108 protein-coding genes and 1 pseudogene (1 of these 109 cut by a window edge) are annotated in these 111,796 nt (G+C 68.5%); 46 read left to right on the forward strand and 63 right to left on the reverse strand.

Annotation, left to right across the window (positions count from 1 at the left end):
- From HW578_RS00005 to nikR, 5 genes are all read right to left on the reverse strand, one after another.
- Window positions 1-340 (reverse strand): biotin/lipoyl-containing protein (locus HW578_RS00005; protein WP_304621622.1); only part of this gene is annotated, 340 nt, incomplete at its 3' end.
- The gene (locus HW578_RS00010) at window positions 337-1,323 is read right to left on the reverse strand and encodes an alpha-ketoacid dehydrogenase subunit beta (RefSeq protein ID WP_198368434.1); all 987 of its coding nucleotides are present in this window, start codon (window positions 1,321-1,323) and stop codon (window positions 337-339) included. The genes HW578_RS00010 and HW578_RS00005, both read right to left, overlap by 4 nt.
- The gene (gene pdhA, locus HW578_RS00015) at window positions 1,320-2,381 is read right to left on the reverse strand and encodes a pyruvate dehydrogenase (acetyl-transferring) E1 component subunit alpha (RefSeq protein ID WP_198368435.1); all 1,062 of its coding nucleotides are present in this window, start codon (window positions 2,379-2,381) and stop codon (window positions 1,320-1,322) included. The genes HW578_RS00010 and pdhA overlap by 4 nt, the downstream gene beginning before the upstream one ends.
- 111 nt (window positions 2,382-2,492) lie before the next feature.
- Window positions 2,493-3,320 (reverse strand): hypothetical protein, encoded by an 828-nt coding sequence (locus HW578_RS00020; protein ID WP_198368436.1) that lies wholly within the window; start codon window positions 3,318-3,320, stop codon window positions 2,493-2,495.
- The gene (gene nikR / locus HW578_RS00025) at window positions 3,320-3,733 is read right to left on the reverse strand and encodes a nickel-responsive transcriptional regulator NikR (RefSeq protein WP_198368437.1); all 414 of its coding nucleotides are present in this window, start codon (window positions 3,731-3,733) and stop codon (window positions 3,320-3,322) included. The genes HW578_RS00020 and nikR overlap by 1 nt, the downstream gene beginning before the upstream one ends.
- A gap of 119 nt (window positions 3,734-3,852) precedes the next feature.
- Here nikR and HW578_RS00030 point away from each other — a divergent pair, with 119 nt between their 5' ends.
- From HW578_RS00030 to HW578_RS00040, 3 genes are read left to right on the forward strand one after another with little or no spacing between them, the layout of a single operon-like run.
- Entirely contained in the window at window positions 3,853-5,406 is a 1,554-nt protein-coding gene (locus HW578_RS00030; protein ID WP_198368438.1) for an ABC transporter substrate-binding protein, read from the forward strand.
- Window positions 5,407-5,415: 9 nt separating this feature from the next.
- Window positions 5,416-6,375 carry an ABC transporter permease gene (locus tag HW578_RS00035; RefSeq protein WP_198368439.1) on the forward strand — a complete coding sequence of 320 codons (960 nt, stop codon included), beginning with the start codon at window positions 5,416-5,418 and terminating at the stop codon, window positions 6,373-6,375.
- The gene (locus HW578_RS00040; protein ID WP_198368440.1) at window positions 6,372-7,148 is read left to right on the forward strand and encodes an ABC transporter permease subunit; all 777 of its coding nucleotides are present in this window, start codon (window positions 6,372-6,374) and stop codon (window positions 7,146-7,148) included. Before HW578_RS00035 ends, HW578_RS00040 begins: the two co-directional genes overlap by 4 nt.
- Before the next feature lie 7 nt (window positions 7,149-7,155).
- Here HW578_RS00040 and HW578_RS00045 read toward each other — a convergent pair whose 3' ends face one another.
- Complete coding sequence (locus HW578_RS00045; protein WP_198368441.1) at window positions 7,156-8,778, reverse strand: ABC-F family ATP-binding cassette domain-containing protein; 1,623 nt, start codon at window positions 8,776-8,778, stop codon at window positions 7,156-7,158.
- Window positions 8,779-8,899: 121 nt separating this feature from the next.
- On the opposite strand from HW578_RS00045, the gene HW578_RS00050 reads away from it, so the two are divergent.
- The 8 genes from HW578_RS00050 to HW578_RS00085 all read left to right on the forward strand — a co-directional run bounded on the left by HW578_RS00050 (window position 8,900) and on the right by HW578_RS00085 (window position 17,742).
- Complete coding sequence (locus HW578_RS00050) at window positions 8,900-9,652, forward strand: SDR family NAD(P)-dependent oxidoreductase (protein WP_198368442.1); 753 nt, start codon at window positions 8,900-8,902, stop codon at window positions 9,650-9,652.
- A gap of 68 nt (window positions 9,653-9,720) precedes the next feature.
- On the forward strand, window positions 9,721-10,464 hold the full coding sequence (locus tag HW578_RS00055) for an SDR family NAD(P)-dependent oxidoreductase (RefSeq protein WP_198368443.1): 744 nt from the start codon (window positions 9,721-9,723) through the stop codon (window positions 10,462-10,464).
- Between the two features lie 87 nt (window positions 10,465-10,551).
- The gene (locus tag HW578_RS00060) at window positions 10,552-11,883 is read left to right on the forward strand and encodes an NAD(P)/FAD-dependent oxidoreductase (protein ID WP_198368444.1); all 1,332 of its coding nucleotides are present in this window, start codon (window positions 10,552-10,554) and stop codon (window positions 11,881-11,883) included.
- A gap of 63 nt (window positions 11,884-11,946) precedes the next feature.
- Window positions 11,947-12,735, forward strand: a complete 789-nt coding sequence (locus HW578_RS00065; protein WP_198368445.1) for a VOC family protein — start codon at window positions 11,947-11,949, stop codon at window positions 12,733-12,735.
- A gap of 24 nt (window positions 12,736-12,759) precedes the next feature.
- Window positions 12,760-14,352: an ABC transporter substrate-binding protein gene (locus HW578_RS00070; RefSeq protein WP_198368446.1), complete on the forward strand. Its 1,593-nt coding sequence runs from the start codon at window positions 12,760-12,762 to the stop codon at window positions 14,350-14,352.
- A complete protein-coding gene (locus HW578_RS00075; protein WP_198368447.1) occupies window positions 14,349-15,326 on the forward strand; it encodes an ABC transporter permease in 978 nt (325 codons plus the stop codon). Before HW578_RS00070 ends, HW578_RS00075 begins: the two co-directional genes overlap by 4 nt.
- A complete protein-coding gene (locus HW578_RS00080) occupies window positions 15,326-16,159 on the forward strand; it encodes an ABC transporter permease (protein WP_198368448.1) in 834 nt (277 codons plus the stop codon). The genes HW578_RS00075 and HW578_RS00080 overlap by 1 nt, the downstream gene beginning before the upstream one ends.
- Complete coding sequence (locus HW578_RS00085) at window positions 16,156-17,742, forward strand: dipeptide ABC transporter ATP-binding protein (RefSeq protein ID WP_198368449.1); 1,587 nt, start codon at window positions 16,156-16,158, stop codon at window positions 17,740-17,742. The genes HW578_RS00080 and HW578_RS00085 overlap by 4 nt, the downstream gene beginning before the upstream one ends.
- A 3-nt stretch (window positions 17,743-17,745) precedes the next feature.
- On the opposite strand, the gene HW578_RS00090 is transcribed toward HW578_RS00085, so the two are convergent.
- Window positions 17,746-18,510 carry a class II aldolase/adducin family protein gene (locus tag HW578_RS00090; protein ID WP_198368450.1) on the reverse strand — a complete coding sequence of 255 codons (765 nt, stop codon included), beginning with the start codon at window positions 18,508-18,510 and terminating at the stop codon, window positions 17,746-17,748.
- 115 nt (window positions 18,511-18,625) lie between these two features.
- Here HW578_RS00090 and HW578_RS00095 point away from each other — a divergent pair, with 115 nt between their 5' ends.
- The 7 genes from HW578_RS00095 to HW578_RS00125 all read left to right on the forward strand — a co-directional run bounded on the left by HW578_RS00095 (window position 18,626) and on the right by HW578_RS00125 (window position 27,259).
- Window positions 18,626-20,818, forward strand: a complete 2,193-nt coding sequence (locus tag HW578_RS00095) for a N,N-dimethylformamidase beta subunit family domain-containing protein (protein WP_198368451.1) — start codon at window positions 18,626-18,628, stop codon at window positions 20,816-20,818.
- A 77-nt stretch (window positions 20,819-20,895) separates the two neighbouring features.
- Window positions 20,896-22,458: an ABC transporter substrate-binding protein gene (locus HW578_RS00100; protein ID WP_198368452.1), complete on the forward strand. Its 1,563-nt coding sequence runs from the start codon at window positions 20,896-20,898 to the stop codon at window positions 22,456-22,458.
- A gap of 3 nt (window positions 22,459-22,461) precedes the next feature.
- Window positions 22,462-23,406 (forward strand): ABC transporter permease, encoded by a 945-nt coding sequence (locus tag HW578_RS00105; protein WP_198368453.1) that lies wholly within the window; start codon window positions 22,462-22,464, stop codon window positions 23,404-23,406.
- The gene (locus HW578_RS00110; RefSeq protein ID WP_198368454.1) at window positions 23,399-24,274 is read left to right on the forward strand and encodes an ABC transporter permease; all 876 of its coding nucleotides are present in this window, start codon (window positions 23,399-23,401) and stop codon (window positions 24,272-24,274) included. Before HW578_RS00105 ends, HW578_RS00110 begins: the two co-directional genes overlap by 8 nt.
- Complete coding sequence (locus HW578_RS00115; protein ID WP_369407779.1) at window positions 24,271-25,248, forward strand: ABC transporter ATP-binding protein; 978 nt, start codon at window positions 24,271-24,273, stop codon at window positions 25,246-25,248. Before HW578_RS00110 ends, HW578_RS00115 begins: the two co-directional genes overlap by 4 nt.
- On the forward strand, window positions 25,245-26,228 hold the full coding sequence (locus tag HW578_RS00120; RefSeq protein WP_198368455.1) for an ABC transporter ATP-binding protein: 984 nt from the start codon (window positions 25,245-25,247) through the stop codon (window positions 26,226-26,228). Before HW578_RS00115 ends, HW578_RS00120 begins: the two co-directional genes overlap by 4 nt.
- 8 nt (window positions 26,229-26,236) lie before the next feature.
- A complete protein-coding gene (locus HW578_RS00125) occupies window positions 26,237-27,259 on the forward strand; it encodes a succinylglutamate desuccinylase/aspartoacylase family protein (protein WP_198368456.1) in 1,023 nt (340 codons plus the stop codon).
- Here the strand turns inward: HW578_RS00125 and HW578_RS00130 are convergent, their stop codons facing one another.
- The gene (locus HW578_RS00130) at window positions 27,260-28,021 is read right to left on the reverse strand and encodes a Bug family tripartite tricarboxylate transporter substrate binding protein (RefSeq protein WP_198368457.1); all 762 of its coding nucleotides are present in this window, start codon (window positions 28,019-28,021) and stop codon (window positions 27,260-27,262) included.
- Between the two features lie 103 nt (window positions 28,022-28,124).
- Between HW578_RS00130 and HW578_RS00135 the strand changes: the two genes are divergently transcribed.
- Window positions 28,125-28,487, forward strand: coding sequence for a hypothetical protein (locus HW578_RS00135; RefSeq protein WP_198368458.1), 363 nt, complete (start codon window positions 28,125-28,127; stop codon window positions 28,485-28,487).
- 57 nt (window positions 28,488-28,544) lie between these two features.
- Window positions 28,545-29,297, forward strand: a complete 753-nt coding sequence (locus HW578_RS00140; protein WP_198368459.1) for an ADYC domain-containing protein — start codon at window positions 28,545-28,547, stop codon at window positions 29,295-29,297.
- Between the two features lie 1,107 nt (window positions 29,298-30,404).
- Here HW578_RS00140 and HW578_RS00145 read toward each other — a convergent pair.
- The 6 genes from HW578_RS00145 to HW578_RS00170 are packed head-to-tail and all read right to left on the reverse strand — an operon-like array spanning window position 30,405 to window position 40,344.
- Window positions 30,405-33,533 (reverse strand): helicase-related protein, encoded by a 3,129-nt coding sequence (locus HW578_RS00145; RefSeq protein ID WP_198368460.1) that lies wholly within the window; start codon window positions 33,531-33,533, stop codon window positions 30,405-30,407.
- Window positions 33,523-35,379 carry a phospholipase D family protein gene (locus HW578_RS00150; protein WP_198368461.1) on the reverse strand — a complete coding sequence of 619 codons (1,857 nt, stop codon included), beginning with the start codon at window positions 35,377-35,379 and terminating at the stop codon, window positions 33,523-33,525. Before HW578_RS00150 ends, HW578_RS00145 begins: the two co-directional genes overlap by 11 nt.
- Entirely contained in the window at window positions 35,369-36,553 is a 1,185-nt protein-coding gene (locus HW578_RS00155; protein ID WP_198368462.1) for a DUF6361 family protein, read from the reverse strand. Before HW578_RS00155 ends, HW578_RS00150 begins: the two co-directional genes overlap by 11 nt.
- Window positions 36,531-38,420 carry an inositol monophosphatase family protein gene (locus HW578_RS00160; protein ID WP_198368463.1) on the reverse strand — a complete coding sequence of 630 codons (1,890 nt, stop codon included), beginning with the start codon at window positions 38,418-38,420 and terminating at the stop codon, window positions 36,531-36,533. Before HW578_RS00160 ends, HW578_RS00155 begins: the two co-directional genes overlap by 23 nt.
- Window positions 38,417-39,742 (reverse strand): vWA domain-containing protein, encoded by a 1,326-nt coding sequence (locus HW578_RS00165; protein WP_198368464.1) that lies wholly within the window; start codon window positions 39,740-39,742, stop codon window positions 38,417-38,419. The genes HW578_RS00160 and HW578_RS00165 overlap by 4 nt, the downstream gene beginning before the upstream one ends.
- Window positions 39,739-40,344, reverse strand: coding sequence for a helix-turn-helix domain-containing protein (locus HW578_RS00170; protein ID WP_198368465.1), 606 nt, complete (start codon window positions 40,342-40,344; stop codon window positions 39,739-39,741). Before HW578_RS00170 ends, HW578_RS00165 begins: the two co-directional genes overlap by 4 nt.
- A 333-nt stretch (window positions 40,345-40,677) precedes the next feature.
- Between HW578_RS00170 and HW578_RS00175 the strand changes: the two genes are divergently transcribed.
- From HW578_RS00175 to HW578_RS00185, 3 genes are read left to right on the forward strand one after another with little or no spacing between them, the layout of a single operon-like run.
- On the forward strand, window positions 40,678-41,754 hold the full coding sequence (locus tag HW578_RS00175; protein ID WP_198368466.1) for a hypothetical protein: 1,077 nt from the start codon (window positions 40,678-40,680) through the stop codon (window positions 41,752-41,754).
- Between the two features lie 26 nt (window positions 41,755-41,780).
- Window positions 41,781-42,059 (forward strand): hypothetical protein, encoded by a 279-nt coding sequence (locus HW578_RS00180; protein ID WP_198368467.1) that lies wholly within the window; start codon window positions 41,781-41,783, stop codon window positions 42,057-42,059.
- On the forward strand, window positions 42,059-42,922 hold the full coding sequence (locus HW578_RS00185; RefSeq protein ID WP_198368468.1) for a hypothetical protein: 864 nt from the start codon (window positions 42,059-42,061) through the stop codon (window positions 42,920-42,922). The genes HW578_RS00180 and HW578_RS00185 overlap by 1 nt, the downstream gene beginning before the upstream one ends.
- A 502-nt stretch (window positions 42,923-43,424) precedes the next feature.
- On the opposite strand, the gene HW578_RS00190 is transcribed toward HW578_RS00185, so the two are convergent.
- The 8 genes from HW578_RS00190 to HW578_RS00225 form a co-directional block, all read right to left on the reverse strand.
- Window positions 43,425-43,634: a hypothetical protein gene (locus HW578_RS00190; protein WP_198368469.1), complete on the reverse strand. Its 210-nt coding sequence runs from the start codon at window positions 43,632-43,634 to the stop codon at window positions 43,425-43,427.
- 156 nt (window positions 43,635-43,790) lie between these two features.
- Entirely contained in the window at window positions 43,791-44,504 is a 714-nt protein-coding gene (locus tag HW578_RS00195) for a lysozyme (RefSeq protein ID WP_198368470.1), read from the reverse strand.
- Window positions 44,501-44,758 carry a hypothetical protein gene (locus HW578_RS00200; protein WP_184487162.1) on the reverse strand — a complete coding sequence of 86 codons (258 nt, stop codon included), beginning with the start codon at window positions 44,756-44,758 and terminating at the stop codon, window positions 44,501-44,503. The genes HW578_RS00195 and HW578_RS00200 overlap by 4 nt, the downstream gene beginning before the upstream one ends.
- A gap of 76 nt (window positions 44,759-44,834) precedes the next feature.
- On the reverse strand, window positions 44,835-46,016 hold the full coding sequence (locus HW578_RS00205; RefSeq protein ID WP_198368471.1) for a hypothetical protein: 1,182 nt from the start codon (window positions 46,014-46,016) through the stop codon (window positions 44,835-44,837).
- A gap of 10 nt (window positions 46,017-46,026) precedes the next feature.
- Complete coding sequence (locus tag HW578_RS00210; RefSeq protein ID WP_198368472.1) at window positions 46,027-50,043, reverse strand: phage tail protein; 4,017 nt, start codon at window positions 50,041-50,043, stop codon at window positions 46,027-46,029.
- A 3-nt stretch (window positions 50,044-50,046) separates the two neighbouring features.
- Window positions 50,047-50,496, reverse strand: a complete 450-nt coding sequence (locus HW578_RS00215; protein ID WP_198368473.1) for a C40 family peptidase — start codon at window positions 50,494-50,496, stop codon at window positions 50,047-50,049.
- Complete coding sequence (locus HW578_RS00220) at window positions 50,493-51,353, reverse strand: DUF2163 domain-containing protein (RefSeq protein ID WP_198368474.1); 861 nt, start codon at window positions 51,351-51,353, stop codon at window positions 50,493-50,495. Before HW578_RS00220 ends, HW578_RS00215 begins: the two co-directional genes overlap by 4 nt.
- Window positions 51,350-51,970, reverse strand: coding sequence for a DUF2460 domain-containing protein (locus HW578_RS00225; protein WP_198368475.1), 621 nt, complete (start codon window positions 51,968-51,970; stop codon window positions 51,350-51,352). The genes HW578_RS00220 and HW578_RS00225 overlap by 4 nt, the downstream gene beginning before the upstream one ends.
- 232 nt (window positions 51,971-52,202) lie before the next feature.
- On the opposite strand from HW578_RS00225, the gene HW578_RS00230 reads away from it, so the two are divergent.
- Window positions 52,203-52,835 (forward strand): hypothetical protein, encoded by a 633-nt coding sequence (locus HW578_RS00230; RefSeq protein WP_198368476.1) that lies wholly within the window; start codon window positions 52,203-52,205, stop codon window positions 52,833-52,835.
- A gap of 82 nt (window positions 52,836-52,917) precedes the next feature.
- Here HW578_RS00230 and HW578_RS28280 read toward each other — a convergent pair whose 3' ends face one another.
- Genes HW578_RS28280 through HW578_RS00245 form a run of 3 tightly spaced genes read right to left on the reverse strand, consistent with a single transcriptional unit; the run spans window position 52,918 to window position 57,058 of the window.
- Window positions 52,918-56,259 carry a phage tail length tape measure family protein gene (locus tag HW578_RS28280; RefSeq protein ID WP_198368477.1) on the reverse strand — a complete coding sequence of 1,114 codons (3,342 nt, stop codon included), beginning with the start codon at window positions 56,257-56,259 and terminating at the stop codon, window positions 52,918-52,920.
- Complete coding sequence (locus tag HW578_RS00240) at window positions 56,256-56,558, reverse strand: phage tail assembly chaperone (protein WP_456308255.1); 303 nt, start codon at window positions 56,556-56,558, stop codon at window positions 56,256-56,258. Before HW578_RS00240 ends, HW578_RS28280 begins: the two co-directional genes overlap by 4 nt.
- A gap of 47 nt (window positions 56,559-56,605) precedes the next feature.
- Window positions 56,606-57,058, reverse strand: coding sequence for a hypothetical protein (locus tag HW578_RS00245; RefSeq protein ID WP_198368479.1), 453 nt, complete (start codon window positions 57,056-57,058; stop codon window positions 56,606-56,608).
- A 180-nt stretch (window positions 57,059-57,238) separates the two neighbouring features.
- On the opposite strand from HW578_RS00245, the gene HW578_RS00250 reads away from it, so the two are divergent.
- Together HW578_RS00250 and HW578_RS27585 are read left to right on the forward strand one after the other, a co-directional pair.
- Complete coding sequence (locus HW578_RS00250) at window positions 57,239-57,943, forward strand: CPBP family glutamic-type intramembrane protease (protein ID WP_198368480.1); 705 nt, start codon at window positions 57,239-57,241, stop codon at window positions 57,941-57,943.
- Window positions 57,940-58,215, forward strand: coding sequence for a hypothetical protein (locus HW578_RS27585; protein ID WP_232478385.1), 276 nt, complete (start codon window positions 57,940-57,942; stop codon window positions 58,213-58,215). Before HW578_RS00250 ends, HW578_RS27585 begins: the two co-directional genes overlap by 4 nt.
- Window positions 58,216-58,541: 326 nt before the next feature.
- On the opposite strand, the gene HW578_RS00260 is transcribed toward HW578_RS27585, so the two are convergent.
- From HW578_RS00260 to HW578_RS00300, 9 genes are all read right to left on the reverse strand, one after another.
- On the reverse strand, window positions 58,542-59,795 hold the full coding sequence (locus tag HW578_RS00260; protein WP_198368481.1) for a phage tail tube protein: 1,254 nt from the start codon (window positions 59,793-59,795) through the stop codon (window positions 58,542-58,544).
- A 64-nt stretch (window positions 59,796-59,859) separates the two neighbouring features.
- Window positions 59,860-60,300, reverse strand: coding sequence for a hypothetical protein (locus HW578_RS00265; protein ID WP_198368482.1), 441 nt, complete (start codon window positions 60,298-60,300; stop codon window positions 59,860-59,862).
- Window positions 60,297-61,034 carry a hypothetical protein gene (locus HW578_RS00270; RefSeq protein WP_198368483.1) on the reverse strand — a complete coding sequence of 246 codons (738 nt, stop codon included), beginning with the start codon at window positions 61,032-61,034 and terminating at the stop codon, window positions 60,297-60,299. Before HW578_RS00270 ends, HW578_RS00265 begins: the two co-directional genes overlap by 4 nt.
- A gap of 1 nt (window position 61,035) precedes the next feature.
- Window positions 61,036-61,320: a hypothetical protein gene (locus HW578_RS00275; RefSeq protein ID WP_198368484.1), complete on the reverse strand. Its 285-nt coding sequence runs from the start codon at window positions 61,318-61,320 to the stop codon at window positions 61,036-61,038.
- 53 nt (window positions 61,321-61,373) lie between these two features.
- The gene (locus tag HW578_RS00280) at window positions 61,374-61,970 is read right to left on the reverse strand and encodes a phage head-tail connector protein (RefSeq protein ID WP_198368485.1); all 597 of its coding nucleotides are present in this window, start codon (window positions 61,968-61,970) and stop codon (window positions 61,374-61,376) included.
- Window positions 61,971-62,206: 236 nt separating this feature from the next.
- Window positions 62,207-62,638 (reverse strand): hypothetical protein, encoded by a 432-nt coding sequence (locus HW578_RS00285; protein ID WP_198368486.1) that lies wholly within the window; start codon window positions 62,636-62,638, stop codon window positions 62,207-62,209.
- Between the two features lie 102 nt (window positions 62,639-62,740).
- Window positions 62,741-64,039, reverse strand: coding sequence for a phage major capsid protein (locus tag HW578_RS00290; RefSeq protein WP_198368487.1), 1,299 nt, complete (start codon window positions 64,037-64,039; stop codon window positions 62,741-62,743).
- Window positions 64,040-64,054: 15 nt separating this feature from the next.
- Window positions 64,055-64,723 (reverse strand): HK97 family phage prohead protease, encoded by a 669-nt coding sequence (locus HW578_RS00295; protein WP_198368488.1) that lies wholly within the window; start codon window positions 64,721-64,723, stop codon window positions 64,055-64,057.
- Window positions 64,723-66,123 (reverse strand): phage portal protein, encoded by a 1,401-nt coding sequence (locus tag HW578_RS00300; protein ID WP_198368489.1) that lies wholly within the window; start codon window positions 66,121-66,123, stop codon window positions 64,723-64,725. Before HW578_RS00300 ends, HW578_RS00295 begins: the two co-directional genes overlap by 1 nt.
- 294 nt (window positions 66,124-66,417) lie before the next feature.
- On the opposite strand from HW578_RS00300, the gene HW578_RS00305 reads away from it, so the two are divergent.
- Window positions 66,418-67,194 (forward strand): DUF6602 domain-containing protein, encoded by a 777-nt coding sequence (locus HW578_RS00305; protein WP_198368490.1) that lies wholly within the window; start codon window positions 66,418-66,420, stop codon window positions 67,192-67,194.
- 68 nt (window positions 67,195-67,262) lie between these two features.
- Here the strand turns inward: HW578_RS00305 and HW578_RS00310 are convergent, their stop codons facing one another.
- On the reverse strand, window positions 67,263-68,906 hold the full coding sequence (locus tag HW578_RS00310; protein ID WP_369407780.1) for a terminase large subunit: 1,644 nt from the start codon (window positions 68,904-68,906) through the stop codon (window positions 67,263-67,265).
- On the reverse strand, window positions 68,903-69,301 hold the full coding sequence (locus HW578_RS00315; RefSeq protein WP_198368491.1) for a hypothetical protein: 399 nt from the start codon (window positions 69,299-69,301) through the stop codon (window positions 68,903-68,905). Before HW578_RS00315 ends, HW578_RS00310 begins: the two co-directional genes overlap by 4 nt.
- A gap of 166 nt (window positions 69,302-69,467) precedes the next feature.
- On the opposite strand from HW578_RS00315, the gene HW578_RS00320 reads away from it, so the two are divergent.
- On the forward strand, window positions 69,468-69,692 hold the full coding sequence (locus HW578_RS00320) for a hypothetical protein (protein WP_232478387.1): 225 nt from the start codon (window positions 69,468-69,470) through the stop codon (window positions 69,690-69,692).
- Window positions 69,693-69,789: 97 nt separating this feature from the next.
- Window positions 69,790-70,674 carry a DUF3489 domain-containing protein gene (locus tag HW578_RS27590; protein ID WP_232478388.1) on the forward strand — a complete coding sequence of 295 codons (885 nt, stop codon included), beginning with the start codon at window positions 69,790-69,792 and terminating at the stop codon, window positions 70,672-70,674.
- A 139-nt stretch (window positions 70,675-70,813) separates the two neighbouring features.
- On the opposite strand, the gene HW578_RS00330 is transcribed toward HW578_RS27590, so the two are convergent.
- From HW578_RS00330 to HW578_RS00360, 7 genes are all read right to left on the reverse strand, one after another.
- Complete coding sequence (locus tag HW578_RS00330) at window positions 70,814-71,500, reverse strand: hypothetical protein (RefSeq protein WP_198368493.1); 687 nt, start codon at window positions 71,498-71,500, stop codon at window positions 70,814-70,816.
- A gap of 270 nt (window positions 71,501-71,770) precedes the next feature.
- Window positions 71,771-73,063, reverse strand: coding sequence for a site-specific DNA-methyltransferase (locus HW578_RS00335; RefSeq protein ID WP_198368494.1), 1,293 nt, complete (start codon window positions 73,061-73,063; stop codon window positions 71,771-71,773).
- The gene (locus HW578_RS00340) at window positions 73,053-74,507 is read right to left on the reverse strand and encodes a site-specific DNA-methyltransferase (RefSeq protein WP_198368495.1); all 1,455 of its coding nucleotides are present in this window, start codon (window positions 74,505-74,507) and stop codon (window positions 73,053-73,055) included. The genes HW578_RS00335 and HW578_RS00340 overlap by 11 nt, the downstream gene beginning before the upstream one ends.
- Window positions 74,508-74,624: 117 nt before the next feature.
- On the reverse strand, window positions 74,625-74,918 hold the full coding sequence (locus tag HW578_RS00345; RefSeq protein ID WP_232478389.1) for an HNH endonuclease: 294 nt from the start codon (window positions 74,916-74,918) through the stop codon (window positions 74,625-74,627).
- Between the two features lie 176 nt (window positions 74,919-75,094).
- A complete protein-coding gene (locus HW578_RS00350; RefSeq protein WP_198368497.1) occupies window positions 75,095-75,334 on the reverse strand; it encodes a hypothetical protein in 240 nt (79 codons plus the stop codon).
- A 29-nt stretch (window positions 75,335-75,363) separates the two neighbouring features.
- Window positions 75,364-75,675, reverse strand: a complete 312-nt coding sequence (locus HW578_RS00355; protein WP_198368498.1) for an HU family DNA-binding protein — start codon at window positions 75,673-75,675, stop codon at window positions 75,364-75,366.
- A 74-nt stretch (window positions 75,676-75,749) separates the two neighbouring features.
- Window positions 75,750-76,085 carry a hypothetical protein gene (locus HW578_RS00360; RefSeq protein WP_198368499.1) on the reverse strand — a complete coding sequence of 112 codons (336 nt, stop codon included), beginning with the start codon at window positions 76,083-76,085 and terminating at the stop codon, window positions 75,750-75,752.
- A 73-nt stretch (window positions 76,086-76,158) separates the two neighbouring features.
- Here HW578_RS00360 and HW578_RS00365 point away from each other — a divergent pair, with 73 nt between their 5' ends.
- Entirely contained in the window at window positions 76,159-76,365 is a 207-nt protein-coding gene (locus tag HW578_RS00365) for a hypothetical protein (protein WP_198368500.1), read from the forward strand.
- 5 nt (window positions 76,366-76,370) lie between these two features.
- On the opposite strand, the gene HW578_RS00370 is transcribed toward HW578_RS00365, so the two are convergent.
- The 12 genes from HW578_RS00370 to HW578_RS00420 all read right to left on the reverse strand — a co-directional run bounded on the left by HW578_RS00370 (window position 76,371) and on the right by HW578_RS00420 (window position 84,323).
- Window positions 76,371-77,429, reverse strand: a complete 1,059-nt coding sequence (locus HW578_RS00370) for a tripartite tricarboxylate transporter substrate binding protein (protein ID WP_198368501.1) — start codon at window positions 77,427-77,429, stop codon at window positions 76,371-76,373.
- A 69-nt stretch (window positions 77,430-77,498) separates the two neighbouring features.
- Window positions 77,499-78,053, reverse strand: a complete 555-nt coding sequence (locus HW578_RS00375) for a DUF6456 domain-containing protein (RefSeq protein ID WP_198368502.1) — start codon at window positions 78,051-78,053, stop codon at window positions 77,499-77,501.
- Entirely contained in the window at window positions 78,043-78,270 is a 228-nt protein-coding gene (locus HW578_RS00380; RefSeq protein WP_198368503.1) for a hypothetical protein, read from the reverse strand. Before HW578_RS00380 ends, HW578_RS00375 begins: the two co-directional genes overlap by 11 nt.
- Window positions 78,267-78,878: a hypothetical protein gene (locus tag HW578_RS00385; RefSeq protein ID WP_198368504.1), complete on the reverse strand. Its 612-nt coding sequence runs from the start codon at window positions 78,876-78,878 to the stop codon at window positions 78,267-78,269. Before HW578_RS00385 ends, HW578_RS00380 begins: the two co-directional genes overlap by 4 nt.
- A 265-nt stretch (window positions 78,879-79,143) precedes the next feature.
- Window positions 79,144-79,422: a hypothetical protein gene (locus HW578_RS00390; protein WP_198368505.1), complete on the reverse strand. Its 279-nt coding sequence runs from the start codon at window positions 79,420-79,422 to the stop codon at window positions 79,144-79,146.
- Entirely contained in the window at window positions 79,419-81,644 is a 2,226-nt protein-coding gene (locus HW578_RS00395; RefSeq protein WP_198368506.1) for an AAA family ATPase, read from the reverse strand. The genes HW578_RS00390 and HW578_RS00395 overlap by 4 nt, the downstream gene beginning before the upstream one ends.
- 4 nt (window positions 81,645-81,648) lie before the next feature.
- Window positions 81,649-82,371, reverse strand: coding sequence for a hypothetical protein (locus HW578_RS00400; RefSeq protein WP_198368507.1), 723 nt, complete (start codon window positions 82,369-82,371; stop codon window positions 81,649-81,651).
- A 65-nt stretch (window positions 82,372-82,436) separates the two neighbouring features.
- Window positions 82,437-82,571: a hypothetical protein gene (locus tag HW578_RS28150; RefSeq protein WP_255528906.1), complete on the reverse strand. Its 135-nt coding sequence runs from the start codon at window positions 82,569-82,571 to the stop codon at window positions 82,437-82,439.
- Window positions 82,561-83,322: a hypothetical protein gene (locus HW578_RS00405; RefSeq protein WP_198368508.1), complete on the reverse strand. Its 762-nt coding sequence runs from the start codon at window positions 83,320-83,322 to the stop codon at window positions 82,561-82,563. The genes HW578_RS28150 and HW578_RS00405 overlap by 11 nt, the downstream gene beginning before the upstream one ends.
- A complete protein-coding gene (locus tag HW578_RS00410; RefSeq protein ID WP_198368509.1) occupies window positions 83,319-83,765 on the reverse strand; it encodes a hypothetical protein in 447 nt (148 codons plus the stop codon). Before HW578_RS00410 ends, HW578_RS00405 begins: the two co-directional genes overlap by 4 nt.
- Window positions 83,765-84,130 (reverse strand): hypothetical protein, encoded by a 366-nt coding sequence (locus HW578_RS00415; RefSeq protein ID WP_198368510.1) that lies wholly within the window; start codon window positions 84,128-84,130, stop codon window positions 83,765-83,767. The genes HW578_RS00410 and HW578_RS00415 overlap by 1 nt, the downstream gene beginning before the upstream one ends.
- Window positions 84,123-84,323, reverse strand: a complete 201-nt coding sequence (locus HW578_RS00420) for a hypothetical protein (RefSeq protein ID WP_198368511.1) — start codon at window positions 84,321-84,323, stop codon at window positions 84,123-84,125. The genes HW578_RS00415 and HW578_RS00420 overlap by 8 nt, the downstream gene beginning before the upstream one ends.
- A gap of 94 nt (window positions 84,324-84,417) precedes the next feature.
- Between HW578_RS00420 and HW578_RS00425 the strand changes: the two genes are divergently transcribed.
- The 14 genes from HW578_RS00425 to HW578_RS00490 all read left to right on the forward strand — a co-directional run bounded on the left by HW578_RS00425 (window position 84,418) and on the right by HW578_RS00490 (window position 100,893).
- Window positions 84,418-85,296: an XRE family transcriptional regulator gene (locus tag HW578_RS00425; RefSeq protein WP_198368512.1), complete on the forward strand. Its 879-nt coding sequence runs from the start codon at window positions 84,418-84,420 to the stop codon at window positions 85,294-85,296.
- Between the two features lie 172 nt (window positions 85,297-85,468).
- Complete coding sequence (locus tag HW578_RS00430) at window positions 85,469-86,119, forward strand: L,D-transpeptidase (protein ID WP_198368513.1); 651 nt, start codon at window positions 85,469-85,471, stop codon at window positions 86,117-86,119.
- 288 nt (window positions 86,120-86,407) lie between these two features.
- The gene (locus tag HW578_RS00435) at window positions 86,408-86,896 is read left to right on the forward strand and encodes a DUF2924 domain-containing protein (protein ID WP_198368514.1); all 489 of its coding nucleotides are present in this window, start codon (window positions 86,408-86,410) and stop codon (window positions 86,894-86,896) included.
- Window positions 86,893-88,221, forward strand: coding sequence for a recombinase family protein (locus HW578_RS00440; protein ID WP_198368515.1), 1,329 nt, complete (start codon window positions 86,893-86,895; stop codon window positions 88,219-88,221). The genes HW578_RS00435 and HW578_RS00440 overlap by 4 nt, the downstream gene beginning before the upstream one ends.
- Window positions 88,218-88,661: a hypothetical protein gene (locus HW578_RS00445; protein ID WP_198368516.1), complete on the forward strand. Its 444-nt coding sequence runs from the start codon at window positions 88,218-88,220 to the stop codon at window positions 88,659-88,661. Before HW578_RS00440 ends, HW578_RS00445 begins: the two co-directional genes overlap by 4 nt.
- A 90-nt stretch (window positions 88,662-88,751) precedes the next feature.
- Window positions 88,752-90,587 carry a type I restriction-modification system subunit M gene (locus HW578_RS00450; protein WP_198368517.1) on the forward strand — a complete coding sequence of 612 codons (1,836 nt, stop codon included), beginning with the start codon at window positions 88,752-88,754 and terminating at the stop codon, window positions 90,585-90,587.
- Window positions 90,584-91,234 carry a type II toxin-antitoxin system toxin DNA ADP-ribosyl transferase DarT gene (gene darT / locus HW578_RS00455; RefSeq protein WP_198368518.1) on the forward strand — a complete coding sequence of 217 codons (651 nt, stop codon included), beginning with the start codon at window positions 90,584-90,586 and terminating at the stop codon, window positions 91,232-91,234. The genes HW578_RS00450 and darT overlap by 4 nt, the downstream gene beginning before the upstream one ends.
- A gap of 21 nt (window positions 91,235-91,255) precedes the next feature.
- On the forward strand, window positions 91,256-92,305 hold the full coding sequence (gene darG / locus HW578_RS00460; protein ID WP_198368519.1) for a type II toxin-antitoxin system antitoxin DNA ADP-ribosyl glycohydrolase DarG: 1,050 nt from the start codon (window positions 91,256-91,258) through the stop codon (window positions 92,303-92,305).
- Window positions 92,302-93,651: a restriction endonuclease subunit S gene (locus tag HW578_RS00465; RefSeq protein WP_198368520.1), complete on the forward strand. Its 1,350-nt coding sequence runs from the start codon at window positions 92,302-92,304 to the stop codon at window positions 93,649-93,651. Before darG ends, HW578_RS00465 begins: the two co-directional genes overlap by 4 nt.
- Window positions 93,648-94,586 carry a GIY-YIG nuclease family protein gene (locus HW578_RS00470; protein ID WP_198368521.1) on the forward strand — a complete coding sequence of 313 codons (939 nt, stop codon included), beginning with the start codon at window positions 93,648-93,650 and terminating at the stop codon, window positions 94,584-94,586. Before HW578_RS00465 ends, HW578_RS00470 begins: the two co-directional genes overlap by 4 nt.
- A gap of 2 nt (window positions 94,587-94,588) precedes the next feature.
- A complete protein-coding gene (locus HW578_RS00475; protein WP_198368522.1) occupies window positions 94,589-95,686 on the forward strand; it encodes a DUF4268 domain-containing protein in 1,098 nt (365 codons plus the stop codon).
- Window positions 95,683-98,811, forward strand: a complete 3,129-nt coding sequence (locus HW578_RS00480; RefSeq protein WP_198368523.1) for a type I restriction endonuclease subunit R — start codon at window positions 95,683-95,685, stop codon at window positions 98,809-98,811. The genes HW578_RS00475 and HW578_RS00480 overlap by 4 nt, the downstream gene beginning before the upstream one ends.
- Window positions 98,812-99,277: 466 nt before the next feature.
- The gene (locus tag HW578_RS00485) at window positions 99,278-100,507 is read left to right on the forward strand and encodes a tyrosine-type recombinase/integrase (protein ID WP_198368524.1); all 1,230 of its coding nucleotides are present in this window, start codon (window positions 99,278-99,280) and stop codon (window positions 100,505-100,507) included.
- Window positions 100,507-100,893, forward strand: a complete 387-nt coding sequence (locus tag HW578_RS00490; RefSeq protein WP_198368525.1) for a hypothetical protein — start codon at window positions 100,507-100,509, stop codon at window positions 100,891-100,893. The genes HW578_RS00485 and HW578_RS00490 overlap by 1 nt, the downstream gene beginning before the upstream one ends.
- 510 nt (window positions 100,894-101,403) lie before the next feature.
- Here the strand turns inward: HW578_RS00490 and HW578_RS00495 are convergent.
- Window positions 101,404-104,085 carry a lipase family protein gene (locus HW578_RS00495; protein ID WP_198368526.1) on the reverse strand — a complete coding sequence of 894 codons (2,682 nt, stop codon included), beginning with the start codon at window positions 104,083-104,085 and terminating at the stop codon, window positions 101,404-101,406.
- 380 nt (window positions 104,086-104,465) lie between these two features.
- Between HW578_RS00495 and HW578_RS00500 the strand changes: the two are divergent.
- A pseudogene (locus HW578_RS00500) lies at window positions 104,466-104,663 on the forward strand (transposase); the annotation flags it as partial.
- 158 nt (window positions 104,664-104,821) lie between these two features.
- Here HW578_RS00500 and HW578_RS00505 read toward each other — a convergent pair.
- From HW578_RS00505 to HW578_RS00515, 3 genes are read right to left on the reverse strand one after another with little or no spacing between them, the layout of a single operon-like run.
- Complete coding sequence (locus HW578_RS00505; RefSeq protein WP_198368527.1) at window positions 104,822-105,229, reverse strand: hypothetical protein; 408 nt, start codon at window positions 105,227-105,229, stop codon at window positions 104,822-104,824.
- 16 nt (window positions 105,230-105,245) lie between these two features.
- Window positions 105,246-105,494, reverse strand: a complete 249-nt coding sequence (locus tag HW578_RS00510; RefSeq protein WP_198368528.1) for a hypothetical protein — start codon at window positions 105,492-105,494, stop codon at window positions 105,246-105,248.
- A 10-nt stretch (window positions 105,495-105,504) separates the two neighbouring features.
- The gene (locus HW578_RS00515; protein WP_198368529.1) at window positions 105,505-106,284 is read right to left on the reverse strand and encodes a hypothetical protein; all 780 of its coding nucleotides are present in this window, start codon (window positions 106,282-106,284) and stop codon (window positions 105,505-105,507) included.
- A 746-nt stretch (window positions 106,285-107,030) separates the two neighbouring features.
- Between HW578_RS00515 and HW578_RS00520 the strand changes: the two genes are divergently transcribed.
- On the forward strand, window positions 107,031-108,122 hold the full coding sequence (locus HW578_RS00520) for a hypothetical protein (protein ID WP_198368530.1): 1,092 nt from the start codon (window positions 107,031-107,033) through the stop codon (window positions 108,120-108,122).
- Here the strand turns inward: HW578_RS00520 and HW578_RS00525 are convergent.
- From HW578_RS00525 to HW578_RS00540, 4 genes are all read right to left on the reverse strand, one after another.
- Window positions 108,105-108,269, reverse strand: coding sequence for a hypothetical protein (locus tag HW578_RS00525; protein ID WP_198368531.1), 165 nt, complete (start codon window positions 108,267-108,269; stop codon window positions 108,105-108,107). The two genes, HW578_RS00520 and HW578_RS00525, sit on opposite strands and share 18 nt — an antisense overlap.
- Window positions 108,269-108,703, reverse strand: coding sequence for a hypothetical protein (locus HW578_RS00530; protein WP_198368532.1), 435 nt, complete (start codon window positions 108,701-108,703; stop codon window positions 108,269-108,271). Before HW578_RS00530 ends, HW578_RS00525 begins: the two co-directional genes overlap by 1 nt.
- Window positions 108,704-109,494: 791 nt before the next feature.
- The gene (locus HW578_RS00535; protein ID WP_198368533.1) at window positions 109,495-111,078 is read right to left on the reverse strand and encodes an AAA family ATPase; all 1,584 of its coding nucleotides are present in this window, start codon (window positions 111,076-111,078) and stop codon (window positions 109,495-109,497) included.
- 94 nt (window positions 111,079-111,172) lie between these two features.
- Window positions 111,173-111,796: the 3' portion of a hypothetical protein gene (locus HW578_RS00540; RefSeq protein ID WP_198368534.1), read on the reverse strand. The gene runs 18 nt beyond the window's last position; 624 of the gene's 642 nt are visible here — the last part of the coding sequence; its start codon lies off the right edge, out of view; it ends in the stop codon at window positions 111,173-111,175.

Raw genomic sequence — 111,796 nt, forward strand, 5'->3', positions numbered from 1 at the left:
CGGCCGGCATCGCGCGCGGTGCGCCGCCCTGCGGCAGCGGCGTGGCGGCGCGGGCGGGCGCAGCCTCGGGCAGGGTGCCGACCACGGCGCCGACGTCGGGCGATCCCGCATCGGCGAAGGCGACGAGCGCCTCACCCACCCGGACGCGGGACCCTTGTGCGGCGAGCAGGCGGGCGATGCGGCCCGACTGCGGGGAGGGCACCTCCACCACCGCCTTCTCCGTCTCCACCGAGACCAGCGGCTGGTCGGCGACGACGTGGTCGCCCTCCGCCACGTGCCAGGCGACGATCTCGGCCTCCTGCAGGCCTTCGCCGAGATCGGGCAGGCTGAAGACGCTCATGTCCAGGCCATGGCGCGGCGCGCCGCGGCGGCGATCCGCGCCGCGCCGGGAAGATAGGCCTGCTCGAGCCGCGGCAGGGGCATCACCGTGTCCCAGCCCGACACGCGCTGCACCGGCGCGCGCAGCGCGGTGAGGCCGCGTTCCGCGACACGGGCCGCGACCTCCGCCGCGACGCCGCAGGTCAGCGGCGCCTCCTGCGCGATCACCAGCCGGCCCGTACGGCCGACCGAGGCCAGGATCGCCGCCTCGTCCAGCGGCTTGAGCGTGGCGAGGTCGAGCACCTCGCAGCCGATGCCCTCGGCCGCCAGCGTCTCCGCCGCCGCCAGCGCCTCCGGAACCAGGCCGCCCCAGGCGACCAGCGTGACGTCGGCGCCCTCGCGCAGCCTCCGGCAGCGATCGAGCGGCAACGCCGTGCCGTCGTCCGTCACCGCCTCGCGCGTCGCGCGGTAGAGCCGCGTGGGCTCGAGGAAGATCACCGGATCCGGGTCGCGGATCGCGGCGAGCAGCAGGCCGTAGGCCTGGGACGGCGAGGACGGCGCGACGACGCGAAGGCCTGGCACATGCGCGAAGATCGCCTCGGGGCTTTCCGAATGATGCTCGATGGCGCGGATGCCGCCTCCGCTCGGCGTGCGGATCACGAGCGGGCAGGAGAGCCGCCCGCGCGTACGGTTGCGCAGCCGCGCCGCATGGTTCAGCACCTGGTCGAGCGTGGCATAGAGGAAGCCGCTGAACTGGATCTCCAGCACCGGCCGCAGCCCCTGCGCCGCGAGGCCGATGGCGAGCCCCGCGAGCCCCGCCTCGGCCAGCGGCGTGTCGAGCACGCGGCGGTCGCCGAAGCGCGCCAGCAGCCCCTCGGTGGCGCGGAACACGCCGCCATCGGCGCCGACATCCTCGCCGAGGACGATGACGGCGGGATCCTCCGTCATCGCCCGCGCCAGCGCGGCGTTGACCGCCTGCACCAGGGTGAGCTCGGTCGCGGTCATGGCGCAGCCGCCTCCGACGCCTGGCGGCGCAGCTCCTCCGGCATCGCCGCGTAGGTGTGGGCGAAGATCGCGGATTCGGGCTGGGGCGGCGTGGCGAGCCAAGCGGCGGCCTCGCGCTCGACTTCCTCGCGGCAGGCGTCCAGCAGCGCTTCCTCGGCCTCCTTCGACCAGGCGCCCGCGGCGTGCAGATGGGTCCGCAGGCGCAGCAGCGGCTCCTCGGGCCAATGGGCGGAGACCTCCGCATCGTCGCGGTAGCGGCTGGCGTCGTCGGCGGTGGTGTGGTCGCAGAGCCGGTAGGTCACCGCCTCGATCATCCGCGGTCCGTGGCCGGCGCGTGCGCTCTCCAGCGCCTCTGCGACGGCGGTGCGGACGGCGATGACGTCGTTGCCGTCCACCTGCTCGCCCTCGATGCCGGCGGCGATCGCCTTCTGCGCCAGGGTCGCCGCGGCGGTCTGGCGCGCGCGCGGGACCGAGATCGCCCACTGGTTGTTGCTGACGACGACCACCAGCGGCAGGCGCCAGACGCCGGCGAAGACCAGTGCCTCGGCCAGGTCGCCCTTCGATGTCGCGCCGTCGCCCAGCACGCAGACGGCGCAGCGCGGCTCATCCCGCAGGCGGAATGCGAGCGCCACGCCGGCGGCGTGCGGCGCCTGGCTGCCGACCGGGACGTTGACGGGGAAGTCCTGGCGCGGCCCGGCGAAGTCGCTGCCGCGCTCGTCGCCGCCCCAGTAGAGGAAGAGTTCGTGCATCGTCACGCCGCGCCAGAGTTGGGCGCCATGCTCGCGGAAGCTCGGGACCAGCACGTCCTCCTCGCGCATCGCCGCGGCGAGGCCCACGCCCACCGCCTCCTGCCCGAGCGAGGAGGCATAGGTGCCGAGCCGCCCGGTGCGCTGCAGCGCGACCGCCTTCTGGTCGAAGGCACGCGTGCGCGCCATCGCGCGGTACAGCGGCACGAGCGCGGCGGGCGCGGCCCAGTCGGGCAGGGGCCCGAGGGCGCCGCCATCCCTGTCGAGGTGACGGCGCAATGCCACCGAGAACTGCGCGGCGGTGGTGGTCACCACGGGCGCTTCCTCCTGCGCGGTGCCGGAAACGCATCGGCTGCGGCAGGGATTGAACGCAGATCCGGCGCTATCCCGCTTTGACCTCCGTCAAGTACCGCCCGCTGCTCGTCAGGGCGCGTCGCCTTCCGCCGGAGCCCGCGGCACCGGCGCCTGGAGCAGTTCGAGCGCGCTGACCAGCAGCGAGACGGGTTCGCGCCCGCCGCCGGCGCTGATGCTCTCGATGTGGCAGCCTTCGGCGATCAGGTGCCGCGCCCCGGGCAGCAAGGCGCTGCTCACCGGCACCAGCCCGTCATTGGGGCCGTAGCCGCGCCGCTCCATCCAGCGTGCGGCGGGCAGGTAGAGCCTGGCCCGCCCGCGCGCGTTCTGCGGCGTGAGCTGGGTGGCCAGGCAGACTGTCGGCACCTGCGCCAGGACCTGGGCGACCTCGGCCGCGTGACGCGTCATCCAGCGTCGGCGCGCGCGCCGCGTCAGGTCGCGCAGCCCCTCGCCCGATCCGATGCCAAGCCCGCGCACCATCGTCATGGACGCCGCGGAGAGCGGACCGGGGCGTAGCACGACATCGGCGACCGGACTGCCCAGGAAGGGCGACTGCAGCGCGATGAAGCCGAGGCACTTCGCCCTGGCGCTCGGTTGCGTGAGCGCCGTCAGTGCCTCGACACCCCCCTTGCTGTAGCCGATGACCAGGGCCGGCTCCGGGCTGGCGGCGATCGCGTCCGCGAAGCGTGCGCCGTTCGCCTCGATCGGTTCGAGCGTATCGAGGCGCACCAGGCAAGGATCGGCCCGTTGCGCCTCCAGCCAGGCCTGCAGGCTGTGCATGTAGTCAAAGCCGATCGCATGCAGCCGTGCGGTGACCTCGCCGAAAATGCCATAGGCCAGGAACACCTTCCGGCCCTCCAGGCGGAGTGTCGTCTCGTTGGTCGTCCCGGCAGGATCCATCACGCCCCGTCCGCCGGCAGCGGCAGCAGGTTCATCCCGCCAAGCCGCACGCCGCGCTCGCTGACCAGCGCCTGCGCGAAGCCGCGCACGGCGTCCGTCGTGCCGCGCAGGACCACCACCTCCAGGCAGTTGTCGTGGTCGAGATGCGTGTGCAGCGTCGCGACGCCGAGCGCGTGATGGTCGTGCTGCACGCGCATGAGGCGCCGCCCGAGGTCGCGCTCGTGATGGTCGTAGATGTAGGACACCACCGCCATGCAGGGGCGCGAGGGTGTCTCCGCTGCGCCGGCATCGCGCAGCGCGCCGCGCAGCAGGTCGCGCATCGCCTCGGAGCGGTTGGCGTAGCCGCGCGCCGCCATGAAGGCATCGAGGCCCTCCGCCGTCTCGTCGTCGAGGGTGATGGTCAGTCGTTGCATGGCGCCCTCCGTGCCGGGCGAGGCTAGGCGAGGCCGCGACGCCTGGCACGTGGTATGCTGATCATTGGCATTCGTCATACGCGACGATACCCTCGCCGCCATCCGCCGGAGCCCTCCGCATGCCGTCTCGCCGCCTGGCCTGCCTGCTGGCTGCCACCCTGCTGGCCGCGCCCGCCGCCGCTCAGCCGCGCGGCGGGACGGCGGTGATCGCGGTTGCGGGCGATCCGGGGCACCTCAACCCGGCCATATCCACCGCCGGGCCGCTGCATGCCGTGGCGGGGTCGCTGTTCAACGGCCTCGTCGCGCTCGACGAGGCCGGCACGCCGCAGCCCGACCTCGCGGAGGGGTGGATCGTCGCACCCGATGGGCTTGCCGTCACCTTCCGCCTGCGCCCCGGCGTGCGCTGGCATGACGGGCGCCCCTTCACGGCCGAGGATGTGCAGGTCGGCTTCGACCGGCTGCTGCTGCGCCACCATGCCCGCGCCCGCGCCGGGCTTGCCCCGGCCATCGCGGCGATCGAGACGGAGGGGCCGCTCGCGGTCACGTTTCGCCTGCGCCGCCCGCATCCCGCGCTGCTGCGCCAGCTCGATGTGAGCGAGGCGCCGATCCTGCCCGCGCACCTGTTTGCCGGCACCGATCCCGTCACCAACCCGGCCAATCTGCGCCCCGTGGGCACCGGCCCCTTCCGCTTCGACAGCCATCGCCGCGACGACCAGGTCGTGCTGCTGCGCAACGCCGACTACTTCCGGCCCGGACTGCCGCGGCTCGACCGCCTGGTGTTCCGCATCATCCCTGATGCGAACACGCAGGTGAACGCGCTGCTGGCCGGCGAGGTCGACATGCTGGCCCGCGTGGCACCCCCCGATGCGGCCCGGCTGCGCGGCCGCGGCGTGACGCTGACCGAGACCCGATCGGCGGCGGGCGGGTCCAATTGCGTGATGACGCTGGGCTTCAACCTCGATCGCGCGGTGCCGGGCAACGCCGGGCTGCGCGAGGCCCTCGCGCGGGGGCTCGACCGGCAGCGCATGCTCGACCAGGTCGCCTTCGGTCAGGGGCGGGTGGCGGAGGCCCCGATCGCCTCGGGCATCGCCTGGGCGCATCAGCCCGGCGCGCTTGCGACGTGGTCACCGGATGTGGCGGACGCGAACCGCCGCCTGGACGCGGCCGAGCTACCGCGCGGCGGCGACGGGCTGCGCGCCAGCCTCGACATCGTTCATTTCCCCGCCTTCGCGCGGTGGTCGGAGATCCTGCGGCAGCAGCTCGCACCGCTCGGCATCGCGCTGCGCGCGCGTATGATGGACCCTGCGGCGCTGGCGCAGACCGTCTTCGCGCGGCGCGACTTCGACCTCACGCTCGTCTCCTACTGCAACGGCACCGATCCTGAGATCGGCGTGCGGCGCATGGTGCATTCGGCGGCGATCGGCAACGTCCCCTTCTCGAACGCCGCCGGGTATCGCAATGCCGAGGTGGATGCGATGTTCGACCGGGCCGCGTCCCTGCAGGAGGATGCCGCGCGCGGTGCGGCGTATCGCGCGGCGCAGGCGATCCTGGCGCGCGACCTGCCCTATCTCTGGCTGGTCGAGACCGACTTCACCGCCGCCTGGCGCGACAGCTTCGCCGATTTCGCGCCCTGGACGGGGCAGGTGGCGGAACGCGCCTGGCGCAGTCGCTAGCCGGGCCGCGTGATCGGCCTGCTGGTCCGGCGCGCGGCTTTCGGCGTCGTCGCCGTGCTCGCCGCGGCGAGCCTCGCCTTCCTGCTCGCCTGGCACGCGCCGGGCGGGCCGGTGGTCGGGCTGGCGGGCGAGAGCGGCGCGCCGGGATACCTCGAGGAGGTCGCGGCGCGCTATGGGCTGGATCGCCCGGGGACCGAGGTCTGGCTCGGCTGGATGGGGCACCTGTTGCGCGGCGACTTCGGCACCTCCTGGCGCGAGCAACGGCCGGTCGTTGCGTTGATCCTGGAACGTCTGCCGCTGACGCTCGGGCTGACGATCTCGGCCGCGGTGCTGGCAGCGCTGGCCGGCACCGTGCTGGGGACGATGGCGGCGGCGGGCACGGCGCGCTGGCCGGTCGCACTGTTCTCGGCACTGCATGCGCTGCCGGGCTACATCGTGGCGCAGGGGCTGGTGCTGGTCTTCGCGCTGTGGCTCGGGGTGCTGCCGGTGCAGGGGATCGCCGATGCGCGGGACCCGGCGGCCGGCGGCGTGGCGCTGCTGCTGGAACGCGTCCGTCATCTCGTGCTGCCGGTGCTCGCGCTGGCGCTGCACCAGCTCTGCTTCGTCGCGCTGCTGGTGCGCGCCGGCGTGTTGGCGCAGATGCGCCTGCCCTACGTGACCGCCGCCATGGCGCGTGGCCGGTCGCGCCGCGCCGCGCGCTGGCGCCACGCGCTGCCGCATGCGCTGCTGCCAGTCGCCAGCCTGACCGCGGCGCGTATCGGCGCGTTGCTCGGCGGGGCGCTGGTGATCGAGGTCGCCTTCGCGCTGCCAGGGCTCGGGCGGCTGGCGGTGACCGCGGCGCTCGCCCGCGACCATCCCGTGGTGATCGGCACCGTGGTGGTGGCCTGCGCCATCGCCTGGGCGGCGAACCTGCTGGCCGACCTGGCGGCGCCGCTGGCCGATCCCCGGCTGCGCAGGGACGCGCCATGACCGCGCGGCGCCTCGCCGTGCTGCTGCTGCTCGCTTTCTACGCGGCCTGCCTCGTGTTCGCGCCGGCTGGTGCGCTGCCGGCACATGCGGCGCTGTTGCCGCCTTCGCTCGCGCATCCGCTCGGCACGGACGAGCTTGGGCGCGACATGCTGCTGGCGCTGCTGCAGGCGGGGCGCAGCTCGCTGCTGGTGGCGGGCGTCACGACCGCGGTGGCGCTGGTCCTGGGTCTGGGTGCCGGCGTCGGCGCCGCCATCGGCCCGCCCCTGCTGGACGAGGTGCTGATGCGCCTCGCGGAGATCGTGGCGAGCCTGCCGGTGCTGCTTCTCGCCGTGCTGGTCGCGGCCCTGTTCGGCGGATCGGCGTGGAACCTGGCGCTGTTGCTTGGCCTGACACGCTGGCCCTTGCTGGCGCGGATCCTGCGCGCCGAGACGCAGGCGCTGCTGGCCCGCGAATACCTGCGCGCCGCCTGGGCACTGGGCGCGACACCCGGGCATGTGGCACTGCGCCACCTGGTGCCGAACCTGGCGGCGCCGCTGCTCGCGGGGGCGGGCATCGTCTTCGGCGGTGCGGTGCTGGCGGAGGCGGCGCTCGCCTTCGTCGGCCTCGGCGACCCTGATGCCGGCAGCTGGGGCCGCATGGTCGCGCAGGGCTTCGCCGTGATGGGCCTGGGCTGGTGGGTTTGGCTGTGGCCGGCGGCGATGCTGGTACTGGTCAGCGGATTGGTGGCGGTGGCCGCAGCGCCGCCCGAACAGCCCGCGTCGACGCCACGGTGATCCGCCGTCAGCTCCGCAGGCCTGGCGCCTCCTGCCCGGTGCGCGCGACGTACTCGCTGTAGCCGCCATCATACTGGTGCACGCCCTCGGGTGTGAGTTCGATCACCCGGTTTGACAGCGCGGCGAGGAAATGCCGGTCGTGCGAGACGAACAGCATGGTGCCCTCGTATTGTGCCAGCGCGGCGATCAGCATCTCCTTGGTGGCCATGTCGAGGTGGTTGGTCGGTTCGTCCAGCACCAGGAAGTTCGGCGGGTCGTAGAGCATCTGGGCCATCACCAGGCGCGCCTTCTCGCCGCCCGAGAGCACGCGGCAGCGCTTCTCCACGTCGTCGCCCGGGAAGCCGAAGCAGCCGGCCAGCGCGCGCAGGGAGCCCTGGCCGGCGCGCGGGAAGGCGTGTTCCAGTGCCTCGAACACCGTGTGGTCGCCATCGATTAGCTCCATGGCGTGCTGCGCGAAATAGCCCATCTTCACGCTGGCGCCGAGCGAGACCGTTCCGTCATCCGGCTCGGTCGTGCCGGCCACCAGCTTCAGCAGGGTGGACTTGCCGGCGCCGTTGGTGCCGAGCACGCAGCAGCGTTCGCGCCGGCGCACCAGCAGGTCGAAGCCATCGTAGATCACGCGGCTTCCGTAGCGCTTGTGCACCTTGCGCAGGTTGACCACGTCGTCGCCCGACCGCGGCGCTGGCAGGAAATCGAAGGCCACGGTCTGGCGGCGGCGCGGGGGTTCGACGCGGTCGATCTTCTCGAGCTTCTTCACGCGCGACTGCACCTGCGCGGCGTGCGAGGCGCGCGCCTTGAAGCGCTCGATGAACTTGATCTCCTTAGCCAGCATCGCCTGCTGGCGTTCGAACTGCGCCTGCTGCTGCTTTTCCATCAGGGCGCGCTGCTGCTCGTAGAAGGCGTAGTCGCCGGCATAGGTGGTCAGGCTGCCGCCATCGATCTCGATGATGCGGTTGACGACGCGGTTCATGAACTCCCGGTCATGCGAGGTCATTAGCAGCGCGCCCTCGTAGCCCGCCAGGAACTGCTCGAGCCAGATCAGGCTCTCGAGGTCGAGGTGGTTGCTCGGTTCGTCCAGCAGCATGACGTCGGGGCGCATCAGCAGGATGCGGGCGAGGGCGACGCGCATCTTCCACCCGCCGGAGAGCTTCCCGACATCGCCGTCCATCATCTCCTGGCTGAAGCCGAGGCCGTCCAGCACCTCGCGCGCGCGGCCCTCCAGAGCATAGCCGCCGAGGTCGTCGAAGCGGGCCTGGACCTCGCCGAAGCGCTCGATGATGGCGTCGAGCTCATCGGCCTTGTCGGGATCGGCCATGTCGGCTTCCAGGGCGCGGAGCTCGGCGGCGATGGTGCTGACATCGCCGGCACCGTCCATCACCTCGGCCACGGCGCTGCGCCCGGCCATCTCGCCGACATCCTGGCTGAAGAAGCCGATGGTCACGCCGCGCTCCGTGATGACCTGGCCCTCGTCCGGGGGTTCCTCGCCGGTGATCATGCGGAACAGCGTGGTCTTGCCAGCCCCGTTGGGGCCGACCAGGCCTGTCTTCTCGCCCTTCTGGAGCGCGGCCGAGGCCTCGATGAACAGCAAGTGCTGGCCGTTCTGCTTGCTGATGGAGTCGAGGCGGATCATGAGCGGGGCGGGCGTCCTGACATGGCGGGGCGCTTAGCCCCTGCCGCGCGCGCGGTCGAGGGGCCGGCTTGCCGGCGGGCGGCAACGCGCGCCACTGTGCCGGCGGAAACGGAGGAAGCGCATGGATCTCAACGGTGCGGTCGCGCTGGTGACGGGTGGCAATGGTGGTCTGGGCCAGCAGATCTGCCACGCCCTGGCGCGCGAGGGCGTGCATGTCGCGGTGATGTATGCGCAGAGCCGCGACCAGGCCGAGGGCGTCGCGCGCGACATCGCAGCGCGCCACCAGGTGCAGGCGGCGGCCTTCGGCTGCGACATCACGGATGGCGCGGCGGTGGCGCGGCTGGTGGCGGATGTGACCGCGCGCTTCGGGCGCCTGGACATCCTGGTGAACGACGCCGCCTACAACAAGGCGATCCCCTTCCCCGACCTCGACAGCCTGACCGAGGAGGTGTGGGAGAAGATCATGGCCGTCAACCTGACCGGCCCGATGCGCCTGACCAAGGCTGTGGCACCGGTGATGAAGGCGCAGGGGCGCGGGCGGATCGTCAACATAGCCTCGGTCGCCGGACTCGGGCCGACCGGGTCGTCGATCGCCTATGCAGTGTCCAAGGCGGGTCTGATCCACCTGACGAAGTGCATGGCGGTGGCGCTGGCGCCCGAGACGCTGGTGAACTGCGTCGCCCCCGGCCTGCTGGAAGGCACCCGCGCGACCGCCAACCTGCGCCCCGAGCAGGTGGAGCGGTCGGCGGCCACATCGCTGCTGAAGAAGGCGGCGGACAAGGATGACTGCGCCGAGATGGTGGTCACCATGTGCAGGACCGAGACGATGACCGGACAGACCGTGGTGATCGACGCGGGCCGCGTGTTCCACTGACTCCACCCCCTGGGGATGTGCCGCGTCGCATGCTATCGCGGCGCCATCATCAGCCGAAGGGATAGGACATGGGCGCTGCGCTCGCGGGCAAGGTCGCGCTGGTCACCGGTGCGGGAAAGAACATCGGGCGGGCGATCGCGCTCGGCCTCGCGCGGGATGGCGCGAAGGTGGTGGTGAACGGCCGCTCCGACGCCGCCGCGATCGAGGCGGTGGCCGCCGAGATCCGCGCGCTGGGCGGCAGCGCCGAGGCGATGCTGGCCGATGTCTCCGAGCCGGATGCGGTGGCGCGCCTGGTGGCGCAGGCCGGGCCGGTCGACATCCTGGTCTGCAATGCGGGGCTGCGGCGCCAGACGCCCTTCCTCGAGATGTCGCTGGCCGAATGGCGGGAGATCCTGTCGGTCGCGCTGGATGGCGCCTTCATCCTCTCGCGCGCCGTGCTGCCCGCCATGGTGGCGCGTGGCGGCGGGTCGATCGTGGCGCTCTCTGGCATCTCGACGCATGTCGGCACGCCGAACCGGGCGCATGTCTCGGCCTCGAAGGCCGGGCTCGAGGGGCTGATGCGCGCCATCGCGGTGGAGTTCGCGCCGCAGGGCATCCGTGCGAATTGCGTGGCACCCGGCGCGGTGGATACCGCGCGCGGCGCGAGTGCCGGCGCGATGCCGCAGGGCCTGGGGCGCGAGGCGGGCATCCCGATGCGCCGCAAGGCCACCATCGAGGAGATCGCCGCCGTCGTCCGGATGCTGGCGGGGCCGGAGGGCGGGTATGTGACCGGCCAGACCATCCATGTGAATGGCGGCGCCTTCCTGGCATAGCGCCTGCATGGCCAGCATCGTGCCTGCGCGGCCGCTTGTGACCGAACAGGCGCCCGGCCATGCTCGACGCATCAGGAGTTCCTCGTCATGCCCGATGCCGCCCCCCGGCCAGTGCCCCATCGGATTGTCGTCGTCGGCGGCGGCGCCGCGGGGCTCGAACTCGCCACGCGGCTCGGTGACCGTTTCGGCAAGCGCGGCGAGGCGAGCGTCACCCTGGTCGATCGCAACCGCGGTCACCTGTGGAAGCCCCTGCTGCACGAGGTCGCGGCCGGCAGCATGGACGTGGACGAGCACGAGCTCGACTACCTCGCGCAGGCGCATTGGCACAATTTCCGCTACCGCTACGGCGAGATGGTCGGGCTCGACCGCACTGCGAAGACGGTCATGCTGGGCCCGACGCAGGATGATGAAGGCCGCGTCATCACCCAGGGCAGCGCGCTGCCCTACGACACGCTCGTCATCGCCATCGGCAGCACGACGAACGACTTCGGCACCCCTGGCGTGCGCGACCACGCGATCGCGCTGGAGACGCCGCAGCAGGCCGTACGCTTCAACCGTCGCCTGGTGAATGCCTGTATCCGCGCCCATGCGCAGGAAGGGCCGGTGCAGCCGGGGCAGCTGCACGTCGTCATCATAGGCGCGGGCGCGACCGGGACCGAGTTGGCCGCGGAGCTGCACCACACTGCGCGTGCGGTGGTCGCCTACGGGCTCGATCGCATCGACCCGGAGAAGGACATCCGAATCTCGCTGGTCGAAGCCGCGCCGCGCATCCTGCCGGGCCTGCCGGAACGCATCTCCGAAGCCGCGAAGGGATTGCTGGAGGGGCTTGGCGTCAGGGTCAGCACCGGCGTGCCCGTGACCCGCGTCACCGCCGAGGGCGTGGAGCTGAAGGACGGGAGCGTGATCGAGAGCCAGCTCGTGGTCTGGGCCGCGGGCGTGAAGGGGCCGGAGGTGCTGCGCGACCTGGCGGGCCTCGAGACCACCCGTACCAACCAGCTGGTGGTGCTGCCCACCCTGCAAACGACGCAGGACCCCGACATCTTCGCGATGGGTGACTGCGCCTGGTGCGTCATGCCGGGCAGCGACCGCCCGGTGCCGCCGCGCGCTCAGGCGGCGCACCAGCAGGCATCGCACATGCTGGCGCAGATCCGCCTGCGGCTGGCCGGCGAGCCGCTGAAGCCCTTCGTCTATCGCGACTTCGGATCGCTGGTCTCGCTCGGCGAGTACTCCACCGTGGGCAGCCTGATGGGCTTCCTCGCCGGCCGGAGCATGTGGGTGGAGGGGCTGTTCGCGCGGCTGATGTATCGCTCGCTGTACAAGATGCACGAGCGAGCGCTGCACGGCACGGTCAAGACCGCGCTGTCGAGCCTGGCGCGCACCCTGACACGGCGCACGGAACCGCGCGTCAAGCTGCATTGAACCGGCCGTGTTGCGGTGCGTCACGGGGAATGCCTAGTATCCCGGCAACACTGGGAGACAGGCATGCTGCCGACGCTTTCCGGGCTCGATCACCTTGTCGTCGCCGTGCGCGACCTCGATGCCGCGGCGGCGGAATGGGCGGCGCTGGGCTTCACGCTCTCACCGCGCGGGCTGCACAGCGCGCATATCGGCAGCGCCAACTACACCATGATGTTCGGGGAGGATTACCTCGAACTGCTCGGCGCGGTGACGCCGACGCCGCACAACCAGGCACTGCGCGATTTCGTGGCGGCGCGGGAAGGTCTGGACCGCGCGGCCTTAACTACGACGGATGCGGCGGCGGGCGCGGATGCGCTGCGCGCGCGCGGCGTGGAGGCGGTCGGCCCGGTGCATTTCAGCCGCCCGGTGCCGCTGCCCGATGGCAGCGAGACGGAGGCGCGCTTCAGTGTCTTCCGTTGGCCTGTCAGCCAGCGTGTGGGTGGGCTCGGCATCTTCGCCTGCCAGCACCATACGCGCGATGCGGTCTGGGTGCCGTCCTTGCAGACGCACGCGAATGGCGCGACGCGCATCCTGCGCGTGCTGGTCGCGACCGATGATCCAGCGGGCGGCGCGGCTGCGCTGGCCTCGGCAATCGACGGCGCGGCACACCAGAATGGCGATCTTCATGTCGTGGCCACCGCGCCCGGCCGCGGCGAGATCGCCTTCGCCCCGCGCGACGTGATCGCGCGACTGGCGCGGTGCGACGCGGCCGCGCTGCCGCGCGAAGGCGGCGCCGCCATGGTGCTCGGCACCACATCGCCCCGTCCGCCCGGCTTCGCCAGCGGCGTTGCCGTGATCTTCGACCCCGCCTGATCCCGCGCTGAGGAGAGCCAGACCATGACCGGACCGACCCGCCGCGAGACCTTCCTGCTCGGCGCCGCCGCGATGATCCCCGCCACCGCCATGGCGCAGGAGACGCCGCGCCGCGGCGGCGTGCTGACTGTCCACTTCGCCACCGAGCAGCGCATCCTCAACCCGTCACTGCAGGCCTCGACCGGCGTCTACATCGTCGGCGGCAAGATCCAGGAGGCGCTGCTTGACCTCGACGCGCAGGGCAATCCGGTCGGTGTGCTGGCGGAATCCTGGGAGAGCGCGCCGGACGGGCTGACCCACACCTTCCGCCTGCGCCGCGGCGTGACCTGGCATGACGGCAAGCCCTTCACCTCCGCCGACGTGCAGTTCACCGCGATGGAGATGTGGAAGAAGATCCTGAACTACGGGACGACGCTGCAGCAGTTCCTGGAGGCAGTGGACACGCCAGACCCGCATACCGCGGTCTTCCGCTATTCAAGGCCGATGCCGCAGGGGCTGCTGCTGCGTGCCCTGCCGGATCTCGGCTATGTCTCGCCGAAGCATGTGTTCGAGACGGGGGATATCCGGCAGAACCCGGCGAATACCGCGCCAATCGGCACCGGGCCGTTCAAGTTCGTGCAGTACGAACGCGGCCAGTTCATCATCGCCGAGCGCAATCCCAACTACTGGCGCGACAACATGCCCTACCTGGATCGCGTGGTGTGGCGCGTGGTCGGCGACCGTGCGGCGGCGGCGGCGCAGATGGAATCAGGACAGCTGCTGTTCAGCCCGTACTCCGCGCTGTCGATTGCGGACATGCAGCGGCTCGGCCGCGACCCGCGCTTCGAATCCACCACGCGCGGCAACGAGGGCAACGTCCGCACCAACACGCTGGAATTCAACTTCCGCAACCCGATCCTGACCGATATCCGCGTGCGAAAGGCGATCGCGCATTCGCTCAACGTGCCCTTCTTCATCGAGAACTTCCTCGGCCCCTTCGCGAAGCCGGGCACCGGGCCGATCCCCTCGGTCTCGACCGACTACTATCCGACGGCGGCGATGCCGCAGTACGGCTACGACGTGGCGGCAGCCAACCGCCTGCTGGACGAGGCCGGGCATCGCCGCGGGGCGGGCGGCGTGCGCTTCAACCTGCGCCTGACGCCGGCGCCCTGGGGCGAGGACATCGCCCTCTGGGCCACCTTCATTCAGCAGTCATTGAGCCAGGTCGGCATCCGGGTCGAGATCGTGCGTCTCGACGCTGCAGGCTTCCTGCGCAGCGTCTACAATGACTGGAACTTCGACCTGGCTTCGGGCTGGCACCAGTACCGCTCCGACCCGGCCGTCAGCACGACGGTATGGTACCGGTCGGGCAGCCCGCGCGGCGCACCCTGGACGAACCAGTGGGGCTGGACCGACCCCGCCATCGACGGGATCATCGACAACGCCGCGACCGAGGTCGATCCGGTGAAGCGCAAGGCGCTCTACGCCGACTTCGTGCGGGCCGTGCAGACCGAACTGCCGCTGTGGATGCCGATCGAGCAGATCTTCGTCTCGGTCTTCAACCGGCGCATCCGCAATGCCGGGAACAATCCGCGCTGGGCGTCCTCGACCTGGCACGACACCTGGCTGGCCAGTTGAGGGTCCTGCGCCTCGCGCTGCGCCGGCTGGCGGCGTCGCTGCCGACGCTGCTGCTGATCCTGGCGGGGATGTTCCTGCTGCTGCAGCTCGCCCCCGGCGATACGGTCGATGCGCTGATGGCGCAGATGGGCGGCGGCGACGCCGCGCTGGCCGAGGAGCTGCGCCGCTTCTACGGCCTGGACGTGGGCATCGCCGCGCAGCTCGGGCGCTACATCGTCAGGCTGCTGACGCTCGACCTCGGCTTCTCGGCCATCTACGGAAAGCCGGTCGCCACCGTGATCCTGGAACGCCTGCCGCCGACCATCCTGCTGATGATCTCGGCGCTGTCCTTCGCCTTCTTCTTCGGCCTGGTGCTGGGCGTGGTGGCGGCACGACGGGTGAACCGCTGGCCGGACACGCTGATCTCGACGCTGGGGCTGGTGTTCTACGCCACGCCCTCCTTCTGGTTCGGTCTGATGGCGATCGTGCTGTTCAGCGTCTACCTGCAATGGCTGCCGGCGGGCGGGTTCGGGGACATCACGCAATCCTACACCGGCTTTGCGGCCGTGCTGGATATCGCGCAGCACCTGGTGCTGCCGACACTGACGCTCGGGCTGATCTTCCTCGCCATCTACCTGCGCATCATGCGCGCATCGATGCTCGAGGTGCTGAGCCTCGACTTCGTGCGCACCGCGCGCGCCAAGGGGCTGAACGAGACCCGCGTGGTGGTGCGCCACGTGCTGCGCAATGCCATGCTGCCAATGGTCACGCTGATCGGGCTGCAGGCCGGTACCATGCTGGGCGGGTCGGTGGTGGTGGAGAGCGTCTTCGCGCTGCCCGGCCTCGGGCGCCTCGCCTATGAGAGCGTGGTACAGCGGGACCTCAATACGCTGCTCGGCATCGTCTTCGTCTCGGCGCTGCTGGTCATCAGCATCAACTTCATCGTGGACATCCTCTATGCGCGGCTCGATCCGCGCATCTCGGCGGAGTCCTGATGCGCGCGCTGAGGGCCTATCTGCGCAGCCCGGCGGCGCTGATCGGCACGGCCATCCTGCTGGCCGTTCTGGTGATGGGGCTTGGCGCGAACTGGTTCTATCCGGCCGATCCGCTGGGCCTGGCCGGTCGGCCGCTGCAATGGCCGGGCGCCAATCCGCGCTTCCCGTTGGGCACCGATCCTTCCGGCCGCGACATCGCGGCGCAGCTGTTTCACGGCGCGCGCATCTCGCTGTTGATCGGGGTCGTGGCGACGTCCATCGCGGTGGTGATCGGCATCGCGATCGGCGCGCTGGCCGGCTTCTACGGCGGCCTCGTCGACACGCTGCTGATGCGCGTGACCGAGGCCTTCCAGACCCTGCCGAACTTCCTGCTGCTGCTGGTGCTGGTCGCGGTCTTTGGCAGCACCATGCAGACGGTGACGGTCGCGATCGGACTGGTGTCCTGGCCGCCGGTGGCGCGCCTGACGCGTGCCGAATTCCTCACGCTGCGCACGCGGGATTTCGTGCAGGCCTGCCGGGTGCAGGGGTTGGGCGATGCGCACCTGATCCTGCGGGAGGTGCTACCCAACGCGCTGCCGCCGGTGATCGTCTATGCCTCCGTGGTCATGGCGGTGGCGATCCTGCTGGAATCCGCGCTGGCCTTCCTGCAGCTGTCGGACCCCAACGTGCCCTCCTGGGGTAACCTGATCGGGCTCGGGCGCAGCGTGCTGCGCACCGAATGGTATGTATCGGCCATCCCCGGCGTTGCGATCCTCCTGACGATCCTCGGCGTTTCGCTGGTGGGGCAGGGGCTGAACGATGCGCTGAACCCGCGCCTCGCGAGCGGGCGATGAGCCGCCTCATTGTCGAAGGCCTGACCATCCGCCTGCCGCGCGGCGCGGATCGCGAGAACGCCATCGAGGATGTGTCGCTGTCCGTCGCGGCCGGCGAGATCCTCTGTGTCGTCGGCGAAAGTGGATCGGGAAAGTCGGTCACCGCCTCGGCCGTGATGGGGTTGCTGGCGCCGGGGCTGTCCATCGCCGCGGGTCGCATGGCGCTGTCCGGCGAGGACCTGCGCGCGAAATCCCCACAGGCCTGGCGCGCGATCCGCGGTCGGCGCATCGCGATGGTGTTCCAGGAACCGATGACGGCGCTGAACCCGCTCATGGGCGTGGGCGCGCAGATCGGCGAGATGTGGCGCGTCCACATGAACCTGGACGCGCGCGAGGCCGAACGCCGCGCGCTGGCCGCGCTGCGCGAGGTCAACCTGCCCGACCCCGAGGGTGCGCTCCGCACCTTCCCGCACGAGCTCTCCGGCGGCCAGCGCCAGCGCGTGATGATCGCCATGGCGCTGGCGCTCGAGCCCGAAGTACTGGTCTGTGACGAACCCACCACGGCGCTGGACGTCACGACGCAGGCGCAGGTGCTGGCGCTGATCAAGGACCTGCAGAGGCGCCACGGCACGGCGGTGATGTTCATCACCCATGATTTCGGCGTGGTGGCGGAAATCGCCGATCGCGTCGCCGTCATGCGGCTGGGCCGCGTGGTCGAGGAAGGCACGGCGCGCGAGGTCCTGACGAACCCGCAGCACGACTACACCAAGGCGCTGCTTGCGGCGGTGCCGGGGCTGCACGCGCCGCAGCCGCGCGCACTCTCGCCGGACGAGGTGCTGCAGGTGCGCGGCCTGACCAAGACCTACGTCTCGCGGGGCCTGTTCCGCCGACGCAAGCCGGTGCGCGCGCTCGACGCCGTCTCGGTCACGCTGAAGCGCGGCAGCACGCTTGCGGTGGTGGGCGAGAGCGGTTCGGGCAAGTCCACGCTGGCGCGCTGCGTGGTCGGGCTGCTGGGCGCCGATGGCGGGCAGGTCGTTATCGGCGGCGCAGCGCTCCCCAAGCGCCGGCGCGATGCGGCGCGCCTGGTCCAGATGGTATTCCAGGACCCCTATGCCTCGCTGAACCCGCGGCGCCGCGCCGGCGCGCAGGTTGCGCAGGGGCCGATCGCCGCGGGCACGGCGGCCGCGCGCGCCATGCAGGAGGCGCGCGACCTCTTTGCGCTGGTGGGGCTCGACCCCGATGCGGTGGACCGCTTCCCGCATGAATTCTCGGGCGGGCAGCGACAGCGCATCGGCATCGCCCGTGCCCTGGCCATGAAACCTGAGGTGCTGGTCGCGGACGAACCGGTCAGCGCGCTCGATGTCAGCGTGCAGGCGCAGGTGCTGGCCTTGCTGCGGGACCTCCAGGCGCGTCTCGGCCTGTCGATCCTGTTCATCACCCACGACCTGCGCGTGGCCGCGCAGCTCTGCGACGAGGTGGCGGTGATGCGCAACGGCGTGGTCGAGGAAGCGGGTCCGATCGGCGCCGTCTTCGCCGATCCACAGAGCGCCTATACGCGCAGCCTGATCGAGGCCATTCCCGGCCGCGCGCTCTTCGGGCTGTAGCCGCTACGTCGCGTAGTCGGGCTCCTCGCGGTCCAGCACGCGCCGCCACGCGTCGAGGTGCAGCCGCGCATCAAGCTTCTCCCCCCACGCCCCTGCATGGTGGCGGCGCAGGCCCTCGGGCAGCCTATGCAGCGGCAGGCCGGTCTGCATGGCGGTCATCTGGTACATGGTCGTGCGCTCGGCCATGTAGGTCTCGTCGAAGGCGTCGTGCACGGTGGGTCCCACCACCGTCACGCCGTGGCCGCGCATCACCATGATGGTCTTGTCGCCCATCAGGCGCGCGATGCGGTCGCCTTCCTCGTTGCTGTGCACCGGCTGGTCGCCTTCGCCGTCATAGACCGCGCGGTCGTTGAGCAGCAGGTTGTTGTGATGCGACAGCGCGAATTCCGCGCCCTCGATCATGGACAACGCCGTCAGCCAGCGCGGATGGACATGCACCACGCAGGCGGCCTTTGGGTTCGCCAGGTGGATGCGGCAATGGATGTGGAAGGCGACCTTGCGAAGCTCGCCCTTGCCCTTCAGCACGCGGCCTTCGAGGTCGCAGACGATCAGGTCGCTCGCGCGCAGTTCCTGGAAGAGGTAGCCGCGCGGGTTGATCAGGAAGCGCGGCTCCGCCTCGTCCGGCAGCATCAGCGAATTGTGGTTGCCGATGTGCTCGTTCCATCCGAGCCGGGCGCCGATGCGGAACACCGCCGCCATGTCGCAGCGCAGCGCCCATTCGCGCTCCTCGGCCTTGCTGTCCATCAGGCTGCGCACGATCGTCGCCATGGGTGCCCCTCCTGTCGCGTCCGTGTCACGCTGCCACGAAGCGGCGCGCGCCGCCACTGGCGCTGCGATTGACGGGCGCGCGTCGCGGGCGGAGGCTCCGCACCGGAGGTGCCGCATGCCGTCCCCGATCGCCGAACTGCCGGTCACCGGCTATCTCGACCGCTTCTCGCACCGGCCCGGCGAGCGCTTCCACGCCAAGGTCAGCGTGCGTGGGGGTGGCAAGGTGCGCGCGCGCCTGGTCCGCGTGATCAGCGGTGATCCGAACCCCGAGGGCCCGGGGCTCCGCTTCGAGGACATGTCGCACCGCTTCGACGTAAGCTTCCAGGGCGAACGCCAGCCGATCCATTCCGGGTCCTGCGCCGTGGTGCCGCGCGCGCCGCGACGCCCTTCCGGTCCATGCAGCTGGACGGCGCTGGTGTGGTTCACCCTGCCGCGGCAGGACGCGACGATCATCGCGGAATGCGAGGAAAGCGCCGACGTCAGCCTTGCCCTCGGCGCCGAGGGTGTCGTCGCGACCGTCAGCGGTGCCGCCGGCCCTGTACGGGTCGCGACCGGACGCACACCCGCGCCACGGCACTGGCATAGGCTTTGGCTGAGCGCCGACCCGGCCACTGGCCGCGTCGTCGTCGGGATGCAGCCGCTCGATGGCGGCGCCGCGTCGACCGCCTCGTGCACCGTGGCGGGACTTCGCCTGCCCGCGGGCGGCGGCCGCCTGACCATCGCCGCCGATGGCGAGGTGCCGGCCGGCGCGCACTTCACAGGCAAGATCGAGGCGCCGTCGCTGCACGCCGCCTTCCACGAGGCTTGGCCTCAGCCCGATGCGCCGCTCTCCCCCGCCGAGCCGACTCTCATCGCCGGATGGGATTTCTCGCGCGATGTCCCGACCCAGCGTATCCTCGACATCGGCCCGCAGGCCTGCGACGGGCACCTCGTGAACGTTCCCACGCGCGCCGTTGTGGGCGCGCGCTGGTCGGGGCTCGAGATGTGCTGGCGCCACGCGCCCGAGGATTACGGCGCCATCCATTTCCACGCGGACGACCTGGCCGATTGCGGGTGGCGCACGAGCTTCACCTTCGATGTGCCGGCGGACCTGCGGAGCGGTGCCTATGCGCTGCACCTGACCTGCGACGCCGGCGAGGACTGGCTGCCGCTCTACGTGCTGCCGCCGCGCGGCACCGCGACGGCGCCGGGCGCCTTCCTCGCCTCCACCTTCACCTACCAGGCCTATGCGAACCATGCGCGCGGCAATGCCGATGCGGCGTATCGCGCGCGCGTCGCGGCCTGGGGCGCCTATCCCCACAATGCGGACGACTATCCGGCCTATGGCAGGTCCACCTACAACCGGCATCCCGACAACAGTGGCATCGCCTTCTCCTCGCGGCTGCGGCCGATCCTGACCATGCGGCCGGGCTACCTGACCTTCAACGACGCGCGCGGGTCGGGGCTGCGGCATTACCCGGCGGATACGCATCTGCTCGCCTGGCTCGAGGCGAAGGGCATCGCCTTCGACGTCATCACCGACGAGGACCTGCACGAGGAAGGCGTCGCGCTGCTCGAACCCTATCGCGTCGTGATGACGGGGTCGCATCCGGAGTACCATACGCTCGGGACGCTGGACGCCCTGGCGGCCTATACGCGCGGCCGCGGGCGGCTCATGTATCTGGGCGGCAATGGCTTCTACTGGCGCATCGCGGTGACGCAGACGCTTCCGGGCATGCTGGAACTGCGCCGCGCCGAGGGAGGCATCCGCGCCTGGGCCGCCGAGCCCGGCGAATACTGGCACCAGACGGATGGCGCCTATGGCGGGCTGTGGCGGCGCAACCGGCGCCCACCGCAGATGCTGGCCGGCGTCGGCTTCTCGGGCCAGGGCCTGTTCGAGGGCACGCATTACCGCCTGCTGCCGGCCGCGCGCGACCCGAAGCACGCCTGGATCTTCGAGGGCGTGGAGGGTGAGACCTTCGGCGGCTATGGGCTGTCGGGCGGCGGTGCGGCGGGGTTCGAGCTGGACCGCGCCGACGTCGCGCTCGGCACGCCCGGGGGCACCGCGATCCTGGCGCGCTCGGAGGACCCGCCGGCCTCCTTCGTGACGGTGCCGGAGGAACTGCTCTCGCACGTCAACACCGTTACCGGGGAGCCCGCGGCCGCGCTCAAACGCGCCGAGATCGTCGTCTTCGATACGCCGGGCGGCGGCAGCGTCTTCGCCACCGGGTCGATCACCTGGTGCGGCAGCCTCTGGCAGGACGGCGCCTTCCAGGGGCCGGTCAGCCGCATCATGGAGAACGTGCTGCGCCGCTTCGCCGCGCCGTGAAGGAGTGTTGACGCGCCGTGGGCCGCGCGCGACGCTTTGACCCGGACTGACGCCACGCTGTTCCGGGAGACCCGCCCATGAAGCGCCTGCTGCTTGCGTCCGCCTTCCTCGCCTCCGCCGCGCTGCCGGCCTTCGCCGCGCCCTTCGCATGTCCCTCCCGCGGCGGCGACATCGTCTTCGGGCAGGAAGCCAACGTGAACTCGCTGGACCAGCACACCTCCAGCACCATCTCGACCCGCAACATCGCGATGAACATGTACGAATCGCTGATGACGCGGGATGAGAACAACCGCCCTATCCTCGAGCTTGCCGAAGGCATGGAGGAAGCACCGGACGGGCTGACCTACACCTTCCGCCTGCGGCAGGGCGTGACCTTCCACAACGGAAAGCCGATGACCTCGGCGGATGTCGCGGCCTCCTTCAACCGCTACAACCGCGTGGGGCTGCAGCGCAGCACGCTGGACAACGTGGCCGGCTGGGACACGCCGGATCCGCGCACCTTCGTCATCCGCATGAAGCAGGTGCAGCCGACCTTCATCGAGGCGCTGTCCTCCTTCTCCGTGCCGATCGTGGTGATCCCGTCCGAGCACGAGAACGACGAACGACAGCAGCTGCGCGCCGTCGGCACCGGCCCGTTCCGCCTGCTGGAGTTCGTGCCCGGCAGCCATGCGCGGCTCGGCCGCTTCGACGCCTACAGCCCGAACACGGCGTTTGAGCAGCGCACCGGCTTCGGTGGCTATCGCGTCGCCTGTGTGGACACCGTGACCTTCCGAATCGTGACCGAGGCCAGCGCCCGCGTGGCGGGCCTAGAGACCGGCGCGCTGCAGGCGGTCGAGGACGTGCCGACGCGCTCGCTGGAAACCCTGCGCCGCAACAGCGCCATCACCATCCTGCCGTTGCAGAACTGGTGGATCCAGATCGCGCTGCCCAACACCTCCATCCCGCCGACCAACAACCTGGCCTTCCGCCGCGCGGTGCAGGCCGCGCTCGGCATGGAGGACATCATGGACGCGGCGACCGACGGCAACTACCGCCTGAACATCGGCTTCCAGTATCCGAACCAGCCCAGCTACACCGATGCGGGGCGCGAGACCTACAACATCAATGACCAGGCGCGCGCCCGCGCGCTGCTGCGCGAATCCGGCTACCGCAACGAGCCCATCATCATCCTGACCAACCGCGACTATCCGCCGATGTACAATTCGGCGCTGGTCATGCAGCAGCAGCTGCGCGCTGTCGGCATCAACGCCAATCTTCGCGTGGTGGACTGGCCGACCTCGGTGCAGATGTCGCAGCGCCTGAACAGCGACGAATGGCACTTCTTCCATTCCGGCTGGGGCACGCAGCCGGCGCTGGGGGCGCTCGCGACCATGCAGTTCCTGGTCAGCCCGAACGCCGCCTATCGCCCGCGCGACGACCGCGATGATCCAGAGGTGCTCGCCGCCTGGAATGCCATGAACAACGAGCGCGCGGCCGAGGCGCGCCAGGCTGCCTACGCCACGATGCAGCGCCTGGTGCTGGAACGCGCCTATGCCTATCCCTTCGGGTCGCTGACCAAGGTGCAGGCGGTGCGGTCCAACGTGCAGGGCTTCGTGCCGTTCCGCATCCCGCGCTTCTCGAACGTGTGGGTGCAGCGCTAGCCCGTGCTGGGCGTCCTTGCCCGGCGGCTGTTCTCCGCGCTGCCGGTCCTGCTGATCGTCAGCCTGATCTCCTTCGGGCTGATGCGGCTGATCCCCGGCGATCCGGCCGCCGCCATCGCCGGCATCGCAGCCACGCCGGCGCAGATCGAACAGCTGCGCCGCGACCTTGGCCTCGACGAGCCGGTGTGGATGCAGTTGCTGCACTACTACGAAGGGCTCGCGCGCGGCGACCTCGGGCGGTCGCTGCTGCTCGGCAAGGGCGTCTTCGCCGCCACCATGGAACGCCTGCCGGTCACCATCGGACTTTCGCTCTACGCCCTGGTCTTCACGCTGCTGATCGGCATCGCCAGCGGCATCATCGCGGCGCTGCGGCAGAATTCCTGGGTGGATCAGGCGGCGATGATGTTCGCCATGATCGGCATTTCCGTGCCGAACTTCTTCCTCGGCCTGCTGATGATCATCCTGTTCGCCGTTCACCTCGGCTGGTTGCCTTCGGGCGGCTACGTGCGGTTCAGCGAAAGCCCGGTCGGCTGGCTGCGCAGCATGACCATGCCGGCCTTCTCCCTGGCGTCGCTGCAGGCGGGGCTGCTCGCACGCATCACGCGGTCATCCATGCTGGAGGTACTGCGCCAGGACTACATCCGAACCGCCAAGGCCAAGGGCCTGCCGCAGCGGCGCGTGATCCTGAAACATGCGTTGGCGAATGCGCTGATCCCGATCGTGACCGTGGTCGGCATCATCGTCTCGCTGCTGCTCTCGGGCGCGGTGGTGACCGAGGCGCTGTTCTCCATCCCCGGCATGGGCCAGCTGCTCACCCAGGCGGTGCTGAACCGCGACTACCCGATGGTGCAGGGCGGTCTGCTGCTGGTGACGACCTTCCTGGTGCTGGTGAACATCACGGTCGATACGCTCTATGCCGTGCTCGACCCGCGGGTGCGCCATGAGTGATGCGGAAGCTATCGCCGAGACCCGCGAACATCCCGCGCGCGCCACGCTGCGACGGCTGTTCCGGCACCGGCTGTTCGTCACGGGGCTCGTATTGTTCGGCATCATCGCCGTGATTGCCGCCGCCGCGCCCTGGATCACGACGGTCGATCCGCAGCGGCTGTCCATGCGCAACAAGTTCCTGCCGCCCGATGCGAACTGGATCTTCGGGACCGATAATTTCGGTCGGTCGCTGTGGTCGCGGGTGGTCTGGGGCGCACAGCTGTCGATGATCATCGGCGCCTCGGTGGTAGCGTTGAATGCGGTGTTCGGCACGCTGATCGGCGCGCTCGCCGGCTACTTCAGGCGCATCGACAACGCGCTGATGCGGGTGAACGACGCGCTGATGGCCTTCCCGGCCATCCTGCTCGCCATCGCCGTGACCTCCGTGCTGGGGCCGTCCACGCTCAACGTCATCCTGGCGCTGTCCATCGTCTACATCCCGCGCACGGCGCGCATCGTGCGATCCAGCGTCATCGTGCTGCGCGAGATGGAATACGTGCAGGCGGCCGTCGCCGCCGGGGCCGGGCACTGGCGCATCCTGCGCCACCATATCCTGCCCAACGCCATGGCGCCGATGATCGTGCAGCTCTCCTTCCTGTTTGCCTATGCCGTGCTGTCCGAGGCGACGCTCTCCTTCCTCGGCGTGGGCGCCGTGCCGCCCACACCCACATGGGGGAACATCATGGCGGAAGGTCGTGACTTCATGCGGGAGGCGCCCTGGATCATCACCATCCCGGGCGTCGCCCTGATGATCACGGTGATGGGGCTGAACCTCCTCGGCGACGGGCTGCGCGACGTGCTCGACCCGCGGCTCAGGATCCAGCAGTGAACCTGCTCGAGGTCCGCGGGCTCACCACCGCCTTCATGACCGGCCGCGGCGAGGTGAACGCCGTCGAGGACGTGTCCTTCTCGCTGAAGGAGGGCGAGATCCTCGGCATCGTTGGCGAATCCGGCTCGGGCAAGTCGGTCACGGCCCTCACCATCATGGACCTGCTGCCGCGCCCGCCGGCACGCATCGCCGCCGGCGAGGTCACCTTCAACGGGCAACGCCTGACCGGCATGTCCGATCGGCAGATGCAGTCCATCCGGGGCCCGGGGATCTCGATGATCTTCCAGGAGCCGATGACCTCGCTGAACCCGGTCTTCTCGATCGGCGACCAGATCATGGAGACCATCGCCGCGCATGAACGCCTGTCGCAGGCGGACCTGCGCCGCCGCGCCATCACCATGCTCGACAAGGTCGGCATCCCCTCGGCGGAGCGGCGCCTCGACGACTATCCCCACCAGATGTCGGGCGGCCAGCGCCAGCGCGTGATGATCGCCATGGCCTTGGCCTGCAATCCGAAGCTACTGATCGCGGACGAACCGACCACCGCGCTCGATGTCACCATCCAGGCGCAGATCCTCGACCTGCTGATGGACCTGCGCGACGAGTTCGGCATGGGCGTCGTCATCATCACGCACAACATGGGTGTGATCGCCGAGACCGCCGACCGCGTGCTGGTGATGTATGCCGGGCGCGTCATCGAGGAAGCACCGGTCGCGACCATCTTCGACCGGCCGCTGCATCCCTACACGCGCGGTCTGCTCGAATGCGTGCCGTCGCTGACCGAAGATCGCGCACGGCTGGTCGCCATTCCCGGCACGCTGCCCGAACCCGCACGCCGCCCGCCAGGCTGCGCCTTCGCGCCGCGTTGCCTGCATGCGCAGGCGTCCTGCGCCGCGGCGATCCCGCCGATCGAGATGCTGGAACCCGCCCACCAGGCGGCTTGCTTCCGTGCGAAGGAACTGGCGCCGCCATGACCGCGCCGCTTGTCACCGCGAGCGGGCTGTCCAAGACCTTCGAGGTCGGCGGCGGCGGCTTGTTCGGCATGCGCAGGCGGCTGCTTCTGCGCGCGGTGGATGACGTGGCGCTGAGCATCAGTTCGGGCGAGACGCTCGGCCTGGTTGGCGAATCCGGCTGCGGGAAGTCCACGCTCGGGCGGCTCTTGATCCGCCTGATCGAACCCACGGCCGGCCGCATCACCTTCGATGGCACCGACATCACCGCGCTGAAGCGGATGGAGATGCGGCCCCATCGCCGCTCCATGCAGATCATCTTCCAGGACCCCTACGGCGCGCTGAACCCGCGCATGTCGGTCGAGGATATCATCGCCGAGCCCCTCATCATCCACGGCGCGAAGCCGGGCGCCGAGACGCGCCGCCAGGCGACGCAGATGCTCGAGAAGGTCGGGCTGCCGGCGCGCGCGCTCGACCGCTTCCCGCATGAATTCTCCGGCGGCCAGCGCCAGCGCATCGGCATCGCCCGCGCGCTGATCCTGCATCCGCGCCTGATCGTCTGCGACGAGGCGGTCTCTGCCCTCGACGTCTCGGTGCAGGCGCAGATCGTCAACCTGCTGCAGGACCTGCAGCGGGAGATGGGCCTCACCTACCTGTTCATCGCGCACGACCTGTCGGTGGTGCGGCACATCTCCGACCGCGTCGCGGTGATGTATCTCGGCAAGGTGGTCGAGGTCGCGGACAAGCGCAGCATCTATGCTGCGCCGCTGCATCCCTATACGCAGGCGCTGATCGCGGCGGTTCCGGCGCAGCATCCCTCGCTGCGCAGCCGCGGCAAGCGCCAACGCATTGCCGGCGACATTCCCTCCGCGCTCAACCCGCCCTCGGGGTGCCGCTTCCACACGCGCTGCCCGCACGTCATGCCCATCTGCCGCGAGCGCGCGCCGCCGCTGACCGAGCCCGCGCCCGGCCACGAGGTCGCCTGCCACCTGATCGCTTCCTGAGGAACGCCATGCCAGAACCCCGCAAATCCCGCCTGGTGCCGGAAGTGGACTATGCGAAGGACGGCAAGCAGACGGGCTTTATCCGCCTGTTCCACTCGACGCATGACAGTGCCTACGGCTTCCTGCCCATCCCGATCGTGGTGGTGAAGAACGGTGAGGGGCCGACCGCGCTGTTCACGTCCGGCAATCATGGGGACGAGTACGAGGGTCAGGTTGCGCTCACCAACCTGGTCAAGTGGCTGACGCCAGACATGATTCGCGGCCGCGTCATCATGCTGCCGATGGCGAACTACCCGGCCGCACTCGCGGGCCGCCGGGTCTCGCCGATCGACGACCTCAACATGAACCGCATCTTTCCCGGCGATCCGGACGGCACGGTCACGCGGCAGATCGCGCACTACATCGACAGCGAGCTGATCCCTTTGGCCGATCTGGTGATCGACCTTCATTCCGGCGGCTCCTCGCTGAACTACATCCCGACGGCGCTGGCGAAGCAATCCGCCGACCCGGTGCTGTACCAGAAGCAGCTGGCGGCGCTGCGGGCCTTCGGCGCGCCCTACACCTATATCCAGGGCGGCGCGCAGGGGCAGGGCGGGGACCAGACGCTGGGCAGCGGGGCGGACCGGCGCGGACGCATCTCGCTGGGCACGGAACTCGGCGGTGCGGGCGCGGTGAATGCGTCAGGCCTTGCCATCGCGGAGCGCGGGCTGCGCAACCTGCTTGTGCACCTCGGCATCCTGGGCGCCGAGCACTTCGTCGAACCGCCCGTGCCAACCCGCTTCCTCGATGTGCGCGGCCCCGAGATGTACGTCTATGCGCCGGACAACGGCGTCTTCGAGCCGCTGGTCGAACTGGGCGACATGGTCACGCCCGGTACGCCCGCCGCGTGCATCCACATCCCCGAGACACCCTGGCTGCCGCCCATCGAGATCGCCTTCAAGGCCGCCGGCATCGTGATGTGCAAGCGAATCCCCGCGCGCACGAAGCGCGGGGATTGCCTGTTCCACCTGGCGAGTGACCTCGCCGTATAGTCACTGCGGCTCGATCCCGGCGGCGCGCACCACCGTCGCCCAGCTGTCCACCTCGCTGCGCACCAGGCGCGCCAGCGCATCGGGGCCCTGTGCCTCCGGCGCGGCGGGGATCGAGCCCAGCGCCTCGATCCGCTGGAGGATGGCTGGGTCCGCCAAGGCTGCGCGCAGTGCCTGGTCCAGCCACGCGACCACCGGCGCGGGCGTGCCGCGCCGAGCGAAGATCGCGTTCCAACCGTGGAAGATGTAGTCCGGCCGCCCGGCCTCCGGCGCCGAGGGCACGCCCGGCGCATTCGGGTTGCGCGCGGTCGCGCCGGTCAGCAGGCCGCGCATCGTGCCGGCCGCGATCTGCGGCACCGCTGCGGGGGCGAGCAGGCAGGCGCTGTCCACGGTCTGCGCCACCACGTCGTTCAACGCCGGCCCTTCGCCGCGATACGGGATGTTGTTGAAGGTCACGCCGGCCAGGTGCTGCAACAGCGCGCAGGCCCAGTGGTTAGTCGACCCGATTCCCGCATGCGCATTCGTGATCGATCCCGGATTGGCCCGCGCCATTGCCAGGAACTCCTGCAGCGTGCGCGCCGGATGCCCGTTGCGCACCACGAAGACCAGCGGCGTGCCGGCGATCAGCCCGATCGGCTGCCGGTCCCGCGGATCATAGGCGATGGCGCGGTAGATCGAGGGGGCGGCCGAATGGCTGCCCAGGCTGCCGACCGTCAGCGTGTCGCCGGCCGGCGCGGCCTGCGCGCCGCGCGACAGATGTGACAAAGCAGGCCGCGGCGCGCGATCACGGTGCGACAGAGGGTCGATAGCGTTCCTCCCGTCACGATGGCGGGGCTGGTCCTGCCGCGACAGCAAGAGGAAACGACCCATGCGCAAGACCCTTAGCCTCGCCGTTGCGCTGATCGCCCTCGGTACCGCCGGCCCGGCCATGGCAGACATCTATGGCGGCACGAACGGCCTCGACATCGCCAATGGCATGCCTGCGGCCAACGGCCTTCAGTCCCCGAACGGTATGCCCGAGATGAACGGCATCCCCGCCTGGAACGGCCTTGCCCAGCAAAACGGCTTGCTGAACCCCAACGGCATGCCCGCGGCGAACGGCCTGCCTGCGTGGAACGGCATCGGCCAGTTGAACGGCCTGATGCCGGCCAACGGTCGGGCCCGCGCCATGGGCCTCGAGGTACGGGAGATCATGATGCCGGGCTACGCGCCGGTCGCCCTGTCCCGCTGATCCCGTCACAGCCCCGGCGGCAGGCCCGGCCTGCCGCCAATGCCGGAGGCCCCGCCGATGTTCCGCCGCAGCCTAGCGATCCTCCTCCTCGCCGCCACCGCTGCCTCGGCCGAGGCCGTGGCGCCGCAGCCGGTCGCACTGTCTGCCGAGCGTGGCGACTTCCGCCTCGAATGGTCAGACGGAACGGTCACGCGCGGCGCCTCACTCGTCGGCGCGCGGCTGATGCTCGCCGGCGAGCCGGTTACGATCACGGCCGCTCGGCCGAGTCCGCATGACCGACTGGGCGAGATCTGGCAATTCGATCTGCGCCGCGCTGATGGCAGCCGCTATTGCACCCCCGACCCGCATGGCGAGCAGTGGGCGATGACGCTGCCCGACCCCGAGGCACCCGGCGGCTTCAGCATCACCTGCACCTCCGGCGGGCTCGGCAAATGCCTCAACAACGGCTACGCGCCGTGGCGCCAGACCGCGGACGGGCAGTCGCTGGCGGCGTATCACCGCGCCTGCCTGCACATGCTGCGCGCGGCCTATGGCGGCGGTGAGCATGGCTGGACGCGCAACGGCACCCGCATCGACATGTTCGACGATGCCGGCATCGTGCCCGACGACGAACCCTCGGACACGCCCTTCGAGGCCGGCTGGAACGAGCATGGCGCGGTCTGCGTCGCGCATCCGCGCATCCCTGAGAACGGCTCGCTGGACGATATCCTGGCGGAGACGCCGCACCTCGCCGGACGGCTCGGGCCGGCAGCCTGCACCGAAGAACGTGCGCGCGCCCTGGGCGCACTGGTCTTTAATCGATCGCGATAGTCCCGGCCCCGCGGGCAGGCAGCGCACAGCTCAACCGCCGCCCCGCCGGCTGCGTAGCCGGCGTGGCGGGCTCGCGGCGCACGGAGCCGCAGTTGCCCAAAGCGGAGCGTTCACTTCGAAAGGGCCACCGGCGAGGTCGGTCGCCCAGCCGACCAACTCTCCGCGGACGATCGTTGCGCGCCTCGCGCGGGCCGAGGCCCTTTCACGGACCGCTGCTTACGTCCGGCCCGAGCCTGCGCGCGCCGCCACGAGCGCGACGGCCAAGGCCTATGCCGCCAGAACGTCCAGATACTCGGCGAGCAGCGTCGCGAAGCGGATTGGATCGGCCTCAGGCAGTCGTATCCAGCAGACGGCACATGCATCGACCTTGCAGTGAGAATCGTCCAAGCCTCAGCCTGCGGGACGTGACGATAGGAGGCAGTGGTACCAGCACCCCACGCCACGGTCGCCGACGCCATGAGCCTCGCGAGATTCTCGACGCGATCGCAATCGCCGACGCCTGGCTGAACAACACCTGGATGGTATCGGAATTGTCGACTGGTTCGAGGACTACAACACCATCCACCCTCACAGCGGCTTGCGCATGCGTTCGCCACGTGAGTTCATCGCTGCGCAGTCAGCAACCCACGCCGCTTGTCCGGTTTGAGGGGGGCAACTCCAATGAGCGGGCAGGCACTGAATTCGGAGGCGACGTTGGCGGGCCTGCTTGCAGTTCTGGTTGGTCCCGGGGCGCTGTGGCAGGGGTCGCGGAAGGGCGATGAGCAGGACGCTGGTCCGCCACGATGGCGGATCTGTTGCTGGCCGTGCCCCGGCGGCGTCAGAGTCCTCAAATCACGACATGGGGTGACCAGGCAGCCTGTCGAAGTTTTGGAAGTTTCGACTGGTGGCGTAATCGAGGGTGTCGCGAGGTCCGGAGAACTTCGGTCCACAGGAGAGCAGGTCGGTGTGAGTTCGACGACCGCACTGCGCGAGGCCCACGCACGAAAACCAAGGAAAACATGCGCCACACGGCGCAGACGCATGGCGGGCAGACTTGTCGAGCAGGGTGGAAGTGGTGTAGGAAAGGGAACCAGCAGCGAACTGTCTCTTGGGGCGCAGGCGTTGGATCTACGGTTCCAGACGGATTTGTAACTCGGAGAGATCCTCCGCAGGCATTTCTGAACCGATCAAGCTGTGCAGGTACTCCAGCAGGTCCTCCTGGCGGGGTTGCCCGAAGGCAAGGCGATAGACGGTCAGGCTGCGCTTGAGCCATTCGAGCCTGCGAACCTCCCGGCTGAACGGTAGCATCGGTACGCGACGTTCGACTTTGACCGCGCCTTCATAGATCCAATAGGGGATGAGGTCGGTATCGACCTCAGCGTCGGCGCGGGCAGCGTCGAACATCGCCTTCCACGGGTCATTCTGGTTCGAGCCGCCACCCCGAACCCTGTCGATCTGTCGATCCGCCAGATTGAGGCGGATGGCGTGGCCTTTGAAGCGATGAACGCGCCCTTCGCGCTGCTCGAGATCGACTGGATTACCAGGCAGGTTCCAGTGATAGACGCGATAGCAATAGGGATGGAAATCGAGCCCCTCCTGTCCGACCGAGGTCGTGGCCAGCACAAAGGGCCGAAACGGCGAGTTGAAGGCGTCGCGGACACTGCCGAGACGCGCGGCGCTGCCTTCCTCATCCTTGTAGTCAGCCAGGCGCATGGCGAAACGTCCGCGCATCTGGAACTTCTTGATGACCACCTTCTTACCGGCGACGACCGGATCTTCGACGTCGATCTGCGAGGGCCTGACGGAGAGCGCGTCGGAGATCGCTTTGCCGACACCGGCAACCCGCTCGACGGAAGGTTGTGCCCCCAAGCCTTCGGCATCGACCAGATAGTGAACATACTCGTCGAGAACCGCCTGGAGATTATGGTCGACGCCATAGGTCAGCACGCGCCGCCAATATCGATCGTCATCATCCTTCCGCAGGAGGGCGACCGCATCATGCTGATTAAAGAGCGTTCGAAAGCCCCAGGAGACCTGGTTGGCGGCGGCGAGGAGTCGGTGATCATCCCATTCGAGATCGGGTGCGATCCGATGCAGGGCGCGCAGCGCGCACACCGCTGGACTGCCCAAGGCGACATCGACCAGGAGCTCGAGCACCGTGTCCGGAACCGGCCCAAAGGTGCGCCCCGTCGCCACTGTGCGGAGCTCAGCGACGTGCTCCTTGAACCCCTCCTCGTTGCCCAGCGCTGCGAAACCGGAAGGGGCAGCGACCCACGCCATGGATTTTGCTCCCGCCATCGCGTCGATCACCGCCGGCGCGGCCCATTCCCAATCGCGACCGTCGGATGCATCGCCCGATCGTTGGACCAGCGCCGTCACGCTTTCGCGTAGGCGTTCGGCAACGGCCTGCCGCATGGCTTCGACCGACAGGGTTTCGCTATGGGCACCGAAGATCGTCAGCGGATCGGCGAGCTTGGCCAGGGTTGGCGACGGATAAACCAGGTGCATGGCGCGCATGGCGACGAGCCGTCCCTGGTCCTGCCGAAACTGGATGGGGCGAGGCCGTACGTGGCCGAAGTACCGCTGGCCTGCCAAGCCTACGCCCATGCGACGTTCGGCTTCGTAGGAAAGGATTGCGGCGATCGCATCGGGCACCATCGACCAGGATGAGAAGATCAACGCCTTGGTGAGGGGCCGGCCGACGCGCTCTGCGCCGTAATAGGCCAGTGAGGGCGGGATCCAGAGATGCTGATCGAGGCCTTCCCCGAACACGTCATCCATCACGCCGCGCATCCGGCCATTGGCCGGTTCGAGATGCTCGTAGGAATCGAGGTGATCGTGGTCGAGCATGGCCGGCCTCGCGCGCTCAAGCGCATCGCGGAGGTTCACCGCGGGCTTGTCCAGCTTGTCCTTGAGGAGCCTCTTCAGCGCGTAGTCCCGCATGAAGTTGAGCAGATACGGTGCGGACTTCCAGTATTCGATGACCTCAGGCGCATCGAGCGCGCGGGCAACATCCGAGATGACCGCTGCTTGGCGAAGGTCGATGGGCTGAATGGTGACGGTCATTGGCCGCTCACTGACCATCGAATCGCGCTCAATGGTGCTCGCGACGCGTTCGGTCCGCGCCATCACCTTGCGCAGTCGCTGCTCGACCTTCTGGCGGGCGGCGATGGCCTTGGGCCTCGCCTCGGGGAGCGCGTGAAGAAACCCACGGAATTCCCGCATCTCTCGCTCAAGGGTCTTGGCAATCTCGGGACCGTTCGCGCTGCCGTACAAGAACGACAGGGTCTCCAGAAAGTCACGGTAGTGCTCGCCCTCGTCGGGCTCGTCGCCCGATAGGGTGAGCATCCGGTACGGCGTTGCTGACAGCAACAGCGTACGCGCGGCATGCCCATTGCCATCGGAGTAGTTGAACAGTTCGCGCGCCAGAACTGCGGCGGGTGTCTCACCGTGGAGCAGATCGCGGAAGCGCTGAAACTCATCCATGATGATCAGGTCTGGCTTCAGGGCATCGATGCAGGCGTGCGACAGCTTGCTCCGTAAACGGCCAACCAGCGCATTGCGACGCTGGCTCAGCTCGAGGGGATAGGTCTCCCGACGGCGAGGGAACAGGTCGCAGACGGCCTCGAGCTCCCCGAACAGATCGACGTCAGATTCCACATCGCGGCGGAAGCGGTCGACGATACGCTGGTCAACACCGTCAAGGGTGACGTTGTTCACCGCACCGTTCCATCCGTCCACGCCGGCGGTCACTTGAAGCAGATTGTGCAGCCCGCGTGGCAGGGAAACACTGCCTTCCAGCATTCGCAGCAGAAGCGCGCGTTCTTGGGTAACTCCAGTCGTGGACCGAAGATCGAAAGTGGTGCCCGGCGTCAGGCTTATGAAGTTCACCTTGTTGGCGTCTAGGCCCTGGTCACCGCGCACCTGGAGTGGGATCAGCGTCATGCGGGTCGGCAAAGCTAGTTCACGGCGGTTGAGGACGTTCAGACGGTTGATGTTCTGAGCTGCGATCGCCTGGTTCGAGCAGATGTAGAGGATGTCGATGCGATCGGTCGTATCCCACAGGGCCTCTATGGTTCGGGCGATTACCCCACGCGCAACCATGGTCTTGCCTAGGCCGACCTCATCAGCGACGAGGAATTGCCGGACGGAATCTCGGTCGCCGTAAAGCCGGTCAAACACATAGTCGACTGTACGACGCTGGAATGCCTTCAGCGGAGCGAGCGCGACCTCGGCATTGAAACGCTCATCCGGCATAGGCGGGGCCCTGATGCTGAAGTGCGATCCGGAAAGCGTCCCACAGAGTACGGAAATCGGCCGGAATAGGGTCGGCGCCGGTGTCGTTTCCGGCTTCCAACCGCGTCATGAGGCGCTCGATCGCATGGAGCCGCTCGCCGCCGCGGCATAGGGCGCGAACCATGTCTTCCAGAAGTGGCGCATCGTCGGCGGCCGTGGCCCACGACATGCTGCCTGCGCCCTCTTGCGCGGCGAGAGCCGCGCTGAAAGGGTCTCCGAGTTCGGAGAGTAGGAGCCGCAGGTAGCGGAAGAATGCATCCCGACTGTCGATGACCCACCGAAGAATGGCGGCATGGCGGTCTGGTGGAAGCCCTTCCATGACCAGGCTGGTGCTGAAGAGTGCCGACGCCTTGTCGTTGTCGGCGTTCACGCGAAACGCCAGAAAGCGGGTCAGATCAACGAGTGGCATGGTGCCGAGATCAACGGCTGTACCCGCTCGGAGAGCTGCCAGAACATCGCTGGCGTGCCCGTCGCCTCGTGTGATCGGCCAGACACTCACGGATGCGATCCCGCTGAGCGGAATTGATTCGGCTGGGATCAGCCACACGCGCCACGGATGCGCGTCGCCGTCCTGGCTCTCGATCCGCTCGCAGCGCAGACGCAGTCCACCTCGGCATAGGGCGCGGCGCGCGTCGTCAATGTTGGCCTCGGCCGTCGCGATCGCTGGATCGAGCGGTTCCAACTCGCTGGGGACAAACCCGCGGGTTAGGCGCCCGAAGCCCTTGTCCCCCATAATCTGTTCAACGCTGCCAACCTTGGAGCGCTTGCCTCGGAGCGAGGCGAAGAGTTCGACATTATTGCCGGAGATCAGCGCTGGGCGGGTGGCATTGCCGGAGCCAATCGTCAGAATGGTGTCCCAGCCACTTTCGGCGATGAAGGCCTTGGCGTGAAGACCTTGCAGTGCGTTGGTCGAGACCTCTTCGCCGTCTTCACTGGTAGCCATCTCGTCGAGAACTGAAACGCGCCCAAAGGCTTGCAGGGTCACGGCGTCCACGCAGGCCAATTGATCGGGCCTGCTGATGATGACTGGCTTCTCCGCCGTTGGCAGGCGACTGAGCAGATCAAGCGCGCTGGTATCGCAGAACGGCGAGATTACGCCCAAGCGCGCGCACGATGCGGGCTGCCAGACCCTGCCGCCAAAGCCGTTGACGGCGAAGGTGACGTCATCAAAGCGGTCGGGCGTCGTCCATCTAACGCGTCGGATGTCTTCAGCGACCTGGGCGGTCAGCGCGCGCGCTTCATTCGACAAGCCGGCGACAGCAAGGTCTGGCAGGCGACTGATGAGATCGAACAATGGCCGGTTGGTGGCGTCCGGCCGGCCGGTCAGCTCACCGTCGAGGCGGAGCGAGATATCCCATGAACGGTCGCGCGTCAGGTTGCGAGACAGCACGAGGAGCCGCAACAGGATTGGATCCTCAGCGCGCGTGGGTCGATAGCGCAAGGCCCAGAGCTTGGGATGGAAAGCGCCTCCGCGCGGTGCTGCCACCTCCACGATTATGCGTTCCAGGAGGGAGCATAGGCGCGAATGCGGGCGGCTCTGTGCGTGGAGATGCCCAGCGTCGACGAAGACCACTAGCCGCCCAGCGATGCGTTCCGCTCCTTCAAGGAGCGCGAGCGGATGGCTCAGGATGTCGTCTCGATTCTCGGCGGCGAACAGCGCGAGGCTGACCGGCGCGGCCAGCGCAGTCTCGAAATCGAGCGAGAAGGTCGTGGCGATCGCCGCGTCGAAGACATAGCCCGGCGGCGGCTGGAGGCTATCGCCATAGAGGACGCGGGTTTCGGGATCGAGCGTCGTCCTATTCAGCATTTACGATATCCCGCAGGTGCGATCTGGCCTGCGCCCATCGGAAGCTGAGCGGTTCTGCGCCCGACGCGCCGGTCCAGCGGTCGCGTACAGCCCGGTTCGCGAACCTCGACTGGCTGGTTTTCAATCGTCGCTCGCGGTCTTGCACCATTCGCGCAGCATCCGTGCGGTTGCCGACACTGACGCCTCCGGACTTGAGCAGTGCCAGCCAGTCGGTAACGAAGCGCTTTGCTGCCGACCGAATCCTGTGCGCGGGATGGTCGATCGCTTGCCAGAAGGCGTCGAGTGACCAAGCGCGGATGGCGGGCATATCCAAGCCGGCGCGCCAATCAGCGAGGCGTGCTTCATACTTTTCGATCCAATCGGATCTTTCGCGCATCTGGCTCAGCAGCAGATTGTAGAGAAGGGAGGCGCCGTGCATCACGCTGGAAAACATTGCACCGTGCTCCACCAAAGTGCGTGCGTCTTTGGGGAAGTCGGCTAGGTGCGGATGCTCCCAGATGTTCTGGCAATCTGCCTCCCCGCCTGAGGTGCGCGCCAGAAATGCCAATAGGCTGTGCGGCTGGCTTGCCACCAACCGATCGATAATGAACTGGGCCTCGTCGAGCGAGAGTTTGAACCGCGTGGCCTCTAGCAGATCCCTGGGCCGAGACGGCAAGGCAGGCGTCCAGATCAGCAGGGCCTGGGCTTCGACTGCTGGGTCTTCGCTCTCGCGAATTCGCGGGCGGTTGCGCTGAAGATGGCGCATGGATGAGAAGAGGCTATCGGCTGAGCCGGGGAAGAGTCGGATGCCCCATGTTCCGAGACCCGCCCAATAGACGGAACTCGGCAGTCGCTGGAGGTCGGCGCCTGCATCCCGGCCAATGATCCCGTTGGTTTCGCCACCAGCCTTCAGAGCGTTGGCAAGCCTAGTTTCGAACGCCCGTGCCTCTCTCGCGAGCTCGTCTGGCCCGACCGATGAGTCCTCAAGCATCTGGAAGAGCCAGGGGATAAACAGCATGTAGCGCAGTCGAGTCTGGATCGTGCTGGTTCCCGGGAAAAGATGGTCGGCAATCGAATCGCGAATGCTGCCAAGACCAAGTTCGTCGCGGGTCTCGCGCTCCTGGAACAGAGCCATGATCCGCTGCGCGCGCTGACGCTCGGCTTCGTCGAAGTCAATCCAGGCAAGTGACGACATTTTCCCCCCGCCGCTGCTTGTGCACTGATTGGCCATGCAGCGCCTCCGCCAGTAGCAGCAAATCGTCTGGCCAATAACGGTGAGGTCGGGGCTGACCCACTCCGGTTTCAGCCAGAGGGCGGCATGCCAGCACTGCCATGCGCCAGCGCGTCGGGATCGCCGTGCGCCCTTGCGCTGCGCCCAGGAGCGCACCGCAGATCGCTCCATTGGTGTCGGTATCGCCGCCGGCGCCGACAGTCTCCATGAGGGCGTCCGCGATGGACGTCCCGGCGGCCAGGTGACGAAACGCGTTCTGGAATGCGATCAGGACCCAGCCCTGCTGGCTTATGAAGTCACCGGGACCTTCGCCAGCCCGCGCGCTCGCAAGCGCTGCACGCAGTGGCGCCGCCTCCTGCTCCGGCATTACTGCCTCCGCCGATGTCAGCATCGCCTCCTTGTTGCCGCCGCCGATTCCGGTCGCGATCGCTGCGACGAAGGCGGCCGATGCTGCCTGGCAGATCGGATGCGGGTGGGTCAGTGCCGCATCCTGTCGTGCCGCAGCCGCAGCCTCGGCGGCGTCGCGGGCCCAGACGCCTATGGGCGCGCACCGCATGAGAGCGCCATTCGCCTGGCTCTCTCGGTTCGCTGCCTTCCGGGCTGCGCAGGCCTTGTCCTGTGCGGCTCCTGCGGCGGCGGACAGCGCCTGCCGCGTGGTGCCGCCGATGTCGAAGGGCCGCGAGGCGTACCAGCCAGCATAAGCGGCTGCGACCGCCTCGGATGACCAGGACGTCTGGCCGACCAACGTACGCGCGAGGTCGAGCGCGAGTTCGCTGTCATCGGTCGGTTGCCCGGCGATGGTGTTCCATGTGCCGCCATCGGCGAGATCGCGGACGCCGTAGGGGTATTGCCGGGCGATGTCTTCGGCGGAGCGGAACTCGACCAGCGAGCCGAGCGAATCCCCAGCGATTTGCCCGAGGAGGCAGCCTAAGGCGCGATCGAGCGCTAGCCCCTCATCCAGACGCGGCCAGGCAAGCTTCAATCTCCGAGCCAGGGGCGGGCCACGCCGCACAGCGCCCCAATTGCGCGCAGCGAGCGCCCGAACGGCAGCCTCCGCCCCCCCGAAGCACCACCGGGCGCTGCTGTGGCCGTCGATCGTGTAGCGGACCTCGGCGCCAGCTTCGTCGAGCAGCACGCCGCCGGCGCCGCGGACCAGCGCATGGCCGGCGGCGTAGTCCCAACCGCAGGGGCCGTTGAGCGAGACCGCCGCGAGGCCATCCCCGGCCGCCACCCTCGCCAGCCGATAGGCGATCGAGGGCAGGCCCACGAAGCGGGCCGGAGCCACGGCTTGCCCGTTGCCGATCGGCCATTCCGGCGCGGCGTGGCTCAGGAAGACAATGCTGCCGGGGTGGAGCGCGCCTTGCGCGAGTTGTGGCCGTACGGGCTGTCCGTTCCGCAGCAGGTGATCCATGCCTTCGGCCCAGGCGATGGTATCCGCCCCACGATCGGGCGACAGCGGCGCATGCACCACACCGAGCACGGGCACGCCGCCCCGGAGAAGCGCGATGCAGACCGCAGAGCCGCGATAACCGGCCAGGAAGGCGCTTGTCCCGTCATTCGGATCGACGAGCCAGCAATCGGCGCCGCCTGGCCCGGGATCCGCCCCGGTCTCCTCGCCCAGCCAGCGGGCCGGCAGGAGTTCGAGCAGGCGATCGCGCAGCCCTACCTCGATCTCCCGGTCGATCTCAGCATGGCTACCCGAGCCGCGCGGCCCGCCAGGTCGCGCGAACTCGGCGGCCAGCAGACGACCGGCCGCCTCGGCCGCAGTGACCACGGCGGGCAGGAGGGCGCGGAGCTCTTTAGTCTCGGCGATGGCGTTCGGCACGGTCATCGCCCGGGCGGTCGGCTGAAGCGCTCGGCGATCGAGGCACGCGGTGCTGCGCGGAGGTCTTCCTCGTAGCGCGCGCGCTTCATGGAGGCCGAATAGACCTCCTTGCGGGTCCGCTCGTCCCATTCCTCGCCGATCCGGCGCTGCACCAGCACCAGCTCCGCCACCAACGTCTCGGTGCCCGGCACGCCGCGGGCATAGGGTTCCACCCAACGCAATTGCCGCTCCAGAAAGTGCGTCGCGGCCCGGCGATCGCCTTCGCGATTCATCCTGACCGCGCTGCGCAACACGTCGGCCGTCCACGCCTGGACCACCGCGAGCGTGCGGTCCGGGTCGCGCGGCTGGGCGTTGTTGTCCGTGCCTCGGGCAAGGCGCAGCTCGGCCTCCACGGCGCGCGCCTCGACCGCTTCGCCGCCGGCCGGCAGCGCGCCGCCCGCCGAAACGCCCAGAAGCAGCACCATCCCGGGCGCACCGGCGGGGCAATGCAGACGGACGACCAGCCGCTTGGTCTGGCCCGGGAGGAGCTTCCCAACCATCACCTCCAGAACCCCAGGCAACGCGGCATGCGCCCAGCTGCCGACCAGCTCGGCCCGCAGGTTCGCCGGCACGCTGACGCGCAGCGTGACACGCTCCAGCAGGGCGGCGCGGCCTTCCTGCAATTCGCCCAGCACCACCTCGGCCACTTCGGTGCCGCCGGCGGCGTCGTGCAGGCTGCCACCGCCCGCCTCGGCGATGGCGCCGAGCAGTTGCTCGTCATAGCCGTCCCCGATCCCAAGCGCGGAAGTCAGCACGCCGCGCTCCAGCAGCGCGCCGACGTGCCCCGCGATCTCGCCGCGGTCGGTGAGACCGTCATTGGCGTGACCGTCCGAGAGCAGCAGCACGCGATGCGAGGCTGTCGGGTCGACGGCCATGGCGGTCGCGATGCGCTCGGCCGCCAGCAGCCAGCCGTCGAAAAGGTTTGTGCCACCGCGGTCTGTCAGGCCCCGGATGGCGCTTGCTGCGGCAGCGCGCCCCGCCACGTCCATCGGGCGGGCATCCAACAGCAGCTCGGCCTTGTTGTCGAAGGCAACGAGGCTGAGGCGGTCCTGCGCGGTCAAGGCCTCGACCACGGCCAGGGCTGCACGTCGCGCGGCGTCAATCTTGTCGCCGGCCATGCTACCGGAGATGTCGATCGCCAGCGCGAGGTTCAGCGCCGGCACCTCCCGCTGGGCGGTCTCGCCCGCAGCCGAGAGATCGGCGACCAGGTAGCGGACGGAGCCTCCCTCATGCCAAGCCAGGGTGCGATCCAGACCGGCGGTGAGGTTCAGGGTGGTGGTGTCGGTCATCGGTCCCTCCCGAGCAGGATGTCGCGGATCAGATCGGCGCACCGCTCAAGGCGGGTGCGCTGTTCGGCGTCGAGCGGGCCGCGGACGGTCAGTTCAACGTCGGGGGTGACTGGAATGCGGAGCCATTCCTCCGCGCGGGCCTTGCGGGCCGGCTCCGGGCGTCCCTGCCCGAGCCGATGTTCCAGCGCCTCGAGCCCGGTCGCCGCGCGTGGCCCCGGCGGGGTCGCTGCCGCCGCCACGGCGGAGGCGGGCTTCGGCACGCGGGCACGCAGGTTCGCGATGTAGTCGAGCGCGCTGGATGCCGGATTACCCGCCGGCGGCGACGGCTTTGCGAGGGTCTCGGCGCGCGACGCGTAGGCCGCGATCTGCTCGGGGTTGGCGACGAGCAACTCCTTCCGGATGTCGGTGAGCGACATGCCGAGCGCGTCCCGCATGGTCCGGATGGCGAGCAGGCGCGAGAGGGTGTCAGCCGGGTAGCGGGCGGCCGGCCCGCGGGTCAGGGGCGGCGGCAGAAGGCCCTGGGCAACCCAGGACCGGATCGTACGAGGCTCGAGGCCCGACGAGGCGGCAAGGTCGGCGAGGGATGGCTCGGTGGTGAGCATGGCGCATGTCTATTTCAGACAATGCGACATGTCAATATAAACGACATGACGAGATGCGAAGCGGCGCTCGCGTCGCCGTGCTTGCGGTGCGAGACGAAGTGCCGGCCGCTTGATCGTACGTGGGCTAGCTGTGGCCAGTAGGTTTCATGATCTGCGGAGCCCCTCTGGTGCAATTGAGAGCAGATGATTGCCGGGCGTTGAACCTCGCGTCCGGCGATCGATCCGAGGCGAAAAGATTAAAGGGCCAATCGGGTGAAAAATACTCCCGAAAGGGCTTGTGTTGGATCGAGCGGTTGGTTATGAAAGGGCCATCAAGGAGCACGAAACACCCCGATGACCCTTCTTCCTAATCAAGCAGCCGCCGATCGTGAGGCCTTCCTCGAGTCACTCGGTTGGTCCGATCGCCACAACGAAGAGGTCTTCGCCATCGCGGAGATCCAGGAGCTCGTCCGGAACACCGGCGAATGGATCGAAGCCCTACTCGGGCCTTACCGCGGCGCCGCAGCGATGAAGGCGGTGCTGCTCGCACTCGAGCCGATGGAGGCGAAGGGCAGCGCGAAGCAGCAACAGCGGGTTGCTGCAACCGCGGCCCGGATTGACGCCGTAGGTTGGCGCGAAGTTCTTGAACATGAAGCTGATGGGCTCGCCGACTGGCCCTCTCTCGCGAGCGACTTCGAGTGGCTCTACGCCTATGCCATCGACGGCATCGTCTATGAGGGGCGAGAAACGCGCACGATTGAGCAGCGCCGTGCTCAACTCGTTGAACTCTTGTCCCGGACGGATCACTTCATCTCCCTGTTGCCCCCGGCGTGGGAGCCTTCGAAGGACTACCGGTGGTGTCTCCGCCGTATCCACGCGTCCGCAAAGGCGCGCTGGAAGCTCGACACCGGCGAACGGCTGACCGTCGCGGACGTCGCGCTCCTGGGTCGCCTCGATGAGAAGACCGTCCTCAACGCGTTCAGCGATCGCCGTTTACCGAGCTCGGCAGATGGAACATGCGCGGCCGAAGACGCGCGTGATTGGCTAATTAGTCGTCGCCCCAAGAAGTTCCGCCCGTCGCGGTGGATGGACCCAGGTGATGACCAGGACAGCCGCTCGCCGGATGAAAGCGCGGACCCTCGTCAAGGCGACACGGTATGGGTGCCGGTAGACGCTCGCGGTGACGCCTTCCTGCCAACCCTTGCGCGTCCGACGCGTCAGGGCGCCCTCGGCTTCCGAATCGGCCCGAAAGGGAACGAGCAGACGGTGGGGGACTTCTTCGACGCCCTCAGCGCGCTGAAGGGAATGCACCCTCCTCGCTGGCGACGCCCGAACGCCGAAGGCAACTGGGGAATTGTGCGGGCCGAGCCAAGCTGGCGCGCGATGCCCCGCGCCGAGATTGACCGACTACTTCGTGAAGCCGGCTTTTAGCCAAGCGCAGCAATGGGAGATGAGAGATGGAACTCGCCATGACACGCCATGCGACTGCGCGCTCTCAGGGGCGTGCGATCCCGCCCTTCGTGGTCTCGCTCCTCCTCGACCACGGTTCAGATCTTCGCCACGACGGAGCCGAAGTACGGTTCGTCGACAAAGCAGCCCGGCGCCGTATCCGGCGCGAACTCGGCGACCGCATTCATGCAGCCATCGAACCGTATCTCGATGCCTACGTCGTCTGCTCCGATGACGGGAGGATCATCACCACTGGCTGGCGCGTCCAGCGCCTGAAGCGGCCCTGATGGGTTCGCGCCTTTCGACTACCAGCCCCATCTGCCCGTCAGGAGTTCCGATCATCACAATGGATACCGTCGCTATCGATGCCGACCTCATGCGCCGCTTCGCTCCGGTCGTCAGTTCAACTTCCGCGGATGCCTTCCTAAGTGGCGAAACACTCGCCAGCCTGACCCTCGCGGAGGCGCCACCCCTTTCGGTCGTGTGGGCGCCATTCGACCATATGCCGTCCACCGCACGGCTGGTGATCGTTGGAATCACGCCTGGTAGGCAGCAGGCTGAGAATGCGCTCCGCGCCTTCCGAGACGCCTTGCGCAGCGGAGCGGTCCTCAGTGAGGCCGGGCGCCGGGCGAAACTGACTGGGTCCTTTAGTGGACCGCTGCGAGCGAATCTGGTGTCGATGCTCGATCACATCGGAGCGCACCGTGCCCTCGGCGTGCGCGGATGCCTTGAGCTGTTCGACCCTGCACGTGAAATCGTGCATTTCACCTCTGCGCTTCGATACCCTGTCTTTGTCGCAGGCCAGAACTACAACGGCGCGCCGGACATGCTGACTAACCCGACGCTTCGACGGATGGTCGAGACCCTTCTGGCCGCAGAGGCGCAAGCGCTGCCGAACGCTCTCTGGCTTCCGCTCGGGCCCAAGCCCGCCGCGGCACTGAGGCACCTCGTCCGACTTGGCATTCTTGATGCCGCGCGCGTCCTCGATGGCTTGCCTCACCCTAGCGGCGCGAACGCCGAGCGGATCGCCTACTTCCTCGGCAGAAAGGCGCCCGAAGCCCTGTCGTCCAAGACCAATCCGCAATCGATCGACGCTGCCCGTGATGCGCTTCGCGCGCAGATCACGCGGCTGACGGGTGAGGAGTCCTAACCGATGGCACGGCAGATACTCCTCCCTATCGATTCTCGCGGTACAACTGGCCAATATCAGACCTCCGGCCAGTGGCTTACGGCAGAGATGGCTCGGCGAGGAATTCCGAACGGCGAGTTATACTCGCGGCTATGCCGCCTCGGGTTCGCCTCGGCGTCCGGGAATATCGTGTCCATGTGGCGGACTGACCGATGCGCCATCTCGCTGGAAGTTTTGCCGCTCGTCCTGGAGGCACTCGGCATCGCGCCCGACGAGAGGCCGCTCTGGGCCTTACATTTTCTCCGTGCAATCCACCCGAGGCTTGTGAACTGCCTGGGTGGGCTATCGAGCGGCACAACGGCGGGGCGCGCAGGATAGTCTGCATGGCTTTTCAGCGCGGACAGCCACTACGTAAGGCGCCAATCTTCGATTCTCGGGGCGAGGCGCAGGACATTGGCCTCAGAAGAGACCGGTGATCGTGTGGGGTCATTTGTACTAGCCGGTCAGGGCATCCGCGCGATGATCATCGCTGACAGATCGCTCGATTAAACGCCCGATCCGCCGCCATCGCGTCCATCATGCGCGCGAGCGCTGGCGCGCTGGCGAGTTCGACGACGGCCTGCCGCTGAAGCTCGGCGGGGAACTCCGTCACCCGGGGACACGGCCGATCAGAAATCGCCGCGCCGCAGCCGCTCAGCAGAACCAGTGCGCTCAGCATCACGTGCTGCCGCATCTCCAGCCCTCCTCGTCACTTGCTCCTGGCGTGCGGCGTCGGCACTGCGACCATCGCTGCCGTCGCGCCGCCCGGCCAGGTACGCGGCACCGAGCGCGGCCATCGCCGCGCCGACGAGCGCGAACCACCCCTGCACGCGCGCCCAAGCCGCCGCGATCACGCCGCGCGCTCCCGGCGCAGCAGGAGGGTCACAACCACCGCCGCGACGGCCACCACCAGCGCCACGCCGATCCAGACCGGCACGCCTGCCAGCGCTTGCAGGGCCGGTGCGGCGGTCGCCGCCGCGGTGGCATAGGCGCCCAGCTTCGCCGCCACGGCCCCTTCGGTGGGCGGCGCGGCCGGCGCGACATGCCGGCTGGCGACGAACTCCCCCCGCGCCCAGAGCCCGGCCTCGGCGGCACGACGGTTCACCAGCCCCGGCACGGTGACCAGCCGCCCGCTGCGCCGCTGCTTCACGTAGAGCCCCATGCGCCGGAGCGCGCCGTCGTAGTCGCCGCGGTTGAGCGTCGCCGCGATATTGGCCAGCGGCTTCCCCGGCGCCGTGCTGTGCCCCAGATTGAAGGCAAACGACACCAGCGCGCCGTACTGGCCGTCGGTCAGCGGCACGGTGACGCTGCGCGCAATTGTCGCCTCGACTGGCGCCAGGTCCTCCAGCAGAAGCCGCTCGGCCTCGACCTGCGTGATCCGCTGCCCAGACCGAGCGGTTCGGGTGTGGCCGTAGCCGATGGTCAGCGTCCCGCGGATGGTATCACCGGGCTGGATAAATCGCGGCGGCCGCGCCGGATCGGCGTCGTCATAGGTATGGAGGACGCAGCCCTCCCACCGCTTGAGCAGATCGAGCGCCTCGGCGCTGATGCGGCGGGCGTTCATTCCCCACCTCCGAACCGCGCAGTGAGCAGACGGTCGAGCTTGCCGTCCAGCTTGTCGAGGCGGGCGAGGACGCGGCCGACATCGGCGTGCAGGTCGGCCTTGGTGGCGTATTCGCGCGCCAGCTGCTCGCGCGTGCGCGACAGGCAGAGCTCCATCTGCCGCAGGCGATCGAGCGAGGCTTTGAGGAAATAGGCCAGCGGCGCGATGGCGAGCGTCGTCACCACCTGCCAGAGCAGGGTCGGGGTGAGGTCCATGATGTTCTCCGAGGAGTGTGAGGCAGGCCGGGCGGGGCTTGGTGCTGCGGGGGACCGCCGGGCGCGGTCAGGCCGATCAGGCGATGGTCACGCCTTTCCACACGGCGGCGCCGGGGGTGGCATCGGTGCAGAACCAGATCTTGGCGCCTGCGGTGTCGAGCCAATGCGAGCCGACGCCGTAGCCGGCGGCGCTGTCATCGGTCGCGGTGGGCGCTGTGGTGGCGCTGAGATTGTGCCGCAGCCCAAACTCGACGCCCGTGCCGGCGCCATTCACCTGCAGCAGCTTCCCCGCCGCGCCGGCGTAGGACGAGGGGGTGTCGGTCAGCGCCAGCAGGGTTGGGTTGGCCGCGTCGGCGGTCTCGACCGCCTCGATGGCGAATTGCAGGTCATTGGCGCCGCCGGTCCGCGTCGCCGAGGCGTAGGGCTGCAGCTCGAAGTAGTCGCCCGCGGTGACGGCAACGACCGCGGACCCAAAGCTGTAGTCGGCATCAGTGTAGCCAGAGGCGGCCTTGAAATCGCCCTGGCCGACGAAGGCGGCGCCGTTCTTGTAGATCCTCGCCCCATGGTTGGCGCTGCCCCCGGTCCAGCGCAGCCGCGCCCAGAGCCGCACCTTGGTGACCCCGGCCGGTACCGTGAGGCGCGTCGGGGCCGCCCCGCTCCAGAACCCATCGGTGTCATAGGTCGCGTCGGTGAAGGGGACGGCGGTCGGCGTGGTGGCGATGGAGAGGGTGGTGGCCCGCCGCACCAGCGCCCCTTTGAACGGCAGCATCACCCGCGACAGGATGCCGGTGCCGAGCGGGCGCCAGGCGGCGCCGTCGAACTGCAGCAGGTCGCCGTTGAGGAACGGCCCGACCACATCGGCGAGATCGCCGAGCGCGGCAGCGCCACCCACCCCGTAGCAGTTGGTGCCATTGCCCTGGATCAGCACGATGGCGCCATTGCCGACCGTCACCGTGGCGCCCGTCGCATAGCCCACCGTGATGTCGAGCGCGCCGCCGATGCTGTTCTGGATGGCGAGGCGCCGGGCCTTGCTCGGCAGCGTCACCTTGCGCACGGCGGTGTTGCTGCCGGTCAGGGTGACGAGGCCGGCGCGCAGTGCCTGGGCGTCGGTCAGGGTGATGTTGGCATCGCCCATGGCGATGGAGATCGCCGCATTGGCGCTGGCGTCGAGCGCCTCGAGCGCGGTGTTGGCGGTGACCTCTTTCTGGTTCTGCGCCGCCTGGATGAAGGGAATGCCGAGGTTGGTGGTGCCACTCATGGGCTGCTCCTCACAGGGTGGCCTCAGCGGGTAGGCCGCGGCCGACCAGGGCGCTGATCTGCTGGAGGCGGACAAACACCTCGGCCTGGGCGGCGCCGAAGTCGGTGGTCTGGTTCGCCGCCGCGTAGGTCGCGGTGGGCGCGGTGACGGCGATGGTCCGCACCACCGCCTGCGTGTAGGTGGCGGCGGCGATGTCCGGCCCGCCTACGGTGGCGTAGAAGGCGAGCTCGGGGATGTTCCACCAGGAACCGCCGTTCAGCGCGGTCACCGCGATGCGGAGACGGGCATAGGTCGCGGGTGCGGCGAGGCTGTATTTGCGCAGCTCGTTGACGGCCCAGCCGGTGATGCCGCTGCGGGTGTCGAGGAGCTCCCAGGCGGTGCCGTTCCACCCCTCGACAGTCCAGGCGTTGGGGCTTTCGGAGGTGGCGCCGGCGGCGCCGCGCAACCCGTACTGGCGGACGGTTTGCGGGGTGGCGAAGGTGACCTCGGCGGTGCGTGGCGAAGGCGAGGCGCCGATAATGGTCCAGGTGGATGGATTGCCATCGAAGATCACCGAGGCCGTGCCGCCTGATGCAGCGTAGGTCCTGGTGACCGCCGGCGGCCCGTTCAGTACATCGACCTCGTAGGCCTCGGAGGCTTCCGCCAGCGGCACGGTGCCGGTGCCGTCGAGCCATTCCCCGCCCAGCCGCGTGCGGCGCAGCCAGGCGATCGTGAGGTTTTGACTGCCGTCGCGCGTACCGGTGACCTGGCAGGGGGCGAAGGGCCGTTCGGCGCGGCCGCGCGCTGCCTTGGTGACGGTGCTGGCCGCGGTCTCCACCGTCTCGAACACGGTCACGGCGCGGTGGTGCCGGGTGGCGCTGGCCTCGCTGGCCTGGGCCTGGAACTGGAATCGCGCGGCATCGAGCAGCACGAAGCTGTCGCCGGCAGCCCGGGAGGCGATCATGTCCTCGGTCCCGCGCCGCCCACGCAACAGGCCGGTCAGGCGGTAGCGCGCGGCGCCGAGGTCGGTGGCGTCGCGGAACTGGATGATCTCGGCCCGCCCGTCCGGGCCGACCAGCGCCGCGCGGTTGGCGCCATTGAGCACCTCGAGCTCGGTGGCGCTGTCGAGCTCGCCATCGGCCAGTTGCACCTCCACCGTACTGGTCTCGTCCCAAGTCCAAGGGGAAACAGACACGGCGGGACCGACCTGGACGCTGCCCCAGGTCACTGGCGTGGTGACGGCGCCAAGGGCGTCCCAGCTGGCCTGGTCGGGGCTGCGGTTCAGCACCACGCCGCGGAACCGTTGGCCGTCATAAGCGCCGACCAGGGCGTATTCCCGCAGCCCGGCTTGGCCGAGGTCGTCGCCGTCATCGACCAGGGCGAGGTCGGGCAGCAGCAGCCGGGCGAAGTACGGTGCCGGCATGCCGGGCTCGGCCCAGCCGGCGCCGCCCTCGGCCGAGGCAGCCAGGGCGTAGCTGGCCGCGTCCTCGGTCACCGCCTCCAGCCGAGTGACCCAGTTCGCCCCGAGCTGCGTGGAGAGGACGCGGCAACGGATCGCCGCCCCGTCCCGGGTCGTCAGAGTGATGGGATCGGTCGGCACCAGCCGGGCATGTCGGGGACCAACGGCGCAGGTGAGCCTGGTGCGCTCACGCCAGCTGCCGGTGATCAGCCGCCGGGCGACTGCCTTGGCCTCGCCGGCGGTCAGCGGGGTGGGGAGATCGATGCCGGCGGACGCGTTGGCACCGACGGTGGCGGTCGGGCTCACTGGCCGCCGCCAGGACTGCGCGTTCTGCTCAAAGCCCCGCTCGACATCGAGAAAGCGCACGGTGAGCTCGCGCGGCAGGTCGGCATCCTGGGCGCGCTGCTCCTGCAGCACGGAGGCGTCCGGCTCCTCCCGCACCATCTCGCCATAGGGGATGGTGGCGACGACGGACCCGCCGCGCTTGCGGAACAGCAGCACGTCGTCCTGCTCGACCGCGTCGAACTGGAAGGCGCTGGCGAGCGGGGTGATGGCGTCCCGCGCCGAGGTGGGCCGGGGGAGGATGTAGCCGCGCAGGCTATCGGTCAGCGCGACGGTATTGATGTCCGTCCCCGTCAGGCCAGCGCGCTGGCACAGCGCGGCGACCACCTGCCCCACCGTCAGCGTGTTGGCCGCCGCGCGCGAGAGGTAGCGCTTGGCGATCTCGCGCACGCCGGCGCCGGCGCTGACCTGACCGAGCACCGCCTGCTGCTCGTCGAGCCAAAACAGCGTCTTGAAGTTGTCGCCCGCCTGGTTGACCAGCACGTCGCCCGAGCCGGTCTGGATCAGGAAATTGCCGCCCAATCCCCAGGTGGCGCCGAGCACGCGGGAGATCTGGCCGCGGCCGTCATGGAAGGCCGGCAGCACATGGTCGACCACCTTCCACACCACGCCGCCACCGGGTGACCACTTGATGGTGGAGAAGCGTCCCCAGCCGCTGAGCGGCCCGCCGGTGACGGAGAGGGTGATCACCAGCGTGTCGTCGCTGGCGTCCCAGAAGGCCGCCTGAAGCAGCGGGCGAACGGCGAGCGGGTCGATCTCCGCCTGGACGTCGATCGAGGTGTAGTCGTCGCGAAAGATGCCCATGGCAGCACCGCCGCCGAGGCTCGCGGCTCCCGAGTAGTAGCGGAAGCGCGCGACATCGATGCGGAACGGCGTCGCGAGTTCTGAGGCGCGCAGGTACCAGAGCTCGACGCCGCCATCGTCGCGGGTGCGGCCGGGCACCAGGATCACCGGGAAGGTCAGCGGGCCGATGCCGAGGCCGATCGGCACCGGCGGCGGCTCGATCGCCACATCGCCGGCGCCCCAGACATATTCCATGCGGTCGGCATCGATGGTCAGGGTCGCCGAGTAGGATCCCTGCACGATGACGAAGGTGCGCGGGCGCGCGCCGAGGCGCGGCACCGACAGGCTGGTGATCGCCATCGGATTGACCAGGCGGGTGCCGTTGTCGCCGAAGCCGGTGCCGTCGCCGAGCGGGTTGCCAAACACGCCCACCCCGCGCATGGCGTCAGGGTCGATCTTGAACAGCGGGACGCGATTGGCGTTGCCGCCGGTGAGATACAGGAAGCCATCGACGCCCAGATGCATCAGCCCGGTGCCGGTGCTGTCCGGGCCGGGGGTGGTGCCGAAGGGGAACAGCGGCCCCAACACGCGGTCGAGCGTGTGCTCGCCCAGCGTCTGCATCGTCACCAGGTCGTAGACCCGGATCATCTCGTTGGCGCCGCCGCCCGAGGTGGACGTCCGGACGCGGCCCTCGTAGATGCGACCCCGCCGATAATCGACCGCGACGTTGCAGGCCCAGTTGCCGAGGTAGGTACGTCCCGACGGCGAGGACGGCCAGAGCGGCGTGGCGGGCGGGATGGTGGCGACCTGCGGGAAGCTGCGCGCCGCGTCGCCGGCGAGTTCCACGGTGACGTTCGGCATGCGGCTGCCGAAGCGCTCCAGCGGCACCTCCTCGAAGACGATGTACGCCAGGCCCCTGTGCGCCGGCGCCTCGGTCGCACCGAGGGTGGCTGCGAGCAGCGGGTCTGGGAGCTGGGTCTCGCTGCCGGGATGGAAGCGCCAGACCAGGCCGGGGATCTGCACCACCTCGCTGGAGCCGGTGGTGTCGTAGACCAGCTGCGCGTCGAGCCAGATGCGCAGCACCTGCGGGTTGGAGGGCGGGATCAGCCATTCGCACAGCCCGACCGCCCAGGAGAGGTAGTAGCTGTAGGTCGTCGACTTCGCACCGCCACCACCCTTGCCCTGGCGGCGGGTGGTGGCGCGCTCGCGCAGGTCGGTTTTCCAGATGACGTTGCCGGCGAGTTTGATCCGGCCGACCGCTAGCGGGATGGGCAGGCCGTAGCCGGAGGTCTGGACGGTGAGGTCGTTGAGCCGCGGGCCCTGGGTGTCCTGGCCCTTGGGCGGGAACAGCAGCGCGCCGGCGGCGCCGCCGAGGGCCCAGCCGATCGAGGCCCCGAGCGGGTTGAAGCCCGAGACCACGAATCCAATCGCAGCACCGGCGCCGGCGACGGCAAGCTGGGCCATGGCTCAGGCCTCCGCGACTGCCGAGAGAACGGGCAGCCGGAAGGCGCCGAGCAGCGCAGCGCGGAGTTCAGCATCCATCGGCTGCTCGACCACCTGGCGGCGCGGCGCATAGGCGTGCAGGCAGGCCGGCACGCCCCAGGTGGGATGAACGGAGGCGACGCCGACATGGCCGCCGTACAGCCCCATGCGGAACAGCAGCACGTCGCCGGGCGCGGCCTCCGCCACCCTGGTGGCATGCGCCAAGATGCCGTCCAGCAAGCGGGTGCCCTGTGGCGCGCGGGCGTAGGGGGCGGGATCCGGCAGTTCCACGCCCGCCTCGCGGGCGGCCAGCAGCACTAGGCCGATGCAGTCCACGCCCGTCTGCCCACGGCCGAGATGGCGCCAGGACACGCCGACATAGCTGCGCGCGGCGGCGACGAAGGCCTCCGCCGTCGCGGTGGCCTGCACGGTCACGCCGGTGTCTCCAGCACCGCCAGCGCGCCAGGGATGAAGGGCTCGCCGCGGAAGTTCAGGTAGTTGCCGAATACCGCCTGGCAGGTCGCCTTGCGCTTGTCGCAGCCAGGCTGGATGCGCAGCACGTCGCCCACCGTCGGCGCGAAGGGCGGCGGCGCGAACAGCGACAGCACGCGACCCGCCTGGTTCCAAGCCAGCACCTCGCGCGCGACGCCGGCGTTGGCGCCAGACTGCCAGATGGCGACGCCACCCTCGAAGTAGGCGTTGGCAAAGCCGGCGATGGCGGCCGACATCGCCAGCGTCACGCTGTCGGTCACCGTCTCGACGATCGCCTGCTGCGTCCAGCCGGCGCCGAAGGTGAGGTCGACCTTGCAGCGGGCATCGCCGAGATCGGCACGACATTCCGGCTGGTAGATCGATCCGATGGTCTGCTGCAGCGGCTGGGCGAGGCCGCGCAACTCGGCGCGGAAGCCGCCGTCATCCTGCGCGATGACCTCGCCGAGGCGGCCGCGGCGGAGTTTCAGCTCCCCGTCCGCCAGGCTCGCCCAGTTCACCGCGAAGATCCGCACCTCGGCGTGATCCCACAGCCCGGCGCGCAGTTCCGCCGGGTCGATGGCGGTGCTGTCGAGCAGGCCAAGCAGCTCGGTCTCGTCCACCGCGAGCTCGGCGCCGGCCGAGATGGCGGCGCGCTGGTAGCCGAGGGCACAGGCATAGGTCTCGCCGCCATAGACGAGGTCGCGGTCGTGATCGGTGAAGGTGAACACCGCGCCATCGCGGCGCACCACGCGCCAGAGGGTGGCGAGCGTGGTCGCCTCGCCAGCAAGATGCGCGGCGAGTGCGGGAGAGACAGATTTCACTCGCGGATCTCCACCACGGGAATGTCCGACCACTCGCCGATCTGGAAGGCGGTCAGGCGCAGCGGCAGCGTGTCGGTGTCGAAGCGCGCCGGGACGTCGAACTCGCAGGCGGCCTCGATCGCCTGGCCGGTGGTGCCGGCGAGCGCGCTGCCGAGGGTGATGACGCCGGTGGCGAGGTTGACCTGGAACTGGCTGGACCCTGTCCCGAGGCTGCGCTCGGTGCCGTTGACCCAGCAGCGCACGGTGCCGGAGACGGGGCGGGTGATGCTGCGCGTCACCGAGGTCGGGCCCGAGGTGTAGGTGCGCAGGATCTGCCAGGTGGCATCGCCACCGCCGGTAGTGCCGATGACCTGCCGGTCGAGCTGATAGTCGGACCAGTCCTTGAAGCGGAAGGCGTGCAGCCGTCCCGCCCGCGCCCGGAAAAATGCGATCAGGACGGCGAGGTCGTTGTCGTCCTGCAGCCCGGTGGCGACGTTCCACCGGCCGCGGCCGGCGGACCAATTGCCCTGGCGCTGCTCATACCCGCCGGAGGAGATGATCACAGAGGTGGAGAATTCCGGGCCGCCCTCCGCCCCCTCGGCGATGCGGTCGGGGAAGCGGACGTCGTGGAAGGCCATGGGTCAGCGTCCGATGCAGAGCTGGGGAGGCGCCGCCCCGCCAAACCTCCCTGCCAGGTAGCAGTGCCACCTGGATCGCCGGCACTTGGTGCTGGGAAGGATGTGGGCGCCGTGGGCGAAGATCAGGAACACGGACGCGGCCGTTGCGCAGGGCGCGAAAGCGCCGATACGCTCACCGCGGCAGCAGGTTGCCCGATGATCGAGGAGCGGCGGTCCTCTGACGATGCCCCGCGTGCGACATAACTACAGCCGATCCGCTGCCGAGAGGCGCTTCGCTCGCGTTTACGAAACAGTGGAGGGCGATCGCTGCATCTACTGCGGTATGCCCAGCGATGGCGCCTACGACCATCAGCCGCCGGTATACGTGCTCCACAGATTCGCCAGCGGTCGGCTCGTCACAAAGAGGGAAATCCGCGAACGTTTCGGGCGGTGCGAGCTGGTCCCGTGTTGCACCATCTGCAACATGGGACTCGGCGCCTACCATGGCGAAAGCAACAACGATCGAAGACGAGAGATCGTGAACTGGTTTCTCTGCGACAGCGAGTTTCCGGAGGACAAGCTGATTCTCAATGTCGGGTATGGGTTGATTCAGAAATATCTAAGCGGACATCGAGAAAAGAATATCTACGTCTTTCCCGGCGTCGGGCGCGCCATTTACATCGAAGCGTTGCATGGGTTTGTCGACGGGAAATTCAGCAGCCCTGATGATTTCCCGGACTGGCTAAAGCTGACCCAATCCGAGCTCGCAGAGTGGCTTCGCGGCGCTCCCAAGCGAAAATCTCAGTACTTCCTGGATATGGCGAGCCTCCAAAGCTACGACCTCGTGCCTGACGCCCGCAGTGATCCTCGCGGTCAGTTCGAGTAGGGCGCGTCACCGCCGAGATCTCGATTGTAGCTAATGATCGGTTGGCGTCCGAAGGTGCAGCAAGGGATTTGAGGCTGGAACCTCATGCGTTGCGCATCGCGCGGGCGAGGTCGCGTCGCATGGCGCCGGCCATCTGCAGCCGGGTGCGATGGAAGGCGGCCGGGTCCTCGGCGCGGACGATGATGGTCTGCGACACGCTGGGCGTGGCCGCGCGGGCGACGGCCTGCTGCTGGCGGCGGTTCAGCACCACCTCGCCGCGGCGGAGGATGGCGGGGACCTCGTCGCTGGCGAAGGGTGTCCCGCCCGCAAAGCCGCCGCTGTGCAGTCGCGGCGCCCCATGGAAGAAAATCTCCGGGACCAGGCGGCGCGGGGTGGGGTCGGCGCCGACGACGCCGCCCTCGTGAAACAGTGGGGCGGCGGCGGTGACCAGGCCGGCGGCGCCCTCGATACCCTTGGCAAGGCCGACGCCGGCAATCTCTGGACCACTGCCGCCCAATCCGATCAGGCTCAGCAGGCCGCCGAGGCCGCCACCACCGCCTCCCGCACCTCCGCTGAACGCCGTCGATGCCAGACGCCCCAACGCATCCTCCAGCGGCTTGAGCAGCAGGGCGCGGGTGCCGAGGTCCAGCAGCGCGCGTTCCATGTCGCGCAGCACGTCATTGGCGCGGCGGCCCTCGAAGGCAATGGCACGGAAGCCGCTGACCAGCACACCTGCGGTCTCACGGCCGTATCCCTCGATCTCCTTGAGCAAGCGGACATCGTCCTGCGCCCGAGCAATATCGACGGCGTTGGCAACATACTGGTGGCCGGTGTCTGTGTCGGAGGCCCCCGGCGAGCGGCGCTCCAACTCCGCGCGAGCGCGGATGGCGGCGATCGCCTCCGCCCTGTCGCGTTCACCAAGGCCGATGGTGCCAGCCTCGGCGCGGATGAGATCGATCTGCCGGCGCTGCTCGTCCAGCGACGCGGCGGTGATGCGGTCGGCCTGCGCACGCGCGAGGCGTAGGTAGCGCTCGGTCAGCTCGGCGACCGCTGCCGCCTCCTGCTCCGTGCCGGCGAGGCCGGCGCGGCGGACGTCCTCCATCGCCTTGGCCCGCGCCTCGGCCTCCTGCATCGCCCCTGCGCCGCGACCCATCGCCTCATTGAGCCGCCCCTCCGCCTCGATCTGGCGGTCCACGTTGGCGGTCAGATTCCGGTACTGGCCAGCGGCGCGGGCGAGCACCGCCTCGCGCACCACGGCGCGTTCCTCCGCCGTGGGGTCGCGCCCCTGCGCCCGGGCGGCCTCCTCCAGGCCCTGCATGGCCTGGGCGAGCTCACGGGCAGCGCCCTCGCTGGTGGTGGCGATCCGCGCCGCCTCGCGCTGGCCGCGGATGAACTGCTCAATCGGCCGCTCGGTGCCCGTGATGCGGGCGCGGATCTGCTCGATGGCATCGCCGAATTCGCGGTACTCGACGCTGTCCGGTGCGGCCTGACGCTGCGCCCGCTGGAAGCGCTCCAGGTCGCGCGTGAGCTCGGCGACGTCGCCGGTCGGCGTGCCGCGGCGGCGGACCTCCGACAGCGCACTGTCGTAGAAGCGCTGCTCCGGCGTCGGCGTGGGCGGGCCGGCAACCGATGCAGGCTGGGGGTTGGCGGCAGCCCCGGCAGCAGGCGCCGACGGCGCTGCCGGCGTGACCGGCTGCACGGGCCCGGCGATGCCTGAACCAGAGTAACCAGACCGGATGCCGCGGACGTAGCGCGCGGTCTCGTTCGGCAGTTCCGCCTGGCCGCCGAGCACGCGGTCCACGCGTCCCGGGCCGGCGTTGTAGTCGGCCAGTGCCAGGGCGACGTCGCCGCGCGCCTGCAAGCGCTCGCGCAGATACAGCGCGCCGGCGATCGTATTGCTGCGCGGGTCGTCGATGCCGCCGGATAGGCTATACCGCCCAGCCAGTTCGGCAAAGGTGCCCGGCATGACCTGCATTGGACCACGCGCGCCCGCGCTGCTGGTGCGCCAGCTGCCATCCGGATTGCGGACGCCCTCGGCGCGCTGGACGCGTTCCAGCAGAGCGCGATCGACGCCGGAGACGCGCGCCGCTTCGTCCAGCAGGGTCGCGACATCGGCGGCGGGACCTGCGCGGGTGGTCTGCGCACCCGGCGCGGACGGCCCAAGCATCTGCTGCAAGCGCAGACCGAGGGCGATAGGCGCCCCACCGGGCAACGCCTGCAGGACCGCGAGGCCGCCCTGTTCTACCAGGAAGCGCGAGTGCCGCTCCGACCGCGCCAGCCAGTCGATGAACGGACCGCCGGCCCGCGTCAGCCCGTCGGTGATCCGGTTCCACAGGCCCTCGAGCGATTTCTCGACGTTGTTGATCGCCCGCTCGAAGGCGGTGCCACCATTGGTCGCGCCCTGCACCACGCTGGTCAGGCGTGCGGTCACCTGCGCCGCGGCGCCGCTGGCATCACCGGCGCGGACCATGAGCTCGATATGGCGGCGGAACTGCTCGTCGAAGCCGCGCACTCCCTGCTCGGCGAGCTCCCGCGCCACCTCCTCCGGCCGGCGCAGAGCGCGGGCCACCCGCTCGGCCGCGGCGGAGAGATCCTTGTCGAGCGTGCGCGAAAGGTCGAGCGCGAGGGCGACGTAGTGCTCCAGGTTCTCCCGATCCTCCGGCCGCACGACCTGGGCAATACGGGCCTGCGCGGTGCGCACCTCGCTACGGCCTGCCCCCGGGGTCAGCACGCTCTGCTCGCGGGCGCGGCGCTCCAGGTTGCGCGCGAGGCTCTCGTAGTCGGCGGCATAGCCGCGGAGCTCATTGCGCAGCCGGGCGACGCGACGCTCGGTGCCCTCATAGGCCGCGAAGGTGCCGATCAGCGCCCCGCCGACGGCAAGCACGCCGACGCGGACGGGGGAAAACAGACCGCCGATGGCGCGGAAGGTGTTGCCGACCCCGCCCATGGCCTGCGTGATCTGGCCACCCTGCTGGGTCAGCACCTGGAAGGCGCTAGCCCCGCCGAGCAGCGAGGTGATGACGTCGTTGACCTGCGGCGCCAGCTGCTGCGCCTGCCGCGCCGTCACCCCGAAGGCGTTGGCGGTCTGGTTCGCCGCGGCGGTGACCGCCTGGTGGCGCTGCTGCAGGGGCACCAGCAGCCGGGCATGGTCGTCAAGGCTGATCAGGCCGAGTTTCAGCGCACGATCGAGCTTGGCCTCGGCATCGGCCAGCTCGACGGTCGCCTTGACCGCCGGATTGGTGCGCTGGGCGAGGGCGGCGACCTGCCGCGCGGTCTGGTCCATCCCACGGGTGATGCGTTCCTGCGAGCCCGCGACCTTGTCGCCGGAAGCGCGCAGGCGCTCATTCGCCCCCTCGACCTGGCGCGCGCCGGCGACATAGCCGGAGGCGTCGAGCGAGGAGCGGATGATCGACAGCAGTTCGACGCCGCCCATGGTGCCGCTCATGGATCGTCGTCCTCCAGATCGACATCACGGGGGCGGCGCGCCGCCAGTCGCTCGGCCTCGACCGCGCGGCGCTCGCCGTCGAGCGCGAGCACGGCGACGATCTCGGCGGGGTGCAGCGACACCCGCATGGTGCGGCACCAGGCCTCGACGTCGCGGTGCTGGATCGGCTGCGGGATGCCGCTCTCCGAGAACTGGCGCTGCGCATCCAACTCACCGAAGGCGCGCCACACCGCGTCGGATCCTGGCGGCCGCGGGGGCCCCAGGAGGCCGGCTGGCGGGCGGCCGGTCTGCCGCTGCACGGACAGAAGATGCTGGCGGCGTGTGCCGCCGTCCTTGAGGCGGTGGCTCAGCCAGAATTGGTGGCGGCCATGGGCGCGGAGGGCGTCGAGCCAGCCAAAGGGAAGAAGTTGCCGCTGACGTTGAGGAAGGCGATCGCGGCGTTGCGCAGCCAGCGCAGCCCGGTGGCGTTGTAGGCGCCGGCGGCCACGTCGAAGGTGCAGGGCGCGGCGATAGCGCGGCCGTCGAGGCCGACCAGGTGCCAGGCCTTGGTCAGGCGGGCCAGCATCTGGCCCATATCCTCCCATTCCTCCTCGGCGGTGAACTCGCGGCCGAGCTTGCGCTGGGCGTTGTCGCGCGCCAGGCGATGCGCCTGCGCCTGCTCGCTCTCCCAGGAATAGAGCTCGATCCAGCCCTGCTCGCCGGACTCGTCGGTGAGGGGCGCGCGCGTCACGGGGTGGATGAGCAGCAGCTTGGCGCTGCGATCAGTCGGCAGCGCCAGGGTGTCGAAGATGGTGGGCATGAACGTCCTCTCTCTCGCGCCAAGAGCCGGCGCTGGCGTCGGGGCGACCCGGCCTCATCTCGATGAGGAGGGAGCGCCGGGTGATATCGCGAGCGCGCACGCACACATCGCGTCGAAGGTCGATTTGCCCTTGGCGGCGCGGAGCTACCGCCCCGGGGTGCCTTGTGGCATCCGATCGCGATGTCGCGTCGTTTGAACCAGCCCATCGCCCTCAGCCTCATCGGCTTGCCGGGCGTGCTCTCGTTGCTCCTGGTCCTGCCCGAGCTGCCGGGGGTTCCCAAGTGGGCACTACTCATCAACCCAACGGTGCTTCTGGTCACCGCGGCCTGTGCGGGGACATGGGCTGCCAAGCGCTGCGGCCTGCGACTTTCGGCCGCACCTGTCATGGAGCCCAAACGCGCTGTTGATATCGGAGCGGGGGTTCTGATCGGGGTTGTTGTCGCCCTTGCCGACCACTCAGGTCGCGCGCTCTGGCAAGGCCCTCTGGGGATGCCGCCTTCCATCATCGAAGGTTGGAGCGCGACATCGCTACTCGTCGGCCTGCTCTATGGCGGCGTCGTCGAGGAGATCGTGTTCCGCTGGGGCCTCATGAGTCTCGTGGTGCTGGCGCTTTGGCGCATTCTCGCCCGTAGGGCTGTGACGCCCTCGACTGGGGTCCTTCTCACCGGCGTCAGCTTTGCCGCCCTAATCTTCGCCGCCAGCCATCTGCCCGCCGTCGCTGCGACAGGTGCGGAACTCCTTCCCAGCGTCGCCTTGCGCACCCTGTTGCTCAACACCCTGTTGGGTCTGCTGTACGGCTGGTTCTTTGCGCGATCGCCGCGGCAGGCGTCGGGCCAGTCGATCACAATCGGCTGGTCCGGTTCACCGAGGACATTTCGTGGGTGAAAGTCGCCGTGGCAGAGGTCGTTGCCGTCAGGCATGCCACGGAGGCCGCGGAGCAAGACGTCCCTCTGCTCTTGCGCAAGGCCAGCCACCCGCGTGAGCCGTGCAGTCAATCGATCCTTCAGCGCGCGAAACCCGTTGCCGGGCTGGGCATGAATTTGAGCCTGAATGCGGGCGAGCGCCTGCAGATGCCGATCCATCGCAGACGGCTCAGCCTGCATCCGGTCAGCAAATGTCCGCTCATCAAGCCGATCCAGAATGAGGCCCCAGCGTGAGCCGACCTTCGCCACGCCCCAGATGGCGGGAACCGGCAGCCCGAGTTCCTCCACGCGCGCATGGCTCGCCGCCTCCCGGAACACCGACGCTTTTGCGGCATGACTTCGGTAGAGCTTGAGAAGCCTGCCATCCCATTCGATGAGGTCCGCAACGTTGCCGCTTGCGAGCACGCGGCCCACTGAATTGGTCACCACTAGTCCCTGCCACCGCGTCTGCAATTTGGGAGAGACTATGCTCCTCGGCGTCGGAGGGCAGCAGTCCAAGGACCCAGCGTCCTTCATCCTCGGATGTGCGACAGGAAAATGGGCTTCCCACGATCGCAGCATCACACCGCCGCCGTATCGGTGCAGCGCAGGGTGGTGCCGGTCATCCCCGGCGCGCTGCCGAGGTATTCCAGCGCCTGGAACGGCACGTTCATGGTCTGCGAGCCCTCGCCCTGCACGTTCTCCTCGTCGCCGTTCAGCTTGAGCCGCGGCAGGTGGAAGGCCACCGCGTCCGCCGCGGCGCCGCCGGCGGTCAGCATGAACAGCAGCTCGACCTCGAGCTCCTCCTCGAAGGCGGCGCTGATCGCATCGGTGTCGTCCACCAGCGCTGTGAAGTCGCCGGTGACGTCGGCAGTGCCGAGCAGCACGTCCGGCGGAAAGGCCTGACCGAGCACCGCCGGCGCGTCCGCCGCCATGGCGAGGTTCAGGTTCAGCCCGGTGACGGTACCGACCGTGCTGCCGGCGATGCGCAAAATGCCGTTGAGGCTGTTGCAAACCTCGGTGGTGGTCGCCGCCGCCGGCGAGGTGAAATAGGGCGCCGCCGCGCCGGTCAGCGTGCGGCGGTTCCGCCCCATGACATTGATGCCGAAGGTGCTGTTGCCCTCGGCCGGCACGGCGAGGCGATAGCCGGTGACGCGGAGCTCGGTGTAGAGCCGGGCGCGGTCGAGATCCTCGTGGTAGCGCTCGATCGCCAGCTTGCGGCGGACATGGCCCGAGGCCGGGATGATCGAGGACTTCCCCGGCGTAGTCAGCATGAAGCTGGTGTCCGCCGCCATGGTGGTCGGCGCCGGAAAGACACTGACCTCGCGGTTCGAGGTGCCGCCGAAGCCGGTGACCAGGAAGCGCACGCCGTTGTTGCCGGCGGCGGACAGGCTGGCGAACTGGATGATCGCCCCCTTGCGCAGGCCGAGCGCGACCGGGTCACCCCCGCCGAAGGTGAACTTCGAGGTGGTGCTGTCGGCGGCGGCGCTGGTCAGCTGCACCTCGGTCAGGCCGGAGGGCAGGATCGGCGCGGCGGCATCGCGATGCGCGGCCTCGATGAAGTCGAAATAGCTGCCGGGGGAGAACTCGCCATCCAGCGGCCCCTCGACCCGGCGGGAGGTATGCCGGGAGCTCCGCACCTGGCGCGAGGGGAGGATCTCGGCCGAGCGGGTGGCGTTCTTGCGCAGGTTCAGCCCGGCGCTGACGCGACGCAGGATGCGGCCACCGGTGGATCCCGGCGCGGTGGCGATATCCGCCTCCGCATTCGTGGTCATGGTGCCGTCCGCGTAGAACTTGTACGCGAAGCGGGCCGCGCTGCCTTCGGCGAGGGGCATGAGGAATTCCTCGGATTTTCAGGACGCCTTGCCCAAGGGCGGCGAGGGCAGCTGTGCGGCCGGATCAGCCGCGGAAGCGATAGACGAAGACGGCGATGCCGCTGCGCACCCACCAGGCGCCGTCGGCCGAGGCGCCGGGCATCTCAATCACCGAGGTGCCAAGGAAGGACAGCGGCCCGTCGCGGCGGCTGCGGAACACCCCGAGCGCCTGGTCCAGAAGGGCGAGCTGGGTGGCCTCGCCCAACCCGCGGGCGGCCATGACACGGACGACGACCGAGCCGTGCAGTTCCTTCTCGTGCACGCCGCGGCCAGCCCCGAAGGCGACCAGCCGCTCGCTGCTGTGCTCGACCGCCAGATGCAGCCAGTGCTGCGTGCTGGCGCGCGACGGCACGGCGTCGCTGCCGTTGTGATGCCACAGCACCGGAACGCCGGCGGGCGCCGGCCAGCCAGACGACCAAGCCGCGGCGATGGCGGCGACGCTGTCGGCGTAGGGCGCGGCAGTCATCGACCTAGATTCCGCAGCGGCCGTATCACGATCGCCGGGTAGCGGACCTGGCTCTCGATCTCCTGGCCGCCAGGCACGCGGCGCGGCGAGCGCTCCGTCACAATGCCTCGCCGCCCGAAGCGCCGCCGCCGCGTCGCCTCGACGCTGAGAGCAAAGGCGTCCGGCACATCGACATAGGTGAAGCGCGGCTCCCAGCCGAGCGGGCGGAGCACAGGCCGCAGCGCGACCGCCGCCTGCTCGACGAAATGCATGGGCACCTGCAGCACGAAGGGGCCGCCACTGTCGCGCTTGCCCACCTCGAGCCGGCGGGCGTAGTCGCCGCGCACCACCACCACCGCCTCGGTGGCGCCGGCCGGCAGGCGAGCGGTGCGTGGCACGGCGGTGTCGTCGACAAAGGTGGTGATGCTGGCCTTCCAGCCGCCTTTGCGCTCCGGGCCATTCTCCTCGAGGTAGGTCACGGTGCGGATCACCGCCTCGGTGAGGTAGTGCCAGGCGATCAGGATGACGCCGTCCGGACGGACCTGCTCCGGCGCAGCGCCCGGACGGCCATCCACCGTCGTCGTGTGGTCCGGTACCACCCCGCCGGAGCGGGCCGCCTGCTGCCGCTCGACCTCGGCGATATGGGCGCGGGCCATGGCGGCGAGGCGGCGGCTGGCGGCCGGCCCAGTCAGCCCGCGCGTGCCAACCTCAAGCTCGCGGGTGAAGTTGCGGAACTGGCCGCGGGTGAAGGCCATGTCAGCCGCCGCGGACCGCCAGGGTCCAGCCGATGCGCTCCGTCCCCTCCCACACGGGGGCGGCGAAGATCACGGTGAAGCTCTCCGCGCCGTCCAGCACCTCGTCCGGCTCGCGCGGCGGCCACGGGAAGCCGGCGGCGACCAGGTCGGCATGCAGGATCTCGAGGCGGCGATCGCCCTGCACCAGCGGTGGGACAAGATCGTCCGGCGCGGAGTCGGCCGAGAAGCCGGTCACCGCCGCGGTGGCGTAGGTGGTCGGCGGGGTCACGAGACGACGCAGCGTCATCGGCCGCCCGCGCCGCGCGAGGGCACGGCGGCGGGCCTCGCGCAACGCGCCCATCAGAGGTGGAACCGCCGATAGCGTTCGAGGGCCGCCAGCCGATCGGGCGGCAGCGGCAGCGTGTCGCCGCGGTGCTCGAAATAGCCGACCGCGCCGACGCCCTCGGTGGTCTCGTTGCGCACCGCCGGATCGCGCCCCTGGCCGTGCCACAGCCCAGCGAGCAGATCGAGGCAGGCGCGTTCCAATGCGGGCGGTGCGTCGTCCGGCAACACGAAGCCGGCCTGGTACTCCACGACCACCAACCGCGCCGTCCATGGCACGCGGGCGCCCTCGCGCAGCCGGTAGAGCAGCACGCCGCCCCGCTCGTAGTCGGCCGCGGCCAGCGCGACGCCGTCCTCCGTGACGGCGGTGATCGTCACGCCGAGGTCGCGGTGGAGCACGATGACATCGACCGGGGACACCAGGCGTGCGGTCTGTCGCAGCATCTCGCGGCCGAAGCCCGAGCGATTACACCACTGCGCGACCAGGTCGGACGCCTGGCGGATCAGATCGGCGATCCGGGCGTCCTGTGCCGTGTCCGTGACGCCGAGCTCGCGCTTGGCGGTCGCCAGCGTCGTGAGGTCGCTGGTGGCGGCCGGCGTGACGATCTCCAGCATCTGCCTTCCCCGTCAGGCTGGATCGCGAACGGGCGGACGGCGCCGTGCGGGTTGCTGCCGAGGCGAAGGATCCGCAGCGACCGCCTCGGCATATCCCTCGGCGACCAGTCCTGCGGCGGCGCCCGCGCGCAGGCTGACCTCCTCGCCGGGGGCGACGGCGATCAGCCGCACACCGTCCAGCGAGTAGGCAAACGCCCGCAGCGCGCGGATCCGCCGCTGCCCCTCCGCCGGCATGCTCACACCAGCGGATTGGGCGTCGGCGCGTTGCGCGGATGGCCGAGCAGCGCGATCGCCGCGAGGAAGATGTTCCCCGTGTTGTTCGCCGGCGTGACGGTCAGCCGGACATAGCGCTTGCCGCCGACATAGCCGATCTTGCGGGTCTTGTTGTCGTCGGCGAAGGACAGCCCCGCCTGCGCCTCGGTGCCGATCAGTTCCTTGTCCGGCACCGCCTCGGCGCCGGCCATGTTGGCGGTATCGCTCGCCTCAACCAGCACGGTGAGCGTGGCGTCGGCATCGGCGATGTCGCCGGCGGCGAGCAGGAAGGTCAGGCTCTCATAGCCCTTGGTGTCGATGATCTCCGACACGAAGAGCGTGTTGTCGGTCTTGGCCGCTGCCGGGCTGATCGCCCGCACGGGGTGGACGTTGTGGCACAGGTCACGAGTGGCCATGGCGGGCACCTCGCCTTTCAGTTGCGTTGATGGAACAGTGAATTGTGTGGATAACCGCAGCGGCGGCCCGCGCGGCCGGGACTGGCACCGCGGGCCCGGCGGTCAGGCCGCGGCGCACTTCAGCTTGCGCATGGTCTCCGCCAGCACGACCGCCCCACCCATGCGCCGGCGGAACAGGAACCGCACATTGCCGCTGGTCGCCTGCGTGAAGGGATCGCGCAGCATCGTCATGGCGATGCGATCGACGATGACGTACCCCCGCCGGAAGTCCCCGAAGGCGATCGGGAAAGCATCCGCCCCCTCGTTCGGCATGTCCGGGCATTCCACATACTGCGCGCCGAGGATGGTGTTCGGTACGCCATTCGCCAGCCCCGGCATCCAGACGTAGTTCTTGTCGGCGTCCTTCAGCTTGCGCACCGAGCCCAGCGTCACCCGGTTCAGCGTCCACACCGCATTCCGGGCATAGGCGGTCCTGAGGGCATGGAAGAGCGTGATCAGCCCATTCCCCTGGCCCTCGGCATCGGCGATCGTGGCGGCCGAGCCCGACACGGTGAAAGCGATGTCGGCATTGGTGAGGATCCCCTCCGCCTCGCCGACGCCGGAGCCGCCGACGAATTCCTGCCCCTCCTTGACCGCGAACTGCTCGACCGCCTCGGCGCGGATCTCGCTCTCGAGGTCGTAGGCGCTGTCTTCCAGGTTGTGCTGCGAGATGTCGACCAGCGCATAGACCTCCGGCGCGGTGATCTCGATCATCCCGTAGGCAAGGCCGGGGGTCTCCGTCCGGGTGCCCTGCTCGGAGACGCGCCGGGCGGCGAACTGGCCGGTGCGCTTCGGCAGCATGATCGACTTGGTGGAGGTGCCCCGCACGCGGGCGAGGGACCGGACGGGGCTCATCTCGGTCACACCCTTGATGATCTCGCGGACGTATTCCGAGGGGGCCAGGTAGCCGCCGGTGGTGTCGTCGGCGATCGACATGGCCTTGTGCTCGGCGGCGACGTCGGAGAGGGCCTTCTGCTGCTCGGCGGTGAGGTTCGGCACCCCGAGGGTGTGGGCGTTGATCACCGCCCGCGCCCAGGTGTTCACCCGGGCCTTGAGCTCGGCCTGGCGATCGCCCGATCCCATACCGGGGCGGTTCAGCCGGGTCTCGATGCGCTCCAGCGCCTCCTTCGAGCCCTCCGCCGCGTCGCGGCCGGCCTTGGCCTCGAGCTCAGCCTTGGTCAGGCGCTGGTTCAGCGTCTCGAACTGGTCGAGCGCCGTGTTCACCCGCTGGAGCTTCTCCTCCAGCAACACGTCGGCGCTGCCCTTGCGGGCGAGCTCATCCAGGCGGCTGTCGTTGGTCGCCTTGAATTCCTCGAAGGCGCGGCCGAGGCCGTCGAGGGCCTCCTTCACATCGGTGTCCATGAATCTGCTGTCCCGTCAGGGCTGGAGGATCTGCTGCAGCCGGCGGATGCCGGCGAGCACAGCGGCCGTCTCTCCTCCCTCGTCCCGAGGGTCGGCACTGGCCTTGAAGCCGCGCGAGGCGATGGCCTTGGCGCGGTCACGCGAGAACCCTGCCTCCCGCAGGAAGTCCTCGAAGTCGCGAATGGTCTGGATCCCGCCGGCGCGGGCCTTGAAGTCGGTCACCACCGCGGCGGGGTTCACCCCGTGGCCGCGTGGCGCCAGCGACACCTCGTCCAGCCAGATGGTCTTGAGGCGGCGCAGCTCGGCGGCGCGGTCGACCTCGAACAGCATGGCAGTGTAGCCGATGGAGAGATCCATCGCACCGTCGCCACGCAGGGTGCCATAGGCCTTCTGACCGTCGGGATGGTCGAGATCCAGCTGGCCGGCGCAGTACAGGCCCCGCTCGTCCTCGCGGAACTCGGACCAGGCGCCGATCGCCTTGCCCGGGTCGTGGAACCACAGCATGCGCGGGGCGGTGCCGCGGCGGGCATGTTCGGCGAGCGTCTCGGCGAAGGCGCCGGGCAGGATGACATCGCGATAGGTGTCGACCACGTCGAACACCGCGCCGTAGCCCTCGAAGGCGCCGCTGTCGGCGGCGACCGACTTGACCTCGAAGCGGGCGCGGATATCGCCACGATGCCGCATCAGGGGGTCTCCAGCTGGGAGAGGACCGTATCCAGCGCGTCGCGGGCGCCGCGGATGCGGGCTTCGTTCGCCGCCGACAGGATCCGGCCAATTTTCTGTTCCAAGGCGGGGTCCTCAGCGCCGATGACACGCGCGACCGCGGCGATCGCCGCCGCCTTGCCCTCGGCGTCCTGCCGTCCGGCGGACTGGCCGCCACTACCACCATCGGGGCCCTGGGGCGGCGACTGCCGGGCACGCAGAGCCGCCTCGGCCTCCGCCTGGGTCGCCAGGTTCAGCGGCCGCAGCGGCTCGTCGAGGCCGGGCAGTGGGTTTAGCTCCTCTAGCGCCCGGGCCTCGTTGCGCGTCAGCACGCCCAGGGTGATGAGCGCGCTGTAGAACTCCGACCGGGTGCGGGCGTCGCCGCGCATCAGCGCCTGCAGGGAGAATTTCGCATAGAGCCGACGCTGTCGTTCCTCCCGCGTCATCAGATCGACGCGGATGCGTTCCTCGAAGCGCCGCGTCCAGCGCCCCAGCGAGTAGACGACATTGGCGATGAAGAACTGCTCCGCCGAGGCGTAGGTGCTCGCCTTGTCGGTATGGCCGACCATGGCGGGATAGACGCCGAAGGCGCGGCAGATTTCCTCAATCTGAAAGCGCCGCGTCTCGATGTGCTGGGCATCGACGCCGGTCATGCCCATCGGCTCCCATTTCAGGCCGGAGGACAGCACCGCAGTGCGCATGGCGTTGGACAGGCCGCCCTGGGTCTGCTGCCAGGCGGCGCGGAGCTCATCGACCTGCTCGCGGGTCAGCCGCTGCTCGGTGGTGAGGATGCCGCCAGGGCGGGCGCCGTTGGCGTGCAGGCGGGCGTGCGCCTCCTCAGTGGCCAGCGCCAGGCCGATCGCCTCGCGGGCCAGCTTGGTGGCGTCGAGGCCGGAATAGGCGTTCCACGACGGGGCGCGCAGGTGGAACACTTGCTCTCGGCCGACCGTCAGGCTGCGGCCATCGGCTAGCACGAGGTGATAGACGAGGTCGTAGCCCTGGCGCTGCTCGACCGAGACGGTTCCAGGCACCAGCGGGATCAGCTCGCGGATCGGCCCGCGCGAGTTCGGCCGGTTGATGAAGGAGATGCCGTCGCCGCACAGCACGGCGTGCATCAGCGTGGTCTCGATCCACTCGGGCCACGTCTGCCATTCGTTCGGCTGGCCGGCGAAGAACTCCCACAGCGGCTCGACCGTCGCCACGTCCCGCCCGCCGCCCGTGCGCGGGCGGTAGATGTCGAGCGGCAGCATGGCGACACCGCAGGCGATGGCCTGCACGCAGGCGAGCGCGGTGGTGCATTCCAGCGCGGAGGTGGCGTTCACGGTGGCACCGGACTTCGCCGCCGGGCGCAGCGCGTCCCAGAAGCCCGGCGCAAAGGTCACGGCTTTCCGTTCTCGCCACAGACGGGCGAGACCATCGAGCAGACTGGGCATCAATGAGAAGCGCGCGCGTTGGCCGGCGCGGCAGATCTACACAGGCGGCGTGTCCGCGCCATTCTGCTCATCCTGGATCGCGCCGATCGGGCAGCCATAGGCTATCGCCTGAAGCGGGAAGCAGTGCACCGCATGTCACCTGTCCTCTCACCACTCGGAGCCCATCGACACGTCAGATGACGAGCGTTGAATGTCTGCCAGCATTGGCTCGTGGCGAGTCGCAGAGATGGGATAGGCAAACACATGACAAAGAGACATACACAGTCTCCCAGTAACGTTTTTTCTAACGTCCTAAATCAGGCAGAAACTCGGCTAGCGCTCGACGCCTCTGGAGCCGAAAATTTTGAACACAGAGGCATAAAAGGAAATGAAAGAGCGCTCGCACTTGCAGATTTTTTGCGAAGTCATTTGCCATCAATTTTCGCAGTCGGGAAAGGAGAGGCCATTGATTTCAAAGATAACAGAAGTGGAGAGTTAGATTTATTTTTGTATGATCGTATGAGCGCAGCTCCAATTCAATCTTCGTCTGAAAATATTCTTGTTCCTGCAGAAGCGATCTACGCTGTAATCGAGGTAAAATCCATTCTGACGGGCGACGAAATCGAAAAATGCCTAAATTCTGCGAAGAAAGTCCGGGCGCTCCGGCCTTTTAAAGAAAAATTTCTTCCCGCCGCCACTGACGGGAAAACTTTCGAAAATCACTTCAGATGTCCATATTATGTATTCGCTTATCGAAGCAATCTTAGTGAAAAAAATTGGGCGCAGAAGGAGTTTGACAGGATCAAAGCTTCTGCAAAATTGTGTAAATGCGAAGTCGACGTTGTGGATCGCGTATTCGTACTTGATCGGGGTATTATACACCCTCAGGCCAGATCGGCGGTTGCAGAGGAGAATCCAAAAGGCTTATTTCTAGAATTTTATGTTCATCTAATGAATTTTCTTACGCGAGAGCGTGGGCGGCGCCCTCCGATTGATTGGATGGCTTATGCCAAGACCCGCAAATGGGCTCGATTGGTGTAGGCGGCACAGGGCGGCCGCTCGGGGTTGTCGATATTCCAACGCCCGCAGATTCCAAGTTTCGCAGCTCGCTAGATGATGACGATCGTGGGTACCGAACGTGCCTCTGGGTTCCGCGACATCAGCTCCGCGGCGTTGAACGCCGCCACGAGTGGGTCGATCTTGGCCTTGCCGGCGGCCTGCTTGGTGATGGTGATGGCGTTGCCGCGCGGCTCGACCCGCGCATTGCCGGCGCACCACGCCATCAGCGCCTGCCCGGGATGCCACAGCGTGCCGTCTGCCAGCTTTCGCTCCAACGTCTTGATCGCCCCGCTGATCCGCCAGCCCTGCGGGATCCCGACCACGCGGTCGCCGGTGATGTGCCTCTCGGCCAACGCATCGACGATGCCACCGATGCCCACGGGGTCGAGCCCGACCGCATGCAGCAGGCCCGCGTGGTCGATGTCCGCGACCAGGTCGGCAACCTCCTCCACGTCGTCGCCCAGCCGCGCCACGATGCGCAGATCGCCATCACGGGCGAAGTCCGTCAGCCGGGCCGCCTCCGACTTCCGCCGCTCCAGCACCACCGGATGCGCCCAGGCGCGCGACCACAGCAGCCAGTCCCGTGTCACGGCGTCGCGGCCGATGACGGACAGGCCGAGCAGGTCGTCCAGGCCGCCGCCATCGATGCCGACGGTGACCACCTCGGCCCGGCACAGCAACTGATCCAGCGTCAGGTCAGGATCCGCCTGCGGCTCCCAATGCTCCGCCCCGGCCCAGGCATCCGACAGAAGAGCCAGGCCGATCTCGACATTGAGGTGCTGCGACGCCCATCGGCGCAGCTCCTCCTCTCCCGCCTCCACAGCGGCGTGATAGTCGGGGATCAGCCGCTGCACGGTGATGGAGCGGCCGTCGTTCGGGGTGACCATCTTCCAGTTCGCCGGATCCCGCCATTCGACCTCGGGTGGGAACTCGTACAGCACAGGCAGGATCGGCGCCTGCAACACGCCGTCCCGAACCTTGCGCGCCTTCATCAGCTCGGCGCGGAACACGCCGGCGGGCGGACGCTCCGACTGCGTGGTGATGGTGATCAGGAACCCCTCGGGCTGCGAGATCAGCCCGCCGCGGATCTGGCCGATCACCCGGTCGGCGTCCGGCGCCTCGGCGATGACATGCAACTCGTCGAGCAGGATCCCCGCCGGCTTGGTGCCGGTGACGATCTTCGGATCGAAGGACTTCACCTTCAGGAAGGCGTTGGTCGGCCGGTAGGTAATGCGCTTGAGGTGTTCCTGGACATGGAACTTCGCCGCCAGCACCGGATCGGCCTCGATCATGCCCACCGCCTGGCGATAGGCGAGGTCGGAGACGTCCTGGGTGGGTGCGACGATGATGAACTCCGCCCGCGGGCGGCGGTTCATCAGCAGGGCGGTGACCATGATCGCCGCGCCGGCGGTGGTCTTGGCGTTCTTCTTGGGGACGAGGGCGAAGATCTCGCGAATGTGCCGCTCGGTCCCATCCCACGAGCCGAACAGGGCGCGGACGATGTCGCGCTGCCAGTCGCCGCCGGCGGTGGACAACGGCGGCCGGCCCGGCACGTCCGGCAGCCGCAGCCGGTTGAAGATGGTGACCGCGCGCTCGGCCTCGGCGCGCAGGAGCAGCGGCATCTCCGGCAGCAGCGACTGCCCCGCCTGGATGCGCGCCGCCCAATCGGGGCAGGCCAGCGACCAGGCGGTCACTGCAGCCGGCTACTCGCCGGTTCGAGAAGGCTCTCCCAGGAGGTACCGCGCTCGGCGGTCTCGGCTTCCAGAGCGCGCTGCTCCTTCTTGCTGAGCTCGTCGGTGGCCGGGCGCTCGCGCCAGCCGGCGCGGCACTTCAGCCAGAAGATCGCCGCCACCACCGCCTCGCGGCCGTCGCCGGTCGCCTTCTTGAACAGGGAGGCGGCGACCTTGGCGTTGGCCTCGACATGGCCGACCTCGAGCTCGGTCCAGAAGTGCTTGCGCAGCGTCTTGGGGTCGAGTGCGAGCACGCGCGCGATCTCGTAGTCCGGAATGCCGAAGGCGGACATCGTCTTGACGGTGGCTCGGTCCTTCTCGGTGGGCGTGTAGGCCGGACGGCCGGGCTTGCGGGGCATGGGGTGCAGCGCCGCGATGCGCGGCTCCCTGATGGCGTGGCGCCGCGGCGTCACGAGATGATCGGATCGCGCTGAACTGAGCAACATCATGATCGGCAGATGCGCTTGGCTCGGGCGCGGCTCAGCGCGAATGGTCCGTCACGCGATGCGGAGGACGGAGACGACGATGACCAAGCGCGAAGCCAACCAGCTCAACAGCCTTGAGGCCTTCCTGATGAAGAAGGCCGAGTTCGACGAATTGCTCGCCGAACTGCAGCAGGCCAGCGCGGATCACTTTGGGACAGACCCCAACGCGGTGCTCTGGGGCGAAGCCGTCTGGCTCACCGACGCCACCGCGAAGCTGAAGGACATCGCCGACCAGCATTTCCGCCGCGGGGAATACGCGCCCTGACGGGACGCCGCCCCCGCACCGCCCCGACCGGGTGATCCCCGGCGGGGCTCGGGCTGGTAGCACCCGGATCCACGGGTGCCGAACCAGGAGCCCGACGATGAAACTCTCCGACACCCAGCGGATTATCCTCAGCCAGGCGAGCCAGCGCGACGACCGCCTCGCCGTCCCGCCCGAGCGCCTTCCCTCCGCGGCGCGGCAGACGGTGGCGAAGTCCCTGATCAAGCAGGGGCTGGTGAGCGACGAGCACGCCAGCGCCTACGCCGCGCGCGACGCCTGGCAGATCGACGGCCGGACCCGGCTGCTGCGGATCACCGAAGCCGGGCTGCGCGCCATCGGCGTAGAGCCGGAGGGCGAGCCGGAGGAGGTCGAGGACGCCCTACTGCGCGACGAGCGCAATGGGGTGAATCCCCGCCTGATCGAGGGCGACGACAACGGCGAGCCGGCCACGGTTGGCGCCACCGCGCTGACGGGCGCAGAGGAACCCGCCGCGCAGGACACCCCCGCGGCGCCAGCCGAACCGGCCTACGGCGCGCCCCTGGCGGAGGAGGTGGCCCAACTGGACCAGGCCCTCGCCACGCCGCGCCCGAAGGCGAACCCCACCCTGCGCGCTGCGGCCCAGCGCATCCTCGATGCCTGGGATGACGAGGCGAACATGCGCACCGACCTGCCGACCGCGATCGACGCCCTGCGCGCCGCCCTGGCCGCGAAGCCGGGTCGCCCGCCTCGGGAGCCGGGCGCACCTCGCAAGCCGCGCGAGGGCACGAAGCAGGAGGCGGTGCTCGCCCTGCTGCGCCGCCCCGAGGGGGCGACGGTGGCGCAGGTCGCGGAGGCCACCGGCTGGGCGCAGCACACGGTGCGCGGGTTCTTCGCCGGGCTGAAGAAGAAGGGCATCGAGGTCACGGTGCTGGAGCGGATCCGCCAGGTCGGGCCGAACAAGGAGGGCGCCCGCGGGTCCTACAGCGTCTACCGCACGGCTGGCTGACGCGAACTGCTGACGCCAACGAAGAATTCGCCACCCGCGTAGTTCGGGTGGCGAAACTCGAGAATTTCCTATGTACGAATAATCCGCGCCACAAGATTCAACCGACGTTGTGCGCTCTGGCAACGCCGATGCCTTCTCATCAGGAGCTGGTCGACGCCAACTCCCTCGCCTGACTGACCGGCAAGCATTCGCTCCGAAAATAGGCGCGCTGCTCAGCGGCCGATGGCACTGGACGCTGCGACAGAATCGCAGGGCATGCGAGGATCCGTCCACTGGCACAGATCGCGCGGTCGCCTTCCCGCGTGACGGCCTGGCAATCATGAACGATGGCGGTACCGACCCAGATGTCGCCCTCGCCCCTCACGGCAGCCGGCACGCGTCGCAGGATGAAGGACCCATACCCCGGCCGACGCTCATCAGCCGACCCATAGGCAAGCGATATCGTGTTGTCTCGCACATAGCCGGAAGCTACGCCGCGATGCCCAGTCCGCCTGTCCTCAATGTCGCCCGCGAGCGTGAGCATACCGCGTGCATTCAGCCTCCATGTCTCGATCGGGATTCCGTCCTCGGCATTCTTATAGAAAACCGAGATGTACCAATCCCCCGGAAGCTGGGATGCTTCCGACGCCGAAGCCGGCGGGGCTTCGATGATCCGGCCGACAATCCTCGGGAGAGTGCCAGGATTGCTGGTGTCGAACCAGACTACGGCCTTCCACAGCCCGGTCGCGATTAGGACCAGCATGAAGGCCGCACCCGTGGCAAACGGGATGGGACGTGCGCGCCACATACGCGCGAACACACTTTCACTCGTCTGCTTCTTCGTCATCGCCGAACCTCAGGATGATGTTGCGCCATAGCGCCAGGCGGGGCCTTCAACGCGCCCGCCTGGCGCCAGCCTTAAAGGCAGGCCTTGCGGTAGGTCATGAGGCAAACCTCCAACGGGTTTCAGCAGGAGGAAGGCTAGGCGCCCGCAAAGGCAGTGGTGGGGCAGAATCTCGTTGCGAATTGGGCACGCAGCACGACGTCCACAGCCCGCGTATTTCCCCCCATCTCCTTGAGCAACAGCGGTTCGGCCATGCACGATAGCTAAGGATTGTCAGATGTGGCTTGTCCCCAACGTCCGCTCTCGCGCCGATAGAGCACCGCTACGCGTTGCCGCGACATCCCCGAAGGTCAACTCCTCGGACGCGAGCAAGGCCCCTTTCCCCGTCAGCGCCTGCCAGCGCAGCACCGCGACGTCCACATATCGCGGATCGATCTCCATCGCGTAGCAGCGCCGCGCCGTGGTCTCCGCGGCGATGATCGTGGTGCCGCTGCCCGAGAATGGCTCGTAGACCGCATCGCCGACCGCGCTGTTGTTGACGATCGGCCGCCGCATGCACTCAACGGGCTTCTGCGTGCCGTGGATCGTCTCGGCGTCCTCGTCGCCGCCGAAGCCGATCGACCACAGCGTCGCCTGGTCGCGCGCGCCCTGCCAGTGGCCCGTCGCTCCCTTGCGGACGGCATAGAGGCAGGGCTCGTGTTGCCAGTGGTAGTCGCCGCGGCCGAGCACGAAGCGCGGCTTGGCCCAGATGATCTGGCTGCGGATCGCAAAGCCCGCCGCCTCGAGGCTGTCGATCACCGTGCGCGCGTGCACGCCGGCATGCCAGACATAGGCGACATCGCCAGGGAACAGCGCCCAGGCCTCGCGCCAGTCGGCGCGGTCGTCATTCGCGACCTTCCCCGTGCGCGCGGTGGACGAGACGCCGGCTTCGTTGCGCCAGGATGGGTCGTACTCCACCCCGTACGGAGGATCGCTCGCCATCAGGTGCGGCTTCGCCCCATCGAGCAGCCGCGCAACATCCTGCGCATTGGTGGCGTCGCCGCAGAGCAGGCGGTGCCGGCCGAGGATCCAGAGATCGCCGGGGCGCGACACGGGGTTGGCGGGCGGCTCTGGCGCGGGCGCGTCTGGATCGGAACCGCCCGCCTCGTCCTCCGCGGGGCCGGCCAGCAGCCGGTCGAGCGTCATGGCGTCGAAGCCGATCAGCCCGAGATCGAACTCGGCATCGAGCAGGCCGCGCAACTCGGTGGCCAGCAGCCCGTCGTCCCAGGTGGAATTGAGCGCCAGCTGGTTGTCCGCCAGCCGGTAGGCCTTGGCCTGCGCCTCAGTGAGATGCCCGAGCCGGATCGCGGGGATGCTGGCTAGGCCGAGCGCCTTCGCCGCCAGCACGCGGCCATGGCCAGCAATCAGCACGCCGGCATCATCGACCAGCACCGGCACGTTGAAGCCGAACTCGCGGATCGACGCCGCCAGCTGCTGCACCTGCGCCTCCGGGTGCTGGCGCGCATTGGCGGCATAGGGCGCTAGCACCGCGGTCGGCAGCATCTCGACTCGGAGATCAGGCAGCATCGGCCATTTCCTCCGCGCGCGCCGCGGCCACCGCGTCGTAGTCCCGCCTGTCGCCGTCCAGCGTCACCCTCAGCTCGGGGAACACCATCCGGTAGCGGGCGATAGCGAGGTCGACATAGGCTGGCGCGAGCTCGATTGCTCGGACCTTCCGCCCGGTCCTCTGCCCGGCCAGGATCGTCGTGCCGGAGCCGGCGAAGGGCTCGAACACGGCATCGCCGAGATTGGCGTAGGTCTGCAGCAGCAACTCCGGCAGCGCCACCGGGAACACCGCCGGGTGCTCGGTCTCGATCCCGCGCCCCTTGTGCCGGGTGATGCGCAGGACGCTGTCGGGAATGCGCATCTCCTGCACCGGCAGGCCGGCATGGGTGTAGGCCTTCACCTCCCCATCCGCGGCGCGCAGCCCGCTGCCCTTGTTCTCCGTGCCCGCCCATTTGCAGGGGATGATCTTGTTCGGCGGGCGAGACTTCCGGTTGAAGTGGAACACCAGCTCGAAGGCCGGCGCCAGCCGGCCGTTCCAGTCCCCCGGCAGGCCGGGTCCCTGGTCCCAGGCGTACAACCCGAAGCGGCGCCAGCCCTGCGCGCGCATCCATTCGACCCAGCCCTGCCAATAGGGCTGCCACTCGCCATCGCGGTGGATCAGGCCGAGGTTCACCAGCGCCTGGCCGTCCTCGGCGAGAATCACCGGCAGGTGCTGGAACACCCCCTGTATCAGCGCATCCCAATCCGAGATGCCGCCGGTGGTGTAGGCGCGCTGGTTGCCATAGGGCGGGGAAGTGAACAGCAGCGCTGCGCGATCCCCTGCCAGGATGCGGGCGACGCAGGCGGGGTCGGTGCTGTCGCCGCAGAGCAGGCGATGCTCGCCGAGCAGCCAGAGATCGCCCCGGCGCGCGACCGCCTGACGCGGCGGCACCGGCTCGGCATCGGCAGGATCCTCGTCCCCCTCGGCACCGCCACCAACACCGATGCCGGTGGCGCCGCCGGATCCGCCCTCGGACTCCCCCGTGTCCGTGGCCGCGACATCCGCCAGATCGCCGAGCAGCCCCGCCACCTCGTCCGCGCCGAAGCCGGTCAGGCCCAGGTCGAAGCCCTCGGAGCGGAGCTCGAACAGCTCGCCCTTCAGCAGGTCGGCATCCCAGCCGGCGTTCAGCGTCAGCTTGTTGTCGGCGAGCGCATAGGCACGCTTGTCGGCCTCCGACCAGCCGTGCGCGACCATCGCCGGCACGTCGAGCAGGCCGAGGGATTTCGCAGCCAGGACACGGCCGTGGCCGGCGATAAGCTGCCCGGCCTCGTCCACCAGCACCGGTACGGTCCAGCCCCACTCGCGGATGGCGGCGGCGATCTGCGCCACCTGGTCTGCGCTGTGGGTGCGCGCATTGCGGGCGTAGGGCAGCAGCGAGGCCACCGGGCGCCGCTCGACCGCATCGGCCGGCCATGCTCGCTGCATGCGTGAACTCCACCTTTTTAGGGAGGGAAAAATCCCTGCGTGTCCCCCGTCGCGGAGGGGCGCCCCAAGGCGCCAGAGATCCGATCCCCCCTCCCCATCGGCAGGGAGGGCTCGGGGTCAGCGCGCCATGCGCGCAGCGCGGGCCGCGACGGTTTTCGTCGTGTGGCAGGCGCCGCAGAGCGCTTGGCCGTTTGTCACGTCGAGCGCGGCACCACCGTCGCGCAGCTCGACGATGTGGTCGGCGTAGAGTCGCACGCCGCTGCGACCGCAGCGCTGGCAGGCGTGGCAGGCGCGGGCGAGCACGGCAGCACGCCAGTCGCGATGCGCAGCGGATGCGTAGTGCGGGTCAGGCCGCTTCGGTGGTGGCAGCGCGGTGCGGGTGTCGTGGCGGGCAACGCGGGACGACAGCATGCGCAACCTTCCCATCGCGCTTGCCCCACCAACGCGAAACGCCCGGGCCATCGGCGCCGGGCGCTTGCCGTGCGGACCGCCGCCCGCACTTCGTCATCGTGGGAAGAGTCTACGAGATGCGGATTCCGCGCCGCTAGCGGGTGAATTGTAACAGAGCGCGGCACCCCTGCCGCACGCTACGCGCTGGCTTGGAGCAGCACGCCACGTCGGCTCGTTCCCGGCGCGAAGACCACGCCGCTCCGCTCGAAGAACCGTTGCAGCGCGGCCAGGGTGATCCCCGGCAGCATGATGTGGCCCGCCTCGAACATCTCCAGGTCCATCACCGGGATGCGCGCCACGAACGCCACCTCAGCCATGTCCAGATCCAGCAGCGCGCGTGCCTCGCGGCAGAGCACCGGCGTCAGGACAGTTTCCATGCTGACCGCGACCTCCCTCGTGCCGGATATCAGCCCTTCGCAGCCTTGCGCTTGGCCTTCTTCAGACCGTCCAGCGCGGCAGCCTTCAGTGCGGGGCTCGCCTTGAACTTCACCGTCGCGCCCGCCTTCACGGGGACCTTCTCGCCCGTGCGCGGGTTCAGCGCCGTACGCTTCGGGGTCTCACGCACCACGAAAGCGCCGAAGTCGGGGATCGTGAACCGCCCGCTGCTGACGATCTCCGCGCGGATCGCCTCGATGATGTCACCCGCTAGCTTCGCGGAGGCGACGCCCGACAGATCGGACGATTTCGCAATCACATCGGTCAGGAACTTCTTCGACATAGACTGGCATCTCCCTGAATGCCTTCCCGCCATAGCGAAGCCTGGGCAGCGTGTCAGCCACCCAAGCCGGGCCGCTACAGCGCCTCGCGCGCCCGCTGCACCGCATCCCGCGTCGCGACCAGCGCCGCCAGGGTAATGTCGGCCTGCTTCACGGCGGCTGCTTCGTCGGGATCGACGTAGGACACCTGCTCCTCCGCATCGACGACGCCGGACGCCAGCTGCTCATGCAGTTCATCGAGTCGCGTCTTCACGTCATCAGGATCCGCGCCGGCCTCGCCGAGCCATTCGCCGACGATGATCTCGACCTCGCGCGCCATTCGGGTGGGCTGCACCCCGCGCGCTGCCATAGCCTGCAGGCGCACCAGCGCCGCATCGAGGGGGCGCATCGCCGCCCGCTGCCGTGCTGCCATGACCGTCCTCCTTCCTGGCCGGCCTTCCTATCATGTTCTTGTATTGTTCTCATAGGGGCCGGTATCGTCCGGCATGCCCGACAGCACGCCGCCCCGCCCTCCGCCGCCTTGGCTGGACGCGGCGACCCTGGCGGCGGCCCGAGCAGCACGGCGGCCGCCGGACGCATTCACCCGGTCGGATCCGAGCAAGGCGGTGCACGACGCCATCCTGGCGCGTCACCCCGCCCTGCCGTTCACCCTGATCGGCGAGGCCGTCGCCTATGTCCTCAGGTCGGAGTGACGGGCTTACTGCGGTTGCAGGCCGGCCAGGCGCACGGCCTCGGCGTACTGGGCGCGTTCGGCCCGGAGGAATGCGCCGAAGGCCGCCGCATCCATCCCGGTCGGCTCGATCCACAGCTCCGCGAAGCGGCTGCGAACCTCTGGGACGGCGAGCGGGGCACGCAGGGCCTCCGAGAGACGGGCACGCTGGGCCTCAGGCACGGCGGCATTTGTCAGGAAGCCGAACCAGGAATTCGAGGTGAACCCGGCGACGCCAAGCTCGGCGAAGGTCGGTACGTCCGGCGCCGCCGTGAGCCGTGTCTCATGGGCGACGGCAATCGGCACGAGCTTCCCTTCGCGCGCGGGCGGCAGCACCTCGGGCAGGATGGCGAGCACCATTTGCACCCGGCCTTCCAGGAGGTCGGGCAGCCACTGACCCGAGCCGCGATAGGGCACATGGGTGAACTCCGCCCCCGTGCGCGCCTTCAGGATCTCGGTGTTCAGGTGATTGGAGGTGCCGGTGCCGTACGACGCATAGCTGATGCCGCCCGGCCTGCTGCGCGACAGCGCGATGAGCCCCTGCAGGTCGCGCACGCCGAGCGAGGGATGGACCACCAGGATGTGCGGCAGCACAGCGACATGAGCGAGCGGTGCGAAGTCGCGCTCGGCATCGAATGGCAGGCTGCGCTGCACGAAAGGATTGATGGTGAAGGAGTTAGCCGCCATCAGCAGCGTCGTGCCGTCCGGGGCGGAGCGGGCCGCTTCCTGCGTTGCGATGACCGTGCCACCGCCAGGGCGGTTATCCACCACGATCGGGGCCCCGAGTTGCGCCGAGAGGATCGGAGCAAAGAGCCGTGCGACCAGGTCCATGGTGCCGCCGCCGGGGAATGGCACCACGATGCGGACCGGGCGCACCGATCCGCCAGTTTGCGCGAAGGCTGCACTCGGCAGCGCCGCGGCAGCGGCCAGGAGAGAACGACGGAACAAAGCTCCCTGATCGGTCATGTGCGCCCCCTTGGTGTTTTCACGCCGATCCTGTCGTTGCCACCGGAGCGCGGCAAGGGTCGTGTCGCGTGGCGACAGCATGATGACGCGCGACGCTGGTCACGCTGATCAGCGTGGCCGTCGCCTATGTCCTCGGCACGAAGTGACCGATCAGGCGACCCGTTGCCGGGGTGCCAGGCCGTACACCACCGCCAGCACGCCGAGCGCGGCCACCAGCATGCCCTGCGCCTGCGCGTGCCCGACGCTGCGCCCGCCCCATCCCTGGCGCTGCGCCCATTCACGCACGGAGTGCTCGAGGCCGACCACGTGCCAGACGATCGAGCCCGCGGCGCTGTCGAAGCCACCAAGGGCGGTGACCGCATCGGCCACCTCCGCGCGCGCCTTGGCCCGCCGCTCGGTGAGCCGGTCCCCCGAGCCACCCGGCAGACGGAGCAGCGGCATGGCGCGCAGCTGATCGAGCGCCGCAACGCGGAACTGCCGGCGGAACACTGCGCCTGCGTCGTGCATCTCCTGCGTGATTGTGTCGTTGGCGAGCATCTGCCCCAGCGTGTCGACCGTGCGGCGATGCACGACCGGCAGCCCTGTCTCGGGATCGGCTTCGCGCACGGGCTCGCCGACCGGACCGTGCTGCAGCCGCCACTTCGACGGCTTCGACAGGTCCTCGCGCGGCGCCGCCGGACGCTTGGTTCTCCGCTTAGCGGCCATGGCTGCTGCCTCCGCCGCGCCGCCCCCAGCGGCGATTGGCCTCGTTGATGATCGCCTGCCGCAGCCAGGGATCGGCGATCTCGTCGACCGCAATCGCCGCGACGCCGAGCCTATGCCAGGCCGCAGCCCGCATCGCGTTCACCTCCGTGTCGGTGGTCGGGCTGCGCGCAAGATCGAGCGACGAGCGCGGCGCGCGGGGAGCGCCAGGCAGCCTCATGCGCCGGCCCTCCGCCGGATCGGGGTATAGGCATGCGTGTCGCCCGTCTCGTGGCCGAACGGGATCGCGTCCCCGCGCGACCAGTCGAACTCGGCGCCGCGCGGCGTCAGGCGCAGCGCCTCGATGCGCGAGCCGGGGAAGTGCTGGTGAATGGCATCCACCCAGTGCCGCCCCTCCCAGGCGCAGATCACCCGGCCCACCTCGTCGAGCGTCCACACCTCGCGGTCGCGGCCATCGCGCGCCAGGGCGTGCGCCTCGGGCAGGGTGCGGACGATGGCCAGCACGACGCCGTCCGGCATTCGCGTCTCCCAGACCTCGGGCGCCAGGGGCTGGTGGCCGGCGGCCAGCGCGGCGGTGTCCATAGCGGCCCAGGCGCGCCGCATCGCCTCGGAATGGGCGCGCACCGCGTCGAGGTCCTGCGCGCCATAGGCTGCCTGCCACTTCGCCCATTGCCGATCGAACCGCTCGCGCAGCCCGGCCTCGACCAGCAGGCGCAGCCGGCCCACACCCCACTTCCGCTCCATGGCGTCGGTCACCGCATCGACCGACTGCACCAGGCCCTGGACGGCCATAGCGGTGGCCGAGCGATCGATAGCCCCTGACATCATGCCCTCGTCTCCGTGATGGTGTGCGCCGCTGCTGCGCCACTGGATGGCCGCCCACGCTCTCGAACCTGCTGGTCATCCTGCGCCGCTGCCCCACCGGTCCGGGCTGCGCCACTGCGCCACTGCCCCATGCCCCCTACGGGGCATGAGGGCATGGGCCAGGTCAGTGGCGCAGAGGCGCAGCCCTCCCCGGCAACCGGTCGCCGCGCCACTGCGCCAGTGCTGCGCCACTGACGGCGGGCAGTGGCGCATCTATCCGGGGTCGGCCTCATGCCTCTGCTCCCGCCAGCACTTTGACCCGGCGCTTGGGATCCCGATGCTCCGCACAGCGGCGCCGATCGACGCGCACGGCGCCAGTGCGCCGCGGCGTCACCAGGTCGAACGGGGCTCCGCAATCCGCGCAGCGGCCGACCCAGAGTGAGAGCTGCACGTCTCGACCGGCGCGCGTGACATACGGCCGGATCCCAACGCACTCGAAGCGTTGATGCTGTACGAAGGCGACGCAGCCGATCTCCGGCTGCCCAGGCAGGCTGAGCGCGGTCTTCATGGATGTTCGTTCTCCTGTGCGTGAAGCCGCATGCCGGCGACGGCCTGCGGGTCGTGTTCGAGCCCCTTGCGCGCCTTGCGCTGCTTCGGGCTCTGGTAGTCGACGATCCGGAGGGTCTGGCTTTTCAGGTACCCAGCCAGGATCGTGCGGGCCTGCTCCTCGGTGCAGCCGACGACGCTGGTGATGAGGGTGCCCGCCCAGCGATCGCTGTCCTGCGGGCGCGCGGACCAGCGCTCACCATCGTCGCGGGGGGAGCCGAGCTGCTCGATCAGGTCGGCCGAGGCGCCGAGCGTGAGTTCCTTGAACACCGAGGCAGGGCGCCACCGCGCGACAGCCTGGACGTGATCGCCGTTCGGCAGCGTGATCGAGCGCAGTTGCAGCCAGGTGGCGTCGAGCGGGCGCGGCGCGAGGTTCAGCTTCGCGTTGTCGGCGCGGACGAAGAACCAGCGCTCGTCCTCGTCGATGCCGAAGCGCTCGGCCTCCTTCTCGTCCATGGCGCGCAGCGCGACCGCCGCGCGCGCCGCATCGACCAGCGCCGAGGCACCGCGGAAGGCGTCAGCGTCGCCGGCGATGCCGCCCTTGCGGAAGTGATGCACCAGCAGCACGGCGCAGCCGGCGGCGTCGGCCACGCGCGACCACAGCGTGGCGGCGAAGTCGACCTGGTCGTTGCGGTTCTCCTCGAGGCGATGCGACTTCACGAAGGGATCGACGACCAGCAGCCGCACCTGGCGGCGGGTGAGCTCGGCGATCAGCGCCTCCACCAGCGGCGTGGCGACGGTGCTGCCGTCCGGCAGACGGGTCGCGAGGATCAGCGGCTGCTCGCGGCCGCTGTTGAGGAACAGGCGCCCGGCCAGATCGCTCGCTGGGATCCGGTGCGCGATCAGGGCCGCCTGCACGCGACGGAGCAGTTCGTCGCGCGGGTCTTCCAGGTTGTAGATCCAGGCCCGGCCCGGGCTGTGCACGGGCTCCTCAACCAACGGGCGACCAAGCGCGACGGAGAGGGCGACGCCGATGGCGTAGGCGGTCTTGCCGGTGCCGCCCGGGGCGCCGAGGACGGAGACAAACCGGCGGATCAGGAAGTGGCCGTAGACCCATTCGCGCGGCGCCAGGCTGGCGAGTTCGGCGGGGTCGAAGGGCGTGGCGACGAGGCCCGCCGTGGTCGCGCCCTGCGCGCCGCTGGGCGGGGAGACCCCTCGCGCCGGGACGTCGCCCTCCCAATCCGCATGGGCGCCCTGTCCGCCCGCCTGCGGCGCCGAGGCGGGCATGTGCCCCGCGAGCAGGGACGGCTTGACCCAGAGCGGGTTGGCCAGCCTGGCGAGGCGATACAGCGAGGCAAAGCCGATGCGGTCCGGTGGGCTGCGGAACCAGTGCTGCCAACGTTCGGCACAGGCGGCGTCCTGGTGCTTCGAGGACTTCGCGGACCACGCCGCCCAGGCGGCGAGGCCGGCGGCGCTGCCGCCCGAGGCGCGCCAGACCGCCATGCCGATGCGCGACCATTCATCCCAGGGCAGGTCGGCGTTGGGGATCTGCGCGAGCGCGGCGGCGATGTCCTCGGCCGAGGCGGCGGCGTCCGGATGCGAGCGCGGTGCGGGCGGACCATCCGCGAGAACCGGCGCGGTCGGCTTGGCGAGCAGGAGCAGGTCCGCGGCGACATCGCAGATCGGCCGCAGCGCGTCGGGCGCTTCCCGCAGCAGCCGGCCCGAGACCGTGACGTAGCGCGGGCAACGGTGAAAGATCTCGACGCTGCCGCCCTCGGGCATGGCGATGCGCCGATGGATCGGGGCGCTGAGGCTTTCGTTCAGCCCGATGATGCGCAGGCCCCGCCCGGAGGGCGTGACCTCGGTGTAGCTGTCGGCCTCCTCCACCAGGCGCTGCGCCCAATCGGTCAGTGCGCCGGTGACGGGCTCGCGGCAGGCATCGAGATCGAGAAAGATGTGCGCCGCGTCGTCGCGCAGCACGTAGCCAGCGCCGTCCGCCTCGCCGGCGGCGACCGCGCCCATGGCAGCGGCGAAACTGTCCCAGGAGGCGGGCTCCTGGGTTGAGGCGTGGCGCCAGGGATCGCCGGCACGAAAGAGCGGCTTGTCCGGCTTGCGGCCGTCGGTCGGTTCGGTCCAGCGCCAGATCACCCAGTGCGGCCGGGCGGCGAGCGCGCGCAGCGCGTCCGGCAGCGGGCAGATCAGCCCGTCGCCATCGCGATGCACCTGGCTCGCCGTCCCGTCCATCAGCTCAGAACTCGGTGTCGTGCGTGGCCAGCGCCGGAGCCGCCGTCGGGGGCGGCGGCGCAACCGAGACCGGAGGCGGCACGTGCCGGGGCGGCGCGGTAGGCGCCGGGGCAGGCGGCATGGCCGGCGCGGACATGGTGGTGGGGGCGGGGCTCGTGTCCTGCGCCCCGGGCAGCGCGCCGATCGGCAGATCGGCCGGCCGCGCCACCCATTTCTCAATGCGGAACACCGGCGCGTAGTTGGTGCTGCTGCCCTGCGGCCCCTTGCTCATCACGGGCGTGGTGCCGGCGAAGGTCACCACCGGCACCAGCCCCTGGCCGCGCTCCGGCGCCGCCTCATAGGTGCTGTGCAGCGCGTCCATCGCCGCGATCACCACCTTGGCCGAGGAGGCGAACTCGCGCAGGCCGCCGAGCAGCTTCGGAGCGAACACCCGCACCCGGAAGCCCTGGCGGTGGTCCTTGCTCGGCTGCGACGGCAGCGCCGCACCAAAGGGCACCAACCGCAGATCCGGGGTGCCGCCGGTGTAGGACAGCCAGCCGATCTCGATCTGGGCGAGGTCCATCAGGAACTGCGGCGGCGGGCTGGTGATGTCGACCAGGGTGGTTTCCCACCGGCCATCGGCGGCCTGGGCGCGGTCGGCGCGGAACATGCGCCCGGCGCGCGCGTCGTAGCGGATGTGGGGGACGAAGTCGGCACCGCTGGTGCTGGTGTTCAGGCCGAGGGCCATGGGCCTCTCCTCTCGGTGGGGGGGTGACGCGCGCCAGGTGCGGCGGGCGCGCAGCGCCGGACGCGTCAGGCGATCAGCGACAGGACGAGCAGGGCGAGCGCCCACAGCGCGGCCCAGTGCAGCGTCGCCGCCAGCAACTCGAGCGGGATCAGGGACGGTCGCCAGCGCCGCCGCGGCGTGGAGCGGAGGTCAGTAGCCATAGACCTCCCTCCCCAGCGCGCGGGCCTCGGGGGCGGACCACCAGAAACTCTCGAAGTCGGGGCAGAGCAGCCCGGCGAGTTCCTGCGGATCGCGCGACAGGCGCAGGAAGCGTTCGAGGCGGAGCGCGACCTCGCGCAGCAGGGCGAGAGGCGCGGCCGGGTCCCGCAGGGCGTAGACCGCGACCTTCTTGGGCGTCGCGTAGCAGAAGCGCATCTCGCGGTTGCTGCCGGCGACATAGACCGCGCCCTGCCGCGCGTGGGCGGGGCTGATCTCGGAGGCCAGGCGCAGCTGCGTCTTGAGGTCGAGGACGATGCCGTGCGCGTCCCAGACGAAGTCCTGGTAGCCGATCAGCGGCACCGGCACGTCCGGCAGCGTGACCTCGACGCGATGCTGGCGCTGCCCCTCCGGCGGCGGGGTGGGCGGACCGTATTGGCGCAGCTCCACCAGCGCCGTGGCGACGATGCCGGGAATGGCCTCGCGCTCCTTGCCGCGGTTCGAATCGGCGGAGAGCGCGGCGAGGCGGTCGAACTCGGCGAGTGATGCCGTCTGGCAGTCCTCCATAGAGAGCGCGGGGTCGAACAGGCCGAGGCTGACGCCATGCTCCGCCGCGATGCCGCGATACGCGGCGCAACCCACCGGCGCCCGCCGATGCAGCAGCTTTTCCACCACCCACAGCGCCGGTTCGGCGGCGTAGAGGTTCAGGCTGGTGGCCGACAGATGATCGAGGCCGTGTTGTGCGAAGCCGTTCATGCGGCCTCCGCGATGGCGTCGTGCGGGCGCCCCTGTTCGGCGGCGGCGCGGGAACGCAGCCGTTCCGTGTTGACGTCGGGATCGTGCTGGATGCTGCCCGTGCCGCCCGCAGCTCCGGCGGCAAGGCTCAGGAGCTCGAGCCAGACGTGCATGGGGATGACGACGATCGGCGCCTGGCGGTCCTGCCACAGGAACAGCGCGTCATGGGAGCCGAGCCAGCGCAGCAGCGTCTTGAAGCCGCTGCCATTGGCGCGCGCCTTGACCTCGGCGGTCAGCGGCGGCTCGGCCGCGCCGCGGGCGTAGATGTCGATGTCGGCGCCGTTGCCGCGGTAGTGCGACGCGCCGGAGAGCGGGACGCGCTCGGCAGGGATGCCGCACTTCACGTGCAGTTCGACGATGGCGCGCTCGCGGCGCAGGCCTTTATCGCGGGACGGCTTGCCCATCACGCGGCCTCCGCGAGGGGGAGCGTCAGCCGCCGTGCGCGCCGTGCCGGCGATACGCGCCGCGCGATGGCGACATAGGCGTAGTCGTGCGTCCCGAGACGGTGCTGCACGAGGCGGAGGTAGCCGTCCTCGGCCAGGCGCAGGGCAAGGCGCGCTGTCTCGGTCAGCGCCCGGCAGTCGCGCGGCCGCAGCCGGCCCATCACGGGCCAGGCGTCGCGAGCGATGTGCCCCTGCCAATAGATGGCGCGATCGCCCGGCAGCGCATTGATCGCCCAGGCGATGAAGGGCGCCGCGCCGAGCGGGAGCACGGTGTCAGGCAGGGGCGCCGCAGCAGACGCTGCGGGATGCGCGAGGCGATCATGCATGGCGATACCTCCGGAGGGAGCCGAGTTCGGCGAGCAGGCGTTCATCGACGGGTCGGCCGCTGAAACGCGCCGCCTCGGCGACCGCGGCCCAGTAGCGCGCCGGGATCCCCCGCCGCCGCCAGGCGCGCACCGTGACCGCCTCGACATCGAGCAGGGCGGCGAGGTCGCTGGCGTTCGGCCAGAGGGCGATCACCTCGGCGAAGCTGCGCGGCGGCGAAGGCGGGGAGAGCGGCGGCGCCCGCCGCGTTGGCGCGGCCGGTCGCGGGCGGGGGGATGACCTAGCGGGCATGCCGGACAGATACGCTCCGTCGCGGTACGCAAACAAGACTGTTTGTATATGCAGAAACCTGCTACACAATCGCGAAGAGAGCGCTACATATTGCAGCGCCATGGAATCCACCGCAGACCGCCTCCGCCGCTTTCGCGAAGCCAAGGGCATTGATTCAGGGGCCGAATTGGCCCGCCTCGCCGGCGTGCCGGAGGCGACCTATCGCGCCTACGAAAGCGGGCGTCGGCCGCTCACGGCGCGTGCGGCGCGCGAGCTCGCCGTGCCCCTCGGCATCACTTGGCAGATGCTGCTGTTCGGCAAGGAAGCGGGCGACGCGGGCATCGCCATCAACACCCCGGAGGAAGCCGCCGCGGTGCTTGGCCAGCGGGTGCGACGCAAGGCGACGCCGCCGCGACCGCCCACCTCCTACACCGGCCCGGCCGCGGCCGAAGTGATCAGCATGGGCGGCGACAACTGGGCGCTGCTGCCGGTCTACGACGCCCGCGCCTCTGCTGGCCCTGGCCACGAGATCGATCGCGAGGCGGTCGTCTATCGCATCGCCTTCCGGGAGGAGTGGGTCCGCACGGTCACCACCGCGCCGCTCGACCAGCTGGCGGTGATCAGCGTCGACGGGGATTCGATGGAGCCGACGCTGCGCACCGGCGACACGGTTCTGGTCGACTTCCGGCAGAACCAGCCGGGGGACAAGGACGGGATCTACGTCATCCGCACCGGCAACGGCCTACAGGTGAAGCGGGTGCAGGTGGAATTGGGGCGGCCGCCGCGGCTCAGCGTGCTGTCGGACAACCCCGCCTATCAGCCGCAGCGCGGCCTGAGCGCTGAGGACGTCCATGTCATCGGGCGGGTGATCTGGCTCGGACGGCAGGTCGGCGCGTAGGTGGCTGCCGAGCCCGTGGACAACGACGCCGTCGCTATCGTTGACTTGGCACAAGTAGTCGCGCTGCCGCCCAGGGGATGCCGGACGATCGATGAGGGTTAGCCGACGGAGCCTTGTCGCCAGCCTGCCTGGCCTGCTCGCGGCGTGCGCGTCGTCCGAAGCACCGCAGCCGTTGCCGCGCCCGTCAGCGCCGCAGGCGGAGGCCGCCCCGCCGGTCTCCCCCGCACCGCCACCCGCTGCCGTGCCGGCGACCGAGCCGGACTACCGCCGGATCTACGCGGCGATCACCACCGATCGCTTTTGGATCCCCGCGGTCAACCTCCGGCGCATCGATCCGCGGTTCCTCCGTCGCGAGGTCACCTATCCGCGCGACGACGAGCCGGGGACCATCGTCGTCGATACGGCCGCCCGCTACGCCTACCTGGCCCTCGAGGGCCGCCGCGCCATGCGCTACGGCATTGCCGTTGGCCGCGACGAGGCCTTCAACCTCACCGGCGAAGCCTTTGTCGAGCGCAAGGCAGCCTGGCCGAACTGGCGCCCGACGCCCGACATGGTCCGGCGCGATCCGCAGCGCTATGGCCCGTTCCGCGACGGCGTGCCGGGCGGCGGCCGCAATCCGCTCGGCGCGCGGGCGCTCTACCTCTACCAGGACGGCGTCGACACCTATTACCGCCTGCACGGCACGGTGGAGCCCTGGACCATCGGCACCATGGCCTCGGCGGGCTGCGTGCGGCTGATCAACCAGGACATCATCGACCTGTACCAGCGCGTGCCGATCGGGGCGCGGGTGGTGATCCTGCCGCCAGATGTCTCGGTCGCCTGAACCGGACGGGCCTGCCAGCTGGCGAGCCGCGTAGCGCTACAAATCAGCACTCCCCGCGACGATCTCCGATTCGTATTGTCACGCCATGCAGCGTGACGACCGTCCCATCAACGCCCATCTCCCGCCCCACCTCCGCGAGGTCTGCGACCTCCTCGCCCGCGGGCTGCTGCGGCTGCGCAGCCGCGCTGCCGAGGAAGCCGCGCCTGCGGCCGACGGTGAGAGCGTGGTTCGCCTACACTCCGTCCCCGGCCAGCGCCTTCGTGCGAACCCCAGGAGAAAGGGAGACGCATGACCCGCGCGAAGCCGAACACCACCACGACCACGATCACCGGCATCCCGAAGCCGGACGTGCCGGCGCGCCTCGCCGCGTTGCCGGGCATGCCGATCGGCGAGCTGAAGGCCGAATGGCGCAGCCTCTTCGGGACCGAGCCGCCGCCTTACAACCGGCGCTTCCTGGAGAGCCGCCTCGCATACCGCATCCAGGAGCTCGCCTATGGCGGCCTGAAGCCTGAGACGCTGGCGCGGCTGGAGGCGTTGGGCGAGCAGTTTGACGGCCGGAATATCACCCTGCGCCGCATCCGCCACGAGCAGCGCCCGATCGCCGGCACGCGGCTGATCCGCGAGTACCAGGGCGTCGAGCACGTCGTCACCGTTACCCGCGACGGATACGAATACCAGGGCCGTCCCTACCAGTCGCTCTCCGCCATCGCCCGCGCCATCACCGGCACGCGCTGGAACGGATGGGTGTTCTTTGGCTTGCGGAAGCCCGGCGCATGACCCGCCGCGACACCGCCATGCCGGCGAAGATCCGCAAGCTCCGCTGCGCCGTCTACACGCGGAAGTCCACTGACGAGGGGCTGGAGAAGGAGTTCAACTCGCTCGACGCGCAGCGGGCCGCGTGCGAGGCCTTCATCACGTCGCAGCGCTCCGAGGGCTGGGTGCTGGTGCACGATCGCTACGATGATGGCGGCGTGTCGGGCGGCACCCTCGATCGCCCCGCATTGAAGCGATTGCTGGCCGACATCGAGGCCGGCCTGATCGACGTCATCGTCTGTTATAAAATTGATCGCCTGTCCCGCTCGCTGATGGACTTCGCCAAGCTGGTGCAGACCTTCGACGACAACGAGGTCACGTTTGTTGCTGTCACTCAGAGCTTTAATACCACCACCAGCATGGGCCGGCTCACGCTGAACATCCTGCTGAGCTTCGCGCAGTATGAAAGGGAGATCATCGGCGAGCGCGTCCGCGACAAGATCGCCGCCTCGCGCGCGCGGGGCATGTGGATGGGCGGGCCGGTGCCGCTCGGCTATCGGGTCGAGAACCGCAAGCTGGTGGTGGACGAGGCGGGCGCCGCGACGGTGCGCCGCGTGTTCGAGGGTTTCGCCGAGATCGGTTCCGCCACTCGGCTGCTGCCCGTCCTCCGCGCCGAGGGCCTCCTCACCAAGACCGGACGGCCCTTCGACAAGGGTGCCGTCTACAAGCTGCTGGTGAACCGCACCTTTCTCGGCGAGGCGGTGCATAAGGGGACATCCTATCCCGGCGAGCACGCCGCCATCATCCCACGGGAGCTGTGGGACCGGGTGCACGCGATCATGGTCGAGAGCCCGCGCGCCCGCGCGGCGAAGAACCGCGCCAGCGCCCCGGCGCTGCTGCGCGGCCTGCTGTTCGGGCCGGATGGGCGGGCCATGTCGCCCACCCACACGCGCAAGAAGGGGCGGCTCTACCGCTACTACGTTAGCCAGGCGGTGCTGCAGGGCGGGGCGAACGACGCGCCGCACCGCCGCCTGCCGGCCGGAGAGATCGAGGGTCTGGTGATGGCGCAGGTGCGCGCGCTGCTGCGCCAGCCCGAGATCGTCGTCGGCACCTGGCGGGCCGCGCGGGAGGAGGCGCCGGACCTGACCGAGGCGGAGGTCCGCGATGCGCTCGGGCGGCTGGAACCGCTCTGGGATGAGCTGTTTCCCGGCGAGCAGGAGCGGATCGTGCGGTTGCTGGTCGAGCGCGTGACGGTCACCGAAGCGGGCGCCGAGATTCGGCTGAACCTGGAGGGGCTCGCCGGGCTGGCGCGGGACATGGTGGCGAAGCAGGAGGCGATCGCAGCATGAGCAGCGTGACGGTGATGGTGCCGATGAGCATCCGGCGCCGCGGCGGGCGGAAGCAGATCATCGGGCCGGACGGGGCGCCGGTGCGGGCTGGCGGGGACTGCGCGGCGGGGGTAGCCGAGACGAGAGGCGACCCAGCGCTCGTGAAGGCACTGGCGCGGGCGTTCCGCTGGCGGCGGATGCTGGAGGAAGGGCGGTACGCGTCGATCCGCGAGCTCGCTGCAGCGGAGAATGCGGAGCGCACCTTCGTCGCACGCGTGGTCGCCCTCAGCCTCCTGGCACCGGACATCGTCGAAGCTGTACTACAGGGTCATGAGCCCGCCGGGCTGACGCTCGCTTCCTTTCGCCAAGGGTTGCCGACGGCCTGGGAGGCCCAGCGGGCCGCGCTGGCCGGGTTCAGCCATCGCCCACCTCGCCCTCGACAATCAGCGCATGGCGGATGACATGGCCGAAATGTCCGGGCACAGTCAGACCTAGACGAATCGCTCCGGCGTCCGCCGCGACGCGCCCGGCGTCCCGATCGAGCCCGCTTCATGAGCCACGCTTCCCTCTCCGCCCTCATATGGTCCGTCGCTGATCTGCTGCGAGGCGACTACAAGCCGTCCGAGTACGGCCGCGTCATCCTGCCCTTCACCGTGCTGCGCCGCCTCGATTGCGTGCTGGCGCCGACCAAGGCGCAGGTCCTCGCGAAGAAGGCAGAATGTGAGGCGCAGGGCCTCAACCCGGAGCCCTTCCTCGCGCGCATAACCGGCGTGCCCTTCGCGAACACCGCATCGCTCGACCTCGCGCGCCTGATGGGCGATCAGGATCACATCGGCCCGAATCTCACGGCCTACATCCAGGGCTTCTCCACCCCGGTCCGCGACATCTTCGAGCGGTTCCGCTTCGCCGAGCAGACCGACCGGCTACAGAAGGCAGGCCTCCTCTACCAGGTGACGGAGCGGTTCGCCGGCTTCGACCTCAACCCCACGGTCGTCAGCAACCATGACATGGGCCTTGCCTTCGAGGAGCTGATCCGGAAGTTCGCCGAGATCTCCAACGAGACCGCCGGTGAGCACTTCACGCCGCGCGATGTCATCAAGCTGATGGTGAACCTGCTGTTCATCGAAGACAGCGACATCCTCACCCCCGGCAACCCGGCGGTGCGCACCATCTACGACCCCACTGCCGGCACCGGCGGCATGCTTTCCGTCGCCGGCGAGCACCTACTGGCGCACAATCCTGCCTCCCGCCTGACCATGTTCGGCCAGGAGCTGAACGACGAAAGCTACGCCATCTGCAAGGCGGACATGCTCATCAAGGGCCAGGACGTCCGCAACATCGTCCCCGGCAATACGCTCTCGGAGGACGGGCACCCGACCCAGAAGTTCGACTACATGCTCTCGAACCCGCCCTTCGGCGTGGAGTGGAAGAAGGTCGAGAAGGAGATCCGACGCGAGCATGAGCAGATGGGCCATGCCGGCCGCTTCGGCCCTGGCCTGCCGCGCATCTCGGATGGCTCGCTGCTGTTCCTGCTGCATCTGCTCTCGAAGATGCGCCCGGCGAAGGATGGCGGCAGCCGCATCGGCATCGTCCTCAACGGTTCGCCGCTGTTCACCGGCGGCGCTGGATCGGGCGAGAGCGAGATCCGCCGTCACGTACTGGAGAACGACCTGGTGGAGGCGATCATCGCCCTGCCCACCGACATGTTCTTCAACACCGGCATCGCGACGTACGTTTGGATCCTCTCCAATAGGAAGCCCGAAGCGCGGCGCGGCCTGGTACAGCTGATCGACGGCTCGGCGCTCTGGCAGAAGATGCGCAAGAGTCTCGGCTCCAAGCGCAAGGAGATGGGCGAGGACGATATCGCCGCCGTCACCCGCCTGTTCGGCGATGCAGCGGAGGCCGATCTCGCCACCGTTACTGACCCTGCGGGCAAGATGACGCGCGTCGTTGTCCGCGCCGGCGAGGCGCCGACGCCGGCACCGGAGGGCGGCAAGGTGAAGATCGCTCCGCTCTCGCGCATCTTCCGCACGCAGGTTTTCGGCTATCGCAGCATCACCGTAGAACGGCCGCTGCGCGATGCGGCCGGCAAGGTCGTGCTCGGCCAGAAGGGTAAGGCCAAAGGCAAGATGCAGCCCGACCCGGCGCTGCGCGACACAGAGAACGTGCCTCTCGATCAGGACATCGCGGACTACATGGCGCGCGAGGTGCTGCCGCACGCCCCCGACGCCTGGGTGGACGACGAGAAGACGCGCGTCGGCTACGAGATCCCTTTCAACCGCTTCTTTTACGTCTTCGAGCCACCGCGGCCGCTGGCAGAGATCGATGCCGATCTGAAGCAGGTGACCGACCGCATCCGCGCCATGTTGGAGGGCCTCGCGGCGTGACCGCGGCCGTCCCCGACCACCCCAAGATCTACCACATCCTCCATGTCGATAAGCTTGCCCCGGTGCTGGCCGAGGGGCGGCTCTACAGCGACGCGGAAGTGCGCCGGCGGGCCCTGGGTGGCACGACCGTCGGTATGCAGAAGCTTAAGGAGGAGCGCCTTGCCCTACCGGTTACCTGCCATCCCGGCACTATGGTCGGGGACTATGTGCCGTTCTACTTTTGTGCTCGTTCGGTTATGCTCTACCTGCTACACCGAGGCAACCATGAGAACCTGGCCTATCGCGGCGGGCAGGATCCCATCGTCACGCTTGAGGCCGACCTTAGGACTGTTGTCACTAGGGCAGACGCCCGTGGCCGTCGTTGGGCCTTCTCACTCGGCAATGCTTCGGCCCGGTACCAGGAGTTTCGCGCCGACCTCGGCCAACTGCACGAGATCCGCTGGGATCATGTGGCGGCGCGCCAATGGAGTGCGTCGGACGTGAAGGAGGGCAAGCAGGCGGAGTTCCTGGTGCACAAGAGCTTCCCCTGGTCGCTCGTGCAACAGATCGGGGTGAACAGCGTCGCAACGCGGAACCAGGTGGTGCGCCTCCTTGACGGCGCCGCGCACAGGCCGCCTGTCCATGTGAAGAGGGACTGGTACTATTAGAGCCGCGGGGAGAACGAGGCGATGATCACCAGCAAGACGGGAGACCTGCTCGCCGAGCCGGCCGAGGCGCTGGTGAACACCGTCAACTGCGTCGGCATCATGGGCCGGGGCGTGGCTCTGCAGTTCCGCAACGCCTTCCCAGAGAACTACCGTGCCTACAAGGCAGCCTGCGACCGTGGCGAGGTCCAGCCTGGCCGGATGTTCGTCTTCGAACTCGGGCAGCTGACCCGGCCGCGCTGGATCATCAATTTCCCCACCAAGCGCCATTGGCGCGGCAAGAGCCGAATGGAGGACATCGAGGCCGGGCTCGTGGCCCTCGTGCAAGAGATCCGCACGCGGGGCATCCGCTCGATCGCCCTGCCACCGCTCGGATCGGGCCTTGGCGGCCTGGACTGGCGGCAGGTGAAGCCACGGATCATCGCGGCGCTCGGCCCGCTGGAAGATCTGGAGGTCACGGTGTTCGACCCGGCCGAGCCGCCGGCAGAAGCCCGCGGCATGGCGGTCCAGGACGTCCCGCGCATGACGCCGGGCCGGGCGGCGCTGGTGGGACTGATCCACCGCTATCTCGGTGGGCTGATGGACCCGTTCGTCACGCTGCTCGAGGTCCACAAGCTCATGTACTTCATGCAGGCGGCGGGCGAGCCGTTGCGCCTGCGCTATGCCAAGGCGCTGTACGGTCCCTATGCCGAAAATCTCGGCAAGGTGCTGGCGCAGGTCGAAGGGCACTTGGTAGCTGGCTACCGCGATGGCGGCGATGCGCCGGACAAGGAACTCAGTCTGGTGCCGGGCGCCGTCGAGGACGCGGTCGCCTTCCTGGACGCGGCGGCGGAGACGCGCGCGCGCTTCGACCGGGTGGCCCGGCTGGTCGAGGGCTTCGAGACCCCCTTCGGCCTGGAATTGCTCTCGACCGTGCATTGGGTGGCGCTGGATGCGCCGGGGGTATCGCCCGAGGAGATCGTGCGGCGCGTCCATGCGTGGAACGAGCGCAAGCGCCGCTTTTCACCCCGACAAATCACGCTCGCGCTGGAGACGCTGACGGCGCAGGGCTGGTTGGAGCGCCAAGCGGCGTGAGCTTTCCGGCGTATCCCTCTTTTCGGCCGAGCGCTTTCTTTGTGAGTGAACGGCTGCCAATGCACTGGCAGGAAGTACCCATCAAGCGCGCCTTCGATGTGACGTTGGGCAAGATGGTGGTCAACTTCACCGAAGCGGATGTTCGCACGACCCGCCCGTACCTGAGGTCCGCAAACGTCCAGGATGGATATCTCGCGTTAGATGACACCAAGGAGATGTGGTTCTCAGACGAGGAGGCCGCATCGCTTGATCTTCGCGCGGGTGATCTTGTCATTTGCGAGGGTGGCGACGTTGGTCGCTGCGCATTCCTCAACGTGGGTTTGCCTGGCTTCGGCTTTCAGAATTCCGTCAACCGCGCACGCGCTAAAGGCAAGAACTCGGCGCACTTCCTAGGCTTCTGGCTAAGGAAGCTGAAGAGCGACGGGTACATCGACATTCTATGTAACCGTTCCACGATTGCGCACTTCACGGCGGAGAAGGTTGCCGCCACGCCAATGTTTCTCCCGCCACCAGCCGAACAGTCCGCCATCGCGGTCTTCCTCGACCGCGAGTGCGGCAAGATTGACGCCCTGGTCGCCGAGCAGGAACGGCTAATCACGCTGCTAAAGGAGAAGCGGCAGGCCGTCACTTCGCACGCCATCACCAAGGGCCTCGACCCCAGCGCGCTGATGAAGGACTCAGGCGTGGAGTGGTTGGGGCAGGTGCCGGCGCATTGGCGGGTAGGACGCATCGGCCATTACGCCGTCGTTGAGAACGGTTCGACGCCCAGTCGCTACAACGCGTCGTTCTGGTCGTCGGATGCTACTGTCCCTTGGGTCAGTTCCGGAGAGGTAAATCAAGGGCTCGTCACAGAGCCCTCGGAGTTCATCACGTCAGATGCAATGGCGGCCGCCGGTTTGCATCTCATTCCAGCGGGCTCGGTGCTCGTTGGCCTGGTGGGCCAAGGACGCACCCGTGGCATGGCGGCTCTCTTGATGATCGATGCGGCAATTAACCAGAACGTGGCAGCCGTGATTCCTCGTGCTGAACTCGATGGTTCGTTTGCATATCTGGCTCTTGGGGCGGCCTACGAATTTCTGCGGGACTATGGCCGTGGCGGGAACCAAGCAGCATTAAACTGCGAAATTCTGTCGTCGTTCCGCATCCCAATACCTCCCCTGGATGAGCAAGCGCGGATTGTTCAGATCATCAGGGAGAAGACAGCGCAGCAGAGTGCGCTCATCGCCGAAGCGGAGAAGGCCATCGTCTTCCTTAAGGAACGCCGCGCCGCGCTGATCTCTGCCGCCGTCACTGGCAAGATCGACGTGCGCGGCTGCGTCGCGGCGGAGGAGGCCAAGGCCGCATGATGCCCCCTATCGGCCGTTCCCTCGAACTCTACTACATCGACGGCCGACCGGACGGCATGCTAACGGCCGAGCTGTTCAACTGGACTGGCCATGTCCTGATGGCCCCACGCACGCAGATCGCTGCTGCGCTACGTCGCCCTGAGGCGAGCTATGCCGGCATCTACCTGCTAATCGGCGAACTGGATGGCGAGCCTAGGGCCTATGTCGGGGAGGGCGAGGACATCAGCGCCCGCATCAGGGCGCACGACACTGCGAAGGATTGGTGGACCACCGCGGTGCTGATCACCACGGCAGGCAACAAGCTCAACAAGGCCCATGTCCGTTACCTGGAAGCGCGCCTGATCGCGGAGGCGCGCGCCATCGGCCGCGTTCCCCTCGACAATAGCACCAGCCCTCCGCGCCCCTCGCTGAGCGAGGCGGAAACGGCGAAGATGGAAGCGTTCCTGGAGAACCTCCTCATCGTCCTGCCCGCCGTGAGAGTGGACATGTTCATTCGGCGCACGCGGCCGGCCGTCGCGCTGTCTGGTCCGGTTAGTGGGCTCACCGCTCCGACACCCGTGCCCACATCGGCCCCATCGGCCCGCTTCGTTCTCGAATCTCGACGACATGGCATCAAAGCCACAGCGACGCTGACCGATGGCGAGTTCATCGTTGAGGCCAACTCTCGGGCCCGGCTGCGATGGGAGGGGCAGGCGAATCACAATTACGCACCGCTCCATGATGAACTGAGCCGGGCGGGAATCCTCGCCGCTGAGGGGGAGCACTGCCGGTTCACCGAGAACTATGCCTTTCGCAGCCCGAGCGCTGCTGCCGCGGTGGTCCTCGGACGCCAAGCAAACGGCCCGAATGAATGGCGAGACGAGGCAAGCGGCATGACCTACAGGGAATGGGAGGCCCACCAGTTAAGCACTGCTTCGACCATCGCGGGGTCCTGACGATGCCGATCTACGAAGCACGCCCCGAGGGCCTCCAGCCCCTCACCGCCACGAGCTTCGAGGCCGAAGGCTGGCGCGAGCGCGGCGACATCCAGCGCCTGCTGAAGGACCGCATCGCCAGTCTCGAGGACGGGCTGATGGTGCTGACCGACGAATTCAGCGGCTGGGCCGACAGCACGCGGCGCATCGACCTCCTCTGCCTCGACGACGAGGCGAACCTCGTGGTCGTCGAACTCAAGCGCAACGAGGATGGCGGCCATATGGAGCTGCAGGCGCTGCGCTACGCCGCCATGGTCTCCGCCATGACCTTCGACCTGGCGGTGGACACGCTGGCCCGCTACCGCAACCGCGCCGATCCCGATACCGACGAGGCGCGCGCGGACATTCTAGCATTCCTCGGCTGGTCCGAGCCGGACGAGGACAGCTTCGCCATCGAGACCCGCATCATCCTTGCCGCCGCCGACTTCGGGAAAGAACTCACCACTTCCGTCCTGTGGCTGCGCGACCGCGGCATCGACATCCGCTGCGTCCGGCTGAAGCCCTACCGCATGGAGGATGGGCGGCTGCTGCTCGATATCCAGCAGCTCATTCCCCTGCCGGAGGCCGAGGACTTCCAGACCAAGCTGGGCGAGAAGCGCCTTGCCGAGCGCAGGGGCCGTGCCGAGCGCCATGATCTGATGTTGCGCTTCTGGCAGTCGCTGCTGGCACGCCCCGCCGCGCAGGCGAGGCCGGATCTTCATGGGAGCCGCACGGCCAAGGATGCCGGCTATCTCCCCGGCCGGATCGGCCGCGCAGGCATAACGGTCAACTATGTTGCAGGCGAGACGACTGCCCGTGTCGAGTTCCTGTTCCAAAGGCGGGACGGCAAGGAATTGCTGCACCGGCTCATGCAGGAACGGGCCGCGATCGAGGAGGCTTTCGGCGGCCCGTTGGACTGGCGCGAGCGAGAGGAGGCGCGGCAATGTCGCGTCGCGTTCGAGGTCGCGGGCGGCTACCGCTCGCCCGAGGAGGAATGGCCGAACATCCAGGATAAGCTGATCGACGCGATGGCACGGCTCGACGCAGCGCTCCGGCAACGCGTCCTCCAACTTCTGCCGTGACCGCCATCCACAAGGAGATCGCCTTCGAGGACGGCATCTGCGGCCACCTCGCTGCGCATGGCTGGCTCTACGAGGCGGACGCGGCCGCCCGCCACGACCGGGCGCGCGCCTTGTTCCCTGAGGATCTCGTTGCCTGGGTTCAGACCACGCAGCCGGAAGCGTGGGTGGCGCTGGAAAGGGCCCACGGCGGCGCCGCCACCGCCGCGCTGGCCGACCGGCTGCGCTCTGCGCTCGACCGGCAAGGTACGCTCGATGTGCTGCGCCAGGGTCTCGACATGGTTGGGCTGCGCCGGCCGATCAGCTTGTGTCAGTTCCGTCCGGCGCTGGCGATGAACGAGGCGCTCGCCGCGCGCTACACCGCCAACCGGCTGCGCGTGCTGCGGCAGGTCCGTTACTCGCCGCACCACGAGAACTGCCTCGACCTGGTGTTGCTCCTCAACGGGATCCCGGTCGCGACCGCGGAGCTGAAGTCGGACTACACGCAGCGGGTCGAGGACGCGGTGGACCAGTACCGCCATGACCGCCCGCCGAGGGTACCGGGCAAGAATCTCCCGGAACCGATCCTGGCCTTCCCAGGCGGCGCGCTGGTGCATTTCGCGGTCAGCAACAGCGAGGTGCGGATGTGCACGCGCCTCGAGGGGCCCGACAGCCGCTTCCTGCCGTTCAATAAGGGCCATGACCTCGGCGCCGGCAACCCGCCGAACCCGAACGGCACGCCGACTGCCTATCTGTGGGAGGCGGTGTGGCAGCGCGACTCCTGGCTGGAGATACTCGGCCGCTACCTGGTGCCGATGAAGGATGAGAAGAAGCGCCTGGCCGGGTGGATTTTCCCGCGCTTCCATCAGCTCGATGCCACGCGGAAGCTGGTGGCGGAGGTGCTGCGGGAGGGGCCAGGCGGGCGCTACCTGATCCAGCACTCGGCCGGGTCGGGAAAGACCAACTCGATCGCCTGGACAGCGCATTTCCTGGCCGACCTGCACGACGCGGAAGGCCGGAAGCTGTTCGACACCGTCCTGGTCGTCTCCGATCGCACGGTGCTGGACAAGCAGCTACGCGAAGCCGTGGAGGGCTTCGAGCGCACGCAAGGCGTGGTGGCCACCATCACTGGCGACGGGGCGAGCAAGAGCGCGGAGCTGGCGCAGGCTCTGGCGGCGGGCAAGAAGATCGTCGTCTGCACCATCCAGACCTTCCCCTTCGCGCTTACCGAGGTGCGTCGACTCGCGGCGACGCAGGACAAGCGCTTCGCGGTCATCGCGGATGAGGCGCATTCCTCACAGACCGGCCAGGCCGCGGCGAAGCTCAAGGCAACGCTGACGGCGGAGGAGATCGCCGCGCTGGACGATGGCGGGGAGTTCGACGTCGAGGACGTGCTCGCGGCGGAGATGAAGAGCCGGGCGGCGCAGGATGCCGGCATAAGCTACGTCGCCTTCACCGCAACGCCGAAGGCGAAGACGCTGGAGCTGTTCGGCCGGCGGCCTGATCCGTCGCGCCCAGCGAGCAAGGACAACAAGCCCGCGGCCTTCCACGTCTACTCGATGCGCCAGGCGATCGAGGAAGGCTTCATCCTCGACGTTCTGCGCAACTACACCGCCTACCAGATGGCCTTCCGCCTCACGCATGCCGGCCAGCAGATGGACGAGATGGAGGTGGACGCCAACGAGGCGAAGAGGGGCATCATGGGCTGGGTGCGGCTGCACCCGCACAACATCGCCGCGCGCGTGCAGATCGTGGTCGAGCACTTCCGGCAGAACGTTGCCCACCTGCTCGGCGGCAAGGCGAAGGCGATGGTGGTGACGGCGAGCCGCAAGGAGGCGGTGCGCTGGATGAAGGCGATGGAGGCTTACATCCGGCAGCGCCGCTACCCGATCGGTGTGCTGGTAGCGTTCTCGGGCGAGGTGAACGATCCGGAGACGGGCCCCGATCCGTTCACCGAGGCCAACATGAATCCGGGTCTGCGCGGGCGGGACATCCGCGAGGCCTTCGCTACGGCGGAGTTCAGCCTGCTGCTGGTGGCCAACAAGTTCCAGACCGGCTTCGACCAACCCCTACTCAGCGCGATGTACGTAGATCGGCGCCTCGGCGGCATCCAGGCCGTACAGACGCTGTCGCGCCTGAACCGTGCGCACCCGGGGAAGGACACCACCTACATCGTCGACTTCGTGAACGAGCCGGCGGAGATCCTCGCGGCCTTCAAGCAGTACCACACCACCGCCGAGCTGGCGGATGTGAGCGACCCCAACGTGGTGCTGGACTTGCGCGGCAAGCTGGACGCGATGGGCCTCTACGACCGATTCGAGGTCGAGCGCGTGGCGAAGGTCGCGGTGAACCCGAAGGCGACGCAGGGGGATCTGGATGCCGCCATTGGCCCGGTCAGCAGCCGGCTGTTGACGCGGTACCGCCAGGCCCAGCAGGCCTACAAGGCAGGGGCGGATGGCACCAAGGCACGCGCCGCTGCGAAGGACGAGATGGACGTCCTGCTGCTCTTCAAGCGCGACCTCGGCAGCTATGTCCGGGTGTACGAATTCCTCGGTCAGATGTTCGACTACGGCAACACCGAGTTCGAGAAGCTCTACCTGTTCGGCAAGCTCCTGTTGCCGCTGCTCGACTACGGCCGTCAGCGCGAGGGGGTGGACCTCTCGGCGCTTCGGCTGACCCATCACAAGATGCGTGACCTTGGGCAGCAAAGGCTGAACCTCGGTGGCGGTGATCCCGCCGATGGTCTGAAGCCGCCGACGGACGTCGGATCGGGCCAGGTCCAGGATCGGCAAAAGCAGCGCCTGGCGGAGATCATCCGCGCGCTGAACGACCTGTTCGAGGGTGAATTGACGGACGGCGACCGCGTCGCCTTCGCGGAAAGCGTCCGGTCCAAGCTCATGGAAAGCTCAACGCTGCGCGCCCAGGCGTCGGCGAACACGCGGGAGCAGTTCGGCAACTCGCCGAACCTGCGCGAGGAACTGCTCAACGCCATCATCGCGACCATGGAAGCGCACGGCAGCATGAGCCGGCAGGCCCTGAATTCGGAGGCGACGCAGGCGGGGTTGCTCGCGGTGCTGCTTGGTCCAGGAGCGTTGTGGGAAGGGCTTCGGACGGGCGAGGAGCCGGGTGCTGGCCCGGCGGCAGGATAGGTTCGGTGACAGGCGCCCTGTGGTGGGCGTCCGATTCTCCAACTCGCAGCGCGAGGCGCCCAGACAAATCATTGAAAACGCAGGCGTCTCGGCTGGCGGCATAATCGCTCAGGTCGCCAGGTCCGGAGAACCTTCGCCCGTTGGAGAGAAATCCGGTGCGAGTTCGACGACTGCGCGGCGCCAGCCGACGCGCGCCAACTGCGCAAAACCTGCGCCAGTCCGCGAGTGCCGCGAGGGGCGAGACAGCTCAGACGGTGTTGAAGTGGCGTCCCCGGCGAGATTCGAACTCACGGCCCCAGGATTAGGAATTAGGTGGACAGGGAACGTTCAGAGCCTTGGGATACGATCATAAGCCCGCAAGAACCAGCGTTTTGCCGTTTAGGTATCCCTTGCTCATCTGTGGATAACCATCGTAAACCCTAGGCGTCGCGTATCCCCCCTGTATCCCCAGGCTAAGGCGCCCGCCATGGCTGACACCCCGGCCACCGTCCCCATCGCATTCACCGAGCGTCGCGTATCCCTGCTTGTCCCCCAGGGCGGCCGGACCGAATACCGCGACGCCGAGGTGCCCGGATTGCGGATGCGCGTCGCGGGCACGGCAGAGGATCCGGTTCGCACCTGGTCCTACGCCAAGCGGATCGGCGCCAAGTTCACGCGCACCAGCATCGGCCGGTGGCCAGCTGTAAGCGTCGCGGCGGCACGCAATCGTGCTCGCGAACTGGCCGGCATGGTGGCTGGCGGGAAGAACCCCGCCGAGGAACGACGGGCCGAGCGTGCCAGCACCATCACGCTCCGTGAGGCCTTCAACGGCTACATGAAAGCGCGGGGCTCGCGCTTGAAGCCGCTGACAGTCTGCACCTACGAGTCGGACGTGAAGAGCGTCTTTTCCGGCCAGCTCGACAAGCCACTGGCGACCATCACGCTCGACGTGGCGAAGCGCATCTATGACGACCGTGCCGCCACGTCCCCCGCGCGAGCCAATGGCGGCTTCGCTGTGTTGCGCGCTGTCTGGCGCTACGTGCGCCTGAACCATCCGAACCTGCCCGAGCCGCCCACCACGGCATTCGGAGCTGCGCGGGTCTGGAAGCGCCTGCAACGGCGCGACCGGATGATCCCACGTCCGATGTTGCCGAGATGGCTTGTCGCGGTCAGCGAGCAGCCGGGTGGGGCGCGCGACTACCTGATGCTGCTCGTGTTCACCGGCATGCGGCGCGATGAGGGCCTCACTCTGCGGTGGGAGAACGTGGACCTCGACGCGGCGACGATCCGCTTGCCGGACAACAAGGCGGGACGGCCCATCACCCTGCCGGTTGCCGCCATAGTGCGGGACATGCTCGCCCTGCGTCGCGAAGTCGTGTCGGCGAGTAGCCCCTGGGTTTTTCCGTCGGCCGACCCCAACAAGAAGCACATGCTTGCCCCGCGCAAGGCAATGGCGCGTGTTGCTAAGCAAAGTGGCGTGGAAGTCTCGCCCCACGATCTGCGTCGGACCTTTGCGAGCATTGCCGAGGTGACGGGCGGCGGCGGCTACACCCTGAAGCGGCTGCTCAACCACGCCCATGGCGGCGATGTGACAGCCGGCTATGTCGTCCTCGACCCAGAAGCCCTGCGCCCGGCGGTCGAGCGGATTGCCGACTTTATCGTGGCGGCGCTGGCTGAGGGGAAGCCGCAGCCGCAGCCGGCACAGGAGGCCGCGTGATGTTGGAGGAGGAGGTGGAGATTCCCGACTGGCCCGCGCCGACCCGCGTATACGAGTCCCCCCATCTTGGTTTGGTCCAGTGCTACGACTACGCGGAGATCATGCGGCGCGGGACGGGAGCCGATGCCAGCGCGAACCAGCCCAGCCGCCCGCCGACCAAGCTGGAGAAGCGCGAAGCCGCCCTGCGTGACGTGCTGCTCGCAGCCGGAGTGCTGGAGGAGGATTGGCAGCGCCTCGGCGCTCTCGGAATTTCGCGCAAGGCGCTCTGGCGTGAGCTGCGCGATTCTGCACCGGAGTTGTTCGCGGACCTGACCGAGGACGGCTTCCGAGTCCACTTCCTGCGGCGCCAGAAGCTCGTGCGCATCGACCGCCGGGCTCGGCGGTAGCGCGGAGACAGCAGCGGCAAGCCCGCGCGACCAGCGCATGCGCCTAGCCGCTCCATCGTTCCGGTCAGGCCTCAACGCCCGGGAGCGCCGTGGACGGGTCTCGGGCGGCGGCCGGTGTCGTTGGACCGGGCGGGCGTGGAAAGCCCGTCCCTGGCGCTCCCCGGCGCAGGACGGACCCGGCCGCGGGACCGGGGGTGTCGGGGGCATGGAGCCGGCGCGGTAACCGGCGTTCTCATACCCTACCCGGACGCGCGAGCTCCCCTGGGGAGGGTGCCGAGCGCGATCAGTGCTGCGGGAGCCGTGATGCAGAACTCCGGCGCCTCACCGGCACTCGGCGGGGCGGGCAGGCATCGCTGGTCGACGGAGGTCCTGGGAGGGCACCGACGAGTGCGTCGGCACCATGCACCGGGACGCCGAGCCGGTGGCCTGGGAGGGGGACAAGGCGCGCAGCCGCGGTGGCGGGGCAGCGCCAACGGGTCGAAGAGCGCTTCACGCCACCGCCCTACAAGCTCATTGAAAAAGCCAATTCAAATCTGACCCAAACCCACTCTGCTGTAACACGGAGTTGATTTCATTAGAATTGGTGATGAATCTTTGAGATTCAGGTGTAAGAGATCCTAAAACTAGTAGGCCATCGTGAAATACTAAATACTCAATCTCGCCCAAAAGATCTTTACCTTCGTCCTTGCCCTCTACAGACCAAAAACTTTTTTGCTGACCTACTGGAACTCTTGCGTTAAGCGGGGCACCCTTAAGTGATGCAAACGAAATGTAATCAATTGTGTATTCATTCCGCAGTCCGTCATAGACTGCTACATCGTTGTCTTTGCCCCCGATGAGTGTATCATTTCCGCCGCCTCCAAGAAAAATATCGTTGTCACGACCGCCATTTATTGAATCATTTCCTCCACCGCCTGAGAATATATCTTCAGTTAGGCCGCCATTAAGCGTATCAGCTCCCTCGCTGCCAACCAGCATCGTCAAACTATAGGAAGTTAGATCTCTTGTATTAGTCTCGCCAAAATACGGCGAGGCTTCAAAGTAAAAATTAGAAAATGTATCCGCTATATATGCAAATTTCTCGGCATAAGAGCTCGTATTGTCTCGGCTGAATCCATCGGCGGCATTCGCTATTGAGCCGGCGGACTGCACATAAAGACCCATGGCGTGTTCTTCAAAAGGGTCAAAGAGACCATTAAGTCCCTCTATTCGTTCAATTATGACGTCGGTTCCATAGAGAACGGCATCATCACCAAAAAAATCTCCCTCGCGTCCAGCGACAGGATCTTCATCGTGAATAATATTTACAATACGAACATCTTCCTTATTGATGTTTTGATTTTCCCAGTCTGCAACGGTGCTCTGATTGGAGCCTGGAGTGCCAAAGGTGAACGCAAGTGTGTTGTCTGCAGAAAATTGATTCTGCCCACCGTAGATATAATCATGATAGAATGTTTGAAGCAGTCCGCCTCCCAGACTATGTCCTGACACGATCAACTGCTCGAAGTCCGCATCTTCAGCATACGCCATCACGGCATCCATGAAGTTCTTGAAGTCAGCCCAAAGCTCATCCCATCCGAGGAACGCCTGCTGAAGATACTCTAGCGGGTCGTCGGTTCCCCGAAAGGACAGCGCGAGCGTGGACTTTCCGTCCACCTCACCTTCAAGAAGCAGGGCGCCTGACGCGATAAGCCCAATGATGAAGTCCGACTCGAAACGACCAGTCGTGCCGTCATAGCCTTCGATAACAGCGCCCGCCGCGAGGTCGAGGTTGGCCGCGCTAACCGGTCGCCATCCGCTATCCAGCAGAGCCGTGTATGCTTCCTGGCGCGCGGCCGTATCCGGAAGGTAAGCAGCAGTCGCAAGCGCCGCCGCGACGATCAATGGGTGATCCCCGGAAAGATCAATGCTCGAAAGCTCGATCGCCTTGACCTCCGGAAGAGGTGGCGGCGGTGGCGGAGGCTCCGCCGTATCGATACGGAAGACCGATGCCTTGATATTGAACCTAAAAGGATCATCCAACGCTCCGCTAGCGTCGCTCCACGTGATCACGAAATCGCTATTGGTCAGCGCGGTCACCGAGGGATCAACTTGTGCTCCTACAGTCAGGGTATTCACTAGGAACTCGCCGCCAACCTTTGCGCCGTTAACGTCGAACACCTGCGCCTTGATGCTCCAATCGTCCAGATCGCCCAGCGTTCTGCTTCGATCCTCCCATGCCACAACAAAGCCCCCATTCGGAAGCGCGGTCACCGCAGGATCAAGCTGTTGGCCGGCCGTCTCAGTATTGACCAGGAATTCGCTGCCCACCTTCGCGCCACCGGCGTCAAACACCTGCGCCTTGATGCTGGTTTGGTCCGCATCGCCCAGGGTGCCGCTCCAGTCTTGCCATGTCACCACGAAGCCACCATTCGACAGCGCAGCGACTGAGGGGGCCTCCTGACTGCTTGCGGTCTCAGTATTGACCAGAAACTCGCTGCCCACCTTCGCGCCACTGGCGTCAAATACCTGCGCCTTGACGCTCTGCGGGAACATGGGGCCTATCCGGCCGCTCGTGTCGCCCAAAGTGCCGCTATAGTCATCCCATGTCACCACGAAGCCGCCATTTGACAGTGCCGCAACAGAAGGCCGCGTTTGATCCATGGCAGTCTGGGTATTGACCAGGAACTCGCTGCCCACCTTCGCACCGCTGGCGTCGAACACCTGCGCCTTGACGCTTTGGAACTCCGCATCGCCAAGCGTTCCGCTGTAGTCGTACCATGTCACCACGAAGCCGCCGCCCGAGAGCGCGGTCACAGCGGGGTCCCTCTGTTGGCTGCCTGTTTCCGTGTTCACAACGAACTCACCACCCAACTTCGCACCACTGGCGCTGAAGACCTGCGCCTTGATGTCCCAAAAGCCACTTGTGTCTTCCCACGTCACCACGAATCCGCCGTTCTGCAGCGCGGTCACAGAAGGCGACATCTGACTATCGACCGTCTGAGTATTAACCAAGAACTCGCTGCCTACCTTCGCGCCGCTGGCGCTGAAAATTTGCGCCTTGATGCTAAGGAGGCTAGCATCCCCCAGCGTGCCACTTGAATCTTGCCATGTTACAACGAAATCGCCATTCGACAGAGTGGTCACCGAAGAATCAAACTGTCCGCCTACGGTCTGAGTGTTGACTAAAAACTCATTGACGATCTTCTGCATTGTGCCGGACATACTGCAGCTCCGTCGAAGGATGAATTGGCGAGGTTACTTTGTTCTCGCACGGTGTTGCGCGCTGCTGCCCTTGTCAAGCAATCAGTGATTGCAAAAGATGATCCGTCTACGGCTGGACAGTTTGCAAGAGCCGCTAGCCTGGAACATTCATGAAGGAGCGGAATGGGGCGCCGAGGGCATTCGGTGACGTGTCAGGGCGAGGAGCGTGCGCGCGTCGTTGACGCCGGCGTGATGGGCGTTGATGGAGTGCGGGTCGCGGGTCTGTCGGGTTTCGGTTCGTGGGCCTCGAGCGGGGCATCCGCCCCAATTGTCAGCAGGTGAGCCGCGGCAGACGTTTGAGCGCGAGGCGCAGGATGACCTTTTCGGGACAGGTGTTGAACGCCAAGCTGCGCCGCGCTGTGCGTGCCAGGGGCCATTTCCCCACCGACGAGGCTGCCCAGAAGCTGCTGTTTGTTGTCTTGAGAAGGATCGAGAAGGAATGGACCATTCCCCTGCGGAAATGGTCTATGGCCAAGGCCCAGTTCGCCGTTCTGTTCGGCGAACCCTTCACCAAAGCCATGGCCTGACCGTGTTGTTCAACAGACCGGTCATACACGGAATTCACGACAGTCCCTGTCGCAGCCGAATCCTATGGCCGTTCAATGGGTTGCACCATGCCCGCCAGCCCCCGCGATGAATTTTCCAGGTTAGCTAGTCTGGGCGCCGCCAGTCCAGGAGCCGCGCCTCACCCCTGCATCCGCCTAACCACCTCATCCAGCGTCAGCCGACGACGCGTGTGCGCGTCGCGGAGATCGCCCGCTGAGTCCACGATCAGCACCAGCGCATCGCCGCGCGGATGCTCCACGACACCGAGCATGACGGTAGCGCCCTGCGCTTCCTTCACGAGCGCGACACGCCAGTCGGGACCGCGAAGCGGGCGCGCGATGTGTCGGCGCAGCAGTTCCGCCGCGTAGCAGTCGACGGCACGCCAAACCTGGGGCGACGGCTCGCGCCGTGCCTTGATCGGCGGCGCGAAGGGCGCGGCAGAGCGCGGTACGAGTCGGTACGACGCGGCGATAGCGGCGGCAGCGGCCCGTTTCGCCCGCTGCTGGCTGTGCAGGCGTGCGGTGCGTCCGAACGGATCGTAGGACATGGAGGTTCTCCTTCGCTCAGGTGCGCGACGAGGCGCTGGGGTTGAGAGCATTCGCAATCCGGCGTGCCGGGCGGTCGCTACCGCTGTCGCGGCGGATCGCGGCTTCGGCACGTGTGGCGGCGACCTCGGCGCGCGTGGCATTGAAGTCGGCCCGCAAGACGGCGATCTCCGCCTGCAACTGCGCCTTCGCCATGGCGATCTCTTCGCCGACGAAGATGCGAATCGCGACGATCATTGCCTCATCGCGAGGCATCAGGGTGTCCACGAGGACGTCGTCACTTGGTGAAGTCATTGCGGTTCTCCCTCGTGGGCTTGGGCTGAAGCTTCGGGGCGTCGTTGCTGCGATGGATGATCAGGACGGCGGCACCGCTCGTATTCCGCGCGTATCGCGCCGGCGGCGCGAGATAGTCGGCGATGCAGCCGGCGATGGCGGCGAGGTGCGTGTCGATGGGTTCGCCGGCACCGAGCGGCCAGCGGGTCCAGTCGCGGACCGACGGAGCGGAAGTGCCGAGCAGCGCGCGATGCGCCATGTGCCGCGCGGCGTGCCACGTGGGCCGGGCTTCGTCATCGGGGCACGTCTCGACGACCGCATGGCCGGCGGGGTGCTCCGCGACCTCCCACAACTCGACCGCCGCGCGGACGATCAGTGCGGCGAGCGCTCGTGCTGAGATGCCGACGTCGTTGTGATGCTGTTCGTCTTCGAGATCGACGCCCTGCGTTCCGGCTGCCGGCAGCGTGATCGTGAGGTTCCGCAGGTCGTAGAGCATGTGCCGCGCCCAGGCCGGCCAAAAGCCGTTGGCGCAGATCGTGATTCGCGGCAGCGTGGTGATGTTCTGCGGCGGGTCGAAGTGCCGCCAGAGCCTGGTGAGCGTGCGGTCGGCAACGCTCTTCTGGTGCCGAATGGCGGCGCGCTGGTCGATGGGGACGAGGAAGTCGGGCGGGCTGAAGTTCAGGCGCGGGTGCCGGGGGCCGATGCGGGGAGACGCCGCGGAACCCGGCGGGGCTGTGGTGGGTGGCATGGGCTGGGTGACCTTCCGGATGGGTCCGCAGCCCAAGCGGCCGGGACCGTCGGATACGTCTCCTGACGCGTGCGCCGAAGCACTGGAAACCGGCCGGTGGCGGCGTCGAATCCGGAACCGCTTCCCCTGCGCCGTGGACCGGTTTTCGGGGCGGCCGGGTGGGAAGGACCGGGGGCGGGGCTGGGACCGGTCCACGGCGCAGGGCACGGGGCGCGCGGGGGTATCCATTCCCGCCGATCCCCGGAGCGGCGGGCCGGACCGGGCCGGGACCGTCCGAAGGCCTTGCCGGGTACGGCGGGCTTCCCGAAAGCGGACACTGCGCCTTGCGGTTTGGCGACCAGTTTAGGCGGTATGCCGACGCGCTGCTGCTTATCCGGATAGTGTGCCCGTCGCGGATCTATGGGCTACGGCGGCAGAACCGTCCGCGCCTGCCCCGCTGCGCGTGGTCTCGTCACGGGCGCGGCGGGGGAGAGGCGAGTGACATCCAGCTTCAGCGCGCCGCGCCGCGCTGATCGGCCTGAACATGACCCAGGGCAATCGGTTCCGGTCCATCGCCCTCGCTGCGGATCGGCGCGGACGAGCGCGGCGTCAGTAACATTTTCCAGCGCCAGCCAAATATGCGGCTTTGGCCTCCTGCCTCCTCAAAGCGCCAGAGAGCCAAACGCTCTTGCATAAGCGATCACGTGAATACTCGATACTGGACTATCCGCCACTGGCCAAAAGCGGAACACTAAAAGAGGAGGCGCGGCTAAGGTCTCCACGATTCGCAGGGGAAACGAGCGGTGGCTGAAGACGGAGCTCTTCGCGAGGCATTTGGCCTCGATGGGAACGAGATCATTGTAGCGCAACAAGCGGCACGGGCCTTCCTGGCCACCGCCAAGGACCGCGCAGCGCGAAACATCCTACAAAGCGCCGCACCCATGACGGCTGATGCGATTCGCAACGAGCTCAATGGACAGTGTTTCAACATGCTGTCGAACGCCGGCCAATATCTCCTTGTCGGCTTTCACCAGCACAGTCGAGGCGCCATTGAATCGCTTGATGGCTTGCTCACCAATGTGTTCTATGATCCGGTCGCCTTCCGAGACCTTCCTGCGTGGTGCCTGCTGTTTGCAGCAAGGCAGGCGTCCGCCACCGTGCAGCTTGATCATTGCCAGAGCCCGAGTTCCGAAAGCCATTTATCGGGCATGTTGCTAGCGGCGCTGGGGCAGGCGTGTGAGCAGTGGAGGGCGGTGATTGCGAAACCACTTGCTCGAACCGGCAGCACTCTGTCGTTGCAGCGGATCGATCTCTCGATCTTAGGCGGTGAGCAGGCCACCGGTGGTGACTTTGGGCTTGTGCTTGATTTTGATGGGCGCGGCGCCCAGCCGGGACATCAGGCACATGCTCGAATAGTGCCGCTCGTTTTCCAGGCCAAGCGATATGGCCGCCCTACGGCCGACGTATCCCAACGCCACCCGGTGCGTGGATACCAGCATCACTCATTAGGGCTGAACGGCTGCGCATCCGCTTACATTTTCTATGAGAATGGTACCAAAAAGGTCCAGCGCCCGTTGCCGCCGTTGGTCAAAGATATCCGCGCGGTCGCCACGCCAAGCCGGACCAATCCATTACAGGAAAGCGTGGATCTGGCCACATATCTTCTGAAAGCACTCTACGATTTTAAGGCGGCACCGGCAGCCAGTTCGCCCGAGGAGGCGCTACGTATGCTTTATGCCCAAGCAGACCCGGGCCAGCTCGCTTACCTCGCCGTAATATCTGGCGATGCCAAAGCACATTCTCATTATGAAGCCATTCTTGCATCACTTGCTCCAATTTTCCGTGGAGATCTGGATGATCGCGCGATTGAAGGGGAGTCACACGACGGCCGATGAGTGGTTCAGGTAATCGAGCGGGTTACCGGTGAGCACGTAGCCGTCACGGTTCAGGCGGTGATGCGGCGGAGCGTGAAGCGGGAGCGTGATGCGGGAGATCGCAGCGTGGATCATCGCTTCGCTGGTACAGGCGTTCAGGCTGCGCATCAGCTGTCGAAACCCGATGTGTCGCTGTCCGTCGTGGTAGCGTGCGCGCGCCACGGCGGCGGAATCGCGGGTGCCGGATCGCCGCGTAGTGTCGGCACGTCGAACAAGGGCGGAGCCGCCGACTGATCGGCCTCGGCGCGCGCGATGGGCGAGAGGCGCAGGTTGCGCGCGAGCTTCAGCATCAACTCGACGGCCCGAGTGTAGCTGGTCACCGTTGCGGCGACGGACCGGTCGATCTCCATACGCCGCACTTCGGTGCAGGCAATCGCGTAGGCGCTAAGCAGGCGACTGTCCGCGGGGGTGAAGAATCCTGGCCGGGATGCGACCGCCTCGGCGAAGGCGCGCTTCGCGTCCGCGCTCAGATGTGCGGGAGGATGCAGGTCGGCCGCGGGACGAGGGGCACCACGTCGAAAGTGAGCGCGAAGCTGCGGCACGTTTGTCTTCTCCTGATGATCTGCTGCCAGGGCGATTTTCCGGGTATTCGCTGAAGGCCGAGTCCCCCCGTCGGTTTGGGTGATCCGAACCAGGTTTCAGACTCCCCCCCTGGGTAAGCCGGCGGGACCGCATGCCCCGAAAGCTCCGCCCAACATACCGACGCGCGCGCGAGTTAGGACTGCCCCACATGCGCCGCCTGCTGCTGCTGCACCACGCCGAGGCCGCGCGCACGACGGGGGGCAGCCGGGGGCCGCCGCGGTGGCCGGTCCGGCGGGTGCCAGTGGGCTTGGGAGGGCCAGGCAGGGCAGCGCGCCGGGTGGCCGGCGTGACGGGCCGGGCGGGGTGGCCGGACGTCCTGGCAGGACCTCGCCGGGCGAGCGGGCGCGCATGCCGGCAGGGACTACAAGCCGGAGGGGCCGAGGCAAACTGCGAGTGCAGGGTGCCGGGTGCCGGGTGAATGCTGGCCGTGGTGCCGTGCGCCGAGGCGTGGGTTGCGGCGCGGGCCGGGACGCCCTGGCGTACGTGGGTGGGTGGGTTTGCCCCCCCTAAAGGGGGGCGTAAACCCACCCACCCACGCCTCCGCCGGCGTCCTGCGTGGGTTGCGTGGATCAGGCGTGGGTTTAGGCGTGGGTTCCAGAAACCCACGCCGCGGCCTACGGTACACCCTGCCGGCATACGGTGGTCGCGGAACTCCGGCGCTGACACGGTGCCTCTGCCGGCGTGGGTTGCGTGGGTTCCCCCATGCCGGCGTGGGTTGCGTGGTTCACCCCCAGCACCCGGCCCGCACCGATCAGAACGGCAGATCGTCGTCATCGGGCGCGCTGCCCCCGGCCGCCTGCTCGGCTGCGCTCAATGCGTCGCGGTCAACGATCAGCCCCGACGCCTCGGCTCCGCTCGGTCGCGGCCGCGTATACTTTTCCTCGCGGACGACGCCACTGCTGACCCAGCCGTCCAGCGCGGCTTTGACCACCGGCTCAGGCAGTCCCAGGTGTTCCGCGAGAACCGGCACGACGCGCCTATTGCCGTTCTTTTGACCATACCGCGTCCAACGCTCACCCGGCGATGGCTCGCGGGCGATGATCCGCAGCGCCGCAAGCTTCTGCGCTGCCGTCAGCCCCTGCTGCGGCTGCTGTTCCCGCTGCACCAGATGGACTCGGCGCAGCACCTGCACCGTGTCGCCCTCCGGTCGATACTCGTCGCCGTTGCGCAGCGGGACGCCCTCGAAGCGGAACCACGTGGACGAGGCGCGCGGAAGGTAGTTCTCCTTGGCCGACACGAGAGAGACGTAGAAGCCGTGCTGCTCGTCGGTGATTTTGGGTTCGAACGTGCCGGCTAACTTCTTGTCCATCGGCATCAGCGCGAATGCGGCACGCGCGGCATCCGTGATGACCACCGCGCCGCGCGCGGCACCGGAAACCTCGCGCCCCGAGCCGTCAGCACCCGATCCCTTGCGCGTATGGTGCAGCACCAGGATCGCGCAGTTGGCGCGCCCGGCGATGCCGACAAGTGCTTGAAGCACGGTGTCCATCGCCTCGTTCGAGTTCTCCGGCACGTTGTGCGTGCGGAGCAGCGGATCGACGACCAGCAGGCGCACGTCGTTTGCCCGACAGAATGCGACGACGCTGTCGCAAGCCTGCTCGTTGATCTCCGCCTCGGCACCCGCCTTGCCGATCTTCATGCTGACGAGATGCGGTTTCTCGGTTGCGAACAGGATTTTGCGGCCGTCGCCGAGGTCCACATTCGACAGCGGCATGTCGAGGTCGTTGTGATACCAGGTGGTCGCGGCCTTCATGCGGCGGTCGAACTCCTTGCGGTCGTCCTCCAACTGCATGAACCACACGCTGCCCGGCCGATGCACCCGCCAGCCCAACAGCGGCAGTCCGGTCGCCACCGACAACCCGGCGCCGATGGCGAGCGATGTTTTGCCGCCCGCCCCGGCACCAATCAGCACGGTCACGCCGCCTTCGATCAGCAGGCGCTCCATCACCCAGGGCCGAGGCGGAGGGTTCAGCGCATCGAGATCGACGGACTGCGCTCGCCGCTGCCAGTGGTTTTCGATCTGCTCCTTGCGCCGCCGCTCGCCTAGCTGGCGCGCCTTCTCAAATTCTTGTCGTAGCCATTCCGTGGCGCGTTTACTACGACGTCGCTCGACGAACTGCTCCAGGTCAGCAAGAGAGCAACCGAATTCACGACCAGCGCAGACATACGCTTCGCGGCGTTCTTCCGATGGGAAACGCTCGCTTGCCATCGCGTCAACGAGTTGATCGAGCGTCTCGAATTCCGGTGCGGCATCGGGAGCATCACCAGGCGCATTGGCCGCCGAGAGATTTTCGTTGACCTCGACCTCTGCGTCGCCGTTCACGTCATCCGGCATGGGCGACCTCCGCTCCTGCTGCCTACGAAATTCCTTTTCCCTGCTACCGCCCCGCGCCGGTGCCAGCCGACGCGGGGCATCTTCTGTGCGGCGTTCACCTCGGCGCTTCCTCCTCCGGCCCGCCGGCGGCATCGCCGCACCAAACCGGTGTCGGCCAAGTGTCGAGGGGCCAGCCCGCGCGTCGGAGCCGGGCCTGCATGTCATGGTCGTGCCGCGCTTCCCAAAGCAGCAGATCGACCGCAGCGGGGTGGTGTGCGCCGGACCCGAGGACGATGCCGCGCAGGTCTCGCTTCGCCAGGTAGGAAGCCATGCGGGTCGCGTAGTCGCGCGCTTCCGTCAGCAGGTCGGCGTCCTTGAGCATGCCGCGCATGTCGATGTAGGGGGACGAGAACCACGCCCGCGGCTGGTGCCTCGGATCGCGCGGATCAGTCAGGCGCACGCCATGATCCGCGAAGGAATCTCGCCACAGACTACCGTCGCCAATGCGTGACAAATGCAGGCCGAGCGCAGCCGCGGCACTACGGCGAATGGTTGTCGTCGCCTCGCGATGGGCCTCGGCGTCATAGGGTCCGGTGCTGCGCCACTCGGGATAGACGATCTCGGCGATGCGCAGCAGCTCCGCCTCGCTGGCGATGCTCGGCGGCCATCTCACGCAACCGCCAATAGCGGCGGTCAATTCCGTCAGCCTGTGGTGCAGGCCTTCCATCGCGGTGACGTG

Source organism: Roseomonas rosulenta (assembly GCF_016106005.1).
Lineage (GTDB): Bacteria > Pseudomonadota > Alphaproteobacteria > Acetobacterales > Acetobacteraceae > Neoroseomonas > Neoroseomonas rosulenta.

Excerpts from the sequence above, each read along its gene's own strand:
- HW578_RS00020 (WP_198368436.1), bottom strand. The coding sequence starts at position 3,320 with ATGGATCCTGCCGGGACGACCAACGAGACGACACTCCGCCTGGAGGGC.
- HW578_RS00190 (WP_198368469.1), bottom strand. The coding sequence starts at position 43,634 with ATGCGGCAGCACGTGATGCTGAGCGCACTGGTTCTGCTGAGCGGCTGC.
- HW578_RS00445 (WP_198368516.1), top strand. The coding sequence starts at position 88,218 with ATGAGCAGCGTGACGGTGATGGTGCCGATGAGCATCCGGCGCCGCGGC.
- HW578_RS00245 (WP_198368479.1), bottom strand. The coding sequence starts at position 57,058 with ATGCCCACCATCTTCGACACCCTGGCGCTGCCGACTGATCGCAGCGCC.
- HW578_RS00095 (WP_198368451.1), top strand. The coding sequence starts at position 18,626 with ATGCCGTCCCCGATCGCCGAACTGCCGGTCACCGGCTATCTCGACCGC.
- HW578_RS00270 (WP_198368483.1), bottom strand. The coding sequence starts at position 61,034 with ATGGCCTTCACCCGCGGCCAGTTCCGCAACTTCACCCGCGAGCTTGAG.
- HW578_RS00440 (WP_198368515.1), top strand. The coding sequence starts at position 86,893 with ATGACCCGCCGCGACACCGCCATGCCGGCGAAGATCCGCAAGCTCCGC.
- HW578_RS00335 (WP_198368494.1), bottom strand. The coding sequence starts at position 73,063 with ATGCTGCCTGATCTCCGAGTCGAGATGCTGCCGACCGCGGTGCTAGCG.
- HW578_RS00390 (WP_198368505.1), bottom strand. The coding sequence starts at position 79,422 with ATGAAGACCGCGCTCAGCCTGCCTGGGCAGCCGGAGATCGGCTGCGTC.
- HW578_RS00285 (WP_198368486.1), bottom strand. The coding sequence starts at position 62,638 with ATGGCCACTCGTGACCTGTGCCACAACGTCCACCCCGTGCGGGCGATC.
- HW578_RS00225 (WP_198368475.1), bottom strand. The coding sequence starts at position 51,970 with ATGGCCTTCCACGACGTCCGCTTCCCCGACCGCATCGCCGAGGGGGCG.
- HW578_RS00010 (WP_198368434.1), bottom strand. The coding sequence starts at position 1,323 with ATGACCGCGACCGAGCTCACCCTGGTGCAGGCGGTCAACGCCGCGCTG.
- HW578_RS00070 (WP_198368446.1), top strand. The coding sequence starts at position 12,760 with ATGACCGGACCGACCCGCCGCGAGACCTTCCTGCTCGGCGCCGCCGCG.
- HW578_RS00305 (WP_198368490.1), top strand. The coding sequence starts at position 66,418 with ATGACAAAGAGACATACACAGTCTCCCAGTAACGTTTTTTCTAACGTC.
- HW578_RS00120 (WP_198368455.1), top strand. The coding sequence starts at position 25,245 with ATGACCGCGCCGCTTGTCACCGCGAGCGGGCTGTCCAAGACCTTCGAG.
- HW578_RS28150 (WP_255528906.1), bottom strand. The coding sequence starts at position 82,571 with ATGGCTACTGACCTCCGCTCCACGCCGCGGCGGCGCTGGCGACCGTCC.
- HW578_RS00295 (WP_198368488.1), bottom strand. The coding sequence starts at position 64,723 with ATGCGGCATCGTGGCGATATCCGCGCCCGCTTCGAGGTCAAGTCGGTC.
- HW578_RS00060 (WP_198368444.1), top strand. The coding sequence starts at position 10,552 with ATGCCCGATGCCGCCCCCCGGCCAGTGCCCCATCGGATTGTCGTCGTC.
- HW578_RS00050 (WP_198368442.1), top strand. The coding sequence starts at position 8,900 with ATGGATCTCAACGGTGCGGTCGCGCTGGTGACGGGTGGCAATGGTGGT.
- HW578_RS00345 (WP_232478389.1), bottom strand. The coding sequence starts at position 74,918 with ATGCTGTCGTCCCGCGTTGCCCGCCACGACACCCGCACCGCGCTGCCA.
- HW578_RS00505 (WP_198368527.1), bottom strand. The coding sequence starts at position 105,229 with ATGTCCTACGATCCGTTCGGACGCACCGCACGCCTGCACAGCCAGCAG.
- HW578_RS00100 (WP_198368452.1), top strand. The coding sequence starts at position 20,896 with ATGAAGCGCCTGCTGCTTGCGTCCGCCTTCCTCGCCTCCGCCGCGCTG.
- HW578_RS00110 (WP_198368454.1), top strand. The coding sequence starts at position 23,399 with ATGAGTGATGCGGAAGCTATCGCCGAGACCCGCGAACATCCCGCGCGC.
- HW578_RS00030 (WP_198368438.1), top strand. The coding sequence starts at position 3,853 with ATGCCGTCTCGCCGCCTGGCCTGCCTGCTGGCTGCCACCCTGCTGGCC.
- HW578_RS00265 (WP_198368482.1), bottom strand. The coding sequence starts at position 60,300 with ATGACTGCCGCGCCCTACGCCGACAGCGTCGCCGCCATCGCCGCGGCT.
- HW578_RS00125 (WP_198368456.1), top strand. The coding sequence starts at position 26,237 with ATGCCAGAACCCCGCAAATCCCGCCTGGTGCCGGAAGTGGACTATGCG.
- HW578_RS00365 (WP_198368500.1), top strand. The coding sequence starts at position 76,159 with ATGCCCGACAGCACGCCGCCCCGCCCTCCGCCGCCTTGGCTGGACGCG.
- HW578_RS00200 (WP_184487162.1), bottom strand. The coding sequence starts at position 44,758 with ATGGACCTCACCCCGACCCTGCTCTGGCAGGTGGTGACGACGCTCGCC.
- HW578_RS00380 (WP_198368503.1), bottom strand. The coding sequence starts at position 78,270 with ATGAGGCTGCCTGGCGCTCCCCGCGCGCCGCGCTCGTCGCTCGATCTT.
- HW578_RS00195 (WP_198368470.1), bottom strand. The coding sequence starts at position 44,504 with ATGAACGCCCGCCGCATCAGCGCCGAGGCGCTCGATCTGCTCAAGCGG.
- HW578_RS00090 (WP_198368450.1), bottom strand. The coding sequence starts at position 18,510 with ATGGCGACGATCGTGCGCAGCCTGATGGACAGCAAGGCCGAGGAGCGC.
- HW578_RS00435 (WP_198368514.1), top strand. The coding sequence starts at position 86,408 with ATGACCCGCGCGAAGCCGAACACCACCACGACCACGATCACCGGCATC.
- HW578_RS00395 (WP_198368506.1), bottom strand. The coding sequence starts at position 81,644 with ATGGACGGGACGGCGAGCCAGGTGCATCGCGATGGCGACGGGCTGATC.
- HW578_RS00425 (WP_198368512.1), top strand. The coding sequence starts at position 84,418 with ATGCCGGACAGATACGCTCCGTCGCGGTACGCAAACAAGACTGTTTGT.
- HW578_RS00370 (WP_198368501.1), bottom strand. The coding sequence starts at position 77,429 with ATGCTGTCGCCACGCGACACGACCCTTGCCGCGCTCCGGTGGCAACGA.
- HW578_RS00080 (WP_198368448.1), top strand. The coding sequence starts at position 15,326 with ATGCGCGCGCTGAGGGCCTATCTGCGCAGCCCGGCGGCGCTGATCGGC.
- HW578_RS00330 (WP_198368493.1), bottom strand. The coding sequence starts at position 71,500 with ATGACGAAGAAGCAGACGAGTGAAAGTGTGTTCGCGCGTATGTGGCGC.
- HW578_RS00490 (WP_198368525.1), top strand. The coding sequence starts at position 100,507 with ATGTTGGAGGAGGAGGTGGAGATTCCCGACTGGCCCGCGCCGACCCGC.
- HW578_RS00535 (WP_198368533.1), bottom strand. The coding sequence starts at position 111,078 with ATGCCGGATGACGTGAACGGCGACGCAGAGGTCGAGGTCAACGAAAAT.
- HW578_RS00135 (WP_198368458.1), top strand. The coding sequence starts at position 28,125 with ATGCGCAAGACCCTTAGCCTCGCCGTTGCGCTGATCGCCCTCGGTACC.
- HW578_RS00495 (WP_198368526.1), bottom strand. The coding sequence starts at position 104,085 with ATGCAGAAGATCGTCAATGAGTTTTTAGTCAACACTCAGACCGTAGGC.
- HW578_RS00040 (WP_198368440.1), top strand. The coding sequence starts at position 6,372 with ATGACCGCGCGGCGCCTCGCCGTGCTGCTGCTGCTCGCTTTCTACGCG.
- HW578_RS00165 (WP_198368464.1), bottom strand. The coding sequence starts at position 39,742 with ATGACCGACACCACCACCCTGAACCTCACCGCCGGTCTGGATCGCACC.
- darG (WP_198368519.1), top strand. The coding sequence starts at position 91,256 with ATGATCACCAGCAAGACGGGAGACCTGCTCGCCGAGCCGGCCGAGGCG.
- HW578_RS00475 (WP_198368522.1), top strand. The coding sequence starts at position 94,589 with ATGCCGATCTACGAAGCACGCCCCGAGGGCCTCCAGCCCCTCACCGCC.
- HW578_RS00350 (WP_198368497.1), bottom strand. The coding sequence starts at position 75,334 with ATGGAAACTGTCCTGACGCCGGTGCTCTGCCGCGAGGCACGCGCGCTG.
- HW578_RS00320 (WP_232478387.1), top strand. The coding sequence starts at position 69,468 with ATGACCAAGCGCGAAGCCAACCAGCTCAACAGCCTTGAGGCCTTCCTG.
- HW578_RS00175 (WP_198368466.1), top strand. The coding sequence starts at position 40,678 with ATGACCCTTCTTCCTAATCAAGCAGCCGCCGATCGTGAGGCCTTCCTC.
- HW578_RS00160 (WP_198368463.1), bottom strand. The coding sequence starts at position 38,420 with ATGACCGTGCCGAACGCCATCGCCGAGACTAAAGAGCTCCGCGCCCTC.
- HW578_RS00375 (WP_198368502.1), bottom strand. The coding sequence starts at position 78,053 with ATGGCCGCTAAGCGGAGAACCAAGCGTCCGGCGGCGCCGCGCGAGGAC.
- HW578_RS00275 (WP_198368484.1), bottom strand. The coding sequence starts at position 61,320 with ATGACGCTGCGTCGTCTCGTGACCCCGCCGACCACCTACGCCACCGCG.
- HW578_RS00340 (WP_198368495.1), bottom strand. The coding sequence starts at position 74,507 with ATGCAGCGAGCATGGCCGGCCGATGCGGTCGAGCGGCGCCCGGTGGCC.
- HW578_RS00360 (WP_198368499.1), bottom strand. The coding sequence starts at position 76,085 with ATGGCAGCACGGCAGCGGGCGGCGATGCGCCCCCTCGATGCGGCGCTG.
- HW578_RS00470 (WP_198368521.1), top strand. The coding sequence starts at position 93,648 with ATGATGCCCCCTATCGGCCGTTCCCTCGAACTCTACTACATCGACGGC.
- HW578_RS00485 (WP_198368524.1), top strand. The coding sequence starts at position 99,278 with ATGGCTGACACCCCGGCCACCGTCCCCATCGCATTCACCGAGCGTCGC.
- HW578_RS00140 (WP_198368459.1), top strand. The coding sequence starts at position 28,545 with ATGTTCCGCCGCAGCCTAGCGATCCTCCTCCTCGCCGCCACCGCTGCC.
- HW578_RS00260 (WP_198368481.1), bottom strand. The coding sequence starts at position 59,795 with ATGCCCCTCGCCGAAGGCAGCGCGGCCCGCTTCGCGTACAAGTTCTAC.
- HW578_RS00045 (WP_198368441.1), bottom strand. The coding sequence starts at position 8,778 with ATGATCCGCCTCGACTCCATCAGCAAGCAGAACGGCCAGCACTTGCTG.
- HW578_RS00355 (WP_198368498.1), bottom strand. The coding sequence starts at position 75,675 with ATGTCGAAGAAGTTCCTGACCGATGTGATTGCGAAATCGTCCGATCTG.
- HW578_RS00170 (WP_198368465.1), bottom strand. The coding sequence starts at position 40,344 with ATGCTCACCACCGAGCCATCCCTCGCCGACCTTGCCGCCTCGTCGGGC.
- HW578_RS00085 (WP_198368449.1), top strand. The coding sequence starts at position 16,156 with ATGAGCCGCCTCATTGTCGAAGGCCTGACCATCCGCCTGCCGCGCGGC.
- HW578_RS00290 (WP_198368487.1), bottom strand. The coding sequence starts at position 64,039 with ATGGACACCGATGTGAAGGAGGCCCTCGACGGCCTCGGCCGCGCCTTC.
- HW578_RS00315 (WP_198368491.1), bottom strand. The coding sequence starts at position 69,301 with ATGCCCCGCAAGCCCGGCCGTCCGGCCTACACGCCCACCGAGAAGGAC.
- HW578_RS28280 (WP_198368477.1), bottom strand. The coding sequence starts at position 56,259 with ATGAGCGGCACCATGGGCGGCGTCGAACTGCTGTCGATCATCCGCTCC.
- HW578_RS27590 (WP_232478388.1), top strand. The coding sequence starts at position 69,790 with ATGAAACTCTCCGACACCCAGCGGATTATCCTCAGCCAGGCGAGCCAG.
- HW578_RS00280 (WP_198368485.1), bottom strand. The coding sequence starts at position 61,970 with ATGCTGGAGATCGTCACGCCGGCCGCCACCAGCGACCTCACGACGCTG.
- HW578_RS00065 (WP_198368445.1), top strand. The coding sequence starts at position 11,947 with ATGCTGCCGACGCTTTCCGGGCTCGATCACCTTGTCGTCGCCGTGCGC.
- HW578_RS00250 (WP_198368480.1), top strand. The coding sequence starts at position 57,239 with ATGTCGCGTCGTTTGAACCAGCCCATCGCCCTCAGCCTCATCGGCTTG.
- HW578_RS00210 (WP_198368472.1), bottom strand. The coding sequence starts at position 50,043 with ATGGCCCAGCTTGCCGTCGCCGGCGCCGGTGCTGCGATTGGATTCGTG.
- HW578_RS00410 (WP_198368509.1), bottom strand. The coding sequence starts at position 83,765 with ATGGGCAAGCCGTCCCGCGATAAAGGCCTGCGCCGCGAGCGCGCCATC.
- HW578_RS00205 (WP_198368471.1), bottom strand. The coding sequence starts at position 46,016 with ATGAGTGGCACCACCAACCTCGGCATTCCCTTCATCCAGGCGGCGCAG.
- HW578_RS00400 (WP_198368507.1), bottom strand. The coding sequence starts at position 82,371 with ATGGCCCTCGGCCTGAACACCAGCACCAGCGGTGCCGACTTCGTCCCC.
- HW578_RS00145 (WP_198368460.1), bottom strand. The coding sequence starts at position 33,533 with ATGCCGGATGAGCGTTTCAATGCCGAGGTCGCGCTCGCTCCGCTGAAG.
- HW578_RS00155 (WP_198368462.1), bottom strand. The coding sequence starts at position 36,553 with ATGTCGTCACTTGCCTGGATTGACTTCGACGAAGCCGAGCGTCAGCGC.
- HW578_RS00150 (WP_198368461.1), bottom strand. The coding sequence starts at position 35,379 with ATGCTGAATAGGACGACGCTCGATCCCGAAACCCGCGTCCTCTATGGC.
- HW578_RS00405 (WP_198368508.1), bottom strand. The coding sequence starts at position 83,322 with ATGAACGGCTTCGCACAACACGGCCTCGATCATCTGTCGGCCACCAGC.
- nikR (WP_198368437.1), bottom strand. The coding sequence starts at position 3,733 with ATGCAACGACTGACCATCACCCTCGACGACGAGACGGCGGAGGGCCTC.
- HW578_RS00450 (WP_198368517.1), top strand. The coding sequence starts at position 88,752 with ATGAGCCACGCTTCCCTCTCCGCCCTCATATGGTCCGTCGCTGATCTG.
- HW578_RS00185 (WP_198368468.1), top strand. The coding sequence starts at position 42,059 with ATGGGTTCGCGCCTTTCGACTACCAGCCCCATCTGCCCGTCAGGAGTT.
- HW578_RS00415 (WP_198368510.1), bottom strand. The coding sequence starts at position 84,130 with ATGCATGATCGCCTCGCGCATCCCGCAGCGTCTGCTGCGGCGCCCCTG.
- HW578_RS00385 (WP_198368504.1), bottom strand. The coding sequence starts at position 78,878 with ATGATGTCAGGGGCTATCGATCGCTCGGCCACCGCTATGGCCGTCCAG.
- HW578_RS00525 (WP_198368531.1), bottom strand. The coding sequence starts at position 108,269 with ATGCGCAGCCTGAACGCCTGTACCAGCGAAGCGATGATCCACGCTGCG.
- HW578_RS00055 (WP_198368443.1), top strand. The coding sequence starts at position 9,721 with ATGGGCGCTGCGCTCGCGGGCAAGGTCGCGCTGGTCACCGGTGCGGGA.
- HW578_RS00180 (WP_198368467.1), top strand. The coding sequence starts at position 41,781 with ATGGAACTCGCCATGACACGCCATGCGACTGCGCGCTCTCAGGGGCGT.